70 protein-coding genes and 1 other RNA gene (1 of these 71 only partly in view) are annotated in these 84,238 nt (G+C 45.6%); 8 read left to right on the top strand and 63 right to left on the bottom strand.

Translation table 11 applies throughout. The features are described 5' to 3' along the window. From ASD40_RS09530 to ASD40_RS09540, 3 genes are all read left to right on the top strand, one after another. On the top strand, positions 1-820 hold the 3' portion of the coding sequence (locus ASD40_RS09530; protein ID WP_156389950.1) for a hypothetical protein. The gene continues 146 nt to the left of window position 1, outside the view; the window shows 820 of its 966 coding nt (coding positions 147-966); its start codon lies off the left edge, out of view; the stop codon is at positions 818-820. 101 nt (positions 821-921) lie between these two features. After that, positions 922-2,016 (top strand): coiled-coil domain-containing protein, encoded by a 1,095-nt coding sequence (locus ASD40_RS09535; protein ID WP_057303068.1) that lies wholly within the window; start codon positions 922-924, stop codon positions 2,014-2,016. Between the two features lie 37 nt (positions 2,017-2,053). Then, on the top strand, positions 2,054-2,542 hold the full coding sequence (locus tag ASD40_RS09540; protein ID WP_057303069.1) for a hypothetical protein: 489 nt from the start codon (positions 2,054-2,056) through the stop codon (positions 2,540-2,542). A 55-nt stretch (positions 2,543-2,597) separates the two neighbouring features. Here ASD40_RS09540 and ASD40_RS09545 read toward each other — a convergent pair whose 3' ends face one another. Further along, the gene (locus ASD40_RS09545; protein WP_057303070.1) at positions 2,598-3,929 is read right to left on the bottom strand and encodes a PhoH family protein; all 1,332 of its coding nucleotides are present in this window, start codon (positions 3,927-3,929) and stop codon (positions 2,598-2,600) included. 113 nt (positions 3,930-4,042) lie between these two features. On the opposite strand from ASD40_RS09545, the gene ASD40_RS09550 reads away from it, so the two are divergent. After that, on the top strand, positions 4,043-4,588 hold the full coding sequence (locus tag ASD40_RS09550; RefSeq protein WP_057303071.1) for a YhcN/YlaJ family sporulation lipoprotein: 546 nt from the start codon (positions 4,043-4,045) through the stop codon (positions 4,586-4,588). A gap of 40 nt (positions 4,589-4,628) precedes the next feature. Here the strand turns inward: ASD40_RS09550 and ASD40_RS37135 are convergent, their stop codons facing one another. From ASD40_RS37135 to ASD40_RS09580, 7 genes are all read right to left on the bottom strand, one after another. Continuing rightward, entirely contained in the window at positions 4,629-4,772 is a 144-nt protein-coding gene (locus ASD40_RS37135; RefSeq protein WP_156389951.1) for a hypothetical protein, read from the bottom strand. A gap of 180 nt (positions 4,773-4,952) precedes the next feature. Further along, complete coding sequence (locus ASD40_RS09555) at positions 4,953-5,234, bottom strand: hypothetical protein (RefSeq protein WP_057303072.1); 282 nt, start codon at positions 5,232-5,234, stop codon at positions 4,953-4,955. Position 5,235: 1 nt separating this feature from the next. Further along, on the bottom strand, positions 5,236-5,667 hold the full coding sequence (locus tag ASD40_RS09560; protein WP_057303073.1) for a hypothetical protein: 432 nt from the start codon (positions 5,665-5,667) through the stop codon (positions 5,236-5,238). Positions 5,668-5,714: 47 nt separating this feature from the next. Beyond that, complete coding sequence (locus ASD40_RS09565; RefSeq protein ID WP_057303233.1) at positions 5,715-5,990, bottom strand: YlaH-like family protein; 276 nt, start codon at positions 5,988-5,990, stop codon at positions 5,715-5,717. Between the two features lie 245 nt (positions 5,991-6,235). Beyond that, positions 6,236-8,077 carry a translational GTPase TypA gene (gene typA, locus ASD40_RS09570; RefSeq protein ID WP_047672328.1) on the bottom strand — a complete coding sequence of 614 codons (1,842 nt, stop codon included), beginning with the start codon at positions 8,075-8,077 and terminating at the stop codon, positions 6,236-6,238. 164 nt (positions 8,078-8,241) lie between these two features. Further along, positions 8,242-8,724, bottom strand: a complete 483-nt coding sequence (locus ASD40_RS09575; protein ID WP_057303074.1) for a hypothetical protein — start codon at positions 8,722-8,724, stop codon at positions 8,242-8,244. A gap of 222 nt (positions 8,725-8,946) precedes the next feature. After that, positions 8,947-9,315, bottom strand: coding sequence for a hypothetical protein (locus ASD40_RS09580; protein ID WP_057303075.1), 369 nt, complete (start codon positions 9,313-9,315; stop codon positions 8,947-8,949). 135 nt (positions 9,316-9,450) lie between these two features. On the opposite strand from ASD40_RS09580, the gene ASD40_RS09585 reads away from it, so the two are divergent. Then, the gene (locus ASD40_RS09585; protein ID WP_057303076.1) at positions 9,451-10,656 is read left to right on the top strand and encodes an MFS transporter; all 1,206 of its coding nucleotides are present in this window, start codon (positions 9,451-9,453) and stop codon (positions 10,654-10,656) included. Between the two features lie 106 nt (positions 10,657-10,762). Here the strand turns inward: ASD40_RS09585 and ASD40_RS09590 are convergent, their stop codons facing one another. The 9 genes from ASD40_RS09590 to ASD40_RS09630 all read right to left on the bottom strand — a co-directional run bounded on the left by ASD40_RS09590 (position 10,763) and on the right by ASD40_RS09630 (position 18,940). Next, the gene (locus tag ASD40_RS09590) at positions 10,763-11,443 is read right to left on the bottom strand and encodes a TerC family protein (RefSeq protein ID WP_057303077.1); all 681 of its coding nucleotides are present in this window, start codon (positions 11,441-11,443) and stop codon (positions 10,763-10,765) included. Positions 11,444-11,547: 104 nt separating this feature from the next. Further along, a complete protein-coding gene (thiI, locus tag ASD40_RS09595; protein WP_057303078.1) occupies positions 11,548-12,750 on the bottom strand; it encodes a tRNA uracil 4-sulfurtransferase ThiI in 1,203 nt (400 codons plus the stop codon). Next, positions 12,747-13,925 (bottom strand): cysteine desulfurase family protein, encoded by a 1,179-nt coding sequence (locus ASD40_RS09600; protein WP_057303079.1) that lies wholly within the window; start codon positions 13,923-13,925, stop codon positions 12,747-12,749. Before ASD40_RS09600 ends, thiI begins: the two co-directional genes overlap by 4 nt. Positions 13,926-14,087: 162 nt before the next feature. Further along, positions 14,088-14,795: a lytic transglycosylase domain-containing protein gene (locus ASD40_RS09605; protein ID WP_057303080.1), complete on the bottom strand. Its 708-nt coding sequence runs from the start codon at positions 14,793-14,795 to the stop codon at positions 14,088-14,090. A 126-nt stretch (positions 14,796-14,921) separates the two neighbouring features. After that, entirely contained in the window at positions 14,922-16,214 is a 1,293-nt protein-coding gene (locus tag ASD40_RS09610) for a hemolysin family protein (RefSeq protein WP_057303234.1), read from the bottom strand. A 337-nt stretch (positions 16,215-16,551) separates the two neighbouring features. Continuing rightward, positions 16,552-16,983, bottom strand: a complete 432-nt coding sequence (locus tag ASD40_RS09615; protein ID WP_057303081.1) for a hypothetical protein — start codon at positions 16,981-16,983, stop codon at positions 16,552-16,554. 21 nt (positions 16,984-17,004) lie between these two features. Next, on the bottom strand, positions 17,005-17,220 hold the full coding sequence (locus tag ASD40_RS09620) for a DUF1540 domain-containing protein (protein WP_029195901.1): 216 nt from the start codon (positions 17,218-17,220) through the stop codon (positions 17,005-17,007). A gap of 47 nt (positions 17,221-17,267) precedes the next feature. Next, positions 17,268-18,362, bottom strand: a complete 1,095-nt coding sequence (locus ASD40_RS09625) for a glycoside hydrolase family 15 protein (RefSeq protein WP_057303082.1) — start codon at positions 18,360-18,362, stop codon at positions 17,268-17,270. A gap of 77 nt (positions 18,363-18,439) precedes the next feature. After that, positions 18,440-18,940, bottom strand: coding sequence for a YpuI family protein (locus ASD40_RS09630; protein ID WP_029195899.1), 501 nt, complete (start codon positions 18,938-18,940; stop codon positions 18,440-18,442). A gap of 173 nt (positions 18,941-19,113) precedes the next feature. Here ASD40_RS09630 and ASD40_RS09635 point away from each other — a divergent pair, with 173 nt between their 5' ends. Further along, positions 19,114-21,030 carry a S8 family peptidase gene (locus ASD40_RS09635; RefSeq protein WP_057303083.1) on the top strand — a complete coding sequence of 639 codons (1,917 nt, stop codon included), beginning with the start codon at positions 19,114-19,116 and terminating at the stop codon, positions 21,028-21,030. Positions 21,031-21,603: 573 nt separating this feature from the next. On the opposite strand, the gene rnpB is transcribed toward ASD40_RS09635, so the two are convergent. The 26 genes from rnpB to rsgA form a co-directional block, all read right to left on the bottom strand. After that, an RNA gene (rnpB, locus tag ASD40_RS10455) (RNase P RNA component class A) lies at positions 21,604-22,021 on the bottom strand. 134 nt (positions 22,022-22,155) lie between these two features. Then, the gene (locus ASD40_RS09640) at positions 22,156-23,265 is read right to left on the bottom strand and encodes a Nif3-like dinuclear metal center hexameric protein (RefSeq protein WP_057303084.1); all 1,110 of its coding nucleotides are present in this window, start codon (positions 23,263-23,265) and stop codon (positions 22,156-22,158) included. After that, positions 23,241-24,005, bottom strand: coding sequence for a tRNA (adenine(22)-N(1))-methyltransferase (locus ASD40_RS09645; RefSeq protein ID WP_057303085.1), 765 nt, complete (start codon positions 24,003-24,005; stop codon positions 23,241-23,243). Before ASD40_RS09645 ends, ASD40_RS09640 begins: the two co-directional genes overlap by 25 nt. A gap of 3 nt (positions 24,006-24,008) precedes the next feature. Then, positions 24,009-24,839, bottom strand: coding sequence for a hypothetical protein (locus tag ASD40_RS09650; protein ID WP_057303086.1), 831 nt, complete (start codon positions 24,837-24,839; stop codon positions 24,009-24,011). A gap of 114 nt (positions 24,840-24,953) precedes the next feature. Next, a complete protein-coding gene (rpoD, locus tag ASD40_RS09655) occupies positions 24,954-26,069 on the bottom strand; it encodes an RNA polymerase sigma factor RpoD (RefSeq protein ID WP_028558036.1) in 1,116 nt (371 codons plus the stop codon). A 37-nt stretch (positions 26,070-26,106) separates the two neighbouring features. Next, the gene (dnaG, locus tag ASD40_RS09660; protein WP_057303087.1) at positions 26,107-27,954 is read right to left on the bottom strand and encodes a DNA primase; all 1,848 of its coding nucleotides are present in this window, start codon (positions 27,952-27,954) and stop codon (positions 26,107-26,109) included. A 49-nt stretch (positions 27,955-28,003) separates the two neighbouring features. After that, positions 28,004-28,468, bottom strand: coding sequence for a YaiI/YqxD family protein (locus tag ASD40_RS09665; RefSeq protein ID WP_057303088.1), 465 nt, complete (start codon positions 28,466-28,468; stop codon positions 28,004-28,006). Between the two features lie 91 nt (positions 28,469-28,559). Continuing rightward, positions 28,560-29,375, bottom strand: a complete 816-nt coding sequence (locus ASD40_RS09670) for a pyruvate, water dikinase regulatory protein (protein ID WP_057303089.1) — start codon at positions 29,373-29,375, stop codon at positions 28,560-28,562. 177 nt (positions 29,376-29,552) lie between these two features. After that, the gene (gene recO, locus ASD40_RS09675) at positions 29,553-30,302 is read right to left on the bottom strand and encodes a DNA repair protein RecO (RefSeq protein ID WP_057303090.1); all 750 of its coding nucleotides are present in this window, start codon (positions 30,300-30,302) and stop codon (positions 29,553-29,555) included. A 54-nt stretch (positions 30,303-30,356) separates the two neighbouring features. Then, complete coding sequence (locus ASD40_RS36315) at positions 30,357-30,509, bottom strand: YqzL family protein (protein ID WP_082562144.1); 153 nt, start codon at positions 30,507-30,509, stop codon at positions 30,357-30,359. Positions 30,510-30,605: 96 nt separating this feature from the next. Then, positions 30,606-31,505 carry a GTPase Era gene (era, locus tag ASD40_RS09680; RefSeq protein WP_057303091.1) on the bottom strand — a complete coding sequence of 300 codons (900 nt, stop codon included), beginning with the start codon at positions 31,503-31,505 and terminating at the stop codon, positions 30,606-30,608. Positions 31,506-31,511: 6 nt separating this feature from the next. Beyond that, the gene (gene cdd, locus ASD40_RS09685; RefSeq protein ID WP_057303235.1) at positions 31,512-31,925 is read right to left on the bottom strand and encodes a cytidine deaminase; all 414 of its coding nucleotides are present in this window, start codon (positions 31,923-31,925) and stop codon (positions 31,512-31,514) included. Between the two features lie 32 nt (positions 31,926-31,957). Then, positions 31,958-32,662 carry a diacylglycerol kinase gene (locus tag ASD40_RS09690; protein ID WP_057303092.1) on the bottom strand — a complete coding sequence of 235 codons (705 nt, stop codon included), beginning with the start codon at positions 32,660-32,662 and terminating at the stop codon, positions 31,958-31,960. Then, positions 32,662-33,189 carry an rRNA maturation RNase YbeY gene (gene ybeY / locus ASD40_RS09695; protein WP_057303236.1) on the bottom strand — a complete coding sequence of 176 codons (528 nt, stop codon included), beginning with the start codon at positions 33,187-33,189 and terminating at the stop codon, positions 32,662-32,664. The genes ASD40_RS09690 and ybeY overlap by 1 nt, the downstream gene beginning before the upstream one ends. A 43-nt stretch (positions 33,190-33,232) precedes the next feature. Continuing rightward, positions 33,233-35,443 (bottom strand): HD family phosphohydrolase, encoded by a 2,211-nt coding sequence (locus tag ASD40_RS09700; RefSeq protein ID WP_057303237.1) that lies wholly within the window; start codon positions 35,441-35,443, stop codon positions 33,233-33,235. Positions 35,444-35,501: 58 nt separating this feature from the next. Then, complete coding sequence (locus ASD40_RS09705) at positions 35,502-36,467, bottom strand: PhoH family protein (RefSeq protein WP_057303093.1); 966 nt, start codon at positions 36,465-36,467, stop codon at positions 35,502-35,504. A 6-nt stretch (positions 36,468-36,473) separates the two neighbouring features. After that, a complete protein-coding gene (gene yqfD / locus ASD40_RS09710; RefSeq protein ID WP_057303094.1) occupies positions 36,474-37,667 on the bottom strand; it encodes a sporulation protein YqfD in 1,194 nt (397 codons plus the stop codon). Positions 37,668-37,701: 34 nt separating this feature from the next. After that, positions 37,702-37,980: a sporulation protein YqfC gene (yqfC, locus tag ASD40_RS09715; RefSeq protein ID WP_047672305.1), complete on the bottom strand. Its 279-nt coding sequence runs from the start codon at positions 37,978-37,980 to the stop codon at positions 37,702-37,704. A gap of 150 nt (positions 37,981-38,130) precedes the next feature. Continuing rightward, entirely contained in the window at positions 38,131-38,592 is a 462-nt protein-coding gene (locus ASD40_RS09720) for a hypothetical protein (RefSeq protein ID WP_057303095.1), read from the bottom strand. A gap of 21 nt (positions 38,593-38,613) precedes the next feature. Continuing rightward, positions 38,614-39,603 carry a flotillin-like protein FloA gene (gene floA, locus ASD40_RS09725; protein WP_216625510.1) on the bottom strand — a complete coding sequence of 330 codons (990 nt, stop codon included), beginning with the start codon at positions 39,601-39,603 and terminating at the stop codon, positions 38,614-38,616. A gap of 35 nt (positions 39,604-39,638) precedes the next feature. Then, positions 39,639-40,298 (bottom strand): NfeD family protein, encoded by a 660-nt coding sequence (locus tag ASD40_RS09730; RefSeq protein WP_082562145.1) that lies wholly within the window; start codon positions 40,296-40,298, stop codon positions 39,639-39,641. A gap of 283 nt (positions 40,299-40,581) precedes the next feature. Then, positions 40,582-41,025, bottom strand: coding sequence for a GatB/YqeY domain-containing protein (locus ASD40_RS09735; protein WP_057303097.1), 444 nt, complete (start codon positions 41,023-41,025; stop codon positions 40,582-40,584). A gap of 8 nt (positions 41,026-41,033) precedes the next feature. Next, positions 41,034-41,207, bottom strand: coding sequence for a 30S ribosomal protein S21 (gene rpsU / locus ASD40_RS09740; RefSeq protein WP_029195880.1), 174 nt, complete (start codon positions 41,205-41,207; stop codon positions 41,034-41,036). 114 nt (positions 41,208-41,321) lie between these two features. After that, the gene (locus ASD40_RS09745) at positions 41,322-41,672 is read right to left on the bottom strand and encodes a histidine triad nucleotide-binding protein (protein WP_057303098.1); all 351 of its coding nucleotides are present in this window, start codon (positions 41,670-41,672) and stop codon (positions 41,322-41,324) included. Positions 41,673-41,833: 161 nt separating this feature from the next. Next, the gene (locus ASD40_RS09750) at positions 41,834-42,151 is read right to left on the bottom strand and encodes a hypothetical protein (protein WP_057303099.1); all 318 of its coding nucleotides are present in this window, start codon (positions 42,149-42,151) and stop codon (positions 41,834-41,836) included. Between the two features lie 93 nt (positions 42,152-42,244). Continuing rightward, positions 42,245-43,306 (bottom strand): ribosome small subunit-dependent GTPase A, encoded by a 1,062-nt coding sequence (gene rsgA, locus ASD40_RS09755; protein ID WP_057303100.1) that lies wholly within the window; start codon positions 43,304-43,306, stop codon positions 42,245-42,247. Between the two features lie 192 nt (positions 43,307-43,498). On the opposite strand from rsgA, the gene ASD40_RS09760 reads away from it, so the two are divergent. Continuing rightward, positions 43,499-45,421 carry an FAD-dependent oxidoreductase gene (locus tag ASD40_RS09760; RefSeq protein ID WP_057303101.1) on the top strand — a complete coding sequence of 641 codons (1,923 nt, stop codon included), beginning with the start codon at positions 43,499-43,501 and terminating at the stop codon, positions 45,419-45,421. A gap of 80 nt (positions 45,422-45,501) precedes the next feature. On the opposite strand, the gene ASD40_RS09765 is transcribed toward ASD40_RS09760, so the two are convergent. The 8 genes from ASD40_RS09765 to ASD40_RS09800 all read right to left on the bottom strand — a co-directional run bounded on the left by ASD40_RS09765 (position 45,502) and on the right by ASD40_RS09800 (position 61,491). Next, on the bottom strand, positions 45,502-49,356 hold the full coding sequence (locus ASD40_RS09765; RefSeq protein WP_057303102.1) for a TIM-barrel domain-containing protein: 3,855 nt from the start codon (positions 49,354-49,356) through the stop codon (positions 45,502-45,504). 54 nt (positions 49,357-49,410) lie between these two features. After that, the gene (locus tag ASD40_RS09770) at positions 49,411-52,692 is read right to left on the bottom strand and encodes a TIM-barrel domain-containing protein (RefSeq protein WP_057303103.1); all 3,282 of its coding nucleotides are present in this window, start codon (positions 52,690-52,692) and stop codon (positions 49,411-49,413) included. Positions 52,693-52,848: 156 nt separating this feature from the next. Then, entirely contained in the window at positions 52,849-53,475 is a 627-nt protein-coding gene (locus tag ASD40_RS09775) for a thioesterase II family protein (protein WP_162251221.1), read from the bottom strand. After that, on the bottom strand, positions 53,472-57,185 hold the full coding sequence (locus ASD40_RS09780; RefSeq protein ID WP_057303105.1) for a glycoside hydrolase family 31 protein: 3,714 nt from the start codon (positions 57,183-57,185) through the stop codon (positions 53,472-53,474). Before ASD40_RS09780 ends, ASD40_RS09775 begins: the two co-directional genes overlap by 4 nt. A gap of 92 nt (positions 57,186-57,277) precedes the next feature. Next, positions 57,278-58,621, bottom strand: a complete 1,344-nt coding sequence (locus tag ASD40_RS09785; RefSeq protein WP_057303106.1) for an ABC transporter substrate-binding protein — start codon at positions 58,619-58,621, stop codon at positions 57,278-57,280. Between the two features lie 98 nt (positions 58,622-58,719). Then, positions 58,720-59,550 (bottom strand): carbohydrate ABC transporter permease, encoded by an 831-nt coding sequence (locus ASD40_RS09790; protein ID WP_057303107.1) that lies wholly within the window; start codon positions 59,548-59,550, stop codon positions 58,720-58,722. Then, positions 59,540-60,424 carry a carbohydrate ABC transporter permease gene (locus ASD40_RS09795; protein ID WP_057303108.1) on the bottom strand — a complete coding sequence of 295 codons (885 nt, stop codon included), beginning with the start codon at positions 60,422-60,424 and terminating at the stop codon, positions 59,540-59,542. Before ASD40_RS09795 ends, ASD40_RS09790 begins: the two co-directional genes overlap by 11 nt. A gap of 41 nt (positions 60,425-60,465) precedes the next feature. Next, the gene (locus tag ASD40_RS09800; protein ID WP_057303109.1) at positions 60,466-61,491 is read right to left on the bottom strand and encodes a LacI family DNA-binding transcriptional regulator; all 1,026 of its coding nucleotides are present in this window, start codon (positions 61,489-61,491) and stop codon (positions 60,466-60,468) included. A gap of 223 nt (positions 61,492-61,714) precedes the next feature. Between ASD40_RS09800 and ASD40_RS09805 the strand changes: the two genes are divergently transcribed. After that, positions 61,715-62,848 carry a hypothetical protein gene (locus ASD40_RS09805; RefSeq protein ID WP_057303110.1) on the top strand — a complete coding sequence of 378 codons (1,134 nt, stop codon included), beginning with the start codon at positions 61,715-61,717 and terminating at the stop codon, positions 62,846-62,848. Between the two features lie 193 nt (positions 62,849-63,041). On the opposite strand, the gene ASD40_RS09810 is transcribed toward ASD40_RS09805, so the two are convergent. The 12 genes from ASD40_RS09810 to ASD40_RS09865 all read right to left on the bottom strand — a co-directional run bounded on the left by ASD40_RS09810 (position 63,042) and on the right by ASD40_RS09865 (position 83,920). Next, positions 63,042-64,988 carry a stalk domain-containing protein gene (locus ASD40_RS09810; RefSeq protein WP_057303111.1) on the bottom strand — a complete coding sequence of 649 codons (1,947 nt, stop codon included), beginning with the start codon at positions 64,986-64,988 and terminating at the stop codon, positions 63,042-63,044. 153 nt (positions 64,989-65,141) lie between these two features. Continuing rightward, positions 65,142-66,239 (bottom strand): S1 family peptidase, encoded by a 1,098-nt coding sequence (locus ASD40_RS09815; protein WP_235549211.1) that lies wholly within the window; start codon positions 66,237-66,239, stop codon positions 65,142-65,144. Positions 66,240-66,522: 283 nt separating this feature from the next. Then, the gene (locus tag ASD40_RS09820) at positions 66,523-70,011 is read right to left on the bottom strand and encodes an AAA family ATPase (RefSeq protein ID WP_057303113.1); all 3,489 of its coding nucleotides are present in this window, start codon (positions 70,009-70,011) and stop codon (positions 66,523-66,525) included. An 82-nt stretch (positions 70,012-70,093) separates the two neighbouring features. Beyond that, on the bottom strand, positions 70,094-71,272 hold the full coding sequence (locus tag ASD40_RS09825; RefSeq protein ID WP_057303114.1) for an exonuclease SbcCD subunit D: 1,179 nt from the start codon (positions 71,270-71,272) through the stop codon (positions 70,094-70,096). 52 nt (positions 71,273-71,324) lie between these two features. Further along, positions 71,325-75,278, bottom strand: coding sequence for a helicase-exonuclease AddAB subunit AddA (gene addA / locus ASD40_RS09830; protein ID WP_057303115.1), 3,954 nt, complete (start codon positions 75,276-75,278; stop codon positions 71,325-71,327). 22 nt (positions 75,279-75,300) lie between these two features. Next, complete coding sequence (addB, locus tag ASD40_RS09835; protein ID WP_057303116.1) at positions 75,301-78,831, bottom strand: helicase-exonuclease AddAB subunit AddB; 3,531 nt, start codon at positions 78,829-78,831, stop codon at positions 75,301-75,303. A gap of 195 nt (positions 78,832-79,026) precedes the next feature. After that, complete coding sequence (locus tag ASD40_RS09840; protein WP_057303117.1) at positions 79,027-79,509, bottom strand: SRPBCC family protein; 483 nt, start codon at positions 79,507-79,509, stop codon at positions 79,027-79,029. Between the two features lie 5 nt (positions 79,510-79,514). Then, on the bottom strand, positions 79,515-79,733 hold the full coding sequence (locus ASD40_RS09845) for an ArsR/SmtB family transcription factor (protein WP_235549212.1): 219 nt from the start codon (positions 79,731-79,733) through the stop codon (positions 79,515-79,517). A 119-nt stretch (positions 79,734-79,852) separates the two neighbouring features. Then, a complete protein-coding gene (locus ASD40_RS09850) occupies positions 79,853-80,968 on the bottom strand; it encodes a citrate synthase/methylcitrate synthase (protein WP_057303118.1) in 1,116 nt (371 codons plus the stop codon). A 166-nt stretch (positions 80,969-81,134) separates the two neighbouring features. Then, positions 81,135-81,902: a glucose 1-dehydrogenase gene (locus ASD40_RS09855; protein WP_057303119.1), complete on the bottom strand. Its 768-nt coding sequence runs from the start codon at positions 81,900-81,902 to the stop codon at positions 81,135-81,137. Positions 81,903-81,991: 89 nt separating this feature from the next. After that, positions 81,992-82,975 carry an aldo/keto reductase gene (locus ASD40_RS09860; RefSeq protein WP_057303120.1) on the bottom strand — a complete coding sequence of 328 codons (984 nt, stop codon included), beginning with the start codon at positions 82,973-82,975 and terminating at the stop codon, positions 81,992-81,994. 57 nt (positions 82,976-83,032) lie between these two features. Then, on the bottom strand, positions 83,033-83,920 hold the full coding sequence (locus ASD40_RS09865; protein WP_057303121.1) for a TolB family protein: 888 nt from the start codon (positions 83,918-83,920) through the stop codon (positions 83,033-83,035). Between the last annotated feature and the right edge of the window lie 318 nt (positions 83,921-84,238).

Below are 84,238 nucleotides of genomic sequence, written 5' to 3' on the forward strand. Positions count from 1 at the left end.
GAGTACTACATTAGCCATAAGCGATGGATTGATGAAATCGTCCAACCCTTTAACTAACGGGCTGTTATCTTTGGTCAGAGAAAGCACAATCGATTGGAAAGGCATCAGCAATGTGGAGCCACTCCAGTTCCAAACGGACTTAAAAATAACGCCTAAGGGCTCTACATCCCCTTTTGAGATTCCAATTCTCATTAAAGATAGCAAATTGTATTTTAATATGCCAGCATTAAATAAAACACCTGACGAGTACTACGCAATTGATCTACAAAAAATGAGTCAGAACAGTACTAGTCCATTAACTGTAGACACTTTGAAAAATACTTCTCAATTATCAACCACTCTTGGTAATCTTATATTTAGCGGGATTGATCCAAAATGGTATAAAGAAGCCAAGGAACCAGTTAAGCTGAAAGACGGATCTTCAGCCAAATCCATCAGTGTTGAACTTACCACTAAAAATGAAAAAGAATTGAATACGCTGCTGCAAACAAAGCTTCCAGAGTTTATTGGGTCATTACAGAACAATGGATTACTTACAGCCGATAAAGCCGAGCAACTCAAAAAAAATCAAGCAAATGCTTTACAACTCAAGGCTCCGGGTAAAATGGTTGTTGCTATTGATGACACCGGCTTTATTCGTGACCAAACAATTGATGTAGGCTTCACCCTAACTGTTGATGGCAAAACGCAGGATAATCATATTCTTCTTCATCAAACCTACGACGCTATCAATCAAGCTGCTCCATTAACGAAAGAAATACCGAAAAACGCTAAAAGCTTCGATGAGATCCTTAAATTAATTACACCGGCAAAAAAATAGATGTAGAGCAAAATACTTACCTCTTCCCCAGAGGTAAGTATTTTTTTGTGCTTCATTTAATAGAAATATGATAATCTGTTCTTAGGGGGAGAATTCGTTCAATGATATATAAATTCATAGCTATGATGTTGTCTATTCTATTACTTACTCAAATAACACTACCGCTTCATACAATCTCAGCCGAAGAAAAGACACCTACACAAGACGAAACCAAAGATCTCGTCCAAAAAGGGCTTACCATTTTCGAAATTGACAAAGAAGTGGCCCGATTAAACGAACAAGATGCAAACATCGTTGCTCAAATCAAACAAAATGAACAAGATATCATCAAGCAGAACAGCAACGTTGATAACACCCGAAAACATGCCGGAAAAGTGCTGAGAGCTTATTATACAGGGGATCGAGATTCGATCTGGATGCTGCTGTTTACCGTTAGTTCCTTTACGGATGCATTGCGAATGTTCGAGTATTTACAAATGATTATTAGTAATGATCATCGCGCTTTATCAGCTTTCACAGAATCGTTTAAGAAATTGAAAAGCCTGCGAACCGAACTTGATTCTTCACGCGTCGAACTTCAGAAAACGAAAGAGAAATTCCTCACACAGCGTGAGAGACTCGTAAAGCTTCAAGAAGAGCTGGATAAACAACTAGCCGTCAGTGCACAAGCACAAGTCATAGAAGCCCAAATAAAAAGCTTAAATGACCAATGGAAGCAAGAAGGCATCCCTTTATTTCGCGAGTACTTGAATAATTTATCATCAGCTTTCCGAGAACTGCCACAGTATGTAACGAAAGAAAATAAATTCATGGACTTATCTTCCATCAAAAATCCGGTCATAACGATTAGTGATACGGATTTCAACGCTTACCTTCATTCAAAAAATGAGCTTTTACAGAATTTGAATTTTGAATTTGCTGATGGGTCGATCATTGCAAAAGGTAAAAAGGATCATTTACAAATCGCGTTGGAAGGAATGTTTTTGTTGAAGGAACATCCCGACATGAATGAAGTCCGCTTTGTTGTGGATAAACTTGAATTCAATGGCTTCCAACTGCCTGATACCACTATTGAAGACTTTATGAAAGAATTCCAGCTTGGTTTCATCCCGAAAAAAATTGTCAATTATCTCGATGTCGTTAGTGTAGAGACGAAGAATGGCATCGCAGTTGTAAAACTCAAATTATCCCTGTAAAGTAACAGAGGATAACGAAGTAAAGTGAGGACTACAAATGGAACCGAAAATTGGTCTGATGATGGATCTGCCCGAAGGAAAAATACCTGGATTTTACGCGCAAATCGTTAAAGCTCTCGCTGGTAAAGTTGAATTATTTGACCGCGACAAAGAAATGCTTATTGTCAGCAATGAAGAACAACAGCTCGCAGCGCTCGATGTTATGGCTCATTTCAATATCGAGACGAACCTAATGCAGCTTCGGCTGCTGCCGGATGATGCTGAATTGACTGATCTATTCAGTGATTATGGCTTTACTAGCAGTGCAGAGCACAATTATTTATACGATAAGCTTGTTGTACAATTCCGCTTTACAGCAGATAGCCCCCAAGCTGAAATCGACCAAGCGGCCCTTCAGATCGAAGAACACCTACTTGCTCAGTACCAGGCTCAGGATCACACTGTGTACGTCGTCGATCGGCAGCTCGAAGAGCTCATGCAGGGTATTGCCAAAGCTTATCGATGCCGCATTGAGATGCTGCCTTAGAACACACCAAAAAGCCCACATCCCCTTATATCGGGGTGTGGGCTTTTTGAATTTATCAGAGCAGATCGGCTGCCAATTGCGCAAGATGCGAGCGTTCACCACGTTCAAGAGTGATATGCCCACTAATACCTTCTTGTTTGAATCTTTCAACCACATAAGTTAATCCATTACTCGAGGCATCGAGATATGGATGATCGATTTGGTCTGGGTCACCCAGAAGAACAATTTTACTGCCCTCTCCTACGCGGGAAACGATCGTTTTCACCTCGTGCTTGGATAAGTTTTGCGCCTCATCAATAATGATGAATTGGCCGGGAATTGAGCGTCCGCGAATGTACGTCAGAGCTTCCACTTGAATACTACCGAGACCTGCTAATATTTTTTCAATGTCTCCCGGCTTTTTGGTATCGAATAAATACTCCAAATTATCATAGATCGGCTGCATCCAGGGACGCAGCTTTTCATCTTTTTCACCAGGCAGATAACCAATATCCTTGCCCATTGGAACAACGGGTCGAGCAATTAGCAATTTTTTATATTTACGATCATCCTCAATCTTCATAAGGCCCGCAGCTAACGTGAGCAGCGTTTTACCTGTACCCGCTTTCCCAGTCAGGGTGACGAGCGGGATTTCGTCATTGAGCAGGAGCTCAAGAGCCATTCGTTGCTGCGCGTTACGCGCTGCAATCCCCCAAATGGGATCGTTACTCATGAAGAGTGGCTCCAGCTTTTTGGCATCGGGCGTCACTTTCAATAAAGCTGATTTGGAGGAACCCAGCTCATCCCGCAAAATGACAAATTCGTGAGGATGCAGCATATAGCCCAAATTAAGCGATGTCACAGTCAAGAAACGATAAGAATAAAACTCATCAATGATAGAAGGATGCACGTATAACGTTATATATCCTGTATACATATCCGTTTGTGCAACAATGCGATCAGTTAAATAATCCTGTGCAGGTATACCGAGGACATCCGCTTTAATACGAACTAATGTATCTTTACTCACGATAACAACTGGTCTCGGGTATTCATTCCCCTGCTCTTCAAGATGATAGTTGAGCGCGACCGCAAGAATTCGGTTATCATTCGTTAATTCAGCAAATGTTTCCTGCAGCTTCGCGAAGCTGCGATGGTTGAGTTCCACTTTAATGCTGCCGCCATGTTCGAGCGTGATGCCATCGGACAAGTTGCCTTTCGTTCTTAATCCATCCAGCAATCTCGAAACATGTCTCGCATTACGGCCTATTTCGTCCGCATTTCGTTTCTTAGAATCGATTTCCTCCAACACCACGGCGGGTATGACTACTTCATTATCTTCGAACGCGAATAAAGCATTAGGGTCCTGAAGCAGAACATTGGTATCCAACACGTAAATTTTTTTCATTGGTGTGTCCCCTCCCAGATTTGGCGTTAGATCATTGGTTATACGAAATACATACAACCTAGCTGTGCCGGACAAACTAAACGCGAGATTCAGGAAAGAAAGGAACGATTCAAGTGAGACTATTGTGCGTAGTTATAGTAATACTGACCCTCGCGGTTGGCTGTAGTCAAGCGCCGAAAAGTGGTGCCCCCTCTCAAAATCCGAATCAAAATCAAGTAAAAGTTCAACAAATCGCCCCACAAAAGCTCGAGATAAAAGATTCTAAGGCTGTTGCAGAACGTTTGGAAAACCTAGCCACCAGCGTCCCTCAGGTTGAAAGCGCGCACTGCGTCGTCTTCGGTAATACCGCCGTTGTCGGCATTAACATTAAGAAAGATTTGGATCGAGCCAGAGTCGGCACCGTCAAGTACTCGGTAGCTGAAGCGCTCAAGAAAGATCCATACGGAGTTAATGCTATTGTTACTGCAGATTTGGACTTAGATCAACGCTTGCGCAACATCCGGGATAACGTTCGAGCAGGAAGACCAATTACTGGATTCGCAGAGCAAATGGCAGATATCATGGGCCGTGCAATGCCTCAGCTGCCGCGTGATATTCGCAATATGCCAAACAATGCGGGACCTAACGTTACGAATCAGGCGGAAATGCCGAACCCGTAATCCACCGAAGATAACAAAAAGCCTGACTGCATACGCAGATCTAGGCTTTTTTTATCGCATCAAAAACTCGGCCGGCTGGATTCACAGTGACTCGGCTTACACAAGTTTTCTCATATTCAGGCTCGGTCATCATTTGGGCGCGATCCATCCATTGCTTCGGTAAAGCTGTGTTGTGTTCAGCCATATCGTTTGCGCCTCCTACTAGGTGGTTGAAAACGCTCCTTACACTTACAGTATAGCATAGCCGGTGGCAAGCGTTCCACCCTTATGTATCTATTTTCAAATCATGAGAACACTCCTTTTTCAGCCACATATATCCTAGTGTACGTCGGTTTAAAAAAGTTATGTCGACAAGCATAAACGTCTATTGATTATTGTAAATCGGATTCGAATTAATATCATCAAGCAGCTTTTCCGCCGATTCACGATCAAAACTTTGTTTACTCTTAATACTTTCTTGTTCATAGGCGATGTGAATTTTCATCCGATCCAATTCGTCCACAATTTCCATATGACTGACCCCATGATCTTCACGCAAAATAAGCGCAAAAAAATCAAGTGTCTCTTTGGCCGCTTCGTCATCCGGTCTTGCTTGACTTACAATATGCATTTGCAACCAGTTAAAAAAGGCGTCTTGCAGTTTCATTTTAACGCCCGTCCTCTCTAAGTAAAATAACATCGCAGCCTAATTCCAGCCAACGAAGCCATTGATTTTTCCAAATGATTTGATCGGCATCTAAAGCGCTATCATCTAATGATGACACAAAGCCCCAAGCTTCCTCTTGCTTCAGTAGACGATCTAGAAAGGCTTCTGCACAATGCGATAAATGAAAAGGATCACCATCAAACACAACAGCCTCAGAATGCGATAAATCAAGTTCTACGAGCTCTGAACCACATATCTCTACATCGTCACTTAACAGCAGACTAGCTTTAAACATTGATAGCAATCTGGGGTGCCTCACATTCGCCAATTCACGGAAAGCTTCCAGCTTTGTGAGCGGAGAGCAGAGCAAACGATCAGACCCCAACACCAAAGGAGAATAGCCTGCAATCGGAGTTAACCAGTATCGAGTCATTCGCCCCTCCTTAGAGCTTTGCTTTAGCAAAAGTAATCATAAATCTATTAAGTGGGTCTATTACCGCTTCTTTTCTCGATAAAATAACGAATGCGAACCAGAAACATTAACGATATGGCAACAGCTAGGCAGAGCACGATAGGTAGTCCTACAATTTGAAAAACAAGCAGCATAACCGATCCAATGGCCAACAGCACATAGATGATAGCTGTCTTGAGAACCGGCAATTTACGCGTCCGGAAAACTTTGTTATACACATAAGACATAAATATAAAGATTAACAGATAAGTGATGTACAGGTGATTTCCAAACCACTCGTTCAAGGCAGTCAAAACATACACTCCATTTCATTCAAAAAGTAAAGTCAATTATCATTATCCCTTAAAATTACAAATAAATGAGAAAACCTCTATCGGAGTCATTCATGGATGAGCGACCGCGTTTAGAGGTAGGTTTTATCGCCATGTAGAAAGATGCTTCGGTATTACCGAAACGAACACTTTCTACTGTGGAAAAGGGAAATGCGGCACAGAAGCCCACATTTCCCATATTTAGAACAGTTTGTGAATTACACGTTAGCTTCAGCTGTTTTGCGGTGTTTCTCCGCACGCTCGCGCTCGCTTTTGTTCAAAATCTTTTTACGAATACGGACGGATTTCGGTGTGATTTCACAATATTCATCATCGTTCAAATACTCAAGTGCTTGCTCCAAAGAGTACATGCGAGGAGTTTTCATTTTTACAGTTTCTTCTTTGTTCGCGGAACGGATGTTGTTTACCGCTTTTTCCTTACAGATGTTAACGATGATATCATTGTCGCGCGTATGCTCACCAACGACCATTCCTTCGTAAACTTCTGTTTGTGGATGAACGAACAGGATACCGCGATCTTCAACAGAAAGGATTCCGTATAAAGTAGATACGCCAGATTCACTGGAAACAAGTACGCCCTCATGACGTCCGCCAACACCAGCTCCTTGGTAAGGACCATAGCTGTCAAAAGCATGGTTCATAATACCGTAGCCGCGAGTTAACGTCAAGAAGTTCGTTCTGTAACCGATCAAACCACGTGCAGGGATTAAGAACTCAAGACGAACGTTACCGCTGCCGTTGTTGATCATGTTGACCATCTCGGCTTTACGGGAACCTAAGCTCTCCATAACGGAACCCATGCTGTCTTCTGGAACGTCGATGATTAAACGCTCAATCGGCTCCATTTTTTGACCGTCGATTTGACGAATGATAACTTCTGGTTTGGATACTTGTAATTCAAAGCCTTCACGGCGCATGTTTTCAATCAAAATACCTAAGTGAAGCTCACCGCGGCCAGATACAACGAAAGCATCCGGGCTGTCTGTATCTTCAACGCGCAAACTTACGTCTGTTTCAAGCTCTTTGTAAAGACGCTCGCGAATTTTACGGGAAGTTACCCATTTCCCTTCACGTCCTGCGAATGGTGAGTTATTGACGATAAATGTCATTTGCAGCGTTGGCTCATCAATTTTCAAAACTGGCAATGCTTCCGGATTCGCAGGATCTGCTACCGTTTCACCAATGTTGATATCTTTGATCCCTGCAATGGCAATGATGTCCCCTGCAGCTGCTTCTTCGATCTCAATACGTTTCAAGCCTGTGAAACCAAAAAGTTTCTCGATTCTTGCTTGCTTCTGACCGCCTTCACGCGTCATAACAGCAACAGTCTGGCCTTGACGGATTTTACCACGGTTCACACGGCCTACGCCGATACGACCCAAGTACTCATTGTAATCCATCAATGTAACAAGGAACTGAAGCGGTTGATCAACATCTTCTGTTGGAGCTGGGATGTGACTAACAATCGTTTCATAAATAGCTTCCATGTTGTCATCTTGTTTCTCAGCATCAAGACTTGATGTACCTTGTAATGCGGAAGCATATACAACGTGGAAATCAAGCTGCTCATCCGTAGCACCTAGCTCAATGAAAAGATCAAGAACTTCGTCAACAACTTCTTGAGGACGAGCGTTCGGACGGTCAATTTTGTTAACAACTACAACCGGAGAAAGATTGCTTTCTAATGCTTTACGTAGAACGAACTTCGTTTGCGGCATGGTGCCTTCGAAAGCATCAACAACCAGCAAAACACCGTCTACCATTTTCATGATACGCTCTACTTCACCACCGAAATCGGCATGTCCAGGTGTATCCACAATGTTAATCAGGTAGTCTTTATAATTAATTGCTGTATTTTTTGCAAGAATGGTAATACCGCGTTCTCTCTCGAGATCGTTGGAGTCCATCGCTCTCTCTTGAACAGCCTCGTTCTCGCGGAAAGTACCGGATTGTTGAAGTAATTTATCTACTAGTGTCGTTTTACCGTGGTCAACGTGAGCGATAATTGCAATATTGCGAATTTTGTCTCTTGCGTGCATGAATGTCAAACCCTCTCTACCCTATAATTTTCGTCTCTGTTCATAAAACAAGCGTCGGACGAAAGCGCCGACGCTTGACATTTACACTTATTATACGCAGTTTCTCGACATTATGCAAGGTAAATGCCGCTCAACATAAAACTTTTACAAGTATATGCCTGAAATTACCACACATTTCGCTTGCGGAAAATCATGACAAGTCCAGCTACCACAAGGATCAAAGCGATTACATAGATCCCTAAATGAATTAGTAGAGTTAACCCGAAACATACAGTTGAAATGATTCCCAGCACCATTGCACCTATCAAAACACCGCGATCACTTCCACGATCGAACAGATGCATCTCATATAATCCGATGGCTACACCAAGAATGAATCCCGGCCATAGATAGCTCATTGAACCCCAACCAAATATATTGCAGTAAAAGAACATTAGTGCATAAGTCGTTAATATACCTCCAGGTACAAGAACGCCTGCGGGCAGTGACCGATTAAAAAAGAATACGTGGAACAGCAGCCCAGGAATAAGTAAAACTAGCGGCCAGAAAAACGAAAGAAGAACATGGAAAAAACCTAATTTACCGAGAAGCAATAGGGCGGCCAGGCCAATTAACAGGATACCAATGGAGTAGCTATTTCTAGCCATTCAAATCCCCTCCTAATTCACTTATCAATAAGGGATCAACTTCGACACCCTTCAACAAATAGTTTATCGTACCTGGCTAGAAATTGCTAGGTGTTTGGCGCTACTATCGGCCTCGCCGTTTAGCCTCCAGCAATGCGTCCGGCGACGCATGTTCGCCGCTGGTGGTGAGGGCGGAGCGCTGCAGCAGGCGAACGCCCTAGCCCAACAGACCGAGCGGCAGAGCTAAGCGCCGCCATCAGCAGGTACTTGCTGATGGGAGTCAATCGCTTCTGCGCGGCAGAAGCGAAGATGAAGGCTTCCCAGATGCTCTAGCGAGAGCATCCGGCTGCATGTAAGCTTAGCAAGCTGCTGAAGCTTGCTGAGGCCCTGTCTGTCCGTGATCTGATACACCGGTGAACAAGGAATCAGGAAGCCGGAAGTCGAGCTGCCGATGACCCGCTTCTCGGCCCCCTCTTCGCTGCCGGCTGTGAGCACTTCAGTCTTGGCTATAAAAACGCCAGACTTATCCACAGATAGCTTTGCTGAATATTCACTAAGGATAAGGTGAATTGAAAGCGATAGCCACAGCCCGCTTAACGATGCGAATCGCAAAAGCACTCACCTTACCAAGAGCGATGGACATCGCTTTACTTGCGTTCAAATTCTTCAGCATGGGCATACTACTACGCGTGCAGCCCGTTTTCCCCCTGTCAAACAGGTTTGCTTATGGACAACTTGGGAGGTAACATGAAACCGTTATTTGTAGATAATAAAAAGAAAAAACCGCTTTGGACCAAAGCTTTCCTGATTACATCTTTATCCAATTTACTGCTTTTCTTTAGTTTTCAAATGCTCATTCCAACGATCCCTACACATGTGTCGCAATTAGGCGGAAATGATATTCAAGTCGGTCTCGTCATTGGCATTTTCACGATTTCTTCACTGCTAACCCGCCCTTTTGCTGGGCGAGCGCTAGATTTGTTTGGAAGAAAACATGTGCTTTTGGTTGGACTCGCGATTTGCGCGCTGACTATTGCCGGATATTCCTATATGGCTGCTGTTACGCTTATTCTTACTGCACGCTTTGTTCATGGGATCGGTTGGGGGATGTCCACAACCTCCTTAGGCACTGTTATAGCCGACATTATTCCAGCGGAGCGCCGCGGAGAAGGAATGGGCTATTACGGGTTGTCCAATACATTCGCTATGGCACTTGCACCGCTTACAGGCTTATGGTTGATGCAAACCTATGGCTTCCCCCGCGTACTTTTAATCTCAACATTGTTAGCACTGCTTTCCTTGTTAAGTTCTCTTTTTATTACCTATACCAAACCGTTGCCTCTCGAAAAGTCGGCCCAAAGGCCAAAGCTTATGGATCGTTTATGGGAACGAAGCGCAATGCTTCCCTCCGGTTTATTGCTATGTACAGCAATTTGTTATGGAGGAATTGTGACCTTTATTACGCTGTTCGGCCACGAAGCCGGCATTTCGAATGTCGGTTGGTTCTTCCTTTGTAATGCCTCCATGGTGCTAATTGTTAGACCTATAACCGGCATGTTGTTTGATCGAAAAGGACCCGAATGGGTGCTCCTGCCCGGCGCTCTATTTACCCTTGCAGGACTCTTGCTTCTTTCTTATGCTCACTCAGAAGCTAGCTTAGCCGCAGCAGCGATATGCTATGGCATAGGGTTCGGATCCTTGCAGCCGGCGCTGCAGGCTTGGACCATTGCACGTGCTGCTCCAAATCGCCGCGGTGCAGCCAACGGAACCTTCTTCTCCGCCAATGATCTCGGTATTGGGTTAGGAGCGATGGTTTTGGGAGCTCTCGCTAACATAAGCGGGAGTTATGCACTGATGTACCGTTATTCAACAGTGCTTATTCTTGTTTTCATCCTTATTTATGGATGGTGCTTTTGGCAAGCTCGACGAGGCGTTCAGATGGCACAGCATTAACTTGAATATCGTACTTTATCGGACATTTGGAAAAAAGTTTCAATTTCTAACATGAAAAAACAAACCGCTTCGCTGATAACTTCAGCTTGGCGGTTTTCCAAATCCTCTATTCATTTCTTGCATTGAATTGCAGCAATCGTACCCATTTCACGGTTAAGCCGATCATAATAACGAGAGAAGCCGCCACAATAGGGATCCATACATGCAGCGATTCATAATCATGCAGCAGCCAATCAATCATTTTCTCATCTTTAACGAACATTTCCCCCGCTGTATATCCGAGAATGCCTGCCCCCATAAATACAAGAATTGGAAATTTATGCAGCAGATCCATCACTAGTGAACTTCCCCAAATAATGATGGGGATACTGAGCCCTATACCTAGAATGATGACTGTATTGTTCCCATTCCCTTTAGCCGCAATCGCAAGAACATTATCCAAACTCATAACGAAATCCGCTACAACAATCGTCCATATCGCTCTACCAAGCGTAGAGGCTTCCTTCACATTTGCATGGCTGTCATCATCCGTAAGCAGTTTTATGGCAATCCAGAATAGCAGAATAGATCCCCCTGCTTGTATATATGGGATATCGAGCAGGCTTACAGCAACTAAAGTCAGGACCAATCGCAATGCAATAGCGCCGAAAGCTCCCCACCATATCGCAAGCTTACGCTGGGCAATCGGCAAATTTTTGCTCGCCAACGCAATGACGACGGCATTGTCACCGCTAAGCACAATATTGATCAACATAATTTGTAAAAACAAAATGAGCGCATCAATCATGCTTTACAACCTCCCAAGATGCATGGCAAGCAGGTGGCGATGTCTGCGATCTTAGCGGCGAATAGGCTAGAAGTGGAGAGACTTTGAGCTACGCTCAAAGATCCCTATATTAAGTCCGACACCTTCTTCATTTGTCCATGAACAATTTCAATGGTTTCTGTTTGTAAGACAGCTTTCTCAATTAATTCAGATAAGAAGTCCATGCTCATTTCGATTTTCTCAACCATACGCAGGTTAGGATTGGTACTTGGGGATGGAGGAAGAAATAAGGAACAGCAATCCTCATAAGGCAAAATCGAGATCGGGAAAGTGCCTATGGATTCGGCTATTCGAATAATCTCTTGCTTGTCCATCATCATGAGCGGCTGTAGAAGCGGCAGCGTTACAACACGCCCTATGACATTTAGGCTTGGCAGTGTTTGACTAGCAACCTGACCTAAGCTTTCACCGGTCACTAACGCACTTATACCTTCTCGGTCTGCAATCTGTTCAGCAATGCGATACATCGCCCTTCGTATAAGCGTTACTAATAAATTATCTTGATACTCACGGTGGATAGATGTCTGTACTTCCGTAAATGGAACCAAATGAAGCTTCAATGAATCCGTGTAAGCAGATAGTTGGTGTGCCAGTTCAATCACTTTATCCTTCGCACGCTCGCTTGTGTAAGGATAACTATGAAAGTGAATCGCCTCGATGGAAAGTCCCTTGCGCATCGCTAACCAACCGGCAACCGGACTATCAATTCCCCCAGATAGCATCAGCAGCGCTTTACCACTCGTTCCAGACGGGAATCCTCCTGCCCCCTCAATAACCTCTACATACATGAGTACTTGCTCTTCGCGAATCTCCACCCGCAGCTCAACCTCTGGATTATGAACATCCACTTGAAGACCCAGTGAAGCTTGGAGCACATAGCCTCCAACCAAATAATTCATTCGCTGTGAATCAATTGGAAATGATTTGTTCACTCTGCGAACGGTAACTTTAAAGGTTGCAGGTTGTTTAGGCAAAGCCTGCATCATACGCAGCGCCATCTCTTGAATGGCTTCGACCTCCATAGGTGCATGATAGGCAGGACTAAACGACGCAAGTCCAAAAACGCGCTGCAAAGCTGCTGAAGCTTCTTCATAAGCTGCTCCCCCTAGCTCCACATATACGCGTCCAAACTCGGGAATATACCTTAAATCAGGAAATGAACCTAAAACTTTACGAATTTGAGTCATGACGCTTCTCTCAAAACGCTTACGATTTTTCCCTTTGAGCATCATCTCGCCAAAGCGCAAAATTAAACAATCCGGTTTCATCTTCGGTTCCCCCTTCTGACTGATGATTTGCTGAGCATGGGAGTAAGATCCTTTACGACCTCCCGCAATGCGGTGACAAATAACGCTATCTCTTCTTCTTGATGTTCGTCAGAGAAGCTGATTCTAAGTCCGCTAACAGCTCTCTCTCGACTACAGCCTAAAGCTAGCATCACCGTACTTGGATCAGATTCCTCTGAAGCACAGGCTGATTTCGTAGAAATGTATACTTGCCGCTGTTCAAGAGCGTGAACGACAACCTCAGCCTTCATTCCAACGAAGGCAAAGTGAACAATATGGGGAGCCATCTCCTCTTCCAGTTCGGATCCTGTAAGGGTAAGCTCAGGGATTGATGAGATACCATCCACAATCAAGCGTCTTAACCGATACTTATGCTCTGTTTTGGCTGTAAGGTTGTCTACGGAAAGACGCAGTGCTTTGGCCATTCCTACAATGAGTGGGACGTTCTCCGTACCGGAGCGAATACCATATTCTTGACCGCCCCCTAGAAGCAGCGGTTTAAGCTGCACACCCTCTCTGCGGTATAGAAATCCAACTCCTTTAGGTCCTCTGAATTTATGAGCAGATGCACTACATAAGTCAACGCCCCACTCTTTAGGTTGAAAAGGAAGCTTTGCAATGCCTTGAACGGCATCAACATGAAATAACACCTTTGGAAATTGAGCTAACCATCGGCCGATTTCTTGGATTGGCTGAATCGTTCCTACTTCATTATTGACATACATCACGCTAACAAGGATGGTGTCTTCCGTTATTGCTGCTTGAAGGCTCTCTAGCTCAACGCACCCCTTGCTATTCACAGGTAAATAAGTAACTCGAAAACCCTCACGTTCCAGTTCGAGAAAAACTTCTTTCACCGAAGAGTGTTCGATTTGCGTAGTAATGAGATGCTTTCCGCGGTTTTGATAGCTGTAAACGGCACCTTTAATCGCCAAATTATTACTTTCCGTCCCGCCAGACGTACATATAATTTCAGCAGGCAGCACACCTAATGCTCCTGCAATCACCTCTTTGGAGCTGTTTAGCAGCTTCTCCGCTTGTATGCCAAATCGATGAATTGAAGATGGATTTCCATAATGTTCCTTCATCACTTCGGCTATCGTATCAATGACTTCCTCATAAAGCGGCGTTGTCGCCGCGTAGTCCAAATAAAGCATTTTTTGTTGATTCCCCTTCTTCACGCTCTAGCTGCCGCGCACAATCAATTTCAATTCCTTTCATCATTAAAGCCTAAAATAGGGCATAACTCAAGCATTCTCGGATAACACAAAAAGCCGACCTCCGCATAAACATGCGAAAATCAGCTTATTAGCTAATGATTATAACGAAAAATTCTGCCTGTGACCCATCACTTTAGTGATGTAGTCTTGCGTTTCTCTTGGTAGTAAATGGAGCTTGTTTGCAAGATCCTGATCGGTCTTGATGCCTAATCGGTCAACACGTCCAGGTCCTGCATTATAAGCTGCAAGAGCAACCCCTTCATTTCCGTTGTACTTCTTAATTAAGTTGCTAAGGAAATGAGTACCCGCATCTACATTTTGCTTAGGATCAAATGGGTTCGTTACTCCGAAGCCTCCGCCTGTCCCGTCCATAAGCTGCATTAAACCTTTGGCACCTGCCGGCGATACGGCCTGGTGATTGAATTCTGATTCTTGCTGAATAACCGCCTTGACTAGCGATGTATCCACACCGTATTTATGACTTGCCTCTTGGATTAAACCGTCAAACTGTGAGACCGAGGATGCTTTGCTCACGGATTGTAGCGGTGTATAAGCTCTATTCAAAGCCCCTAAAGAACTTGGCATACTGTTTGTTGTGTTACCTACCATGGAAGATAAAGTGTCTTGGCTTGTAACGCCAGTTCCGTTGGATTGCCCCATGATCGTGTCGAGCAATGCACTAAAATCACCTGAATCATCCGTACTTGATGCCGCGGTTTCACCGGAAAGCAAACTCATTTTACTCATCAACTGAAGCTGGAGCAGTTCTTTCATTACTCTAGGATCAATGCTGTTCGTGCTATTCATCCGTCAGACCTCGTTTCTATCCATTCATGTTGTCTTCATTGTACACGTTTTGTGCCCTGACGACCATCCCCAATTTATAAAGAATCATAAGAAAAGAGACCGTCAATTGACAGTCTCTCTTCTATCTCAAGAAATGTTTTGCTGTAGTAACTCACTCTCATCCGACAATTTTCTTACCATGACACGAGAAATCCGCAGATGATCTGTCTCTTCAACAATAAATATAAACTCATCGTTGTAACTTACTTGCTGGTTCTTGCTTGGCGGTATCTCTGTTTTCGAGTAAATCCATCCACCAATTGTATCATAATCATCCGACTCAATTTCAAGTCCGAAATACTCATTCACTTCATCAATTAGCAGCAATCCGTCAATGGAAAAGGTGTTTTCATCCTTGATTTCGATTGTAGGACGCTCTTCATCGAACTCATCTTGAATTTCTCCAACAATTTCTTCCATAATGTCTTCCAGTGTCACAAGACCTGATGTTCCACCGTACTCATCTATGAGCAGTGCCATCTGACTTTTTCGTTTCTGCATCATTTTTAACAAATCACTAATAAGAATCGAATCTGGCACCGTCGTTATCGGTCGGATAATTTTCTTGATCCCTCTCAGGTTCGCATCCGGCTTGAGTAAATCCTTGATGTGGACGAAGCCAATAATATTGTCTTTGTCCGGATCACATACCGGGTAGCGCGTACGCATTTCTTTGATGGCGATCGCAAGATTCTCAGAATAGGAAAGTCCGGCATACAAACATTCCATTTCTGTTCTTGGGATCATAATTTCCCTGGCAGTCGTCTCTGCAAATCCAAATATATTATCAACAAGCGTGAGCTCTGTATTATCTATAAGTCCGTTTTTGTGACTTTCTTTCATAAGGACACGAATTTCATCCTCCGTATGCGCCGATTCATGTTCAGTTGCAGGCTCGATTCCCGCACGTCGTAACATCCAGTTCGAAATACCATTCAATAACCAAATAAACGGATACATCACTTTGTAGAAAAATACCATGGGCCCTGCAGATAGCAGAGTTATTTGTTCAGCTTTACGAATCGCATACGTCTTAGGGAACTGTTCGCCTAATGTAATATGCAATGTGGTCATTAAGGAGAAAGCTATAATGAAGGTAATCGTATGGAACACCGATTCTGGCAAATTCAGAGGAGCGAATAATGGTTCCAGAATTTTGGCGAACGTCGGTTCCCCGACATAACCAAGTCCCAACGAAGTGAGTGTAATCCCGAGCTGACAAGCACCTAAGTAGGCGTCAAGATTATTCATGATTCCTTGTGCAAATTTCGCATTGCGGCGACCTTCTCCAACAAGCGAATCAATGCGACTACCTCTTACCTTGACCATCGCGAATTCAGCTGCGACAAAAAAACCATTTAATATGACCAGTCCAAACATTAACAGAAAACTGATTAACGTTCCGGGCAAAGGATCTTCCAATACCTTACCTATCCCCTATCAAGCACGTTTACCGCACCAAGGAGAATAGGTACACCTCCCTTAATTTCGATTTGAATTTGAATTATCACTTTTCATTATATAATAATACTGTAATCATTCAAAGGTGCGAATATGACTCCTGAAGCCAAATAGTACGAGCAAATGGGAGTATACGCATTAAAACGATGCCATAATGAGTCTCTACCCGCTATTTATCACTTTGAAACGCGAATTTACGCGATTTTTTTCAGAAAAAAACAAAAACAAGCCGATCTCTCGGCTTGTTTGAAATCGGTCATGCATAAAAGGGTACTAACAAAAAATAGGCGGCGACGGCAATAAAACCAAGCGCGATTGACCAAGACCCTAGTCTTTTATTCCCCATAAAGAACGCAATAACGCCAAGCAATATACCCGAAATACCTAGCAACACAGGCCACACAAAAAGGGAAGCCAAGGCAACGAACAAAGCGACATAGCCTACTGCTTTATTACGCGTGACAGCCTCTACCAATTCTGCAACCTCTTCATCAGACACTTCAGAGTGGGTTTCAAGCCTCTCTGGCTTATTGGCCTTATATTGCTCGGCATAGTTAATTCTTCGCGTAGGTGCTGTAATTTCGGCTGCGTATTCTTCCTTATGGTTCAATCCGCTTTCAACGCGGAGCTGATCTTTTTGGAACCGCTCCTTGGTGGCATGATCTAGAGGGACATCGTCTTTATTCATGCTGCCTCCATGTTACGCACCTTAATGTTTATTCTTAGCTTTGAAAGTGTGGCAGCAAGTATTAGCTACTTTGTTTGCTGCATCTTGATGATCCGTATCAAATGATTCCCCTGCAAACTCTTCATTATAATTGGCGGCAGCATGCTGATCGACTTCAATCATAATCGTTCCTGCACTACAGTTGTTGCCTTGCGCCCAATATTCGCAATTGGCAACTGCACATTTTACATCCGGCATAATCATCACCCCTTTAACAATTTGCCCGCTATCAGGGCGAACTATGCTTATTTTAAGCTGTCAGAAAGCACCAAGAACATCGCTTGAGACCAAAGAAGCGGCAGCGCTGGCTCTCCCCATTTGGCAATCCATTCCGGGTGAGATGAGGGATCTCTAAGGCTTTCCGCGACTTGCTCCGGCAATCGGCCAAGCTTATCTGCTTTACTCATTACCCAATCTAAGCATCGCTGAGCCTCTTCACGATTACCCAGCTTCGCCTGGTACCATCCATACCATGCAGTAAGCAGCAGCCACTCTCCGCCCCCATAATAGCGATCCTCGACATATCTTTGGATACCTTCATGCTTGAGGTCAGCTTCAATAGCTTGTACCGTCTTCAACATAATAGGATCATTAACTTCACAGACACCGAAAGGAACGGTCAGCCACAACAGACTTGCATCCACGCCATTTAAAGCAGGCTGCCATACTTCTTCCAAGCAATGAATAGATTTAACGAAACGCCCCTCATAGACGGCATGATCCATGATAAACTTTTTTATCAACGCCGCTTTCTCTAGCAGTGGAGGACGATTCTCTAGTTCACCAAGTGCCTTTAAACCGCCATAAACACATGCTAATGTAGCTGGATGAACGTAATCAGGAAACTCTTCCCAACAATCAAAATTCGGAAAATGCCAGAACGTCATCAAATAATCAACAGTTATCTCAATACTCTCTCTCAACTCATCTAAGAGCTCGGAATGACCAGTTATACGAATATGTTCCGTAAGACCCCATAGCCACGCTCCATAACCATCCAGTTGAAAATGTCCCCACTCTGATACATCATCACGGCCATCTAAATGATAACGTGTTCCAAAAAATTCGGAGCGGTCTATCCATTCTTTGGCTTCCTGTTTACGAATTAACGCATCCACACGCGGACGCTTGTCCTTCAAAACATGATGTACCCAGCGATAGAATAGCTCAGCACTTTCGGTTTCCATAGAGCGATCCATCGCATTCGCGATAAAAGTCCCATCTCTGAGCCAACTGTAAGAGTACGGCGGAAATAACGGTGAAGCTACATAACCCCCGCTAGGATGCTGGTTCAGCTTAATAATCGAGATACTGCTGTTGATTAATTGTTCACGCTCCATGCATCATGTCTCCTTTTAAAAGAAAAAGGATGCGCTTATAGTCGCATCCCTTCTTGTATTTGCCAATTCAATTAAAATTATACTTTTTCGCCTTGCATACGACGTTGAGTGATGTAATCTGTTTCATAGTAAGACAAATCTTCACGAAGTTCCTCGAATACTTTGGACAGCTCAATCGTCAAATCACGTACTTCACGTGATGGCTTTTTGCGGAAACGAATAGCATCTTGTCCTGTATAAGCATAACGACCATCTTCAGAGTAGCATTCATTTTTAGGGTAGAAAAATGTATTGACACATGTATGATAAACCTCATACAGTACTTTTTCCGAAAAATCCACATTAAAAGTAGGACGTCTCAAGCTAACGCCCAATTTCTCGTACGCCACTTCACAAAATACTAATAGATGGCGAGTATCCTGCAAATAACCGCGGTAAAACTCATCCATAGCAGGATCATTCTCCACATTTAACTGTGCGAGCGAATTTTGATTCAGAAACAGCTCCATTTTGGCAGTCGTTTCTTTTAACTTCGTACGCGTTGAATCACAAATATTTTTCACATTAAAAACAGCCATTTATGAAGACCTCCTATAATTGCGCTATTCCTATCCTACCATAAATTAACCCGAAGTGGTATATGTAAAACTCCAGTTTCCATGTATAAAACAATCCTCCGCTCCTCACCCTAGTCAAAGGTAATTCGTTTCGTCAGCGGAATACTAAGCACGTTTAGAAGGAGGAGCTTTTTATGTGGCGTTATCTGTCATCTATGACTTTAGTTCTTGGTTTAGGCATTATCCTTTTCCCACACCATTCAAATAACGAGAACCAACCTGGACCCGAAGTGTACAGTACAAAGTATGAAACAACTGCAAAGTTATCTCTTCTGGAACAAGACGTTAAGCTGACTGATGATCTATGTAGAAGCCAATGTTCCATCGATTATTCGCGAATGCTTAGCAAAATTGAAAGCGGAGAGCCAACTTTAACAGTGCTAAGCGAAATGAAAAAAGAACATGAAAAAATGGATGTGCTTATTTGGTCGAAGCAAAGCCAACCTTTGGAAAAAGGGATTACAGTAGGTGAAGTGCCAAGTTCTTATAAAGAACAGGCCCTCTCCTATTTAAAGGAAGCTAAACTAGCCGTCGATGAAGGAAAACATTACCAATCACCTAAATTCGGCGCGGCGCAGCAAATTTATTTCGTTCAGGGCACTCCTTCAACTAATAGAGACAGCTCCTTAGTAGGTGTTATTCATCAGGATATTCTTCATCAAGTAACTGATCACCAGTTGAAAAACTTACGCCTAGAGCCTTATCCTAGTGAAAATCGTTGGAAAGTCGAGTCAGTGGATACGGACACTTTACAAGATAAAGTCGTCGATCATCCTGAGGATAATCAAGGAACAAGCCACTATCATCAAAATGAAGTAGTGGTCCGCTTCAAGCAGGATCCAACGGAAACTCAGCTGACACAAATCAAAAACGAAATAAAAGCCATTTCCGCCCAAAAACTCGGTTATACGTATGTATTCCGCACGCAAAGCATGGAAGCCAAAGCATTAATGACTTATTTCAAAAAATGGGATGTCGTCTATGTAGAGCCTCATTTCCTCTACTTAACAAATGATTATTATGACGATCAAGAAGAAGCTGCGAATAAAGATGACTCCAGTCAGACAGATTCGGGAGCCTCGAGTTCGACCTCAACTGATATAACGGCTAATTTTATGCCTAATGATAATCTATACAGTAGGTATCAATGGAACTTGCCTCTTATCGAGACTGTTCAGGGATGGCAATTATCGCGCGGTTCGAAAGATGTGATCGTCGCTGTTGTCGACACAGGAGTTGACTTGAAGCACCCTGATCTGACTTCTAAACTTTTGCCTGGCTATAATGTCATTAGTGATAATGACAACCCGCAGGATGATGTTGGACATGGTACACATGTCACAGGTGTTATTTCTGCATTAGTTAACAACAATCTAGGTGTAGCAGGTATGACTTGGTATAACAAAGTATTACCAGTCAAAGTTTTAGATCAAACTGGAGCAGGCAGTACCTATTCAGTCGCTCAAGGTATCATTTGGGCTGCTGACCATGGCGCTAAAGTCATGAATCTCAGCCTTGGCAATTACGCGGATTCAAGCTTTCTCCACGACGCCATCCGATATGCCTACAATAAAGATGTGGCACTCATCGCGGCGAGCGGCAACGACAATACAGAAAGACCTGGTTTTCCAGCCGCTTATCCGGAAGTGTTAGCTGTGGCCGCGAGTGATTCTCAAAATAACAAGGCACCCTTTTCAAATTATGGCGACTATATTGCTGTGACGGCCCCTGGTGTCAGTATCGCGAGTACGTATCCAAATAATCAATACGCCGCGTTATCGGGTACATCCATGGCTAGCCCTCATGTCACTGCTTTGGCAGCCTTAGTTCGTTCTACGAATCCTAGTTTGAAAAACACGGAGGTTTACGAAATCATTAAACAATCCGCACAAGACCTTGGTACAAAAGGCAGAGACAAATACTTCGGCTTCGGATTAATAGATGTTGTGAAAGCTGTAAAAATGGCCGAACAAAGCTCACAGCAGATTTCTTACTTTCCGCAAAACCTATCTCGTCAAATGCATCTCATTACGAAAAAGTATGCCTATTAAAGTAAAAGGGGCTGTCCCAAAAGTCAATTTATGATTTTTGAGCCCACTTAGAATCAGATTCATATGTAAAAAGAACCTCCATCTCACCACTTTAGTAGTGGAATTGGAGGTTCTTTTGTTTATATTTGGGACATGCTCAATCATGCGAGTACTTTTGGGACAGCCCCTTTTTGATCAAATGTACGTGCTAATTCTTGTGCGATTATTACAGCATTTTGTAGGGAATCGCTCATCAGTGGATGCCTCTAAGCTAATTTTGCTTCGTTTCAAGACCTTCCTTTTATCCTTGCCGCTTTGTAAAACTTGAACTCTTCTCTAAAGTAAAATAAGAGCCTCTAAAGGACTCTTATTTCTCTTCATTAGCCACTTTTTGCGAAAATAGAAGCTTCTGGAGGCTCTTATTCGGATAAACTTAACTTAAACACTGGTCTAAGTATCAAATAGAAGCCTTTGGGAACTCTTATTCCGCTTCTTTACTCACTTTTTGTGAAAATAGAAGCTTCTGGAGGCTCCTATTTTTTTCTAGAAAAATTAAATACCCGCAGGGCCTAAGCCTTGCGGGTAACCGACAGTATGGAAAGTTTGCCGTAAGCCGGGTTCTGTACTTCCAGTGGTCATAGCGGGCGTCTGTCCCCTGCCACCATTGAAGTGACAATCATCTATCTAGGCCATACATTGCTGCACAGCTCAAGCGACCAACCCGAACGCGTCTCAGGCTAAGACTGCCACCTCGAAAGCGGCTTGCGTTCCTCTAGGTCTTGCTCCAAGTGGGGTTTACCAGGATCTATGTCACCATAGAACCTCGTGGTCTCTTACACCACGGTTCCACCCTTGCCTGTGAATCCCTTGCGGGAAACCATCGGCGGTCCATTTCTGTGGCCCTATCCTTCAACTCGCGTTGACTGGACGTTATCCAGCACCCTGCCTTATGGAGCCCGGACTTTCCTCTCGCTGTGGCTTACCCACAGCCAGCGATTGTCTGTCAAACTTTCCGGTGCATTTGCTAGTATACTAAGAATGCCTTCGAAATACAACTGCTGATCGTTTCCTCAAATACCATTTGAAACTCAGAAGGTAAATAAGGCATGCCAAGAAATAGGCTTTTGAGCAATCTAGCCCTAATCCCTACAGGAACTGGAATGGCTCTGTTTCGACCTCGGATGCCAGCACCTGCGTGTCCGTCTTGGCCAACTGCGCGGCGAGATAATCCGCTACGCCGCGCTTCATGATCTTCTCGACGTTATGTCCAACGTCGATCAAAGCCAAACCCGCCGCAAGCGCATCGTGCGCGGTGTGGTAGTCGATGTCGCCGGTGACCAGCACATCGGCGCCGGCGAACAAGGCGTGCCGCATGTAGCGGCCGCCAGAGCCCCCCAGAACGGCCACCTTACGGATGGGCCGTTCCAAATCGCCTACGACGCGCACCGCCGGCACGTCGAACACCTGCTTCGCGAGCTCCGTCAGCTCGCGAAGAGTCTTAGCCGCGGGCAGCTTGCCCACGCGGCCTAGACCGAACACTCTACCCTTGAGGTCCATCGGGTAGAGGTCATAGGCCACCTCCTCATAGGGGTGGGCCTTCAATAGAGCCTGAACCGCCTTGCGCTGTACGCTGGCGGTTACGATGGTCTCTACGCGTACTTCCTCTACGCGTTCAAGCTTGCCTGCTTCCCCGATAAACGGGTGCGTCCCTTCTTGCGGCAGGAACGTCCCCGTTCCGGGGATGTTAAAGCTGCAGTGGCTGTACTGCCCGATTCCACCCGCTCCCGCGGTGAAAAGGGCATCCAGCACAGCCTGGTGATGCGTCTCAGGCACGAAAACAACCAGCTTCTGCAGCTTCTCCGTATGCACATCCTCCAGATGAGTAAGCTCCGTCAAACCGAGCTTATCAGCCATCATATCGTTGATGCCGCCTTCAGCCACATCCAAATTCGTATGAGCGATATAGACAGCGATGTCATGCTTAATTAATTTTTCATATAAACGACCGGCAGGCGTATCCGTTTGCAGATGAGCGAGCGGTCTGAAAATAATCGCATGATGAGCAATAATAAGATTAGCGCCTTGCTGAATGGCTTCTTCAACCACTTCATCGGTGACATCCAAGGCTACGAGGACCTTTTGGATTTCCTTCTGCAAAGACCCTAGCTGTAAGCCTATTTTATCATCAGGCATCGCATAATGCTTCGGCGCCAGCTGTTCAAACAGCTGGATTACGGTTTGACCTTTTGCAAACAAGCGAGTACCTCCTTTATTTCCTTCATTTCTTGACCGACCTGCTCTGCCTTAGCAACAGACGCTTCTGCGGAGGATAGTTGGAGCTGCCCTTTAATCATGGCCAACTTTTTCAGTTCGCTTTCCCACTTGATAAACCATACTTCTGGAGCCTCGCTGATGAAGTATGGCCCCATTTGAAGCAAGCGTTCCTTCGATACCCTAACCCCACCTGGCAGTTGACGTTCAGCGTAAAGAACATTCAATGTATCCTTTTCCGCATCCGGCACAGCTATGGCTGTCAATATCTCATAAATCTTACCGTCTTCCTCTAGAATCGTTTCGGATTCCAGATTCCAACCCTGCTGCAGCAACCAACGCCGCACATGATCTTCACCGACATTGGGCTGCAAAATGAGATGAGTGACGCCTTGCAGCTTATGCTTTCCAGCTTCCAAAATACTCGCCATCAAACTTCCGCCCATTCCGGCGATCGTAATGACATTGACTTCTCCAGCCTCAATAACGGCGAGTCCATCACCGGATCTTACACTGATTTTCTTGGACAATCCGCTTTCTAGAACTTGTCTTGTTGCCGCTTCAAAAGGCCCTGGATTCACCTCGCCAGCCACAGCAAACAAAATAATACCCTGTTGTGCCAAATACGTTGGCAATAGGGCATGATCGGAACCAATGTCCGCTACCTTTGAGCCTAATGGAACTCGGTCTGCAATCATTTGCAGTCTTTTCGATAATTTCACCATATGTTACATTACCCACTCTACCCATTTTTTACGCAGCAAAAATAATGCCACGCCTGCAGAAACTAACTTGCCTGTAAACGATAATTGAATGAGACGAGAACTCATATTGACATCTGTTAGAAACGTCATCGCTTCAGGAGCAAACCATACAATACTCCCAACTAACAGAAGCACGCTAGCTGCTTGCTTATTCGTATGATGCGCAAGCCAAGCCATCCATATAAGTACAATACTAACCGGAATCCAACTAATTTCAAGTGAGAACCACCCAGGACTGTCAAGCTTGTGCAGCAATAGCCACCCATATGTACCGACTAGCCCCAGCCAGCCGCATATCTGGAAAATGGCCATACGGCCTACTAACCCATTAAACAGCCAGACACTACTACAAAAAGCTAAATAACCAACATAGGCATAAGATGAACTCACTTCATACAAATCTAATAAATACAAACCGAGAAAAAGCAAAGCAATCGAAGAAACACCACAGAGCAAATAAGAAATAACTGGTGCTTTCTGATAATGCCGATATGCAAATGCATAACAAATGATGACAAAAAGCGTGGAAATTCCAATTTGCATTGGCAATCCAAAAGAGTTAAAATTAAGAGCAGATAAGGCAAGAGCGGCAATCACCGCCATAATGGCCAACCATATTTTCCAATTACTGTTCGCTACCGAGGATGCGGATACCCCCATTAATGAAGCAGGTTTAGGCGTTGATTCATCCACATACAAATTCATTAGGAAATCGCAGTAATGCTCAGGAAGCAATTTGCTTCTGCGCCAATGATGGATTTCACTGACAATCACTTTTCGTTTCTCTGCATCCATTTATTCGCTCACCTTCCTAGCTACTTTATCGGTGAATTCTTCCTCTGGCTTTAGTAGTAGTTTTTATAATAAAAAAAGACCCCGCCGAATTGGCAGGGCCCTCTCACAGCGTCTTTATTCCAAGAAATCCTTTAACCGTTTGCTACGGCTTGGGTGTCTCAACTTCCGCAAAGCTTTAGCTTCGATCTGACGAATCCGTTCACGTGTAACACCGAAAACTTTACCTACTTCTTCAAGCGTACGTGTACGTCCATCATCTAGTCCAAAACGTAAGCGAAGTACATTCTCTTCTCTTTCCGTCAACGTATCCAGAACGTCCTCAAGCTGTTCCTTCAGAAGCTCATACGCGGCAGCATCAGCTGGTGCCAACGCTTCTTGATCCTCAATGAAATCTCCCAAGTGAGAATCGTCTTCCTCACCAATCGGTGTTTCTAACGACACAGGCTCTTGTGCAATCTTCATGATTTCACGTACTTTATCTGTGCTCAAATCCATCTCTTTGGCAATCTCTTCCGGTGTAGGTTCACGCCCTAATTCTTGCAGCAATTGACGGGAAACACGGATAAGTTTATTAATCGTTTCGACCATATGTACCGGAATACGTATCGTTCTCGCTTGGTCCGCAATGGCACGGGTAATCGCTTGACGAATCCACCATGTCGCATACGTACTAAACTTATATCCTTTGGTATGGTCAAACTTTTCCACAGCTTTAATAAGCCCCATATTACCTTCTTGAATCAAATCTAGGAACAGCATGCCTCGACCTACATATCTTTTGGCGATACTGACAACGAGTCTAAGGTTAGCTTCTGCTAAACGTCTCTTCGCTTCTTCATCCCCATTTTCAATCCGTTTGGCTAACCCTACTTCATCTTCCGCGGAAAGAAGCGGTACTCGACCAATTTCCTTCAAATACATCCGAACTGGATCATTAATCTTAATCCCTGGCGGTAAGGCCAGATCATCATCGAAGTTAAACTCATCGCGCTCATTTTCTTCTGGATTCATGGAATCCTCATCGGATTCGTTCCCTACATCGATCCCTTGCTCCGAAAGCTGTTCGAAAAACTCATCGATTTGTTCAGGATCCTGATCAAAGGGAGCTAATTTCTCCATAATATCCTTGTAAGTTAGTGAGGACCGCTTTTTCCCCTGCTCAATTAGCTGGTCTTTCACCTGGTCCAGGGTCAATTCTGTCTCTAGTTCTGTACGCTGATCATTCGCCATGGTACGGACTCCCTCCTCCCTAGTCATTGCAGTAATACTAAGTTGACTTCAATCGTTTTTCTAGGGCAATAATTTCAATAGCAATTTGTGCAGCTTTAAGATGGTCGCCCGCGCGTTCTGCACGAACTCGTTCTTCTTTCTTGCGTTCAACTTCTTCTTGCATTGGAACTTTGCGAATTTGGCGAATATAGTCGTCAATCACTTGTTCGTTAATTCCATGACCAGCACCCATCATTACAATGGAACTAGCCAAGCTCTCCAGCTGTTCGTCTTGCAGCATGGCAATGTATCGGCTTGCATCCGGCTCAGCATTCTGAGCGTAGTAAGCATATAAATAAGCAGCTAAGACTGCGTGAGCTTCAACATTGAATTGATCACCTAATTGTGCTTCCACTTGTGAGCAGACGTCACGGTCATGCATCATTACCGCCAATATCAACCGTTCTGCATTATGATAAGCGGGCAAAAGTGATGGTGATTTTTTGAGTGTTCGTTCCACTGTTCTCCCATTATTCATAACATTATTCCACAGAATTGGTTTATTATCCCCCTCTGGTCGGTTTTTTTCCGATTGCAGCAAGATTTCGTGAAGGTCTAACTTCATCGCCTCATACGAAGATTCCGGGAATTCAGAAGCCAATTGTTTCAAATAATGTTCACGTTCCATCGGAGATTGAAGATGACTGATTAATTTCACAGCAGATTGCAGATAACGAAGTCTGTCACCGTCCTCATGCAACTTAAAATTTTTGCGGATGTATAATAGCTTATATTTCATCGATGGTACGGCTGGTTCAATAATCTCCCGTACGAATCGGTCAAAACCATAGTTTCTTACATAATCATCTGGATCCTTGCCGTCTGGCAGCATGGCTACCGTGACTCGGCTGCCTGTCTCTTCTAGAATAGGAATACTTTTGAATGCTGCTGATTGTCCTGCGTTATCCCCGTCATAACAAATGACGATTTGGTCAGCGTTACGGTTCAGCAGAGCGGCATGTTCCTTCGTTAATGCTGTCCCCATCGTGGCGACACCATTACTAATTCCCGCTTCCCATGCTTTAATGACATCCACATAGCCTTCAAAGAGAACTGCTTGTTGAAGCTTACGCATATTAGGTCTAGCCAGATGGAGGTTATACATTGTCCGGCTTTTATTAAAAAGAATGGTTTCCGGACTATTTAAATATTTGGGCTGCGCATCGCCCATCGATCTGCCTCCGAATGCGATAACTTTGCCAGTAGAGTCGCAAATAGGGAACATGATGCGTTCCCGGAATTTATCCACATAGCCGTTACCTTCATGTTTGGCAGAGATTAAACCGCCCTTCTCCATCAGGGCTAAGTCGAACTCTCGTTTATCTAGCTGTTGAACGAGTGTGTCCCACATGGCCGGTGCATAACCAATTTGGAAGGTTTCGATCAGCTTATCCGAAATTCCTCTTGAGGCCAAATAACCTTTTGCCACTTTGCCTTGTTCCGTGTTCCCAAGTATATAATTGTACAATTTCGCTGTAAAATCATAAGCTTTTAACAAGGTTGCTTTCTCTTGCTGCTGTTCATTTTGCTCCTCTGTTGCTTCCTCCCAAGTGATTGGGATATCCGCTTCTTCTGCCAGCTTGCTTACGGCCTCGGCGAAGCTAAGTCCTTCGATTTCCATTACGAATCGAATCAGATTCCCACCCACATTACAACCAAAACAACGATAAATTTGTTTTTCCGGTGTGACAGTGAATGAAGGACTTTTCTCAGAGTGGAACGGGCATAGCCCCTTCATATAATGCCCTTGCTTGCTCAAATGTACGTGCCTACCAATGACATCAACAATGTCATGGCGCTTAAGTACAGCCTCAATGACCTCTTCAGGTATGCGTCCGTACCTCATTTTCGTTCCACCTACAATTCAGGTCGCTTTTCCGACTAATTACTATTCGCTACTTGTTTTCGATTTCCTGCAAATATTTTAAAAGTTTTGTCAAACCATGTAGAAAATTTTGACGATCTGCCTCCGTAAAAGGTTTTGGCCCCTTCGAATGCTTTCCGCTTCTGCGCATTTTGGCCGATGCGTGACGACGATCCAAAAGGAAATCAATCGAACTATCGGTATATTCCTGCCCTCGATTCGTTAAGCAAATAGATCCCTTAGCCAATCCTAAGGCGGCGAGTCCAAAATCTTGTGTCACCAAAATATCACCTTGCTGAATCTGATTGGCAATATATAAATCGACAGATTGATCAGAACGGTCCACTTGAACGACCTTCACGCCTGGGTTCTCCTTCATCCGATGATCGAAAGAAGCAACTAGCACAACTTGTACACCAAACTGCCTACCTGCTTGCTCAATTTCAGATTTTACTGGACAAGCATCGGCATCAACGATAATACTTCTCGCTCGCATACAGTTCAGCCCCTGCTCTCTAGAAGAAATCTCACCGTACTATTATATACGATGGACTTACAAAAAATCCTGCAAGGGAAAACATAAAACCTTACTGGACTCGTTCGATATGGTCCATGATTAAACTTGCTGTCTCTTCAACGGCACGGTTGGAAACATCAAAGATGACGCAACCGATTTTGCTCATAATTTTGTCAGCAAAAGCCAGTTCTATTTTAATACGTTCTACATTGGCGTAGGTTGCATTTTCTGCTAGCCCTAATGTTCGCAGCCGTTCTTGACGTATGACATTCAATTTATCCGGGTCAATCCGCAGCCCAATGATCTTATCCTTTGGAACCGTATAAATCGCAGCAGGCGGCTGCATTTCCGGTACCAATGGAACATTGGCGACTTTAAATCTTTTGTGCGCCAAGTACATCGATAAGGGTGTTTTGGACGTCCGAGAAACACCTAATAAGATGATGTCTGCTTTTTGTATGCCGCTAAAATCCCGACCGTCATCATATTTGACTGCGAATTCAACCGCTTCAACTTTTTTGAAATAATCCTCATCGAGCGGATGAATCATACCCGGTTGTCTGCGAGGCTCTTGGTGTAATGCTTGCCCTAAGGTAGCAACAACTGGCCCAAGTAAGTCAATATGCGGGATATCGTACTCCTTCGCCTTGGCTATCAGATCGTCTCGCAATTCAGGTATAACCAATGTAAACACGACAATTCCGCCATGTATCCTAATCGCATTGATGACTTTATCTATTCCTTCAAAATCATGGATAAATGGAGCTCTCATAATTTCAACGGGTACAGGATGAAACTGCATCGCAGCGGCACGCACGACTGATTCTCCTGTTTCCCCAACTGAATCAGAAACTACATATACGCGAGTAGGTAGTGGGTGATCCATTTCCCTAAGCCCCTTTCAGCAGGGACGAGGCCCTACATTAGTCATTTGTATGTAAAGTTGATGTAAACAGAACGAAAGCATGAGAAAAACCTCACCGATATGCGGACAGCACAAGGGCGAGGTGATTTCCACCACATCATATCAAAGCCGAAATCACATGTCAAATTAGAATCAACACTATATGTTGTATTTTTCCATTTGTTCAATAAAGCCTCTTGATTTCCACTGAACACCAATATGGATATCCATGTAAGCTCGCATGCAAGTCTTCAGCTGCGCTTTCGTTTCATCCTTTACCTGAACGGCACCAAGTCTCCGCATATCCATGCGAGGAAATATTTTCAAAAGCTTAAGCGCTCCTTCACCGATAGGAATAGCCGCGGTATCTTTATATCGACAGCGAGCACATAAAGTCCCACCCATTGCAGGACTAAAGGTAGTAATCCCCGAAGTTTCTCCACAGGAGACACAAGCATTGGTCACAGGAAGATAGCCGGCTAGATCAAACATCTTCATTTCATAGAGATGAACGACGATCTGCATGTCCTTGCCCTCTTCAATAGCCATTAGTCCAGCTTTCAATTGCTCAAATATATAAGTGCTGCCCTCTTCGTCACCAAGCATCCGGTCTGTCATCTCCACCAAATAGGAAGCATGCGCAGACATATGTAAATCTTCACGTAAAGCATGATGGGCTTCGATAATCTCAGCACTATTCAGAGACCCCATCTGACCCCTTTGTTTGAAAAAAACAAAATCGCCGTACGTAAAAAGCTGCGTAACGGCGGCATGTCGACTTTTCACTTTCTTAGCACCCCGAGCCATGACACCAACCTTACCCAGCTCGGGGGTGAATAAACTAATAATCTTATTTCCCTCTCCATAGTCCATACTACGGAGTACAATCCCCTGTACGCTGCGCAGCAAATGACTTCCCCCATGAATGCCGCTCTGAAATTTACGAGCCTAATGAATATGAATTTACATATTCAGACCTTCGAGCGGTTCTTCGTTACTTTGATCCTCTTCCTGTACATCGGTGTCCATACCTGGTTCTCCGGAGACTTGTTTGTACAGCAGATAGGCATCTACATCACCGGTCTTTGAAAAATACGTCCACGAAAAATCTTTCATGTTCAGCATCCTCCCCATTGAACGTGATGTTCTTAGGATGCGCAGAGGAAGCTTCTCTATGCGAAATAAAAACTGGAACTGTTAGGGAAAAATCTATTAGTCGTGACGGAAGCCAAGATCACGCAGGACTCTGTCTTGATTTCTCCAGTCTTTTTTCACTTTAACCCATAGTTCCAAGAAAGTTTTAGAACCAAGCAACGTTTCGATATCACGGCGAGCCTGCCTCCCAATTTCTTTGAGTAAACTTCCTTGTTTACCGATGACGATACCTTTTTGCGAATCTCGCTCAACAAATATGACTGCCGAAATATGGACTACACCATTGGGCTCAACACGCATGTCTTCAATCTGGACGGCAATGGAATGCGGAATTTCTTCCCGCGTCAAATGTAAGATTTTCTCACGTACGAGTTCAGCGCATACGAATTGTTCCGGGTGATCCGTAATTTGGTCGGCTGGATAGTACTGCGGACCTTCCGGTAAATAGCGAACAATTTGTTCCAACAATGTTGTTACATTGTTACCCTTGAGAGCAGAAACCGGCACGATTTCAGCAAAGTTATACAAATCTTTGTAATTTGTAATAATCGCCAGCAGCGCTTCAGGCTGAACAAGGTCAATTTTGTTTAACACCAAAATGACAGGCGTTTCAACATGCTTTAGCTGCTCGATAATATATCGGTCGCCGCCGCCAATCCCTTCGGCAACATCAACCAAGAACAGGACCGCATCCACTTCCCCAAGTGTTCCATGCGCCACTTTGCTCATGTAATCGCCTAACTTGGAAGTCGGTTTATGAATACCTGGCGTATCCAGGAAAACAATTTGGCCGTTATTGGATGTATAAACCCCATGGATTTTGTTTCTTGTTGTCTGAGGCTTATCTGACATGATAGCAATTTTTTGCCCGATGATTTGGTTCATCAGCGTTGATTTCCCAACGTTCGGACGTCCGATGATAGCGACAAAGCCTGATTTAAATTCTTTTTTAGCCACTTCTAGTTATCCTCCATTTATATGCAAATCTTTCGTTGTGAAAGCACCTGGCAATAAGGCAGACACGGTAGTTTCTGCAAAATCACCTTTTAAATTACCAAGGTAAACTGGCATATCCGGCTCACATAGTTCCACCAATACCTGGCGGCACACACCGCATGGGGAAATAGGACCTTCTGTGTCCCCCATCACCGCTATAGCTTGAAAGGAACCTGCCTTATGACCATCAGCAATTGCGCGAAATAACGCAGTTCGCTCAGCACAGTTGGTCGGTCCATAGGCAGCATTTTCTACATTACAGCCATAGTGTACATGACCGTTTGCGTCCAAAAGCGCCGCACCAACTTGAAAATTCGAATAAGGTGTATAGGCTCTTTTCATCGCTTCTTTCGCGTGTTGAATGAGTTCTTGTTGATTCATTGCCATCAACCTACTTTCATTTTATATTAACGTTATAGCATGTTAAGGCATGAAAAAGCGAGGATTGTGACCATGATGCCAATGAGTGCTCCAAGAATTAGTGCTGGAAATGGTCGCTTCCTCTTGTCATACAGCATAATAAAAATAAGTACAGAGAGCGTGTAGGCAAGCAGAGCAACTATCGTTTGCGAGACGAAAATCGTAATGACAGTAGCAATTGCGAAAGCAACAGCCGTTAACAAGCTAGGTCGTACCAGTTTCCCTTTATCTGAGAAACGTGTCTCAATCACGATAACCGTCAAAACAACAAGGGCTATAAGGACCCAAATTGTTCCCGCTGATACTGGAGCATCTTGCATTCTGGAATTTCGCAGCAAGTGATCGATAGGCTCATAAAATACAATCATGCCTACAATCACCGCAAAACCTGCGGACACCAATACGGACGCCGCGGCGACGTCCTTCGCAATTTTGGCTAACGGATGGCGATCTGGCATAGCCAGATCCACCGTTTTCTCCACAGCCGTATTGATGAGCTCAGTAACAATCATTAAAGTTACCGCCAGCAGAATAAACAGAATGTCCGTTTTGGGCAGATGGATAAATAGCGCTGCCAATAAAACAAGAAAAGCAACGCAAAAATGGAACTTCATATTGCGCTGCGTATCTAAAGCATATTTGATTCCCTCATAGGCATACCGGAAGCTCCTGCGCCATTTACGGAAGCCGTCCGACATTAGCGGGTCAAACCTGCCTTCTGCAAAATGTCCTCCTGCTTAGCAAACATAATCTTCTCTTCCTCTTCACTTTGGTGATCATAGCCGATCAAGTGCAGGAACCCATGAACGAATAGAAATCCGAGCTCACGCTCAACGGAATGTCCATAATCTTCGGCCTGAGCGATGGCACGGGGAACCGAAATGATAATATCACCTAAAGGCTCAATAAACCCTTCAGATACCGTCTCACCGTCCTGAAGTTCATCTGCGTCGCCTTCACCATCATCTTCGTAGTTGATACGAATTTCATCCTCTCCGAACTCGCTCATTGCAAACGAAAGAACATCGGTCGGTTTATCTAAGTCACGGTACTGTTTATTAAGCTCTTGAATCGCTTCATCGTCTACAAATGTAAGGGCAACTTCACCCGCCGCAACGCCTTCAAGTTCGCCTGCTAAACGCAGCAGCTCTTCAAGCTTTTCAATAAAAGCAGGCGTGATTTCTTTCACTTCTTGCTCACTGTTCCACTCTAATGTTAAATCCATACTTGCCATTATGTGTCCCTCCTTTAATTTGTCGTCGATATCATTAAGCCCCTGACTTCTTTGGAGCTAGCTCACTTGGATATTCAATCCTCGAGTGAAAGATCCCTAACAAGGTTTCGTTTAATGTTTTGGCAATCTTATCGAGTTCTTTGAGCGTGAGATCACACTCATTAAATTGACCGTCATCCAAACGAGACTTAATAATTTTGTGCACCATCGAATCAATTTGCTCTAGCGTCGGATTACGCAGTGATCGAACTGCAGCCTCCACGCTATCCGCAATACCCACAATTGCTGCTTCTTTGGATTGCGCTTTGGGACCAGAGTAACGAAAATCCTCTTCGCGGATTTCTTTCTCACTGCCCTCTTCTTCGGCTTGTTTCACCGCTTTATGATAGAAATAGTGCAGAAGCGTCGTCCCATGATGCTGTTCCGCAATGTCTCGTAACGGCTTGGGCATTTTGAAATCCTTAAGCATTTCAACGCCATCACGTGGGTGCGCTATGATGATCGACTTACTTAAATTCGGATCAATTCGATCATGCGGATTCTCAATATTCGTTTGATTTTCAATAAAGTAGCTAGGGCGCTTTGTTTTGCCGATATCATGATAATAAGAACCAACTCGGCATAGCAGCCCGTCAGCTCCGATGGATTCAGCTGCGGCCTCCGACAAATTACCCACCATGACACTGTGATGATAGGTCCCCGGTGTCTCCGTAAGCAGCTTGCGCAGTAAAGGATGATTCGGATTAGAGAGCTCCACCAATTTGAGCGGAGATAGAATACCGAATGCAACTTCGAAAAAGGGCAGCAGCCCAATAACGAACACAACCGTTAATAATCCGCCTGCAGCCGCGAAAGAAAGCGATAGAAGGGCTTCTCTCTTCTGAAAATGATCTTCCATTAACAGCATCGATGTAATCGTTAACATGGAGAAGAAGGCAATCATGAGACCAGCTTTCAGAATGGTAGCCCGTTGGCTTGCCCTTTGAATCGTGAACACGGCACTGAAACAAATAGCTAAGCTAACTAATCCGAAACGGTAGTCAAAAAGCAACACATGCTCCGTGTTAAAGATAATACTTGCCATTAAGGAGAATAAGACCGATGCAATGAACGCTAGCGGAGCATCCAGTAAAATGGCAATCAGGATACTTCCTAACGCAGTCGGAGCCAGATAACCAATATAAGGATAATCTAGATTTTGCACGAGAGAAATCAGTTTCATTCCCATGACATTGATAAGAAAAATAAGAATGAGCATGACGAGTTGAGAATTATTGTATTTGATTGGCAATGCGCTTTGTCGGACAAACATATAGACGGCGAATGACAAGAGAGCCGAAAGAATACTGAGCCCTAATTGCGGCAAGTAATTCGCTTTGTCCTTCAAGAGCTCTAGTTTATCCAGCCTAGCGTATATCTCTTCCGTAATGACATCCCCCACTTTAACGAGAACATCATTCTTATTGATGTATACCGGCTTCACGCTCTCTCTAGCTTGTCCTTTGGCATCCTCAGTGCCCTTTTGATCAAAAAATTTATTCGGCGTTATGAGGGCTCTGGCTATTTCGGTAACCATTTCACGAGATGTATTCTTCGTCAGGTTCGATGTATTGACAAGCTCAGCAACTTTAGCTCGGGCTGTTTGCGCATCCAAGATTTGATCATTCATCAATTTGTAAATGATGTCTTTCGTCACTGGACGCATGGCCGCTAAATCATCTTTGGTCAACCTTGGAAGCTTAAAATAAGTTTCTTCCGGCAGCGGGTACTGCTGTTCGGCAAGCCCCTGCTGGATTTGTTCAAGCAATAAATCGTTATATTGACCGCTGATACGAAGTGATTTAATCGATTGATTTTGCGTATCGCTGATTAGCTGTGGAATAACCCGGCGATAAATGCTGACTTTGTCGTCGAATTTCACTTCTTCATCCGCATTGATTTGCAATAATTTATCATAAATAACATCAATAAGCGTATCATTTTTGAGATTCACAATGCGATAAACGGGTTGGACGCGCTTGGCAGCGTCTTCTTTCGCTTGTTCAGTAGCAATTGCGTTTTCAATTTGTCTAGGAGCATATATGGTTTTTTCACTCGTCGTTCCTAACACAATATCATAAACTTGGGGCACAAGCTTAACGTAAAGGGACATATAAAAAATTAACGCCAGCAAGAGAAACAACAGTACCCGTATACCTGTACTGTATTTCCATCCGTTCAGCTGGTAATGAAATTTGCCTTTCATTTGCACTTCATTTTTCTTCACGGAAGGTCATTCCTCTCTACCTAACAACCCTGCTCAGTTACTTATCATTTTCAGCATTGTACGCAACAATGATTTTCTGAACAAGTGAATGTCGAACCACATCCTGCTCATCAAAATAAATAAAGCCGAGTTCTTCAATATTACCGAGAATGCGGTTTGCTTCTACGAGACCGGACGATTTGCCACGCGGCAAATCAATTTGTGTAACGTCCCCGGTAATCACCATTTTGGAACCGAATCCAAGTCTTGTTAGAAACATTTTCATTTGCTCAGGCGTAGTATTTTGCGCCTCGTCCAGAATGATGAAAGAATCATCTAACGTTCTCCCGCGCATATAAGCCAGTGGTGCAATCTCAATAAGTCCTCGTTCTAATGACTTGGCCACTTGCTCAGGTCCCAGGACATCATTAAGAGCATCATACAATGGGCGTAAATAAGGGTCAACTTTTTCCTGCAAGTCCCCCGGCAGAAAGCCCAGACTTTCTCCAGCCTCAACAGCAGGGCGCGTTAATACAATCCTTTTGACGGCCCCTTCTTTAAGCCTCGTCACGGCAAGTACAACAGCTAAATAGGTTTTACCTGTTCCTGCGGGTCCAATTCCGAAAACGATATCCTTCTTCTTAATCGTCTCGACATACTTCCGTTGTCCTATCGTTTTGACACGTATAGGTTTACCTTTGTGCGTTGTTGTAATTTCACCTTTGAACAAATCAAGCAATTGGTCGGTTTTCATCTGCTTCGCAAGTTCAACCGCGTATAAAACATCCCGCTCTGTCAGCGTATAATTATTACGGATGAGCTGTAGAAGAACCTCAAAAAGCTGCTGAAGTGAGTTCACTTCCGCAGCATTCCCCTGAATCGTTATTTCAGCTTCACGCGTATAGATTTGTGCAGGAATCTCCCGCTCGATGACATGCAGAAATTTATCCTGCGGTCCGAACAAGGCTAGTCCCTCAACCGGATTTTTCAATGTTATTTTCACAGATTGCGCGTATTCTACCAACAGGCCTCATTCTCCTCGTATCACAATTGGTTGTTCTTCGGCGATATTTTCTTCGACTTCAAAATGCACGTCTATATAAATTTTACCATTCTCTGTTTTTTCATGCAAAATTTTTTCGCCGACAATTCTAGCATCTGCTCCTTCGGCTCCAAGTAATTTGGCTTTAGCCTGCTCTAAGCCCGCCTTTTTAGCATTCGCTGGGTCAATAGGTTCCTCGACAATTTGAACCTCCATCACCTTTTCATGAAGCCAACCGATAGGAAGCGAAAAACTCCGCCAAGCCAGTGTTTTACGCTCTGGAATCGTTTCGAAATGCTCGAATTTCTGCTTGCCATATCCGCTTACTTGCAGTGCTCTTGTCCCAAATACAAGATAATTGCGAGTCGTAGCTTCACCTGAATATACGCTATATGTTTTTGTTAGCGGAGTTTCGATTCGGGAGGTATACCAAACGATCCCCTTTACTTTACCACTTGCAACCACCACTTGACTATTTTGTTCATCGCCGATAGTTCCCGAGATAAGCACGTCCCCTTTTCGCACATACGTATTCGGCTTCACCATCGGTTTGCCTTTAACTGATAAAATCTCGGTAACGAGCGCGTTTTTGGCAGCAACTAAATTCCGAGGATTCATAAGCGGTCCCTTATCAGGAATAGTTGCCTCGACAACCTTGATCGTGATATGGGTACCTCGAATTTCGACACCAACCCAAGCCGCATTCGGCAGCATTCCTTGAATCGCGCGCGATAGCTCCTCTGCTTTCTTCAACTTAAACTTCCATTGAAACGTATGTATGCCCTGTTTGGAAGCAGCTTGCAAAATTTCCGACTCAGAGATACGATCATTCCCTTCCACACTAACTTGCCATACGAGCGAAGTCAATAAGTAGAGACCTATGATGAAAGCAGCCATTCCTGCAAAAAAAACCTTTCTACGGCCCAGTCTGTCCATAAAAAAAGGCAGCCCGTGCCTTTCCGTAACATGCACCCGGCAGCCTGTCCGTTTCAGGAGCGGTTTTAGTCTGAAAAAGTCTTTGATGAGAATTAAAAGCTCAAGCTTCCCCCCATCTGCAGCTTGAATATCCCATATGGAGAAGCCCTTCTCCATCATGGGATTGATTAATCTTTCACAACCTTCACCTCGTATTTGAATGCACACATAACCTCGCAAACGAGCAATGAAAAGGGATTGTTTCATGACTCAGCCTCCTGTTCTCAGTCCATACTTTCATCTATGGTTCATATTTCACATTATCGATCAAGCCCTCAATAAACACTTCTTCTGAAAGAATAGCTCGAATGACTAATTGCTTTCCGAACACTTCTAGCGTCCCTTTCGTTAATTCGAGCTTCAAGTTTTCACTTGAAAAATGAAGTACACCCCGATGATTCTCTACATAAAGCTGTACGTTGCCGATCATCGTAATTCGCGGCAAGTCCTGTACCACATCCTGAGGAAGATCAAGGATTTTGGCCGTGAACTGGTTCCATTTGCGGGTCAAGCGACGCATAGCTGGGAGTACCCCCTCTAACTAGATGATCATGAATACAGAAAAAGCGCAGAGACTTTCTACCAAATTATGCGGAGAGAGCCAGTTTTATGTGAAAAACCTGTATAGCAAAGAACGCCCACTCGATCGAGTGGGCGTTCTTACATCCTATTATTTGCGATAAGGCTTCTTCGACCTAGGCGGGCCGAGAATTTCAGCCCACACAACTCCTTGCAGGAGTTGTCCTTGGCTCGGTTGTTCAGGAAAGGGACTCGGCGTAGAGATCGCATCTGCGTAAACAGATGAGCTTTCATTAACAATCTGCGTAGGCGAGCCGAATGGAGAAGCCTTTTGATTGGGCTTTGTCGAGACCGCCTTAGCTTTATTAGAACGACCATACTCGTCTTGTACGTGTCCCGATTGCAAAGTCGATCCTAACCCCTTCTGGTCTGATTTCTTCGCTTCTACTGGTCGCGTAGAGCCATGAGGGGCATCACCAAAGGATGGCATTCCAGGTCTCGCATTAGTCCCCTGATTCGCTCGTCGGCTCTTACTTCGAATTTGATAAAAAAAGGCGAATGCAATAATAACCAGATACCAGTTCTTCAACACAATTCCAATGAGCTGTTCCATCTGATCACCTCTTCAAAACTACTATTCTTTCTCACTCTTACCATCATTTATTTTGCCGAGTGAAGAACGCATTTGTGTATCTGCATCGATATTTTTAAGATTCATATAGTCCATGACACCTAATTTACCATTTCGAAGTGCTTCAGCCATCGCAAGCGGTACCTGTGACTCTGATTCGACCACCTTCGCACGCATTTCTACAACTCTGGCTTTCATTTCTTGCTCGGCAGCAACGGCCATTGCACGTCTTTCCTCAGCTTTAGCCTGAGCGATTCGCTTATCGGCTTCTGCCTGCTCCGTTTGTAAATGGGCGCCAATGTTTTTACCTACATCCACATCCGCGATATCAATCGATAATATTTCAAAAGCCGTTCCGGCGTCTAACCCTTTACCCAGAACCGTTCGAGAGATCAAATCCGGATTCTCTAGGACATCTTTGTGAGAGTCGCTGGAACCAACTGTAGTTACAATCCCCTCACCTACACGAGCGATAATCGTTTCCTCACCCGCGCCCCCTACAAGGCGGTCAATGTTCGCTCGAACCGTAACCCTCGCTATAACCTTTACTTCAATTCCGTTCTTTGCCACTGCTGATACATTAGGCGTTTCAATGACACGTGGATTTACACTCATTTGAACAGCTAACAAGACATCCCGACCTGCGAGATCGATAGCCGCTGCGCGTTCAAACTCCAAGTGAATCTTCGCTCGGTGAGCAGCAATTAACGCATTGACAACCCGATCAACGTTACCGCCTGCAAGAAAGTGACTTTCTAGCTGATTGACACTTAAATCAATACCCGCTTTCGTAGCCTTAATCATCGGATTGACGATCCTACTCGGGGTCACGCGGCGAAGCCTCATAGCAATTAAAGTAATGATGCTAATCCTTACTCCAGAAGCAAGTGCTGAAATCCAAAGCATGACAGGTACAATGCTCAGCAATACCGAAAGTGCAATAATAACAATAGCCGCTACCAACACCAAATATAATCCTGGTTCTATGTTCATTTTTTCCTCCTAATATAGGGATCTTTGAGTGACGCTCAAAGTCTCTCCTCTTCTCGCACTACAACACGAACTCCTTCTACTTCCACAACAACAATGTTCCTTCCCGTGGGAATAAAACTGCCATTCGTCACCACATCTACGCGCTCACCATGAATAATTGCAGTCCCGGCAGGGCGGAGCGGAGTAATCGCTTCTCCCGTCATTCCAATCAAATAGGATCGATCCGGGTTGGATGTAAATCCTTTGTTCGTCGTTAGCTGCTCCTTTAGAATAAACCGGTTCCAAATACCGCGGTGCTTAAAAGTTTTGATCGCGAAGGAGATCGCTACGATTGCCAACAACAAGGCGATACCCAGCATTATCGCTGCTTGTGTGGGATCTGAAGATGCCATCAGAACCCCGCCAAAGAGGCATATTGCACCTAATACACCTAGAATCCCAAAACTCGGAACGACCAATTCCAGGATAAGAAGAAGTAACCCGATTCCGAAGATAGCCAAGTCACCGAAACCAGCAAAACCAGCTAAATAAAAACCAAGAAAATAGAGTGCAAAACCAGCTACCCCCGCTAAGGCGAGCAATCCACTGCTGAAAAAAAGCAGCTCCAATGCAATTCCAATGATCCCAACCACTAATAATACTGTCGCTGTAACGGGATGAGTCAGAAAGGCAGATAAGTTTTCTACAAACATCATCTTTCACTCCTTCCCCTGAATCTTCCTTATCATTAATATGTACGTTCCAACACACAAACTGTTTCGTTTTTATTAAAGAGAATGAGAAAACCTCTATCGAGGTCATTCAGGGATGCGCGACCGCGTTTAACGAGGAGAGACTTTGGTCTACGACCAAAGATCCCTATTTAAGTTTATCGCCAATAAGAAAGCGTTTTCGGGATCCGAAAACTTATACTTTCTTATGTGGAAACAAAAGACCGAGAGGACTTGGTCCACTCGGTCTTTTCAAACATATTTTGTATTAACCTAATAATTGTTGAACTAACTGATTGATAAGTTTACCATCAGCGCGTCCTTTAACCTGAGGCATTAATGCCGTCATCACTTTGCCCATATCCGCTTTGGAAGAAGCACCAATTTGCTGGATGGTCTGCTGTACAATGGCTTTCACTTCTTCCTCAGAAAGCTGTTGCGGCATGTACTCAGCTAGAATAACAAGTTCTGCCTTCAGGCCCTCGGCCAAATCATCTCTGCCGGCCTTCGTAAATTCATGGAGGGAATCCTTACGCTGTTTGATTTCACGAGTTAGAACGTCAAGCACTTCATTGTCATCTAAGGCTCTTTTCAGTTCAATCTCTGAATTCTTAATGGTAGATCTTACCATCCGAATTACGGAAAGTTTAAACTTGTCCTGACTCTTCATCGCTTGCTTCATATCTTCGTTCAATCGATCGCTTAAGCTCATGTTGCCTCCTAGAACTTTCTCTTACGAGCAGCCTCAGATTTAAGCTTACGCTTAACGCTAGGCTTGTCATAATGTTTACGTTTTTTAACTTCTGCAAGAATGCCATCCTTAGCGATGGAACGCTTAAAGCGACGAAGTGCAGCATCTATAGTTTCGTTCTTACGAACTCGAGTTTCTGACAACAGTTTTCCCTCCCTCCGAACAGACCATCTAAGACAAAACGGTTCATCAAATCTCATTATAGGTCATAGTAATTAGGGTGTCAATCGCAAACCTTTCGATTCGTGAAAGGAAGCTTAATTGTGAACGCCTAGAGGCGATAAACGTGCCCCAGCCATAAGATGATAATGAAGATGGTGAACAATTTGCCCCGCGTTAGCTCCAATATTCGTTATAACTCGATAACCTGATTCTTCTACTTCTAGTTCTCTAGCAATTTGTGCAGCCGCACGCTGAATTTGCCCGATCATGTTCCAATCCTCTTCTCCCGCATCCGCTAGTGAAGCAATATGCTTCTTAGGAATGATAAGGACATGGATAGGCGAAGCTGGCTGAATATCATGGAAAGCAACAATCTGTTCATCCTCATACACTTTCTTAGAGGGAAGTTCCCCCGCAATAATTTTACAAAAAATACAATCACTCATTGTTCGGCTTGTCCCCCACTTTCGTGAAAATACTACTTTTAATTTTATCGGAAAAGAGCTAAAAAATCCAATCCAATCTATAATTTTAAATGGAATAATTGCAAAAAAAGAAACACCTTATTAATTATAAGATGTTTCTAGATTGAACTGGTTTCATTCCATTAATAATAGGGAAGTAAGGATAAGGCTAGTAATCCAGCTAGCGGGAGGATTTGTCTTACAAAGCGGCGCCTTGGAAATCCGTAACCGTAACCTGGAAATCCATAACCTGGATATCCGTATGGGTATCCAAAACCGGGATAGGGAAAGAAAGCTCTCATCTGTTCCTGATCCATTCCACCAATCGGAACGGCTAAGTATAAATTTTCATCATCTACATCTTCCACAATACCGTCATAAACCGCACCACTAGTTAACGTTACACTCACGTAACGATACATATGCTTCTTACAAATGGCATGAACTTCTTGATGATTCATAGGCTTATGCCTCCTTTTTACCAACAGCATATTCAGCTATAGGCAAAAGGCTACTTAGTGAATATATTTGGGCTTATCTCATCACAAAAAAATTTAACGATTATGCTGGTTTTTATGAGCCTGATGAATCTTTTTCCACTTTGCTTTCTCGGCTGCTTGAAGTCCTTTATCTTCTTTGCGTGCCAAATAAGCGAGCTCCTTTTGTAATTTTAAGTAGTTATTAAATCGTTCAACTTTCAAAGTCCCTTCATCTAGTGCTCTTTTAACAGCGCATTTCGGTTCATTTTCATGCTTACAATCCTGAAAGAAGCACATTCCTGCAAACTCTTCGATATCTTGAAAAGATGTGCTTAATCCATCCGAAACGTCCCAAAGCTGGAGTTCACGCATTCCTGGTGTATCAATCAATATGCCTCCTCCAGGCAGCGTGATAAGCTCCCGGTGAGTCGTCGTATGCTTCCCTTTGTCATCCCCCGAACGAATATCTCCCGTATCCAGAATCTCCATCCCATAGATACGATTCACCAAGGTTGATTTACCCACACCGGACGAGCCAAGAAGCGCGACTGTTTGTCCTGGAGAAATATAAGCGGCAAGCTCATCTAGTCCGCGATTTTCTGCTGAGCTAATAATATGAATCGGTACACCTACAGCAACAGCCGCGACCTCTGCAGCCAGTGCCTCCGGATCTTCGCATAAATCCGCTTTACTTAGAACAATAACCGGATTTGCTCCGCTCTCCCAAGCTAACACCATATATCGCTCAATACGGCGTACATTAAAATCTAGATTAAGCGCTGTGAACAGAAACACGGTATCAACATTCGTGGCAACAATTTGTTCTTCGGTGACTTGACCAGCTACTTTACGGGAAAACTTACTTTTACGCGGCAATACAGCATGGATCGTTGCTCGTTGTTCTTCTCCCCTTATGGAAAGTACGACCCAATCGCCTACAGCGGGGTAGTCTTCACGACGCAGAGCTAGATGCCGCATTTTACCAGACACCTCGGCTAGCGCTTCCCCGACTTCCGTCTGTACGCGATACATATGTTTATGTTCCAAGGAAACCCGTCCAACCTGGTATCCCTCGTTTAGATAAGGTTCGAAAGCTTTTTCAAAAAAGGAATTCCATCCTAAATCTTCATTTTTCAAGTGTGTATTTCATCCTCTCATGTGGTTCTATTCTGAAGTATAGACCGCAGGTATTGACATCACACGGGAAATAATGATTTAGATTATTTTTTCCTTCTTCAAATTTTATACGGATGGTCAATTAAATTGTAGACTGGAAGTCTATTTTTGCATATAATAGGAGTAAATCGATGGTAGGAATGGAGTGAGCGGATGAGCCAATTCATGAGAGCCTCCACCCGCAAAAAGCGTGATGTGATGATGGAAGCCGCCTTAACCATGTTTATGGAAAAAGGCTATGAGAATGTGTCCGTAGACGATATCATCGCGGCGACGGGATCATCAAAGGGAACGTTTTATCATTATTTTAAAAGCAAAGATGCCATCATTTCAGCGCTTTACAGTAAACAAATTCAATTCATTCAAGAATGGGTGAAGCAACCTCCCTCCAAGGTCCAATCCCTTGAAGGACACATTAATCGCTTATTTTTAGACTTAGCGTCCAACATTCATTCCTCACCACGACTTGTCCGAAGCTTACAAGCTTTATCCTTGCAAAATGAAACCGTAAAAACGGAAGAACAGCAGCAATTAAACGTATTATCTGAAAGTTTATTACATTGGCTGCCTGAACCTAGAAAAATTGAACTGCTCGTTTGTATCTATACGGGAACGGTCCGTACTTGGTGCAATCAAGATGATGCCGATTTGCTCTCCATGATGAAAAACAACTTAGCCTGGCTGTGGGTAGGTTTGCGCTCCAGCGAACCCTACGCACCTTTGCAGGTAGAACCAGTCCCCAAGGAGGAAAACAAAATGAAAGTAGCTATTATTGGCGGAGGCTTGGCAGGCTTAACAGCGGCCGCTTATTTATCTGAGAATCCGCATGTCGAAGGTATCCTTTTCGAGCGCAGCCCGCAGCTTGGAGGACGTGCTTTTACTTACGAAAAAGCAGGATTTACACTCAACTATGGCGCACATGCCATCTATGGGATTGATCGACATACATTAACAAACATGGAACGTGAACTTGGACTATCTTTCTCTTCCAAACAAGTAGATAAACGCAAAGTTTTTTACGCGAAACATAATCAACTTACAGCAGCACCACTCGATGCCATTAACCTCCTAAGAACTGATCTGCTCAGCACGATGCAAAAAGTAAGATTCGTCGGTGAAATTACAGCCATTATCGCGAATATTCACAACTTAAAAAACTACGCAACTCTTGCTGATTATTTGGCAGAGTCCAATGCGGACGAGGATGTTAAAGAGTTATGGGAGCATTTGGTTTGCTCCAACTTCTTCATTACACCTGAGGATGCCCGCAATGTATCCGGCGCGGTAATCAGCGAGTACTATCATAACTTGTTCCTTTCCTCGAAGCCCGTCAATTATGTATTGGGAAGCTGGGCTGTCATTACGAATCAGCTTAAGCAAAAACTGACGACGTCCGGCAGATGGGAAATCGCCCTTCAAGAAGGCGTGGAAAGCCTCCGTTACGCAGATCGTAAATTTGTACTGCATACCAAAAACCGTGAAGTTGCCTTTGACAAAGTGATCTTCGCTATGCCAGTTCAACAAGTCGTCAAGCTTCTAAAGGGTACAGCATGGGAGCCATTCCTATCTCCGTATGAATCCAATACCGCAACCGAAGTTATGGTATATGACGTTGGGTTAAGCCGTGTTGTCGCGAGACCATTCAGCTATATCAGTGACATGGATAACAAGCTGTTCATCAGCGATGTTTCCGCGACAGACCACACATTGGTACCAGAAGGGGGTCAGCTGCTGCAAGGTATTGCATATTTAAGTGACCGCTTTGATAACGAGGAACAGCGCAAAGCGTATCTTGAAGAAAAGAACCTCCAAATGGAAGCCCTATTTGATAAACATTATCCAGGCTGGCGCGATGCTACAGCCGTGAAACGGGTTTCGAAAAAAGCGATGGTATCCAGCGTGAAAAACATTGCTTCCAATAATCTACTGCCGATACGTGTAGAAAACGTGCCTTTCTACTTCTGCGGAGACGGCTGTACAGGTAAGGGTGAGCTTGCAGAACGCGCATTCTCTAGTGCCCGTACCGCGGCGTTATCCATTGTGCACGAAGTGGAGCAAGCACTTCAAAAAGTTTAATCCGTCCAACATGGGTGGATAATTATAACGAACAAACAACCAGCCCTCCCATTCGCGGAAGAGCTGGTTGTTTGTTCGTTTTATTGTTTGGTCACACGCACATCATCAAAGTGAAGCGTAGTTCCGCCAGGTGAATCCACGTAAAATCCAACATCGATCTGACCATTGGTCACCATAATATCACTTACACTGATGTATTTCCAAACACCGCTGTTACTGATGTTCGTATAAATGGCTGACCCGCCATAGTTTTGAATCTCAGCTCTGGCAGTCGTCGGTGTCGTGTTCTTCATGCGGACCCAGGCTTCAAATTTGTATTTTACATTATTAACAGGAACACTAATAGTTTGATGAATGCTTTGTTGATAGGCGCCTGCTGCAAAGAAGTATGCCCGCTTATCACCCGTCCATGGGGATTCCGGCGGATTGGTTGTTGAGCCGCTATCCACGCCATAAGCAACAGCTTGCGTGCCAGGATGCCACTCAACCCAATTATGACTTTGACTCGTGTCACGTTCGAAACCAGGATTGTCTAGCAGATTCTGTTCAGAAACCGGCGTTCCCGCTGCCGAAGTTGAAAGAAGCAAGCGATCTAAATTGATGTTCCCACTGTCAGCGGCGTCGTATTTAAATGCAATCGTGTTTGCCCCTGCGTTTAACGCCACCGTTTGCACATTATCCTGCCAGACGTTCCAATTCGCACCAGGACTTGTGAAACTGGTTTGTCCTAGCTTGGATCCATTGATGTAAGTACTCAACGTTTTCGTTGCTGCACTGCCATTAGCATATCGCAGTGCTACCTGATAGCTCCCAGCGCTAGGGACATTCACGTTGTATTTCACCTGCGCGCCTGCTGCGCTCAATCCGTCTACAAAAGCCGTACCACTATAGTACCAATGGTTTGCGTTCATTGCACTGCCACCAGAAAGTTCAGCACTCTCTGCTTCATATTTACCGACGATTGGCGCAAAGGGTACCGTGATGTTGTCGATGTTGGCATTGCCCGTATCGCCCGACTCTGAGTAATACTTATAGGTCACAACATTCACACCGGCTGTCAACGGCAGTGTCTCTGATTGCGTAGACCAAGTGTCCCAATTCGCGAGATTAGCGAGCGAGGTGGACTTTACTCTTTTTCCATTAACAAAAATACTGACTGACTTCGCTGAGTCTGAGGCATTCGCATAACGTAAGGAAACATTATAGTCACCGCCTGTTTTCACCTTTGGATAGAAGGTGACACCAGCGCCGTCATTACCCAAACCATCCACAAATCCAGTTCCCGTATATCCCGTATGATTGGTGTTAGTTGAGGCCTTTGCAGCAACTGTATTGCCAGAAAGCGATGCATCCTCAGCTTCCAATTGCGTAGCAGTTGCGCTCACTGCAGCAACACCTGCAACAGCAATAGATTTAGAAGAAGCTGTACCTGCCGCCACTTTCACATAGGTCACAACGCCATAGATGTCCTTCCCAGTTGCCCAGCCTTCCCCAGCCGCAGCTTTTAATGCTTGAAGGCTTGCATAAGAAGTCATAGCTGTACTGTTATTCGTTACGGTAGTTCCAGCAGAACCGTGCAGCTTAACGATATAGGATTGTAGAGTTGGCGTGTAGCTGCCGCTCTTTGCCCCTAATGTAAAACTTAGCGAGCCTGCACCATTATCCTGCGCAGTCATATTTTGCTTAAAATAAGTACCGCTTTCATAGTTATAACTGGAGCCATCATCATCATAGTACATGAAACTCGACTGCGTCGTATCCGGAAACACATCTACATCAACGGAAGTGACTGAAGCCTGCCCAACGTAATCCTGCACTTTCTGCGTCGGGATAATGGCACCTTTTTTAATAAAGAGAGGGATATCTGTCAACGTGTCCGGATTAACCGAATATCGGATGGTTTGACCGCCAGTTATTGTATTACCTCGTGCATAGTCAATCCATGAACCAGACGGCAAATAGATATCCTTACTCGTCTGCTGTTTATCTACCACAGGCGCGGCTAGCAGCCAATCACCGAACATCCAAGCATCCGTGTAGTTTTTGACAGCCGCATCTGTCGGATATGCTTGCATCAATGGGCGAACGAGTCCATTCCCATTCTCGTAAGCACTTCTCTCATAGGCATACATATAAGGGATCAAGGAGTACCGAAGTTGAATAGCCTCTTTAGAAGCCTCTTCCGCCGTCGATCCGAAATACCATGGCTGGCGCTGTTGATGATTGTTCCCATGTACGCGGAAAACAGGTGTTAAAGCGCTGAACTGCATCCACCGTGCGTATAAATCGGGATTCGGATTGTTCGTCGTGCCATCCTGCTGATTGAATCCCCCAGTATCCATGCCCCACTTCACCTGGCCATTGTTCACGGAGGATAGCATAACTGCCCTTTGCTCCTGCATCCCAGCAGCCCAGTTGATCCGTTCACCTTTATTGTATTGAATGCCAATATCACCAGACCAAAGCGTAGTCGCATACCGCTGGGCACCTGGGTAGAAAGTTCTAGCTGTTTGCCAAACACGCTGTGCTCCACTCGTATAAGCCCGCCCCCCCTCGTACATGGTCTGAGACATATGGCCTGTTGTGAAATTGCCAAACCAATACGATGCTCCACCTGAAGATACTTTATCCGTCTCATCATTCCACCAACCCATGATCCCTTTATTGAGCGCATCTATGGAATGATTCCAGAACCAGGCACGTTCACCAGCATTATAAGGGTCAATACTGCGTACAGTTACGGGTATGAAATAATCCTGATACTCGTTATGACCCGGGTAAAAATAACCGCCGTTTGTCGCGTCTGTTCCTTGGGTCGTCACACTCATAGAAGCATCCTTCGTAACGATGCGAGGCTTCGTAATTCCGATCATTTTGATGCCTTTAGCATCCATTGTTGTCTTTAGAGAAGTCGTGGAAGCAGAAGGGAAATTCGTCGTATTCCACGCGAATTCACCGTAGTTGGTTTCCCCGTACTTTTTCCAGTCATAGTCAAAGGCGTAAGCATCTATAGGGATATTTTTGGCACGATACGTATCCACGTTATTCGTAACTTCCGTTTGATTCGTATCCCACTCAAAGTTCATGAATCCAAGCGACCACTTAGGAAGCATCGGTGGTTTGCCCGTAATTTCCCCTACACTGGTCATGATTTCCTTCGGGGTACCGAGCATAATATAATACTCCACATTTTGTTTCACATAACGTCGTCCCTCAGAAGGGGTCCCGCCATAATAAAACTCCATCTGACCGGTTGTGCCATCTGTATAGGGGTAACCGCCATCGCTATCGACTAATAATCCATAACCCGCTGTACTCCAAATAAGGGGACCACCCGAATCTCCCTGTTCACCCGCATGGGCGGCATGACTGGACGAATTCCGCAGCAGGTCACCTCCGCTATCAAAAGCATTGAAGCTCCGTATGCCATACATATTGTCACCGGTGCCATGAACGAAGCGAACACCGTCTGAGAATACACCACCCCCGGATGGTTCCCAGAATAGCGTAGTACCATCCGCCTTTTTGACTGTCATACGAACCGGGTTCTTGGTAATCTCAATCTTCATACTGGCGGTTGTGATGGTCATTGGATTGGCTGCTGTGTTAATCGTAGCTCCTACAGCTGACCACGTTTTGTTCGGATCCAGCATCGGCGTTTTCGCGCTTGCCGCTATGCCATTCGGTCGATAATCCACCTTCAAGATACCGTTTTGCACCGCTTGTACAACCAAGAGGTCATCATTCGGCTCCGCACCATTATCAACGGTTAGCGTCAAGGTATCTCCGGTTACACTTGAAGTAATGAGATTGCCTAGGCTGCTGACATAAGCATGTGCAGAAGAAGCAGGAAGCAAGGTAAGCATTGAACCAAACAACGTAAACGCTGTTAAAAAAGCAGCGATACGTGGAACCTCTTTGCTCGGTAAACTCATCAATGATACTCCCTTTCGACTAGGAAATGAGAGAGGGACATGCCCTCCCTTCTTTTATTGCTCTACGATCGCGATGTTATCGAGATTAATACCGAGTGAACTAGTACCATCGTAGCTGACTTTCACCGTGTTGAGACCTGCACTGAGCGAGACGCTAACCGCAGCCGTTCCCCACGTATCCCAGTTCGTTGTTTGCGGTAAGGCAAGGTCTGTCACTTTGGAGTTATTCACATAAATAGCTCTTGAGCCATTGCCTGCACCGGAAGAATACCGAACCTTCATCGTATAGGTACCTGCTGCTTTGACAGAGACATCGAAGGTAACATTGTCTCCCAGAGTCTCAAAGCCGTCTACAAACCCTGTACCTGTATAACCCGTATGGTTTGTGTTCGTAGTTACGCCGCTTTGTGTGCCGAATTCTGCTTCATATTCCACCTTGTTAACGCCACCCAGCACGACAGATTGAGCAGATGCACTTGAGCCGAGCTTGACGTAAGTGAATTTCTGTACCGTGTCGTAGTACCAGCCTGTTGATGCTCCGGTTAGGGCGGTTAATGTACTGTACTCTGTCATCGCAGAACCACCCACCGTTACAGAGGAAGGCTTAGTCGTAAACACTTGTAATGTCTTCGTAGAATTAATGGCTGGTACAGCGATTGTTTCTTTATTCAACCCATATTGCTCTGTAGACGTTATGGTTTTCACCGAACCGCCGATATCATCATTCCAGTCATACGTTGTTGTGCCAAGCGGATAAATGCGGAATGCGAGATTGGTGTAGCTCGTCAAGCTATTGCCAATAGTTCCACCCACTTGATATTGCGCGTTCAAATTCAACGGAAGAATGCTGCCTGACTTCACAAACACCGGAAGATCATCTATGCCGGCATTGTAGCTGATTGTACGGCCGCCAGGACGCTGAGCACCGAACCAGAAATCGATCCAATCCCCCTGTGGCAGATAAATACTCTTGTTTGTTTCTCCCTGATTCATGACAGGAGCAACAAGCAAATTACTCCCGAACATATACTGCTGCGTCAAACCGTACGTGTTTGTGTCCGCCCCATATTCAAGCGCCATAGCCCGCATCATCGGAATGCCGGAATCACTTGATTTCTTCGCTTCGCTATAAATATAAGGAAGCAAATTCATGCGTGTATTCGTATATTTGGCAAAATGACTAATGATCGTATTGTCGCCTGTACGCGCTTGTGCGTTCCATGGCGAACGTTCCTCATTAATACCGGAGCTGCCGTTAGACTCAGAATGAAACTGCATAATAGGTGCAAAAGCAGCCATTTCGGTAGCACGTTTGTACAACTCAGCCGTTGGATAACTGCCTGTGAATCCTGCCATATCCCAACTCCAATAAGGAACACCGGACATACTTGCCGTAAGCCCTGCATTTACAGCCTGTTGAAAAGCACCAAACGTCGACTCTTGGTCGCCGGACCAGAAAATCTGATTCGCCTGTGCGCCTTGCGTGCCAGAGCGACTAAAGGAGACCGCATCGGCTTTCTTCGAGCGTGCGTACTCGTTATATGCCTTCACATATTCATTTGGGTATTGATTACGCATTTCATCGCCCTTTTTACCATTTGCGAATGTATTTGAACGGCCCCATACCATTTCACCGCCATCTGTTTTGAAGCCATCGATACCCACACCATCAAACAGATAAGCGCGTTTAGACATCCACCAGTTTTTGGCAGTCGTATTTGTAAAATCAAGCAACAAGCTGTTCTCGAACCATTGTCCTGCTGGTATCCGGTACTGACCTCCACTGCCGTTGCCCACGGCATAATTCTGAGCAATCATATAGGCTTCGTCATTATCTTTCTGGGTATAAGGCGTCGAAGTCCATTTCTGAATAGGAACCTGCCAGAGCACCAGCTTCATCCCATTGTTATGCACATTGTCCGCCATAGCCTTTGGATTCGTCCATTTCCCCGATGTCGGGAAAGTGAAATCGGTATAGGCATGCGCAGCGCTGCCCGTTTTTGGGGTATAGGTGGCGTCATTGAATATGTAAAACGTGTTCTCATCACTCCACTGTTCAAGCACAACGGCCGTTGCCGGAATATTGTTGGTGTTCGCGTTATTAATGGCTGTAGTCACCTTGGTTTGACGATCCCACTCGTTAGCTGACATCCATAACCCGAAAGCCCATTTCGGCAGTGCTGTAGGCTTACCCGTAATGTTAGCGTAGTTACTCACAACATTCTTCAAATCATTACCGTAAATGAAATAATAATCCAGTGTCGAGGCAGCACTACCCCCTGTATCAGCCGTAAAGCTGAACATATTGGTACGTTCGGTTGCCAACCTGAATTTGGAATAATACGTTGAATTTACGAAGATGCCATATCCGCTGCTGTTAAGCATAAAAGGAATTGCCATGTAGGTGCGGTCATTTTGATTCTTATACTGATTGAAAACGTAGGTGTCCACATCATTTCCGCGTTTACGGAAGTTGTTATAATGCTCACCAAAGCCAAAAAACTCCTCTGAAGCCGGCGAATAAAAATGATCTTCTACCTTGTTGATGATGGTACTGCCGTTGGTTAACCAGGCTATGTTACGATTCGTTGTACTGTCATATTGACGGGCAATCAGCGTCGTCCCATCAGGCTTATACACACTAAGTTTGAAAGGATTCTTATCCACCTTCACCTTCAACTTGGAGGTTGTAAGCCAAGTGGTTGATGGGGTATCCGAAACCGTGTAATTACTAAGTCCACTGCTTAACGTTCCTGTCCCCGTTGGAGAAACCTGTACACGGAGCACATCATCCGCTGAAAAAGACAGGTTGATCTTCGGTGTCAAAGTGCCTGTATTCGGCACCGCGTTCAGCACAACACGGTTCGTGTTATTCGTGATGGAGCTGACACTGCTAACGGATTCCCATCCAGTTACCGTAAAAGTAAAAGGTCCGCTTGTCTTCTCATTCGCGCCATCCTTGTTGCCATGAACGGTATAACTGATCACATCCCCTTTAGCAAAAGTGCCAAGGTTTGCTTCCCAGTAAGTGTTGTTGCCGCTGTTGTATTTGTAAGCTGCTCCGACAGCTGCTTGATTGACACCATTTTTCGTCCAGGTCACCCAAGCCGTTTGTCCTGATTCAATAGGCCACGTTGTTATTTTGATATACACGGTATCGCCTGCAACAGGATCTCGTGGACTCCGTTCCGTCGCCTGAATCTCGTACAGATCATCGATGCCGTATGGCGCATGATGGACTCCATCAATGGCATAAATAGGGGGGACGAAGAAACAGAAACAGAGCAAAAAAGAGAGAGAAAATCGGAATGGTACTGATAAATTCCTTACATACATAAACGTTTCCCCTTTCGCACCAAAATTTGTTTGCTAAACACGAATGACTTAGAGGCTCCACTACTGTTATTCCTCGCCATGTATGCGCCGCTCCAAGCATCCCCCCTTTCAATATTTGGCGGCCACGAATCCTATATAATCGTGACCACCGTTTGCTTACATCAGATATTCCCTTTCTACAATCGTCTGTGCGAGCTGCAGCCATTTGTTTGAATCCGATTGCCAGTAGTGATGATCGCCCTCGCAAACGTGCACATCGCAGATTTTCGCCGTATAACGGCTCCACTCCGACAAATGGTCAACAAGCGCATGTTCATCCTTCTTACCTGTAAAAACACTGAATCTAGCACGAAGTGGCTCACGATTGAACTGCGGACGATATTCCTCCACTGGCTGGCAGCCAATCTCAGATGCATCCCCCTGCATGCCATTCGAAGCACCACGAGGTCGAAGAAGGTGCGGGGCGCTGCAGCCAGATAGAAATAAGTGCCGTGGTTCAGCAATGCCTTCTGCTTTCAAGCGATGACTTGCCTCAAAGGCAAGCAAGCTGCCCCAGCAGTGGCCGATAAACACATATTCTTCACCAGGCATCAGCTGCTGCTTGACGTATTGACAGGTCTCGTGCAGAGCTTGCTTCCACAGTTCAGAGGAAACCTCGCGCATGGATAATCGAGCTTGACTCAGTTCAATATGTTGGAACCTAACACGAGCGGGTAATCCTCTGCTCCAAGTAAGGTACGACTTTGAGTGATCTCCACAGTGAGGGAACCCGAACAAAATCACTGCGCTATCACCAGACTTCCTGCCGATTCCGGGACAGTAATGAGCAGATTCTTTTGGCTAATTAAATAATGACCAGGAAGCAGGTGTTCCATATGATCGACTGGTGACAGTTCCGTTTCTGAACTTGAAACGGTGGATACACCATCCGGTTGATGTAAAATAAAGGTTATTGCTTGATTATGACTAAGACTGCTTGACCAGTGCAAACGAATCTGACCACTGACTCTTTTTGCTGAAATGTTCACACGATTGCCTAGGTCATCCTCAAACTCTGTCTGCAGTTCACCCACAACATAAACTCGGAAACATAAATGCTCATAGCGGTTTACGCTATTGCCCACATGATCGCCAAGTGAATAATTCTCAGCCAGATTTAGTGCGATGACACTATCCTGTTTCTGATAAACAGGGATCGTTTCCAAAGGTGCAGCAACTTTCATTAGGCAAGGGCCTTGGATCTCTTCCTGATCAAACAAAGATAACCAGGACCCTTCCGGGAAATAAATCTCTTTAGCACCACGACCCTCCTCCGTAACGGGAGCGACCAGCAAGCTTTCTCCGAACATGTACTCACTAATCATTTCGGTGCAATGCGGATCAGCCGGGAATTGAAGGGACATTGCACGCATCATAGGCAGCCCTGTTCGGCTGGTACGAATCGCTTGATCATAGATGTAAGGTAATAAGTTCATCCGAATGTCCGCGTACCTTTTGTATAAATCGATAACTAGCGGCTGATCTGTTCGTTCAGCAATATTCCAAGGCGTTCGGTCTTGATTGAACTCGCCTTTCGTTTCGGCATGATACTGCATCACCGGGCAAAAAGCAGCCATTTGAGTGGATCTTATAAACAGTTCTGCTGTCGGAATGTCACCATGAAAGCCACCCAGATCCCAACCCCAGAACGGGATGCCCGACATACTACTGGATAATCCGGCAATCATCGAGGAGCGGAAGGCCTGGAAGGTCGAACGCTCGTCGCCAGCCCAGTGCATAGGGTACCGCTGCGCTCCCGTGTATCCCGCCCGACTAAAGGTAATGCCTCCATCTTTGGCATACTGCCCTATGAAATCGTAGTAACTGCCCACATATAAATTGGGATACAAATTGCGCATTTCGCGGCCTGTAGATCCGTCATAAAACTGCAGATCATGACCGAAAACGAATTCGCCGCCATCCGTTTTAAAGCCATCCACACCGATTTCATCTGCGAGGTATTGGCGCTTATTAAACCACCATTTCGCTGCTTCAGGGTTCGTAAAGTCAAGAATATGACTATCCTTAAACCAGTTATAAGGCAATGTGTACGGCTCCCCATCCGCCGTTTTCACACAGTAACCTTGCTCCAGCAATGTAATTTCATCCTGATCGCGCTGACCGTGAGCAACGCCATACATATGTTTATGAATGGGTATTTGCCATAACAGCACCTTCAAACCCTGCTCATGCAGCTCTTCGACCATCCCCTTCGGATTCGGCCAACGGCCCCACTCTGGGAACTGGAATTCATCATAGCGAAACGGTTGGTTACCGTCCTTGACATTGTACTGCGCATCATTAAAAATATAGAACGTCGCTTCATCACTCCATTGCTCAATAACTAGCACTGTAGACGGGATTTGATACTTCGCCGTTAGCTCAGCCTGTTTCAAAACTTCTGCCTGGGAATCCCAGTTATTGCTGGACATCCATGGTCCAAACGACCACTTCGGCGGCAATACAGGTTTGCCCGAAAGATGGGTGAACTGTCCGACCATCGCGAGCGGAACCTCTGCAAATAAATATGCAACCAGCTGTTGATCTGCCTGCGACACGTCCGCTTCCACTTCTACAAGATTAGATAATCGCGTATGAAAACGGAAGGTTGAATAAAGCGCCGAATCCACGAAGATCGCATATCCTCCGGAGGATATGGCAAAAGGAACCGGCATATAAGTCTTCAATCCTTGATCCCGGTACTGATTGTACACATATTGATCGACTTCATGACCCGAATATTCATAATGGGAAAAGCGTTCCCCCATGCCGAACCAGCGATGCTCCGACCTCGTTTTCAAGTTCAAGCGAAGCTTATGCATCGTTTGCGATCCGTCGGTCAGCGCCTCGATGAGCGGCTTTCCTTCTGCGGCGAAGCCTTCCATCAGCACGCCCTCCGTGCTGCGCAGCGCGAGCGCAAGTTTGCCACCGCGCACCTCGGCTTCCAGCCGTGCGCGTCCAACAGCCAGCGCCGCCCGCTGCGCCGGCGCGCCCTGCAAGCGTTCGCCCTCTGCGGCGAACGTCAGCTTGATCGCGCCACTTGCGTCGGCGCGGAAAGAAAGCTGTGCGGTGCGGGTGTCCACCGCACCGTAAGCCAATTCGACGACGAAGCCATCCGTCGTCTCATACATAGCATGGACGCGTTCCAGCGCCGTCCATGTCCGCACTTTAAAGCTGTAAGTCGCTGAACTCAGCGACTTGCTTCCGCTTTGAAGCGCAAAGGCATAGCTGACCTCGTCACCTGCGAGGTAAGGGCCAAGCTGCGCTTCCCAGACCTTTTCCCCGCCGTCCGTCACTTTCATGACGGCGGTCACGGCTTCGGCCGCCGGAATGCCACCAACGGCAGCCTGCACGGTCACAACCTGACTCGCCTGAAAAGGCTGAGTCAAGAGGCGTACAAGTACCGAATCCCCCGCTTCGGGATGGCGGGGAAACCGTTCGTAAGGCAGGATGACGTAAGGGTCATCGTAACCCGTCGGTTGATGCACCAGAGTGACGGTGTCTAAGCTGCCACTACGGACATCGCCTGAAACAAGTGCAGCCTGTGCAAGCTCCAACAGTACGCCCCCCCATGTACTGACGGGTGGTTCCCCCGCTTGTTCACGCCAATAAGTAAGCAGTAATGGCTCCTTGGCTGTAGAAGCGTCTACCTCATACAGCTGCGAATCTTCCTTCTGAAGCGACTCCACATGAGCGAGCAGTTCTTTCGCCCGAACTGTGTCCCCTTTATTAGCGTAGTACCACGCCAACAGGCAGGTAAGATCCGCTCGCTCACAACCTCCATAAAAGGTGTCGCCAGCTTTAAATCTTACACCTTTATTAACAAGTCTTTCTTCCAATTTATACAACGCCTCGATCAGTATACGGTCTTCAATACCCAGCATACCGAATGGAATCGCCGCTGTGATGATATCCCCATGAATCGCTGTATCACCCAATTCGCTAACAACTCGGCCCTCTTTAATGAAGCTGGCAAAGACAAGCTCACGGATCGCCTTCAGTAAACGCACACCCCGCTCGCCAACCCCGTTCTGGATATTGGCTTGAACCGCAGCGAAGTATATCGCCAAATGACTCAAATAAATGCCTACGTTCCCACTCTGCAGCCAATGAGGCTGTGGTTTCTGCCAATTAGCATCTAGAAGCAAGGTGGTTTGCTCGATTATCCCTTCTATTTCCAACCTAAAATCCTGATCTTCCGTAACCTTCAGATATTCGCCGAAAGCCCATATCCGAAGCGCCGCATCCGTTAGCGCCAACTGCCCCTTAAATTGATCGCTGCTCATCAAACGCAGTACAGGTAATGCACGCTCCGACTCATCTCGCTGGATAAGCGCGTAACTCAAAAAAGCAATATCTCTAAGAGTGGCAAGCTGCCCCGAGATTGTAATCTGACCTGTATGTTCATCTAGCGAGTATTTAACATTCTGATTTGAATCTAGTGTTTGCACCATAAATCCTCCTACTCCATCCTATGTGTATGAATGAGAAAGGGGCCGTTGCCGCAACAATGCCCCTTCCCTGCCGACTCTATGTCCGCACAACGCTATTTAGTTACTAATTTTTCAATCTTAGCTTGCGCTTCATTGAGTGCTTTTTCCGCTGTATAATCGGATTTCAATTTCGCTTTATCCAGCTCGTCGCCGATCGCTTTAGTCAAATCGTTCCATTTGTCCGGAATTGGACCTACTGGCGTCAGTACAAGCGAATTCAATGCATCAAGCACGATTTTCTTCGAAGCTGGCGGCGTTTGTTTGAAATAAGCCTCCATGACTTTTTCATCCGAAACTGCCGGTACACTCCAGCCTTTCTCAATTCGTTTGCTGACAACAGAAGGATCGGAGGACATGAATTTGATAAACTTCCAGGCCGCTTCGGCATTTTTCGTTTTTTCTGAAACAACAAGGCCATCTGCAAAGAAATGATGTGCTTTCTTCGTATTACCAGGCTCCAAAGCAATATCCCATTTGAACGGGGCATCCGCAAAGCGGCCAAAGTTCCAAATTCCGCCACGCAGCATAGCAAGCTTACCCGCTTTAAATGCGTTTAAGTCAGCATCAGGTTGGTTAAAGGTATCGTCGTTGAGCGCTGGAGACACTTTATACTTTTTCGCTTTATCCAACATCCAGTTCAAGGCTTCAATATTTTCTTTACTGTTTACAGTAGGCTTGCCATCTGCACTCCAGATACCTCCGCCGTTCTGAGCAATTGTTTTGTAAAACTCATAGAATTGAATTGGCGAATAGGTCCCCCATACGCCGCTTTTGGCGTCAGTGAGCTTTTGAGCCGCTTCTAGCTCTTGTTTCCAAGTCCAATCAGCCTTTGGATACTCAACTTGCTTTTTGTCAAACAAGTCCTTATTATAGAAAAGAACTACGTCTGAAAATGACTCTACGACTCCATATTGTTTTCCGGTATATTTGAAAGAGTCATAGGCGAGACCTTTGTAGATTTCCGGCTTGAACGTCGTGTCCTTCGCAATGATCGGCGTCAAGTCTTTTAGTGTGTTTTTGGCTGCATAAGAGACGAAGTTTTCGTAACCGACCTCAAATACGTCAGGCGCATCCCCCGATGCGAGCTGTGTATTGAGCTTCGTGTAGTAGTTGTTGTAATCGACGATATCCACTTTGACCTTCACGTCAGGATTGGCCGACTCGAATGCTTTCACCATATCGCCGAGCGTCTGTTCTTGAGAACCGCTTGCGGTGTACTGCATGAACTTGAGGGTAACAGGTTCTTTCTTTGTCTCTGGTGTTGCCGTTGCAGCTGCCGTTGGCTCTTGTTTTGGCGTTGACGCAGGTTCTTTTTTCGTATCCGCTCCACACCCCGTTGCTGCAAGAGAAACAACCACACTTAACGCTACGACCCAACCTGTTTTTTTAGTAACCATCTTTAAACCCTCTCTTCTTATGAATTTTCTTCAGTTAACTCACCATTGTCTTTTCATTTCAACACTTACGTCTCAAACGACTTCCATCACCCCTCTCATTATCCTTTAACGCCACTCATGGTCATTCCCTTAATGAAGTATTTCGATGCGAACAAAAACACAATGAAAATCGGTACAAAGCTGATCACATTCCCCGCCATCAAAATGTTCCACTCCGTCGCCCATCTGCCCTGCAGCTTGCTTAGTCCAATCGGAAGTGTCATCAACTCCTTATCGCTCGTAATAATAAGCGGCCATAAAAAATTGTTCCACGAAGCCATGAAAGCAAAAATGGCTAGCGTTGCAAGAGCTGGTTTGCTAAGCGGAAGAATGATACTCACAAACACCCTCAAATAAGAAGCTCCGTCCATTCTCGCCGCCTCAATCAACGGATCAGGAATGGTCATGATGTGTTGTCGAAGCAGGAAAGTCCCGTAAGCACTGAAGATTCCTGGCAAAATGAGTCCGAGATATGTATTCGTCAAATGCAGTTTTTGAAATACGATAAAGAGTGGCGTCATCGTCACCTGCATAGGAATCATCATCGTGATCAAATAGAGAACGAATAGTGTTTCCCTGCCTCGGAAAGGTATTTTAGCAAAAACAAATGCAGCCATCGCACATACAACGATCTGCGATGCCGTCGTCACTAAAGAAACGCCAACACTGTTGCCCAAAAAGCGATAGATCGGAAAGTATTTCGTTATCTCAACGTAGTTGCTGAATTTAAACGTATCGGGAATTAAATTAGGCGGCATTCTGACGACTTCCAAGTTATCCTTAAAGGAACCCGACAGCATCCAGACGAAAGGAAACATGAGAACGACAGCCGCCACTATCAAAATGAGATGTGAAAGCAAGTTCCGATACGGCATATATTTATCTGTCATAGGTAACCCACCTTTTCTGAAGCTGCTGCTGAACGATGGTGACGGCGAAAATAATGACGAATAAGATCCATGACTGCGCAGAGGCAAAGCCCATTTTATAGCTTTGAAAAGCATTCCCATAAATTTGCTGCACAAGCGTGCTCGTTTGCCCTGCCGGACCGCCGCCTGTCATAACTAGCACCTGATCAAAGAGCTGAAAGCCATTGATGAGTGATATGACAAGTACGAAAAAAATACTAGGCGTGAGCAGCGGTAGCGTTACACGAAAAAACTGCTGAAATCCACCTGCGCCATCAATCGTCGCTGCTTCATAATAATCCTCCGAAATATCCTGCAGCCCCGCAAGAAGAATGACGGTCACATAGCCGATATCCTTCCATACACTTACCGCGATAATTGAGGGCATTGCCCATACAAAGTCCTGCAGCCATACAGGTCCTTGTATTCCGATTAATGATAACAGGTAGTTAATGAGTCCGCTCTGTCCATTCAGCAGCCAGCGCCATACGATGGAAACAGCTACCCACGATGTGATGACGGGTACAAAGATGAAAATTCGATAAAGCTTAATACCCCTTAGCTTCCTATTTAATAAAACGGCGAACAATAAACCAAAAGCAAGAACAGATGGCAAATAACCAAGGATGTACTGAAGAATGTTCATTAATGATGTAAGCGTTTTCTCATCCCGCAAAGCTTCGGTGTAATTATCCACCCCAACGAACTTCGCCGGGGTTAACAAATCCCAATTCGTAAAAGAGATGACCGCGGAGGAGAGCATCGGAATGAGTTGGAATAGAAACAAACCCGCTAAACTTGGTAATAAAAATCCGATAATGACAACTGCTTTGGAAAATCTCTTTTGTCCGACCATGACGTTCTCCTTTTCCGGTTCCAGATAATAATTAATACTAATTATTCCTTGGCTCTAACTGTTGCTCTCTCCACAATCGTTAGCGGCAGCATAATTTCATTCGCTTCTTGCTCCACGCCGCCTTGAATCATGTTGATGAGATGCTCGGCCGCTATAGCGCCTTTTTCAGTTATATTTTGCCGGATTGTTGTTAATGGCGGGATAAACATCTTCGACATCGTGATATCATCAAAGCCAATAACAGAGATGTCTTCCGGAACTTTTTTACCCATGTCCATCAAGCTCCGAATCGCTCCGAATGCAACCATATCCCCTGTAGCAAATACTGCTGTGATTTCAGGAAACTTGTTAGCGATGAGCTGACCTGCAGCCACACCATGCTCATAACTCATGGATTCTTCAAACACATAGTCCGGGTTATAAAAGAAATTCGCTTCACGAATCGCACGTTTGTACCCGAGGAAACGTTTCTCAACAACACCGTCTTTACGAATCGCTCCAGTCACAAGTCCAATGTTGGAGTGACCCTTATCAATCAGATATTTGGTAGCCAAATATCCACCGTATTCGTCATCAATACCGATTCGCTTGAAGTAACTGTCGTTAATGTAACTATCGATCAGAACAATCGGGATATTAATCTTCTTAAAACCGTCATAAAACTGTTCCGGATAAATACCCATCATTATGGCGCCATCCAGATTACGCTGAACGGATAAATCCAGATAACTTTCCCCTTGGTTAACGCCAGATAACAAGAGGTGGTACCCATACTCGCGAAGCTTGCCCTCAATACCGCTTATCATTTCGCTGTAGAAAGGGTTTTCAAGTATAAGCTGTTTATGGGATTCTGTCTGTGGAATCACGATGCCAATCAACTTGGATTGGTTTTTGACTAAACTTCTCGCCGAGAAATCCGGTATGTAGTTTAAGGTTTCAATTATTTTCTTAATGCGCTCGATCGTCTCATTGGAGACTTTATCCGTTCTGCCATTTAATGCATAGGACACTGCGGCTGCTGAAACACCTGCGACTTTGGCCACATCTTTAATTGTTGGTTTCTTCATTCCTCTACCCTTCTTAGTTACACGTTTAACTAGATTATAAGACACAATAGTTGATATTACAATATGATAGCGCTATCTTTTTACCATTAAATTGATTTATCAGTTACGCGTTTAACTAAATTATTTTTAATGTCTATTTGAAATGGGCGAATTCCGTGCAACTTCATGCAGCGTCAGCCGTCTAATCAATAGTCAATGAACATCTGTTGGGGGTGCTTTTCGTATGAAAGTTAAGCGAAGATTGAAGATATACGCGGGGATCATCATTGCAATTGCAATTCTCCTGCTTGTTTTGAACATAACGCTGCAGCCTCCCCCTAAACCATCGAATCCTGCAGCTATCCTTCCAAGTACAACGATGCCAACAAACTCAGATCCTGTTCCTTCAAGCTCGCCAACCCCAGTTGTTCCAATCGACTTAAAACCAACGATGCGTTGGTATGATCCTGCATCTGTTCGTATCGGAGATCAAGTAGCCGCGTGGAAAATCACGGATAAGCAGCAAGAAACTTACGGTAAAGGATCTGTTGCCTACACCATGGAAAGTGAGGCAATAATATCCGGTTCGTTTATGGTTAACTACGAGGATGCAGATTACAATAGCAATCAAATAGTGTTTATTGCAGATGAGAAATCCTCCTTTGGATTACCTCAACCTCTAGTTTTTAAAGGACATTCCAACAGAATGATTCTGCATATACCTAAGTCCGAAGATCAGAGTAGATTCGGGATTCCTGGTTCTACGGGCCGTGCAACAATCGTCATCCATAAATACTTTTCGGTTTACGCTGATATCCTCGAAGGAGTTTCCGATGTCGCGGAGGTTAGCCATATTAAAAAGGTGGAAACTACGCCTCCCCCTGCCACGGAAATCGTACAAACTGAATTTAATAACACACTTCAAACTTTCCCTTTGTCTCCACTCGCTTTGGATGCTGGCAAAGAGACGGATGCTGTATCACTTAAACTCATGCAAGATTGGTTCAAGCAAGTTAACAATCAATTCACCAAAAGCTTAGGTTCCTTTCATTTCAAACGAATTAGCCCTGCACAAAAAGATCAACTTCAAGAGTGGCTTATGCAGTCTTTCACCGAAACCAAAGCCAAAGAAATACTTGCTATACACGCACCCCAATCAGGAATTCACCATCTTCTTTCCAGCAGTTCACTTGATCTTAAACCATTTGGTGAAGTCAAAGAAATTAAAAATCAGGAGCTCAAACTTGAAGATTCAGAGACATTAAGTTATACGGCTTTATACATCCTATCAGGCACCCATGATGCTCAGTTCACTTATGTTCTAAAACGTGTAAATGGGGCTTGGAAAATCCATCAATATGCGATGAAACTTATATGAAGAAAATGGCTTATTCCTTCCTTGACAAGCGTGTTTGTCAAGGCTGATGCCAAGCGACTTACATCCAAGACGTATGTTGTATAAAGTACATCAATGACTGATACTATCGTCTACTTTATAGGAAAAAAGCTGCTCCAACGCTCTGACCATCTTATCAGGCGATAGAACAGCTTCTTTTCATGAAGTCATTCTTCTATTTAGTTGTTATGGTAACCGTTCTGCTTGTGCCATCCCAAGCGACTTTGCCGCCAAAGGTTTCCCCGACGAAGCGAGCAGGCGCAAGTGTATAACCGTTCACCAGCTGAGCTGGCTCATCTAATTGAACAGCTTGGCCGTTCACATACACCGTTTTCTGATCAAGAGTTAGGCGTAACGTTGTACTTCCCTTTTTGGCTGTAACTGTTCTAGTAGCGGCCTCATAATCCACCGTTGCACCCATCGCTTCGAATATCGCACGCAGCGGCGTGAATGTTGATCCTTTTACAATGACAGGTGCCTGCTCAAATTTCTGCTCTTTCCCATCAATTTCAACAGATACTTGTGAAGATAAACCGAAGGTACGCAAGGCTGTTTGTTTACCAGCTTTATTATAAACCCTGATCTGAATGACGGAACCCTCCGGAACATCCCCGGCTCGCAGCTCCAGACCGTAAGGCAGATCTGTTTGAGAAGCAATTACTTGTCCGTTTAAGATATACTCTACTTTGCCAATGTAAACGTCAGGTATTTTGACAAAGGGAATTAACTTGGTTTGTTTCGTAAAAGCTTGATGATTCGCATCTACGGGTAAATAGCCCACACGATCAGTAGGTTTAGCTGCGTCTGTTACCTTGGAAAGCAAATAAGGATTAGCAATTAACTTGCTGTAGTAATTTTGGATCTCAGACGAAGTCGAAAGTGAATAGTCGTTTTTCGCGTTCTCCATCTTTTGATCGACATTAAAGTAAGTGATAGCCTTCAATCTTGGATATTTATAAGGCATAATCTCATATAAACGCTGCAGATTAAGCTTCGCCCATTCCGTGAAATCCTCGCCTGCCGAGTGCGCGTAATGCGGGACTCCTGTTTCACTTAACATTAACGGTTTACGGTCCGCATAGGTGTTGTAAAGCCTCGTTAACCTCTCTACACTGCTCGTAGAAATCATAGAAGGAAGAGACGGATCCCCATTTTCATAAGGCTCAATATATAAGCTAACTCCAACCCAATCTACATAAGCATCCCCCGGATAATAAGGGTCAATATCATTCGCTGGTACATCGCCAGGACTCCAAACCATCGCGACATTCGGTGCTTCAGCAGCGAATACATCGTGCAGCATACGGAATTTAGCAATATATTGGGCAGGGTTTCCGTGCCATTTGACCCAAGCTCCATTCATTTCCCCAGCAAAACGCAAGAAGATCGGGATCCCTGCCGCTTTGGCATCTTGTGCCCATTTACGCAAATAGGTGCCGTCTGTAACCGGATCTAGGCCATCGTCAGGTTCCCATGCAATTTGCAAAGCGCCACCTGCATCTTTAGCTCTCTTCGCATACATAGCAGGGAATTCTTGACCCCAGTGTGCATAGGCCAAATAAATCGCGTGCTTTTTACCATAAACCGTTTCCATTTTCGTAAAAATATTACCTACCTTGGGATCCTGTTCGGAGTACACCCCCAGATAAGTGCCATATGTAGGTTCAAACTTGGCCAATTGACTGTTCTTAGGCAGGGCTAATTGTTGTACCGTCGTCTCATTACGATCCTGTCTATACAATTCAATCGTTGTTCGAATTTGATCGGCACGCTGCAGCTTTACAGCCCCCCAATCTTTCCCGGCTTTTACCCAATATTCATTTTCGGATTCGTAAAAGCTAATCGCTTGATCGTAATCACCGATTGTATCGTAATAGGCGGCCAAGTTTCCATTGAATAAAGCTGCATTCTCCCATTCTCCCGTGCTCGCGTAGTGATTAGCCAGGAATTTCCAATGCGGCACAGCCTCATCTTTATTCCCACTTGCACGAAGTGATTCTGCTTTCTGCCAGTGATCCCATACGATGTCTGCACGAGCAGGCGCCGGCGCACTTGCTAGACTAGCTACGATAATTCCTACAGCCAACGTCATAATTCCGATTCTTTTTTTAGTGATTTTCAAGATAAGATGACTCCCTTCGACCCTGTTGTAAGTTTTTATGTCCATAACTAATACGTTTTGAATGGAATAAAGTAGCATTTTGTCGAAAAATAAATAAAAAAGCAAAAAACCAATGTGACTGGGCCCATTGGTTTTTGGATGAAATGATAGTATTTACTTAGAGGATTTAACTAGTACAGCGCGAGTGCGTTTACGTTGTTCATCTGTTAATTGCTGAACGTAGGAATAGTTACCTCGCGGAGCAATCCCTTTAATCGCGCCTGCTTTAAAAGTTCCGCCTGCTGCCGGAATGGCAATGCGTAACCCGTACGTGGACATTACTGTACCAATTGGATTACTAATCGAACGGAGGCCATCCGCTGTACCTGCGAAATTGAGCGCCGCTGCGAAGCGATCCGATGCGCGAAGCCATACAGAACCGGAATCACCAGGGAGCGAAACAGCACCCGTATTCCCACGAATAACCGATTGATTTCGGAACAATAATGTCCCTAAAGTTCCTCCATAAGAAACACGTACATCCACATTATTGGCTTCTACTGTTCCTCTGACAAACCCAGTTGTACGACCCGATTTAAACACTTGAAGACCGACAGGGTAGCTTAACAAGTGACCAGGAACTGTAACGAGCTGCCCCGATGCACTGACTAAGTATCTTGGATTCAATAAACTATTAGAAAACGGCAGAGCTATCGCTGAATCTTGGAAATTGACTTCACCCGGACGCAATCTCACGAATTGAAAGGCTCTCCCTATGGTATTACCGGCAATCGCTGCATCCGCTGGCCCTGGTTGCACAGTTGCTGAGAAGGCTGTGGAGTTGTTTTTAATGAGAACATGGTTGTTGCTCAGAATATAAAGCTGGTTGTTTTTAATCACTATGACGCCTGCTGTTCCTGTGGAGAATGGATCCGGTTTACCAATACTTACTCCCCCGGGGACAGGACGAATTCTATTGCGAAACAATGTTGGCCGGATGGCTTTTGGTTTAGAAGATGAGACACTCGTTTTAAACTTCCCTGAAGGGACAAACCGAACGGGAACTGCCTTGCCTGCTTTAGCAACCATTCCTTTAAGGCTGCTCAAACTGGAGGGGACGGTTTTTTGATGCGTGTAAACAATAACGCCTGCTCCGAGTGACGGTTTACTGGGATCAGCATAGCCAACACCCACTGCCATGACCTCGGATCTTTTTAGTAAAACGGGGGAAATTCTGTTCTTGTGTTTTAGCGCCTCATGAAATGTAGCCATTCTCATTCTCCTCTTCCTTAAAGATGTTGCAGTGTATGCCAACTTGTACGAGTCGGTTTGATGACTTCACCTAAAGATGATTTGGAGGATGTAAAAAAAGGCTAACGAAGTGGAGCGTCGTTAGCCTTGGATAGGGATATTAATTTGTGAATAAAATACTAGATTCTCTATGGCTTATGATTCATTTGTCACTTCATGCTTTATAATCTCGGAAGTTAATAGGACATGTAGTTAACAAATGTTCACCTTCCTAAGTAAATTCTGAGCAGTATACAAGAAGAAGCTACAGTTCCTCAACGACAATGCGACTCCCGCGCCCAGATGGCTCTGCTGGAAGGACGATTAATTTACGAGCTAGACGAGCACGGAGCTCTGGAACGTGGGAAATGACGCCCACGGCTAGACTATCCATATGAAGCTTCTCTAGCGCACCAATGACCATGTCCAGCAGCTCTTGGTCAAGCGTACCGAAGCCCTCATCGAGGAAGAAGAATTCCAGCGGGTATTCCCCCTTCAGCTGGATCTGTGCCGAAAGCGCGAGCGCTAACGCCAGCGAGGTAAGGAACGTTTCACCGCCCGACAGGGTGCTTACTGGGCGTTTTACCCCGCCGTTGGCATCATCACGGATGACGAAGCCTCCTCCGGAGTCGACCTCAATCGCGTAGCGTCGACGCGTTAATTCACCTAGCCGCTCTGAAGCAGCGCGGCTAACTTGCATGAGCTGCTCTTCGGCGAGGTATTCGACGAAGGCATTGGCCTTAAGGACGGCTTGCAGCTTGCCAAGCCGTTCCAGCTGCGTTGCCTGTTCGGCACGACGCGCCTCAAGCTCGCACCACCGCGCATGCCGCGTAGCGAGCTCGCTCGCGCCTTGCGCCGCCTTTGCCCGCGTCTCGAGCGCGGCCTCGGCGGCCGCTTTCGCGGCGCTCAGCTGCGCCTGCGACTGCGCCCACTCGTCCGCGCTCAGCACGCGGCCCTGCAGCTTCGCTGCCAGCTGCGCCAGCTGGGCGCGCAGCGCCTGCTCGCGCTCGCGGTGCTCCGCCGCGAGCTGCGCCCACTGGCGGCGCTGCTCGGGCGCCAGCGCCGCGGCTTCTGCGGCTTCGCGCGTCGCGAAGCCGTTATCCGTGAGCGCGCCGTGCAGCGCGCGCTCGGTCTGCGCCAGCTGCCGCGCGGCGGCGGCGGCGGCTTCGGCGGCGGCGCTGTAGCGCTGCGCCGCCAGGAGCTGCTCGCGCTGCGCAGCAGCGTGCGCGAGCTTGGTCATCTGCGCGAGCTGCCGCAGCTGCTCTAGCGCGGAGGTCGCCTCCGCGATGAGCTGCGGCACAGCCGCGCCGGGCGCGCGCAAAGCGAGCTGCCGCGACTTGTCAGCGGCGAGCTGCGCCAAGCCCTGCAGCCGTTCATGCAGCTGCAGGGCAGTACGATCCTGCTCCAGTGCGGCGCGCTGGAGCTCGTCGATCTTCCCGTTTAGCTCGTCAAGAAACGGGATGCTCTTCTCAATTCGGCCGCGGAGCTCCTCGGCTAATCGCTCATTGGCAAGAAGCAGTTCAAGCTGCTGGTCTACGTCTATCCAAGAAAGTTCCGCATAACGCTCCTGCCAACCTTTTAATTGCTCACCTAGCGTTGTTGTTATTGAAGCTAACCTGCTATCCGATTCTGATAACAAGCTCACAGCCGCTTGCATCTGAGCATCTGCTTGCACGAATTGTTGTGCGAGAAGCGCATGCTCTTTCTGCATACTTTGGAAAGAATGCTCAAGTTCTTCAGACTGGGAAATACAGGTAGACAGGCTTGCCTCCATAACTTTCCATTCCTCATGCAAAGCCTCAAAACTTATATCTTCATGAAGCTCCCCAAGATTGGCATTAGCTTCTTCTTCTTTCCCAACAGCTGCCTCACCCCAAGCCATAGAGGATTGTTCACTGGTCAATTCAGCTTGTTCCTGACCGGATGCAGCTAAAACCACCGCCAAATCAACGGACTGCCGATGCACTGCAGCCAATCTGCGCAGCAGCTGCTGTCCCGTGAATTGACGCTCTTTTGCATGCTGAATTAGCTCTTCTACTTGTCGAATCAGCTCTTCATTTGCCCCCAGATCATAGGCAGTTTCAACGGGCACTCCCCTATGCAGCTTTAATGGATGTTCTGTCGCACCACATACAGGGCAGTGTTCCCCATCCGCAAGCTCACTGGCAAGAATCGCTGCCAAAGCATGACGCTCTTGCATTTTCCAACTCAACTTCTGCCTCTCTTTGTAAGTTTGTAAAACAGGTACGAACTTGGTGAATGCTGCACTTTGCAAGTTAACCACACTACCCGTTTCCTGCAACTCCTTCAGCCATCCTGACAATTTAACCTGACAGGCTTGCCGCTTGGCTGCCAACTGCAATTGACTTTGTTCCACTACCAAGTAAGCGCCAGCTTTTTCTTCTCTGGCCTTCTTAGCTTCAAGCTCTTGGGCTTGGAGTTGTTCAATTGCCTTCTTTTCTTGAGAAGCAGATTGTAATAGTTGTCTGGATACAGATGTGGTTTCCACCATTTTCAGCTGCTCTTTAAGCTCAGTTTGTTTAAGGATTGCTTTTTGTTTTGTTTCTATGTTTTTACTCACTTCAGCCTGCAAATGCGTTAAAGTTGCCTTGATTTCAGCTTCTTGATTCTGAGTGATTTGAATTTGACTTTGAACTTGTTCAAGCTCTTGCTGAATGACTAGAGCCTGCTGCAGTTGGTCCAACCGCAATAAAAGCGGCCCTTCCTGTAAAGCCAGCTCTTGCTGCGCATGTTCAAATTTGTGAACAGCTTGCTGATACGATGTTTCAGCTGTCTGCTTTGAAGCTTCTGCAATCTCAAGCTGCGTCTTCCCTGTCAACACATCTTCGGAAGCCAAAACATGCTGTTCCAGATAGGGCCTCACCTTTTCAGCCTGCTCTGCTTTTTGAAGAAGGAGCTCCTTCTCGAGGATTAACGGCTCTTGTTCCTGCTGCTTTTGCTTTTCTTGTTCCAGCGTTTTTTTCTCCATCTGCCACTGAAACACCTGCTTATGCTCGTCATAAGACTTTTCCTGCTGCTCCAAATGATGACGACTTCGAACCGCCTCTTGTTCTGCTTCCAGAAGTTTGGCATTGGCCTCTTCTAGCGCTCTCTCTGAAGCATCACCAAGCCCCTGCTGCTCTGCAGCGAGCTGCTTTACTGTGCTGTCCGTTTCTTTCACTTTGGAACTAACCTTCGCGCTCAAATGATCCCCATACTGTTCAAGGTGAAATAGCCTCTGCAGCATTTGCCTGCGATCCTTGCCGGTCAACGTCAGAAATTCTGCAAATTTCCCTTGCGGGAGCACGACAGCTCTCGTAAAGTCCTGCATAGACAAACCCAGAATATGCTGTACCTGCTGATTCACCTCACCCGCTTTATCCGCAAGTACAATGGTCTCAGTCCCTTTGATATGTAAAAGCCGAGTAATGGTCCCGTTTATGGACATCTCCGCTCCGCGCTTGAATTGCCTCTCGACACGATAACGCTCAGTGCCAGCCGCATTCGTCAGCTCAAACGTAAAAGAAACGAACAGCGTCTGCTCCGCATGATTCATAATCGCTTGCGTGCCACCGCTTGCTCTTTCCACTTTGCCATATAACGATAGCGTGATCGCATCAAGAATGGATGATTTCCCACTGCCCGTTGGCCCAAATATGCCAAACACGCCCGCATCCACTAATTGGCTAAAATCGATCGTCTGCATTTCTCGATAACTCTGAAGTCCGGACATTTGCAACTGAATTGGACGCATACGCTTGTCCTCCTTTCATAAAAGCACTAGAGCTTGTTATATGTTCCATCTGTTTTTTTCTTTGTTAACATCAAAATCAGTCTTATTCCCCAGCAGCATCCGCCAAATCCTTCTCCTGCAGCAGCTCCAAAAATAACCGAACCAATTCTGGTTCAGGCTGAGCGCCGCCTGTTTGACGAGAGTAGAAACGCGTGAAGTGCTCCTCCATCGACAGATCAGATCTGGATACCACGGCTCGAACAGCCTCCATCTCCGGGTAAATTGGCCGAATATGTATAAAGCCTTCGTATGCTTTGCGCAGCGATTGAATCTGTTCGATAGACATGGCTTCTGTCATTGTGACTTCCAAATCGATCCAGGCAGAAGCATCGCGTTGTTCATCCAGCCATTGATGTACTTGCCCAATTCCTTCTTTGGCTTTCCAACTCACAAGAGGGCGGCCCGAAGTAAGAAATATTTCCTTAGGCTCTGCAGCTTGTCCCGGAGCTAGATCGAGTACTGTGACCGACTTCGCTTGGCCTGCTTCCGAGAAGCTGTAGGCGATAGGGGAACCGCAGTAACGGATAGGAGACGCTGCTTTCACATTTTGCGGTCTATGCAAATGGCCAAGCGCAACATATTGCGCTCCTGCCGTCAGAGCATTCGTATCTACCGTATAGGCGCCCCCTACTTGGATGGGACGTTCCGATTCAGTTTCATGACCGCCAAGAACATACAAATGGCTCATGATCAGATTCACTGTGCCGACTTCAAAAGAAGCCGCTTGTTTACGAATAAGTGCACCCACGCGTTCGGAATATTTGCTGCGTAGTACTTCCTCCTCGGCAACATCCGAAAGCAGCTCCTTGAGTCGTGATTCCGACGGGTACGGCAGCGCAATCAGACGTGCCAGCTCACCTGTTCTTGCAATACCAATCGACTGAATGTCAGGGGCCGGTAAGCCAATAATCGTGATCCCTTGTTTAGCCGCAAGCGGACCTGATGCTGCAAGCCGATCCGGATGATCATGGTTGCCGGAGATTATGGCCACTTGGCGCTTACCGCCATCAGCCAATCTGGCAATGCCTTCATAGAAAAGCTGTTCAGCAGCAGCGGGAGGATTTACGCTGTCATAGATATCTCCTGCGATCAGAACTAAATCGATGGCTTGATCTTGAACAATCTGCACAAGCTCATCCATGAAAGCCGTCTGTTCCTCTAACCGGCTGCGTCCTTCAAGTGTACGTCCAAAGTGCCAATCGGCTGTGTGTAGAATTCGCATAACTCAACTCCTTTCTAAACATTTCATATGCTCCGTATCTATCTATCACCTTTTACATCTCCAACAATTTCGCCCCGTCAAAGAAATACAAGAACTTCCCTATCACAGGACGCTTCCAAATATGTTCCACGGCTCGGGTATACAGTGTTATTTGCTTCTCATAACGCACCATCAGCTCTGCGTCACTGTTTCCCTTTACCGCATCCGTTTTATAATCAACTAACACGAGTCCTAGCTCGTCTTCGAATAAACAATCGATAACCCCTTGAATTAACACGGTCTCACCTATCGTGGAGCGGTCAGTACCCATGTAAACCTCATCCGCGGGCAGTCCGTAGCTAAAGGGCACCTCACGCTGCACGTTCGCAGCTTGTACCATTCTTTTACCAACTTCTGTTTCGAAAAACTTCAATACAACCGGAATATCTACAACATCACATTGCTCCTGAGTAAGCGTTTGTTTATTCAGCATCTCCTCAAGAGTTGCCTGGATGCTTGATACCGTTGGCGATTCCTGCAGAGATAGATTTTGCATAACAGCATGGACAACGGTCCCCTTTTCAGCTGCAGTTAGCTTTTTCTCTTCCATGAATCGAGGCCTGCGCCATACAGCAGTCTTTGGCTTCACCTGCGATTCATACAAAGCAGCAGCTTCTGCTCCAGTCGGGAATTCCATTTCTCCCGCTATTCGATTCCGTTCAGACAAACGCTTCATTTCCGATACTGTGGTCTTAGCAAAATGCTTTGGCGCATCCGGATATTCGTATGTCCACGAGAGCCGATCCTCCAACCAATCCTTCCATCTACCCGCCGTAGGTACAGAATGACTTTGATGAACGGCTGACATTCGTTCTGCGTCGGGTAACACACTTTCAGCTTCCAACTGTTCTTCCATTTGTAAGCTCTCGGGCTGGATAACCGTTAACTTCCATTTTGAAGGATCTTGCAACAGACGCACGCTAGAAGATGCCTCACTAATGCCCAGGCGTTCTCTCCACAGAGCCGCATCTGGATGACGAAGCAGGGCAGGTCCGACCCAATCAAGATAGCTCCTTGCCTTCGCCAATTCAAAGTCCGGCAAATACCAATCTGTCCTAGACAGATGACGGCCCCACCCACGCAGCAGCTTATCGAGTGATTTCACAGTGCCAAGTAAATACAGCTTTTCTCTCGCCCTTGTGAGAGCAACATACAAGACGCGCATTTCCTCTGCAAGCAGCTCTAGCTTCATTCTTCTTTTGATAGCTAAGGAAGGCAGTGTCGGATAGCTTACACGCAAATTCGTATCCACAAAACGAGGTCCAAAGCCGAGCTCTTTATGCAGTAAAAACGCGTCATTCAAATCACGTTGATTGAACATTTTGGCCATTCCTGCCACGAATACAACAGGGAACTCAAGCCCCTTACTTTTATGAATGGACATGATGCGAACCACATCTTCTTGTTCACCGAGCGCACGCGCTGTGCCTAGGTCTCCGCCACTCTCTTTCATTCGTTCGATAAAACGCAGGAAGCGGAATAATCCCCGTAGAGATGTGCTTTCATATTGTCTTGCACGATCGTATAACGCTCTTAAATTTGCTTGTCTTTGCAAACCACCAGGTAGTCCCCCGGCGAAATCGTAATAACCCGTTTGTCTGTAGATGCTCCAAATTAAATCGGCAAGTGAGCCTTGTCTAGCGTCATTCCGCCACTTTTCTAGAAGCCCAAGAAAATGGTTCAGCTTTTGTAAAAGAACTTCGTTATCATCCGACTCTGCACTTTTAACTACCTGTAAGACAGACTCGTAAAAAGGCACTGATTTATCCGCGACCCTGATTTGCGCTAAATCCTCAGCGGTTAGCTGAACAACCGGTGAACGCAGTATGGCCGCTAATGGCACATCCTGATACGGATTGTCGATGACTTTCAACAAGGAAAGCATCACTTCTACTTCTGTTGCAGAAAAATATCCGGTGCTCAGTTCCGCATAGGCCGGTATCTCCTGCTTTTTGAGTTCTTCAATGATGACAGGAGACCACGCCTGCGTCGCCCGCAGCAAAATGACGATATCGCGATAGGTCGCAGGACGATCCCCGCCCGTTCTTTTATCAAAAACCTGAAAAGCTTCCTGTCCTCCAGCACCAAGTAATTCTCGGATTTGGCGGGCAATCGCGCGCGCTTCCAGCTGCGCTGTTTCTAGTTCTTGCGCTTCTATTACGGGATCAGAGGCTCCTTCGGCCCCCTCTCCAAAAGCTTCTGATTCTTGATCATCGGTATCATCAGTGAACGATTCACTTTTGTCTGGCACTTCCGTCCCACGATCGACAATCAGCATTTCTACCGAACAGTCGGAAGCAGATGGCGGATAGCCCGCTCCGTATACAAGTTCTGCGCGCTCATCATAAGCGATTTCACCAACAGTTTCGTTCATCATTTGTTTAAAAAGAAAATTGACCGCATCGACAACCTGAATGCGACTGCGGAAATTACGCGCCAAATCGATTCTTCCGCCTTCTGCAGACGTTTCTGGCGCTTCATCCTTATTGGAACGGTACGCCTTATACTTCTCCAGGAAGAGACCTGGCTCAGCAAGACGGAACCGATATATACTCTGTTTCACGTCGCCTACCATAAATCGATTGCCAGGCTTCGTATTCGAGATTAGTTCAACAATAGCTTCCTGTACGCGGTTCGTATCCTGGTATTCATCCAGAAGTACTTCCACGAATTGTCTGCGATAAGCCTGAGCAGCCTCGGATGGAATCAGTTCCCCGGGAATAGAGCCCTCTGCGCTAAGAATTTGTAAACAATAGTGCTCCAAATCAGCAAAATCGATCAAACCCTTAGCTTGCTTAGCTTCTTGATACCGCTGTCCGAAATCAACAACCAGATCCACTAACGTATGAAGCAAAGGAGCCATTTCGGCAATTTCTTGATGGAATTGTTCAGGTGTACGCCCGAACAGTTCTTCCTTCATTTTGTTAATTTGCTCTTTGGCTTTATTGCGCAGTTCTTTGACTTCCTCTTGCAGCTCTTTGTCATAGTCATCGCCTTTGCATGCTTTGAGCTTGCCAAACTCGACAGTCTGGAAACCAAGATACAAGACGGACCACGGATAGGTGGTCGTTTCACGCAAATTGTTTACGAGCAGCAGATCTTCTCGCAGATTGTCCAAATACGGGGCTGGACCTCCAGGCGATTCAGCGATCTGCTGCGCTTGCCGCAGCAGATCAGCGGCTCCTTCCAGCTCTAAAGACAGGTCGCGGATCAGACTCTGCTCCCAGATCGAATAGTCCGCTGGCGCAGTCGCTGCGGCAACGTAAGGCAGCGCCTCCTGCATAACGGAGGCTGCCTCATCCGGCACGTCCTGCGGTACCTGCGGCGCCGGCGGTCCAAACATCGAAGCCGTCGCTCTGAGCCAGTACTCCGGCCACGGATGACTGCGCGATACATCATACAGCTTCTGAATAAGCTGCATGATCGCGTCGTCGTTGCGCTCGCCGCTGAACGAATCGACCAGCCGCCAGAAGGCGCTGTTCTCTCCGCTCACGGCGTAGTACTGCTCAAGCATTTCGCCTAACAGGTCTTGGCGAAGCAGGTCAGCCTCCGTCTCGTTTGCGATACGGAAGCCCGGGTCTAACCGAATGAGGCTGAAGTAACGTTGAACAACTTCCAGACAGAAGGAATGCAGCGTTGTAATCGATGCGCGTCCCATCAGTGCGAGCTGCTTGCGCAAATGCTGCGAATGCGGCTGCTTCATCAACTCTTTTTCCAGTGCTTCACGAATACGATGCTTCATCTCAGATGCCGCTGCCTTGGTAAACGTCGCGACCAGCAAACGGTCAACATCAATCGGCTCCCACTCATTGGATATCCGGCGTATAATCCGCTCGACGAGTACGGCGGTTTTGCCTGAACCAGCAGCAGCGGCAACAAGCATGTTTTGACCCTTGAGTGTAATTGCATCCCATTGATCATCCGTCCATGTGCTGCCGGGTGGCTTAGACTGTTGTTGTTTATTCACGTATGTACGCTCCTTTCTGCTTCTATGATTGGCTCACATTTTGCTCCAGATCGGACCAAAGCTGATCTTTGCCCCGTTGTTTGAGCTGATGAACCTCATTGCCTTCAAATAACGGATCAAATTGACAAATCGATTTATACGAACAATGCAGACAGGCTGTTTTTTTACCCAAACGGTACGGAGCAATATCTACATGTCCATCCGTGATACCCGTTCCGATCTGTTTGACCTGTTTCCGCACATATTTACGAAGTGTATCCCACTGTTCATCCGTTGCTACTGAAGAGGTTGAATAGAAGGTTCCGTCCTTCTTCAAGGCAACTGGGATAAGCTGTGAGTGACCTGCACTCTTCACCAGCTCATCGTCCATCATACCGGCTACTTCCGCATCAGCTGTGATTAGGCCTTTCATTTTATACCGTTTGCGCAGCTCCTTCTCCACTTCAGAGGGGTCGAGGGCATTTTTTTGCTGGAGCATCGGATTGTGCACATGGAAATAAAGCACGCCTGCCGGCCTCGCTGCAATACCCAACCACTGCTCCGCATGCGTAATAATAACATCCAAATACGTCAGCATCTGCAGGGAAAGACCGTAATACACCTCAGATAACTGTAAGGAAGTTTGACTCGATTTATAGTCAATAACACGCAAAAGAACGCCTTGCTCGCCATCCGCTCGATCCACTCGGTCAATTCGACCGATAATTTCCATGGTGCAGCCATTATCCAACTCGAAGGTCAGTGATGGCAATTCTTTGCCAGGTCCAAAATCAATCTCCAGCCCCAGTGGCTGGAACTGTCCATGCTTGGCATGTTCACCGAGCACAACTGCTGCTCTGCCTACAACCTGCTTCAGTTTTCTTGCTATGTAAGCATAACGGCTTGAACTTAACAGAATTTCTCCTTGGAGCCTTGGCGCGAGCTCGTCCACGACCTGAGCGGAACGCTCCATGCATTGCTCAGCTGTAAGCGAGCCCCAGTCGAGCTGATCCTGCTGGAGCTTTTGGACAAACTGATTTAGCGCTGCGTGAAACAATTGCCCAATGTCCGGAGCATCTAGTCGATAAACCCGTCTTTCCTGCAGTCTTAAGCCATGGGACACGAAATGCGAGAAAGGACAAGCCACATACTTCTCCATTCTCGAAACACTTGCACGTAAATTTTGCCCATATAGAAGCTTACTTGTCTTCGAACTAAGGCCATTCTCTTTATTCGTATATTGCAGCGCCTGAACTAATGATTGCAGCTTCAGCTGCCATGCAGGCTGCTCGGCATACCAATTGTACGTTTCCCACCAAAGGTCAGCCATTCGTCCACCTAGCATCCAATGCTTCATGCGGACAGCCAAATAGGAGATAGCTTGAATAGGGTGTGAAATATAAGCCGCCTGTTCGCCTTCTGGTGATTCAGCTGCTGGTTCAGCAAGTAAAAGCGGGGCTTCTGTTCCCGGAAAAAGCTGACGCATTTGCTTGATTAGCTCCGAAGGCAGAAGGGATTTCCCTTCCTCATCGGCAAGCGGATAGCTCATCCAAAGCCTTTTACCTGGCACGGTTAACGACGTGTACACAATAAACTGCTCGTCCAGCAGCTTGCGTCGACTGCCATCGGCCATTGGCAAGCCTGACTCTGTCAGTACACTTCTTTCCGCTTCCGTAAGGACGCCCTTTTCATCCATTTGAGCAGGGATAATACCATCGTTGACGCCCAAAATGTAAGCATATCGAATCCCGCTGGAACGTGTCCGATCCATGCTTCCAATCAATAGCTGATCCATCGAGGGTGGTACTAAGCCAAGCTTCATGCTCTCCATACCCGTCTCAATTAGTCCGTTAAAAAGCTCCAGACTCAAGTCGTCTTCCCCCATCGTCTCCACCAATTGATCGAGCATATCCATGACGCTATCCCACATTTGGCCATGCTCTCGCGCTTTTTCTGGCTTCCCATCTTGGATCGCTTGCTCACTCCATGCCTCTAATTTCTCAGGAGCCTGAACAGTGACCAGAAGCTCATATAGCGCTTCAACCTGATCTTTAACGGAGCTTGCTTGCTGTAAACGTTTCGAAAAGGCAAGGAGCGGTCTTACTACCCACGCTTTGCTCGTATTTAAGGACTGCAGCTCTGCCGTTTGCTCCTGTACACCATCGTCCGTTTGCTCCAAATTAGCTCGGAATTTAAAGGTCCATGGCTTGCCGTCCGTCCATCTGTACCCTTGAATGCCGAAAGCAAGCACATAATTCTCTAATTTATCCAGCTCCGTCCGCTGGGAAGCTGCTTCGATCGGCAGCAGCAGATCCGTCTTGACACATCGAAATACGGCATCGTAATGCCAATTGTGCTGCACAACCTCCAAGGCTGAGCGAATGAATTCAACGAGTGGATGATGAAGAACTGAACGCTTTTGGTCGAAAAAGTGAGGAATGTCATAATCGGTCAAAACTGCTTTTAACAAATCCTGATAGCCCTCCATGTTCCGTACCATGACCGCAATTTCCCGCCATCGAACTCCTTGTTCACGAACCAGTTGCAGCATATCCCTTACGGCACCCTCAACCTCAGCACGACGATGGACAGCCTCTCTAATAACAAGCTGGTCGCTTAATTTCTCGTTTGGCGCAGGCTTATATTGCCCAGCACCGCCGCCTATACGTCGATCAAACTTCCGCTCTAAATAGCCTAGAGCCGGACTATCTTCATAGCGCGGCGAAGTTTCAGGAGCCATAAGATGAACTTCAGCTGCCGGTAAACCAAGCTTCCATATAAGATCTTGTATCCGCACCATCGTCATCGCTGTAGGGTGAAACAAATCCAGCTCATCGGGCGTATCTCCAGCCTGCAGCTCACGATCAAGACAAAGTGTAACGGTCACCTGTTTGCATGCAGCGAATAGCGCGCCAAGCACCGCAAACTCTTGCGGCGTAAAGCCGTGAAAACCATCGATCCATACCGATGCCGACCGCAAATAAGCGGAATTCGGTATTTGCTCCGCCAACAGCGTTAAATAATCCTCGCCGTCCAAATACTGACGGGAAAGCTCAGATTCAAATTGCCGATAAACCAGCCCTATGTCATGCATTTTATCGCGCAGCAACCCGCTCTCTCCGAGCGTAACCACACGTCTATTCTCGTGTTCTTCCAGCTGCTTAGCGGTTACACAATACCGTTTCATTTCTGTGAAAAGCTGATTCAGCCGGTCTACGAAACCCATTTGCTCCGCCGAATGACCGAATAGGTGAAGCTTGTCTTTATATTTATGTAAAATGCTGGTTAGCAGCAATTTCTTGCCTGTATCATCAATGGGCAGCCTCGCTGTGCCGCCTTCTTCTTGCATGACACGCCATGCCAAACGGTGAAAGCTTAACACCTGAGCGCGGATCATTCCACGAATGCTTGGATCAGAGACAAGCGCATGCTCCGCCTGAAACGTTGCTTGCTCAGGAACGAGTAAAATAAGCGGATGACCTTCCGGCTCTGCCGCCAAATGCTGCTTCATCTCTGTGAGACAGCGTTCGCTTTTGCCACTTCCAGCTCTGCCGATTAGGAATCGAATGGACATATACAGGGCCTCCTTAGTGCTTTCCTTGGAAAACTTGCTTCGTAAGCATATTCTTTGTTCTCATATCTCTCCTATTCTATCATACTTTTGGTAGAAAAGAGGTGTGGGAGATGATGGGCTTTCGCAAAAACAAATAAGCTGTTCCCTCGCCATTAGGACCGAGAGATCAGCTTATTTGTCTTATATGATTTTTTTCTAATCTATACGGCTGACTGCTATTTTGTACTTTTCATACCACTGTTCCCAATCAGCTTTTGGAAAGTCCATGGGGTGTCCATCCAATAAAGCGTACATCATATCGAGGCAAATGTGCCAACCAGATAAATCTTTGGGTGTATGATCGGTTATTGCGCTAATAAACTCATTTAATACGAGTAAACAGCCTTCCGGTTTTGGGTATAATTCGAAGCGAACTCGATCCTTACCCCACTCGAATTCCAGGACGGAGTATGGCTTGAAATCTGTAATTTTCATATCGATAAATGTCCCAGATTCGTCCTTCATATCAAATTTGATATTTCCCCCAATGCGAAGATCCTCAACTTGGAGATTAGACATCCATCTGGCGAGCTTATCATTCTCCGTTAAAGCAGCCCAAACTTTTTCAACGGAATGTTTGAGTGGACGATCGAAGCGAGCGATATAGTCACCTTCAACTTTTTGTATGGAAGCTAACATATTCTTTATTCCTCCTCATCTAAAAACTGTTCAATCGCATCCAGCCTGTTCGAGCAAACTTGACGATAAGGCTCTAGCCAATTATCAATTTCTACTAACGGTTCTGCACGTAAATGGTAAATATGCTTCTGTGAATCCTTGCTAATCGTCAGTAAGCCTGCTTCCCGCAATATGCGAAGATGTTTTGATACGCCTGGGTTAATGGCTTTATTCTGATTTCGCATGATAATAACCGTCCTGTTTTTATTATATAACCACACGGTTATATTACCATAGAGTTATATAGTTTCAAGTTTGAGCAACACAAAAAAAGCAAGGCTTAGTTGCCTCACTTAATTAGATATTATGGCTGTTGCAAAGCAGCAGGCATCTCGCCTATATAAACCGATTGCGGACGAAAAATGCGATTACAGCTTGCCTGTTCTAACAAATGAGCCGTCCATCCGACCATACGGCTAGCTGTAAAGCTAGGAGTAAATAAAGATTTCGGCAAAGCGATGGCCCGCATAACAGCCGCTGCATAAAATTCTACATTCACATACAATTTCCGTCCAGGTTTATAGACAGCCAACAAATCGACGGCCAACTTTTCAACGTGAATTGCAAGTTCGAACCATGGATCCTCTGAAGCTAATTCCGTCATGATTTGCCTTAGCGCTTCCGCTCGAGGGTCGCTCGTTTTATAAATGCGATGTCCAAAACCCATCAGTCGATTACCTGTTTCCAGCTGTTCAGTCAACCATGATTCCGCACGATCTTTGGCTCCTATTTCATCCAGCATATGAAGGACTTCAGATGGCGCTCCGCCATGAAGCGGCCCTTTCATCGCGCCAATCGATGCACAGAGAGCTGAAGCAATATCAGATTGTGTAGACAGCACTACACGTCCTGCAAACGTAGAAGCATTCATTCCATGTTCCATAGCTAATATGAAATAAGCCGTTAACACTTTAACATGTACAGGCTGCGGTTCTGTGCCAGTTAGCATGTACAAATAATTGGCTACATGATCCAGCTCTGGATTAGGTTCAATGGGCTGAAGTCCCAATGACTGTCGATACTTATAAGCAATAATGGTTGGCAGCAAAGCTGTGTAAGCCAAGACTGATTCATATTGGGGAGGCCAAGCAGCTTCCTTCACGGACTCTGTTCCTAGAAACGAGATCGCTGTACGAAGCACACTCATCATATCACTTTCCAGTGGCAGCAAGTTTAAAGCCGCTTTCAATGTTTCGGGCAAACGCCGATGCGCCGACCATTGGGCTCTGAAATGAACAAGTATCTCCTCTGTTGGCAGCTCACCATGCCAGAGTAAATAAGCCACTTCTTCGAAACTCTTATCCAAGGCTAACTTCTTAGCCTCATAGCCGCGATATACAAGATATCCTTTCTCCCCATCCACCAAGGACAATTCTGTTTCTGCTGCAATAATGCCTTCTAAACCAGTTACGGATGCCATACTGTCATCTTCCTTTCGATGAGAAGTGAAATTGTTCTTCTCTCATCTTAGTCGGTAATGACAATTTCATCCAATCGGATTTTCCTTTCATCTCGATAAATAAAATTCAATAAAATAAATGTATCGATCATATAAATTTATCGATATGACTTCATTTATGATACCGCTATTCTTCTTCGTAAATCATTTTAACGGTCATCCCACCGTCAATAGTTAGATTCTGGCCGGTGATGAATCCAGCCTTTTCATTGGATAAATACAGACAAGCAGCCGCGATATCCTCCGGTTTCCCCACCCGGCCTACTGGGTGCTGCTTTCGATCTGTTTCTGAATGGACAACGATTTCCTTCCGAGAAGAGAGCTGCCATTCTCTTACTTCGATCCAGCCTGGAGATATCGAATTCACACGTATTCCATAGCCGCCTAAACTAACGGCCATAGCGTGCGTTAATGCAGCAATTCCACCTTTGGAAGCGGAATATGCCTCCGTATTCGGTTCTGACATGAACGCCCTCGTGGATGCTATGTTAATGATTGAACCACCCTTACCGTTCTGCTTCATGATTCTGGCGGCGGCTTGCGAACAGAGAAATGCCCCTCCCAAATTAACGGAAATCACTCGTTGAAACTGCTGTATCGTGAGCTCTAAGACATCAGCATTGTGCATAATCGCTGCATTATTAACCAGAACATCGAGACCACCCAAATCAATAGCCGTAAGTTCAATCCAGTGCTGTACTTCTTCTTCCTTCGATACGTCCAATTTCATGAACATCGCATCATCCGTGTATGGACGCAGAAGCTCAATCGTTTCCAAGCCAGCATCTTTATCGACATCCGCAATTGAGATACCATATCCTTCCTGAGCAAAAGCCACGGCAATGGCGCGTCCTATACCTTGACCTCCTCCAGTAATTGCTGCAATTTTCCTCATAGAGTACCTCCTCCCTAGTAGGTTATTAAGCCTTTTTCCATGACTTTACCATGCCCAAAAAATCGGATAGCATTTAACTTTTGAGGAAATTAATAGGGCCCCCGAATATGATCTTTCACCTTATCCTGATAAAAGTTTTGAATACGTTCCAGCTCCTCTGGTGTGAACGAAGGAACATGTACTGTACCGAGGTTATCCTCTACCTGACGTTCGTTTTTAAACCCTGGAATTACGCAAGTAATGTCCGGATTGTCCAGAATCCAGCGCATTGAAGCTCGGGCCATATTTCCACGGCCTTCCGCAATCCAAGCCAGCTCCCTAGCCAGCTCAACACCTTTATTGAAGGGCAGTCCTGCGAACGTTTCACCCACGTTGAACTGGGCACCGTCTGCATTGAAACTCCGATGGTCATCCGCAGCAAATGTGCTCGTTTCTGTAAATTTCCCGGTCAGTAGCCCGCTTGCCAAGGGTAATCTTACAAGAATTCCTACGCCCGCTGTTTTCGCCTTTGGAAATAACTCTTCGGCAGGTTTTTGGCGGAACAAGTTGTAAATAACTTGAAGCGCCTTCACGCCAGGAATCCCGATAGAGAATAAGCCTTCCTCAACCGTCTCTACACTCACCCCGTAATGGCGGATTTTGCCTTCTCTTTTTAGCTTGTCGAGTACTTCGAACACATGTCCATCCTTCAAAATAGAAAGTGGCGGACAGTGAATTTGATACAGATCGATTCTTTCACGTTTCAATCTTTTCAAGCTGCTCTCACAATAGTGACGCACCGATTCCTCGGAATACGTACTAAGATCGTGCATATCGCCGGCGCGGCAAAACTTCGTAGCAACATAAATGTCATCTTCTTTTCCTTTGGTGGCTTTAGCTAAAAGCTCCTCCGCATGGCCAGAGCCATAAACATCGGCCGTATCAAAAAAGTTTACCCCCGCATCCATTGCGTGATGTAGACCTTTCAGCGCCTCATCATCATTTGAGTGTCCCCATCCGCCCCCAATTCCCCATGTACCGAAGCTAACTTCACTAACTTGAAGCTCTGTGTCTCCCAGTTGACGATATCTCATACGCCTCTCCTCCTTCGTGTTATTGCTCACAATTTGTGTGAAGATTATTCAACATATCTAATCTGTTTCCTTTGGCTGATAGCTAACAAAAGCCAGATGCCTGCTGTCGGGCGACCAAGGATTGACGTTGATTGTACCCTGCCCCCCAAACAGCTTAACCAGCGTACGAAATTCTCCACCAGCACTAGACATCAGTCGAAGTTCTACATGCTTATTCGCTGGATGGTCTCCAGGGGCGACATCATCCTTGTAGTAGGAAATATAGGCTACGGATTCTCCATTGGGAGAGATATGCGGGAACCAGCTGTTGCTTTCATCAAATGTTATTTGTGTCTGTTCACTGCCGTCAGCATTCATTCGCCATACCTGCATAAGGCCAGTACGGACTGAGTTGAACCAAATGTGCATGCCATCCGGCGAGTATTCGGGGCCGTCGTCAAGACCGGGAGAATCAGTCAGTTGCGTTTCAACACCGCCGGTTACTGGAATGGTATAAATATCATACTGCCCGTTCCGTTCGGCGCAATAAGCTAATGTGCTGCCGTCTGGCGACCAGCCATGCAAATAGCTGGGTGCCATTGGTGTGATGAGGACCGGACTGCCGCCATTCAAGGGCAAAACATAAATGCGCGAATGACCGTCCTCCTGAGTATGGTGACTTACCGCAATGAGAGTATTGTCTGGTGACAGCACATGGTCGTTGTTACATTGCGTGGCATATCCCGTATCAATAATCGTACTTTCTAGCGTGGCAATGTCGAAGGAATAGAGGCGACCTAGGCTGTTATAAATGAGCCGCTTACCGTCAGCCGTCCAGTTAGGCGCTTCGATTAGCCCGTTGAATCGGGTCAATACCTTTCGTTCGCCAGTCTGAATATCCACAGTTTCAAGGGTACTAATTACATTTCGACCTAAGATTTTGTTAGGTTGCTTTAAAGTATTCATCTGTTGTTTGCTCCTTTGCCATTTCATTGTTTGAAGTGGGATCGCAACTTTAAGAAAAATTACAATAGGTATGTATGTATTCAAGTGTTTCTTCTCTATTACCTTCTTTCCATCCTATACAAATTTGGTTATAGACAAAAAGGCCTTAACCTGAAATGGTTAGGCACTTTTGCTGCAATGATGTATTTCATCGTTAGATTCAAGTTGAGGTAGCATTATGATTGCTGCAACGATGTTTTTCATCGTTAGATTCAAGTTCAGGTAGCATTGTGATTGCTGCAACGATGTTTTACATCGTTAGATTCAAGTTGAGGCAAC

This window comes from Paenibacillus sp. Root444D2, from assembly GCF_001426375.1.
In the GTDB taxonomy this organism is placed as follows: Bacteria; Bacillota; Bacilli; order Paenibacillales; family NBRC-103111; genus Paenibacillus_E.

What these genes read in the sequence shown, in the direction of transcription:
- typA (WP_047672328.1), bottom strand. Translation starts at nt 8,077, where the DNA reads ATGCACGCAAGAGACAAAATTCGCAATATTGCAATTATCGCTCACGTT.
- ASD40_RS09855 (WP_057303119.1), bottom strand. Translation starts at nt 81,902, where the DNA reads ATGAGGAAAATTGCAGCAATTACTGGAGGAGGTCAAGGTATAGGACGC.
- ASD40_RS09590 (WP_057303077.1), bottom strand. Translation starts at nt 11,443, where the DNA reads ATGATTGATGCGCTCATTTTGTTTTTACAAATTATGTTGATCAATATT.
- ybeY (WP_057303236.1), bottom strand. Translation starts at nt 33,189, where the DNA reads ATGGATTTAACATTAGAGTGGAACAGTGAGCAAGAAGTGAAAGAAATC.
- ASD40_RS09690 (WP_057303092.1), bottom strand. Translation starts at nt 32,662, where the DNA reads ATGTCGGACGGCTTCCGTAAATGGCGCAGGAGCTTCCGGTATGCCTAT.
- ASD40_RS09555 (WP_057303072.1), bottom strand. Translation starts at nt 5,234, where the DNA reads ATGAAACTGCAAGACGCCTTTTTTAACTGGTTGCAAATGCATATTGTA.
- ASD40_RS09635 (WP_057303083.1), top strand. Translation starts at nt 19,114, where the DNA reads ATGTGGCGTTATCTGTCATCTATGACTTTAGTTCTTGGTTTAGGCATT.
- ASD40_RS09535 (WP_057303068.1), top strand. Translation starts at nt 922, where the DNA reads ATGATATATAAATTCATAGCTATGATGTTGTCTATTCTATTACTTACT.
- ASD40_RS09845 (WP_235549212.1), bottom strand. Translation starts at nt 79,733, where the DNA reads ATGCGAAATCAGAATAAAGCCATTAACCCAGGCGTATCAAAACATCTT.
- ASD40_RS09760 (WP_057303101.1), top strand. Translation starts at nt 43,499, where the DNA reads ATGAGCCAATTCATGAGAGCCTCCACCCGCAAAAAGCGTGATGTGATG.
- dnaG (WP_057303087.1), bottom strand. Translation starts at nt 27,954, where the DNA reads ATGAGGTACGGACGCATACCTGAAGAGGTCATTGAGGCTGTACTTAAG.
- ASD40_RS09840 (WP_057303117.1), bottom strand. Translation starts at nt 79,509, where the DNA reads ATGTTAGCTTCCATACAAAAAGTTGAAGGTGACTATATCGCTCGCTTC.
- rpoD (WP_028558036.1), bottom strand. Translation starts at nt 26,069, where the DNA reads ATGGCGAATGATCAGCGTACAGAACTAGAGACAGAATTGACCCTGGAC.
- yqfC (WP_047672305.1), bottom strand. Translation starts at nt 37,980, where the DNA reads ATGCGTCGCTTGACCCGCAAATGGAACCAGTTCACGGCCAAAATCCTT.
- thiI (WP_057303078.1), bottom strand. Translation starts at nt 12,750, where the DNA reads ATGAAACCGGATTGTTTAATTTTGCGCTTTGGCGAGATGATGCTCAAA.
- ASD40_RS09575 (WP_057303074.1), bottom strand. Translation starts at nt 8,724, where the DNA reads ATGGCTAGAAATAGCTACTCCATTGGTATCCTGTTAATTGGCCTGGCC.
- ASD40_RS09665 (WP_057303088.1), bottom strand. Translation starts at nt 28,468, where the DNA reads ATGCGAGCGAGAAGTATTATCGTTGATGCCGATGCTTGTCCAGTAAAA.
- ASD40_RS09610 (WP_057303234.1), bottom strand. Translation starts at nt 16,214, where the DNA reads ATGTTTGGACTGGTCATATTAAATGGTTTTTTTGTCGCAGCTGAATTC.
- ASD40_RS09790 (WP_057303107.1), bottom strand. Translation starts at nt 59,550, where the DNA reads ATGACAGATAAATATATGCCGTATCGGAACTTGCTTTCACATCTCATT.
- ASD40_RS09600 (WP_057303079.1), bottom strand. Translation starts at nt 13,925, where the DNA reads ATGCTTTATTTGGACTACGCGGCGACAACGCCGCTTTATGAGGAAGTC.
- ASD40_RS09825 (WP_057303114.1), bottom strand. Translation starts at nt 71,272, where the DNA reads ATGCGAATTCTACACACAGCCGATTGGCACTTTGGACGTACACTTGAA.
- ASD40_RS09815 (WP_235549211.1), bottom strand. Translation starts at nt 66,239, where the DNA reads ATGGCTACATTTCATGAGGCGCTAAAACACAAGAACAGAATTTCCCCC.
- ASD40_RS09795 (WP_057303108.1), bottom strand. Translation starts at nt 60,424, where the DNA reads ATGGTCGGACAAAAGAGATTTTCCAAAGCAGTTGTCATTATCGGATTT.
- floA (WP_216625510.1), bottom strand. Translation starts at nt 39,603, where the DNA reads ATGAACATAGAACCAGGATTATATTTGGTGTTGGTAGCGGCTATTGTT.
- ASD40_RS09765 (WP_057303102.1), bottom strand. Translation starts at nt 49,356, where the DNA reads ATGAGTTTACCGAGCAAAGAGGTTCCACGTATCGCTGCTTTTTTAACA.
- ASD40_RS09730 (WP_082562145.1), bottom strand. Translation starts at nt 40,298, where the DNA reads ATGATGTTTGTAGAAAACTTATCTGCCTTTCTGACTCATCCCGTTACA.
- cdd (WP_057303235.1), bottom strand. Translation starts at nt 31,925, where the DNA reads ATGAATCAACAAGAACTCATTCAACACGCGAAAGAAGCGATGAAAAGA.
- ASD40_RS36315 (WP_082562144.1), bottom strand. Translation starts at nt 30,509, where the DNA reads ATGAAAGATTTTTCGTGGACGTATTTTTCAAAGACCGGTGATGTAGAT.
- ASD40_RS09745 (WP_057303098.1), bottom strand. Translation starts at nt 41,672, where the DNA reads ATGAGTGATTGTATTTTTTGTAAAATTATTGCGGGGGAACTTCCCTCT.
- ASD40_RS09630 (WP_029195899.1), bottom strand. Translation starts at nt 18,940, where the DNA reads ATGGCTGTTTTTAATGTGAAAAATATTTGTGATTCAACGCGTACGAAG.
- ASD40_RS09605 (WP_057303080.1), bottom strand. Translation starts at nt 14,795, where the DNA reads ATGAATAGCACGAACAGCATTGATCCTAGAGTAATGAAAGAACTGCTC.
- ASD40_RS09720 (WP_057303095.1), bottom strand. Translation starts at nt 38,592, where the DNA reads ATGGAACAGCTCATTGGAATTGTGTTGAAGAACTGGTATCTGGTTATT.
- yqfD (WP_057303094.1), bottom strand. Translation starts at nt 37,667, where the DNA reads ATGAAACAATCCCTTTTCATTGCTCGTTTGCGAGGTTATGTGTGCATT.
- ASD40_RS37135 (WP_156389951.1), bottom strand. Translation starts at nt 4,772, where the DNA reads ATGGCTGAACACAACACAGCTTTACCGAAGCAATGGATGGATCGCGCC.
- ASD40_RS09800 (WP_057303109.1), bottom strand. Translation starts at nt 61,491, where the DNA reads ATGAAGAAACCAACAATTAAAGATGTGGCCAAAGTCGCAGGTGTTTCA.
- ASD40_RS09805 (WP_057303110.1), top strand. Translation starts at nt 61,715, where the DNA reads ATGAAAGTTAAGCGAAGATTGAAGATATACGCGGGGATCATCATTGCA.
- ASD40_RS09860 (WP_057303120.1), bottom strand. Translation starts at nt 82,975, where the DNA reads ATGAGATATCGTCAACTGGGAGACACAGAGCTTCAAGTTAGTGAAGTT.
- ASD40_RS09670 (WP_057303089.1), bottom strand. Translation starts at nt 29,375, where the DNA reads ATGGATCACCCACTACCTACTCGCGTATATGTAGTTTCTGATTCAGTT.
- ASD40_RS09780 (WP_057303105.1), bottom strand. Translation starts at nt 57,185, where the DNA reads ATGGTGCAAACACTAGATTCAAATCAGAATGTTAAATACTCGCTAGAT.
- ASD40_RS09700 (WP_057303237.1), bottom strand. Translation starts at nt 35,443, where the DNA reads ATGAAAGGCAAATTTCATTACCAGCTGAACGGATGGAAATACAGTACA.
- ASD40_RS09540 (WP_057303069.1), top strand. Translation starts at nt 2,054, where the DNA reads ATGGAACCGAAAATTGGTCTGATGATGGATCTGCCCGAAGGAAAAATA.
- addB (WP_057303116.1), bottom strand. Translation starts at nt 78,831, where the DNA reads ATGTCCATTCGATTCCTAATCGGCAGAGCTGGAAGTGGCAAAAGCGAA.
- ASD40_RS09865 (WP_057303121.1), bottom strand. Translation starts at nt 83,920, where the DNA reads ATGAATACTTTAAAGCAACCTAACAAAATCTTAGGTCGAAATGTAATT.
- ASD40_RS09645 (WP_057303085.1), bottom strand. Translation starts at nt 24,005, where the DNA reads ATGGTGAAATTATCGAAAAGACTGCAAATGATTGCAGACCGAGTTCCA.
- ASD40_RS09560 (WP_057303073.1), bottom strand. Translation starts at nt 5,667, where the DNA reads ATGACTCGATACTGGTTAACTCCGATTGCAGGCTATTCTCCTTTGGTG.
- ASD40_RS09850 (WP_057303118.1), bottom strand. Translation starts at nt 80,968, where the DNA reads ATGGCATCCGTAACTGGTTTAGAAGGCATTATTGCAGCAGAAACAGAA.
- ASD40_RS09785 (WP_057303106.1), bottom strand. Translation starts at nt 58,621, where the DNA reads ATGGTTACTAAAAAAACAGGTTGGGTCGTAGCGTTAAGTGTGGTTGTT.
- ASD40_RS09750 (WP_057303099.1), bottom strand. Translation starts at nt 42,151, where the DNA reads ATGAATCATCAAGAAGTTCATGCCATTTGTAAGAAGCATATGTATCGT.
- ASD40_RS09735 (WP_057303097.1), bottom strand. Translation starts at nt 41,025, where the DNA reads ATGAGCTTAAGCGATCGATTGAACGAAGATATGAAGCAAGCGATGAAG.
- ASD40_RS09625 (WP_057303082.1), bottom strand. Translation starts at nt 18,362, where the DNA reads ATGGAGCGTGAACAATTAATCAACAGCAGTATCTCGATTATTAAGCTG.
- ASD40_RS09770 (WP_057303103.1), bottom strand. Translation starts at nt 52,692, where the DNA reads ATGTATGTAAGGAATTTATCAGTACCATTCCGATTTTCTCTCTCTTTT.
- ASD40_RS09545 (WP_057303070.1), bottom strand. Translation starts at nt 3,929, where the DNA reads ATGAAAAAAATTTACGTGTTGGATACCAATGTTCTGCTTCAGGACCCT.
- ASD40_RS09820 (WP_057303113.1), bottom strand. Translation starts at nt 70,011, where the DNA reads ATGCGTCCAATTCAGTTGCAAATGTCCGGACTTCAGAGTTATCGAGAA.
- ASD40_RS09585 (WP_057303076.1), top strand. Translation starts at nt 9,451, where the DNA reads ATGAAACCGTTATTTGTAGATAATAAAAAGAAAAAACCGCTTTGGACC.
- ASD40_RS09650 (WP_057303086.1), bottom strand. Translation starts at nt 24,839, where the DNA reads ATGGATGCAGAGAAACGAAAAGTGATTGTCAGTGAAATCCATCATTGG.
- ASD40_RS09615 (WP_057303081.1), bottom strand. Translation starts at nt 16,983, where the DNA reads ATGAATAAAGACGATGTCCCTCTAGATCATGCCACCAAGGAGCGGTTC.
- ASD40_RS09620 (WP_029195901.1), bottom strand. Translation starts at nt 17,220, where the DNA reads ATGCCGGATGTAAAATGTGCAGTTGCCAATTGCGAATATTGGGCGCAA.